The following is a 113,930-nucleotide window of genomic DNA, read 5'->3' as shown; positions in this document are numbered from 1 at the left end:
GTCAAGCCACTTTGGTCTGACCGCGAGTTTGCCCTACTGTCTTTTGGTCATACCGCACCTCTAGTATCTGCGCAGCAGGAGCCATTGCAAGCGCCAGTTAGCTCGCAGCGCTCGTGGCTCACCTTGGCTTTGGCCAGACCAATCTACAGAACTAGGAGACAGACCGTGACGAAGAAGTTGGTTCCACATGCCCGCAAGTTGTCGCTTTTGGCGATCTGTGCCTGCCTCGCCGCCTGTGGCGGGGGAGGCGGAGACGGCGGGAGCGCCGGCGGTCGCGCTCAGTTCATTACGCTCGCCTATCCCGGCGGTGGCGAGCTGGGGCAGGTGAAGAAGCTGTCGGCCACGACGACCTCGGGTCTTCCGGTGACGTTCAGCACCAGTACCCCTGACTTCTGTACCGTGGCCGGCGACCAGCTCACGCTGGTGAAGGCAGGCGAATGTCGTGTCGTCGCCAGCCAGCCGGGCGGCAAGGGCACCGACGGCTCTCAATGGGCTGCGGCCGACGACGTCAGCCAGCTGTTCAACGTGCTGAAGCATGAACAGCAGCCGGACGTGCCGTATGCCGTCATGCTGCGTTTGGGCACCGCGACCGTCGAGCTGTCGGCGACGACCCGCGCCGGCGTCGCGGCGACCTACACGTCCGTCACGCCGCAGACGTGCACCGTCAGCGGCCGGACGTTGACGGTGCTTGCCGCAGGCGCGTGCGGCCTTGGCGTGACGGCGGCAGCGAACAATGACTACAGCGCCCTGACGGCGGGCAGCGCGCTCATCGCCGTGAGCGCGACGCCGCCGTTCGTCGTGGCGGCGCAAGGCCAGCCGCAGTCGGTCGTGCTTGCCGCTGTCGACAAGGACGGCAAGGCGATGAGCTACCAGAGCAAGACGCCGGCCGTGTGCGCGGTCGCCGGCGGCTCGCTGCGGTTGACGGCCAAGGGACTGTGCTCGGTGACGGCGTCAGCCGCGGGCGGGGGCGACGAAGAGCTGCAGATGTACGTGGACCCACGGTTCTTCGCATCGGGCTTCAGCACGGCGAGCACGAACCCCAGCCGCACCGTGGAGCAGGGCGACATTGCGACCAGCGCCGGCTTTCCCGACGCCTCGTGGTGCGGCGCGGTGACGCCGTCTTACTGCAACCCATCGGTATCGCCGATCAGCGCAACGTTCAGCTACGACATCAAGCCCGCCAGCAACAGCAACTGGAAGGGTGACTTCAGCTGGTCGTACTTCAGCTTCGAAATCGGCGCGCCGATGGCGCGCAACGGTTCGTCATTCGACCTGCTGCCCTTCGACCTCAAGACCGAGGAGTCGCTCTACGTTGGTCTCGCCGTGAATCAGACGCTGGCTGACGGCAAGGAAGGCATCTTCGTCCGCATTCAGACCAACCACCTGCTGAAGAAGAAGGATGGCAACGACTGTTATGTGACGGCATCGGTGCACCTGGTTCCAACGACCGCCGCCTTGGTGGGCTACGTGATTCCGCTGAAGGACTTTGCCATCACGGACAAGTGTGAAAGCGACGACCTGCCGCAGACCGAGGGCTGGATGTTCGACTGGGGTGTGTCGGCCGAATCGAAGGCGGCGGCGCTCGACCAACTCCGTGCCTACGGCATCCGCAGACTGCAGTTCGCGCCCGTGACGCTGAACAGCAAGCGTCCGACGGCCAACGCCGATGGTTCCGTCCCGACGGATCCCAAGGACCCGGCGTACACGTTGACGACGGGCATCACGGTGATGAGCCCGATCACCGTGCAGTGATGCGCGTGCCGGCTGCAAAAAACATCGACCAAGAGAGACAAACCAATGACACAGTTTCGAACCACAGCCATCCATCGTGGCGTCATCCAGATGGTGCTGCTGAGCGCCGGCGGTGCCGCACTGGCGCAGGCCCAGTCGGCCGATGACAAGAAGCCGCAATCGCTGGACACCGTCGTCGTCACGGGCCAACGCGCGGCGCTACAGAGCGCGCAGAAGATCAAGCAGAACGCCGAGGAGGTGGTCGACTCGGTGGTGGCCGAGGAGGCGGGCAAGCTCCCGGACAAGTCCATCACCGAAGTACTGCAGCGCATCGTCGGCGTGACGGTCGAGCGCTTGCGCTCGACCAACAACGACCCCAAGCATTTCTCCGAGGGCAGCGATGACCGCATCAACGTGCGCGGCCTGTCGTGGGGTTCATCCACGTTGAACGGCCGCGAGATCTTCTCCGCGGGCTGGCCGGGGCGCGACCTGAGCTGGAGTGCGGTGCCGTCCGAACTCATGGCCGGCGTGGACGTGTACAAGAACCCGTCCGCGGAAAAGATCGAAGGCGGCGTCGCCGGTCAGGTTGATCTGCGCACCTGGCTGCCATTCGATTTCAGCGGCACCAAGCGATTGGTGTCCTTCGGCAGCAACTACGAGCAGCGTACGAAGAAGGCGTCGCCGACGCTGTCGGGGCTGTACTCCACGCGCTGGGAGGCCGACTCGGGGCGCTGGGGTGCGCTGGTCGACCTGGCCATGAACCATTCGACCTACGAGCAGCAGAAGCTCGAGATGCAGCCCTACTTCCCGCGCACGGATGTAGTCGCCGGCAAGACCGTATGGGTGCCCGGCGGCGCCAACTGGGGCCAGAACGTCGGCACCAGCGACCGCAAGGGCTTCTACGGCGCACTGCAGTGGAAGAAGAACGAGATGCAATCGTCACTGACGGCCTTCATCTCGAAGTCGCTGGAAGAGAACACCGGCTCGAACATCTATCCGAGTTTTGGCGATCCCAACTTCTTCTACTCGCCCTACAACGTGCTGGTCGAGAATCCGGTCGTCGACGCGCGCAATGTCGTCGTGTCGGGCCACTACAGCTACCCGTTGCGACTGCCTCTCAATCCCGACGGTACCGTCAAGGACTACACCCGCGGCGGCAAGGGCGCTAACCAGTTCGCCGATGGCGGCATCAGCATGGGCACCAGTCGTGCGTTCAACCAGCACCGCACGCAGACGAGCGAGCTGGCGTGGAACTTCCAGTGGAACGTCAACGAGCGGCTGACGGTGCAGAACGACCTGCAATGGGTGAAGTCCACTTTCCGCACCCGCGGCGAAGAAGTGCAGACGGCCACCTTCATGCCGAGTATGGACATCTCCACCTCCGGCAACAGCCCGGTGCAGATGGGTTTCGACGACAAGACGCGCACCTTCCTGGCCGACCCCGGCAACTACTACTGGCTGTCGGTGATGCCCGGCCGCCTCAAGGGCGACGCCAACCTCTACGCCTGGAAGGCCGACGGCAAGTTCGTCTTCGACGATCCGGTGCTGCGCGATCTGCGCTTCGGCTTGCGCACCACCTACCGCACTTCGGTGCGCGAGCAGGCTGTCTATGCGGGCGACCCCTCCAGCGTCGGCTGGAAGTCGATCGCCGAGCCCTGGTCCGTGCGGCAGACGAGCGTGGCAGGTCAGCTGCCCGGAGCGAACGACGAGTACACCTGGGCATCGCGCGCGAACTTCGCCTATCTGCGGGACCCACGCTATGCCGCGGCGGCGCCGGTGGAGCTGTACAACTACACACCGTTTGGCGGCAATCAGCCGCCCAGCGTTGTGTTCCCGACCTACGCCGGCATCAAGGACTACAACACCTACTCCAAGTTGATTGGCGACGTGCGCTACAACCAGTGCCTGGACTCGCAGGCGTGGGCCAAGGCATGGAACCTGAAGAATCCGCCACCGGCCCAGCAGATCAATGTGCCGACTTGCGACCCGGCCACTTTCAAGTACGACACGACGCTGTACTACGGGTTGAACCCGAACATGATCAGCAACGTCTCAGAGCGCACCCATGCCGTCTACGGCAACCTTCGCTTCGGCTTCGACAACTGGAAGGTGCCGGTGGAAGGCAACGTCGGCCTGCGCGTCGTCTACACGGGCCGGTCGTCCCACGGCCACACGAACTTCGATACCAAGTACGACAACCAGACCCCGCCCGACGCGCCGCGCTTCGCCGCGGTGGATGAAGATCTGGACGTGAGCGGCAGCCATGTCGACGTGCTGCCGTCGATGAACCTGAAGTTCAACCTGAGCGGCAACAACAAGTTGCTCGGCCGCGTCGGGATGGCCAGGAGCGTCTACCGCCCGGGCTTCGACCAACTGCAGGAATCGGTCAAGCTGGCGCAGAACATCGACTCGACCAACCGGCAGATCACCTACACCGGCGAGAACACCGGCAACGCGAAGCTGAAGCCGCTGACGTCCGACAACTTCGACCTCGGGCTCGAGTGGTATCCGCGCGCCGGCCAGATGCTCACTGCGACGGCGTTCTACAAGGACGTCAAGGACCTGATCTACAAGTCGGCCTACACCCGCGACTACAACAGCATCGCCGGCAACCCACAGACCTTCGTCATCACGGGCCCACGCAACGCCGCTCGTGCATGGGTGTATGGCATCGAACTGAAGGGCGAGACCTACCTGGACCACTTCGATGCCCTCAAGGACGTGCTGCCCGACTGGGTCAAGGGCTTCGGCGTTTCGGCGGACTACACCTACATCGGCAGTAGCCAGCGGTTCTATCGCGATGCGCAGGTGCAGTACTGCCCGGCCAGCGGTGCGCTCACCAGCGATGCGCTGAAGGTCTATGGCTGCGACACCAACGGCATGCCCTTCGGTGCGTTGCCGGTGCCCGGTGTGGTCAAGAACGCCGCAAACTTCGCGCTGCGCTACGACCGCTATGGCTTCTCCGCCCGCCTGGCCTACAACTGGACCAGCCGCGTGCTGAAAAACGTCGGCAACGACAGGAGCCCGAACGGCCAGAACGGCACCAGCGCCGATCCGGCGCGCCTGGGCGTGCAGGACACCTGGTGGGGCCTGCCGCAATACCAAGAGGCCTTCGGCCAGTGGGACGGCGGCGTGTCGTACAACTTCACGGACAAGTTCGGCATGTCGCTTAGCGTGACGAACTTGAACAACGTGACGGTACGCTACGTCAACAAGCAGACGCCGGGCTTCATGGGGTCCAGCTGGAACTTCCCCGGCCGCAGCTACTACGTGACTGGCCGCTACGAGTTCTGACCGCGGCAAACGGGGCGCAAGCTCTGCCAACAGCAGGCCGGCCAGGGTGCATCACCTCTGGCCGACCTTTCGCCTGACGGATCGCCGTGTCCGTGGCGGCATGCCCGGTCCGGTCCCGTTGAATGGCCATTCTCTGCACCACCGAGCCCGCGATGTCCCAGAAGTTCCAACGCATCGTCGTCATTGGTGGCGGCAGCGCCGGCTGGATGTCGGCGGTGGCCCTCGCCACCGGACTGAAGGAGCGCGTCAGCGTCGAGGTCGTCGAGTCCGAGGACATCGGCATCCTCGGCGTCGGCGAGGCGACCTTTCCTTCCATCCGCAACTTCAACCAGCTGATCGGCATCGATGAGGCCGAGTTCCTGCGTGCGACCCACGGCACGTACAAGCTCGGCATCCGCTTTTGTGACTGGCTGGACGTCGGCAGCGACTACTTCCACACCTTCGGCCACTTCGGCACCCTGTCCGGGTCCCAGGCGCTGTGGGCCCAACATCGGCGCATGGCGCTGGCCGAGCCGCTTGGCATGCAATGCCTACCCACGGTCATGGCGATGCGGGGGTGCTTCGTGCTGCCAGGCGATCAAGCCGAGTTCAAGTACGCCTACCACTTCGACGCGGTGCAGTACGCCGCGTTCCTGCGCCAGCTCGCAATGCGGCGCGGCGCGAGTCGCACACAGGGGCGCATCGTCGACGTGGCGCGCCGTGCCGACGGGGCGGTGACGGCCGTTCTGCTGGAGGATGGCCGGCGGATCGACGGCGACTTCTTCATCGACTGCTCAGGCTTCCATGCTCTGTTGCTCGGCAGGACGCTGGCCGAGCCCTTCGTCGACTTCAGCCACTGGCTGCCGGTCGATGGCGCCTGGGCCTGCCCTTGCGAGCGACGCGGCGACGGCATCACCCCATACACGACGGCCACGGCGCTGGAAGGCGGCTGGGCCTGGCGCATCCCGTTGCAGAACCGCACTGGCCACGGCCATGTGTTTGCGAGCCGCTTCATCGACGTCGAGCGTGCCCGCGAGCAACTGCTGGCGCGGCTGGACGGCCCGGCTGTCGCGGAGCCCCGGCTGCTGCGCTTCAAGACCGGGCATCGCGAGCGCTTCTGGGTGCACAACGTCGTTGCCATCGGGCTGTCCGCCGGTTTCCTGGAACCGCTGGAATCGACCAGCCTTTACCTGATCCAGGATGGCATCGGCCGGCTGATGACGCTGCTGTCCGAAGGCCGACCGTTGGACGACGAGGCCCGCACGGATTTCAACGAAGGCTCGGTGCGGCGATTCGCCCGCATCCGCGACTTCATCCTGCTTCACTACTGCCTGACACGGCGACGCGACAGCGAACTGTGGCGCCACGTCGCGTCGATGCCATTGCCCGAGACGCTGGCGTTCCGGATCGAGCTGTGGCGGCGCTACGGGGTGCTTCACGAGTATGACGAGGACGGCTTCGACGCCAGTAGCTGGCTGGCCATCCATGCCGGCATGGCGCATTGGCCGGAACGCGAGGACCCTGTGCTCACCGAGGTTCCGCGCCAGCGTGCGCTGGCCGCCTTGCAGTGCCGTCGCGACGCCATCGCCGCCGCGGTCGAGCGCATGCCCGAGCATCACCGGATGCTGCATCACGTGCTGACCGCGCGACCTGGGCGCTCGCGATGACCAGTGGCGCCATTCCTGCGGGCTCGGCCGTCCCGCCGAGCGGTCCGCTTCGCGCGGCGGGTCTTGCCGTGGCGAAGTTGCGGAACGGCCGCGGAGGCCGCGGAGGCCGTGGCGGTGACGGCGAGACAATCGCTGTCGACAGCCGGGCTCTTCCGGCGAGGAGGGGCGATGCTCGACGCGGCGATTGCGCTGGTCGTCTTGGGGGCGTGCACCGGCTTGTTCTGGTTGTGGTGGCGGCAGTGGCGCGCCGGGCGGCTGGCCCTGGCGCGTGCCGAGCGGTTGTCGGGTTTCCTGCTGACGCTGTCCCGCGCCAATCGTGCGGTCCTGCGCATCGACGACGAGGTCACGCTGTGGCGCGAGGCCTGCCAGCTCTGCGTGCAGACCGGCCATGCGGTGCTGGCCTGTGTCTATGTGCTCGACGGCACGGTTGCCAGGCGCGGCGCCACGGCCGGCCCAGCTGCACGCGTGCTCGAGAACGTCCCCGACCCGCTGGATCTGACGCACCCTGAAGTGCAGGCCAGCTACACCTGTCGGGCGCTGCGCGAAGGTCGGCGCTTCGTCAGCAACGACTATGTCCTCGACCCGCTGGCCGGACGATGGCGTAACGAGGCCGTGGTCCAGGGCGTGCGCGCCATCACCTGGATTCCATTGCGCCGCGCAGGTGCCGTCAGTGCCGTGTTAATGCTGTGCGCCAGTCAGCGGGGCTACTTCAACGACGAGTTGCTCGCGTTGCTGGACGAACTGGGCGAAGACCTGTCCTTCGCCCTCGACAACATCGACGCGCGGCATGCCCGCGAGGTGGCTCAACGCGAGGTCGCCGAAGGGCGCGATCGCTTCAGCGCGCTGTTCTATGGCGCGCCGCTGCCGATGGCCATCGTGTCCATCAGGGATCGCCGCATCGTCGACGTCAACCAGGCGCTGTGCGAACGCTATGGCCTGCAACGGGCCGAGCTGCTCGGCGCCGCGACCGCCTCGCTGGCCTACGGCACGCTTCCAGAGGACCGCGAGCGCTTCTATCAGGTGCTGTTGGCCGAAGGGCGGGTCAGCGATCTGCCGCTGCGTATGCGCAATCGCCGTGGCGAGATGCGAGATGCGATTCTGAACGCGGTTCGCCTGCCGTATCTGGGTGAGGAATGTGTCCTCGTCACCAGCCTGGAACTGGGCCCGTAGCGTGAAGCAAGCTGAGGTCGCTCGCGCCCGCCCGACGAGGACGCACCGCCACGGCAGATGGACGACGGCAGCGCCGGTGCAGTAGCCGCAGCGGTGAGTCCCTTGGCGCTCGCCGTTACAAGTTCTTCCACTGCTGGTTGGTGCCAGTGCCACAGGCCCACTGGATCACGGTGCCGCCGTCGGCGGTGCTGGCCGCGTTGACGTCCACGCAAAGCCCGCTGAAGCGCGACTTGAGCCTCAAGTAGCCGCTGCCCATGTCCTCGGTGACCCACTGCTGGCTGGTGTCGCCATTGCAGGTGGCCTGGATCAGAGCAACCCCGCCCGCGGTGCTCTGGCTGGCGATGTCGAGGCACTGGCCACTGTGGCTTATCTTCACGCGCGACCAGCCCCCGCCGGCAGCCTCGAAGCTCCACTGCTGGTTGGCGCCGCCGCTGCAATTCCACTGGACGAGCGCCGTGCCTGAGCTGCTGCTGAAGCCCGGAACGTCCAGGCACTTGCTGCTGTGGCGCGCCTGCAGCGTGCCGCCCGCCGGCGTGCCATAAATGAGGCCGCGGCCCACGGAGCTCATGTAGACGCGACCCTCTGTGTTCATGTCACCGGCGACTAGTCGGCCGTTACCCGGCCCGCCGAACTGGTGGGTGTCGTCGTTGACGCGCACCCAGTTCGCGCCGGCATCGGTGGAGCGGTAGAGGCCCCGCTTGCCAGAGCCGACGTTGCCCCATATGAAGACGGTCGGATAGCTTGAGCCGCCCATCGCCTTGCCGAAACCGACGGCGCCGGCATAGCCGACGTTGGCGATCGTGCTGAACGACGTGCCGGAATTTGTCGAGCGTGCGAGTCCGGTGCCATTCAGCGCCACCCAGACGTCACCTTCGCGGCCCGGGGCCGTGCGCAGCAGGGGCGATCCTCCCTGTGCCAGCGTGGTGGAGGCGCTAAAGCTCGCACCGCCGTTAGTGCTGACGCGGATCGTGCCGTTGTCGTAGGCGTAGAACTTGTTCGAGTTCACCGGGTCGGCCGTAGGGGCGGTCTCGCCTGTGCTCAACCCGCCGACAGCGGTCCAGGTTGGCGAGCCGGCCGTGAAGTTGGTTGACCGGTAGGTGGCGTAGCTGCCGTCCGCGTTCCTGAAGGTGTGCAGCAGCGCCGTGCCGTTTGCCGACAGGGCGACCTGGCCGAAGGTCCCCCGAATGCCGGCCACGTCCGTCCAGGTCGCGCCCGTATCGCCCGAGCGCTTCATCGAGCTGCCCACGCGCACCATCGTCGAAGTGGCCGCCGCAGCGACGGCCAAGCCGGTCGTCGTCCCGATGCGCTGGCCGTGCACGTGACCGTAGTCGTCGACACTGCCTCCGTGGCGGAAACCGTCGAAGTCGCCGATGACGGAAACCAGCGGCCCGCCCGGCACGCTCGCAATCCCCAGCGGCACTGTCTCCTCCAGGCCCTTGACCATGAACGCCCAGCTAGGGGCTGCCGCATCCACATTGGCCGAGCGGAACACGCCGTTGCCGGACGTGACCCACGCCATCTTGCTGTCGAAGGGATCGAACTCGATGTCAGTGGCCCAGTGGATGGACTCGGTCGAGATCCAGCTCACGCCGTTGGGGTCCAGGCTGAAGCCCTTTGCGACCAGGTCCGTCCAGCCGGTGCCGCCGTTGGTGGACAGGAAAAAGCGGTCACCATAGACGTTCGTGCGCTGCTGCATCCACGTGTTGCTCGTGGAGATGAGGACGCGCAGCGGATTGGCGGGGTCGACCGACACGCCCGAGAAAGCGTTCGTGATGCCCGCGGGCGTGATGTTGGTCCAGCTGCCGGACGCCACGTTGTACTTCCACACCTGGCCGGCATTCAGAGGTTCCGCTAGGGTCAGATCGCTGGCTCCCCCATGCGGGCCGGCACCGTTGCCATAGGTGATGAAGAGGTTGCCGTCGCTGGCCAGTGCGGCGCGCTGGGGTAGGTAGGCGGTGGGGGCGTTGGCAACGGCCCTAAAACTGGCGCCGGCGTCGTCGCTGCGGTACAGGCTGGCGCCCACCGTCCCGTAGCGTGAGATGCCCACGAAGACGCGTTGCGCCGCGCCGTTGACGACGCTGGCCGGATCGAGCAGGACGAAGGCGATTCCGGCTCCGTTTGGCGTTGTCGCGACGGGCAGCGAGGTGACACGGGAGAAGCTCGCGCCGGCGTCCGTGCTCTTGAACAGGCCGTTCGTGCGTGATCCCACGTAGAGCACGTTGCTGTTGCCCGGGTCCACCTGCAGCCGCTCGCCGTTGCCGCGGCCCATACCGTTTCCGTTGGCGCGCCAAAGGTTGCTCACGTCCGTGATGCGGCTCCAGGTCGCTCCATAGTCGGTGGAGCGCATGACCACTGTCTTGCCGTTACTGAAGTAGGGCACGCCCGCCACGACATAGACCACGGCGCTGTTCTCCGGGTCCAGCCCGAGCGATTCGACGTGGTACAGCCCCACATCGTCTTCCGAGAAGCCGTCCAGCAGCGGAACCCAGCGGGCGTTGACGGCATCCCAGCGGTAAGCACCTCCCACGTCGGTTCGTGCGTAGAACAGATTGCGCTCGGTTCGGCTGGGGATGACGGCGGTCACATAACCGCCACCTCCCATCGCAACGTTGCCCCATCGGTAGGATTGCGCTTGTGCGTCGGGCGTGGCGGTGAGTGCCAGCAGCGACGCCACCAGCGGCGCGAGCATCCAGGTCTTCATGCGGTTGTCTCCAGTGCCAGCCAGGCCGGCGGTTGTGTGACGTTCCGCGTGGTCTGTCCATCGCCGGGCAAGCAACCCGCATTCACATTCTGGTCAGACCAAATTGGAACGCTGGGGATGTTTATCGTTAAATTGTGGCGCTATGTACAGGGTTTGCGCGCAAAATTGTGAGTGATCAAGTCGCAATTGGTGCGGCGCCAGCAAGTTTGGTTTTACCAAGTCAAACCCGCGCCGTTGACCGTCACATCACCGCGCCCAGCTGCCAGGGGACGAACTCGTTGTCGCCCAGGCCGAGCTCCTCACTGAGCGTGGGACGCCCCGACGCGTGCTGCAGCATCAGCTGGAACAGAGCGGCGCCGGCCTCGGCCACGGTCATGGTGCCGTCCACGATGCCGCCGGCGTTGAAGTCCATGTCCAGGCTCATGCGCTGGAACAGCGGTGTGTTCGTCGCGAGCTTGAGGGACGGTGCGGGTTTGCAGCCGTAGGTCGACCCTCGACCGGTGGTGAAGCAGATCAACGTGGCGCCCCCTGCGACCTGGCCGGTGGCCGAAACCGGGTCGTAGCCGGGGGTGTCCATGAACACCAGCCCCGGCCCGTGGACGGGCTCGGCATAGCCGATGACGTCGGTCAGCGGGCCGCTGCCGCCCTTGGCGACCGCACCCAGCGACTTCTCCAGGATCGTCGTAATGCCGCCCGCCTTGTTGCCGGGCGACGGGTTGTTGTCCAGCTCGGCGCCGTTGCGCGCCGCGTAGTCCTCCCACCACCGCAGCCGGTCCAGCAGCCGCTGCGCCACCGCCGGCGACGTGGCGCGCGCCGTCAGCAGGTGTTCGGCGCCGTAGATCTCGGGCGTCTCCGACAGGATGGCCGTGCCGCCCTGGCGCACGAGCAGGTCCACCGCGGCGCCCAGCGCCGGATTGGCACTGATGCCGGAATAGCCGTCCGACCCGCCGCATTGCAGGCCAACCACGAGGCGCGCTGCCGGCACAGAGCTGCGACGGGCCTGGCCTGCCTCCCGAGCGAGTTCCCGCACCAGCGCCTGGCCGCGCGTGATCGCCTCGCGCGTGCCGCCTTCGCCCTGGATGGTCAGGCCGTGCACCCGGCCTCCCGTTTCCAGCCCGTCCAGTAGAGCGCCGACCTGGTTGACCTCGCAGCCCAGCCCGATGACGACGACGGCGGCAAAGTTGGGGTGGGTCGCATAGCCCCGCAGCGTGCGGCGCAGCAGAGCCAGACCTTCGCCATCGCTCATGCCACAGCCGCTGCCGTGCGTGATGGCGACGACGCCATCCACGCCGGGCAGCGCCCCCGGGGCCTCGAATGCGCGGGCGACGGCCTTGCATACGCTGGCCGAGCAGTTCACGGACGAGACGACCCCGATGTAGTTGCGCGTGCCCACGCGGCCGTCGGCGCGCACGAAGCCTTCGAAGGTTGCGCCGTCGGCCGGCAGTTCGGCGCTGAAGCCACCGTCATCCACCTCCAGCGCTGGCAGATGGCTGCTCATGCCGACGTTGTGCGTGTGGACATGCTCGCCGGCCTCGATGGGCCGACTGGCGACGCCGATGGGCTGGCCGTACTTCAGCACGATCTCGCCGGCGGCGATGGCCCGCAAGGCGATCTTGTGGCCGGCTGCGATCGCCGCAAGCACCTGCAGCGGCGTGCCGTCGGGCATCTCGACGCGGGCTTGCTGCGGCAGCGCAATGCGGGCCACGGCGACGCTGTCGCGTGCGTGCAGGCGGATCAGCGAATGGGCTGGCAAGACATCAGTCGACATGAAATACGCACTCCATCATGGCCCAGTGCTCGCCGGCCGCTCGGCTCTCCAGCGGACGCTGGCAGGGGTTGCACAACGTCCACCAGCGGCGAGTCTCGGCGTCGGCGGCGATGCCGGCCATGTCGGCCTCGAAGTCGCTGCCGTGGTACTCCCAGTAGCCGAACAGCAGGTTCTCCGGTTCGCGCAGGAAGATGCTGTAGTTACGGATGTGGGACTGGGCCAGGCGCGCCAGCACCGTGGACCACACGCTGGCGTGAAGCCGCTTGTATTCGGCGATGTGCTCTGGCGCGATGCCGATGACCATGCCCATGCGTTGCATTGTTTGTTCTTTCGTCGAGTGTCTGTTGGCGCCGCCGACGGAGTCTGCGCGGTGGTGGTTCATCGGATTGCATCCGTGAGGGCGGCTCTGCGCCGCTGAAGGCGAGCTGCGCAACCGGCCGGGAGCGCCTTCATTTTGGGCACATCTGGCTGATGGCGTTCGGCCCGGTGGCCGTGATCAGGCCGAGTCGGTAGGGCAGCTCGATGTATTCGTACGTCCGGCCCGGCTCTATGTCCAGGCCCTGGTAGACGAATCTCAGCGGCTGGCAGGGGTCGATGGTCAGCGTCTGGTCGATGCCATCGCGAATCAGTTCGCCGTGGGAGACCCCTTCGGACCAGACACGTCCATTGAACATGACGTTGCCGGCGCCGGCGAACACGCCCATCTCGATGCCGGGAATGGCGCGCCACGTGCCGTCGAGCCGGTCTGCCGTCCACGCCCGGAAGTGGCGTCCACGCGAACCCATGGCCTCGATCAGCGTGAGGTACTGCTGGGTGCCGGCGATCTTGTAGGTGTTGCTCGCCTCGAACAGGTCTTCCCTCTTCTCGTGCATGACGACGACGGGGGTGGAAAAGCCCTGAGGGAAGCGCTCGATGGCCGTCTCCGCGCGGTAGAACCGGCCGTTGTCATCAGTGAAGAAGAGGTGGCACTTCCTGTCGTCGCAGATGTTCCAGAAATCCAGCCACGCCGCGCGGCCCTGCGCATCCTTCACGACGTCCGGCACTGCCGCGTAGAACGGTTTCGGCGCGGTCCACGAGCGCGGATCGGCGATGTCCGCGGTCGTGGAGTACATCGGGTCGCCGCCCTGGTAGATCAGGTACCAGAGCTTCTGCGGTGCGAAGTAGAAGACCTGCGGCGCAGCACGATAGCCGGGGCCGATCGGAGACTGTTCCAGCATGAACAGCGTCGCGTCGGGCGCTTCCTCCCACTTCGCGAAGCTCGCGTATGCCATGCCCCAGCCGTCGCGTCCCGCGGTGGTCAGGAAGACGTGGTACCGGTTGTCGTGATGGACGATGGAGGGGTCTTTGACGCCGAAGAGCCTCGTCCCGGCTGGCGGCCTGATCAGCGGCTCGCCGGACTGCCAGGCAAACGGCGGTGGCTGCTTCGCCGGCTCCGCGGCGTGGGCGAGGCCGCCCAGCAGCATGCAGGACGAGCACGCGATGGCCTGGATGGACTTGAGCATGGATGGGGCGATGCGCATGGATGGCTATCGGTCGGCCGGGGGTGTCAGCGCCTGCACCGCCGCCGACACATAGACCAGCGGCGCATTCCAGTTGATCGCGATCTCGTTGGTCGTGTAGCTGCACAGCGCATCCAGATACGCCTTGGCTGGCGCCCTGGACGGGTAGCGCTGGTCGCGGCAGTCATCGCCCGAGCCGGGGTTGGGCCCGCCGACGATCATTCCGGGGACGGGCGGCTGCTGTGGCATCGCGCCCGACGGGCGGTGATGCGGATGCAGCGGCGAACGGGTGCCGAAGCCGGTCACCATCGCGAAGCCGGTGGGGTGTCGCCCCAGCACGAAATCCAGCGCCGACTGCGCGGCGTCCAGCATGCGGCGCTCACCGCCGACTCGGTAGCCCTGGATCAGCATCAGCGCCTGGTTCAGCGCGACGGCGTTGCTGCCCCAGATGAAGTCCTCGGTTTGCAGGGCCACGCGATACGGCGACGCCTGCCAGCGGGTGGCGAAGCTGTCGGCCAGCATCAGGATCTGTTGCTCGACCCACCGCCGGTCGGCCGGCGAGGGGAGGCGGTCGCGGTACTGGGCCAGGCTGGCCCAGGCCAGGCCCGCCACGTTGGGCCAGCCGGGCACCTCGTTGCGTGGCGCGATCTTGCGGAAGGCCTGCCAGTAGTGGGGTTCGCGCGTCGTCACGTAAAGCTCGGCCGCCGCCCAGGCGAACTCGTCGACGAGCTGGCCGTCGTCATAGCCACCGGTGTGGATGTCGGGCGCCTGCCGGTAGATGACATCGGGATGGGCCTGGGCCCAGTCCCACGCGCGCCGCGAGGCCGCCAGCATGCGGGCCGACAGCCCTGGGCGCTGCGCTTCGAAGGCTGCGAACACACGGCTGGCCTGGGCCATGACGGCCGCGAAGTCCAGCGTCGCCGCGGTGGCCTTCATGACGACATAGCGGTCGTGTCGGGCCCGGTGCGGCAGCACGATGCCGTCGAAGCCCTTGTCGGTCAGCTTGTGATACACGCCGCCATCTGCCGGGTCCTGCATGGCGAGCATCCATTCCAGGTTCCACAGCGCCTCGTTCAGCACGTCCGGCAGGCCGTTGCCGCTTTCCGGGATGTTCAGCGCCTGCGACGTGAAGAAGGCCGGGAAATGCTCCCAGGACGCGAGCAGCGTGTACGTCGAGATGCCGGAGTTCACGATGTACTTGTTGTAGTCGCCGGCGTCGTACCAGCCCTTTGGCGCCGAGATCACCGTGCTTTCGGGCCTGCCGGGGCCGGCGGCCGTCGCGTGGACGAAGACCCGGTCGTCGGCGTGCCCGGCGGGCCGGGCCCAGACGCCCGCGTGGGCGGCGTCGAGTTCGATGCTGGCGCGGTTGAAATAGAAGAACTTCAGCGCCGCCGCATTCAGCGCGACGTAGGCGTCGGGCGCGACCACGAATGGCGCGGACAGCGGCAGGCCATCTACCTGCAGCCGGTAGCGGCCCGGCTCGCGCAGCGCGGAGAAATCCGCCAGCTTCAGCGTCTCCTGTGCCGGTGCCCAGGGCTGGGCGGCGCCGAGCGGGCCGCGCCAGACCTCGCGGCCCGTGGCGACTTCAATGACGGCGAAGCTGTTGGCGGCGCTGTCCTTCACCGCGGCCCACTTGCTGCCGCCCGGCAGGTAGCCCACCTGGTTGAGCTGGATGGCGGTGGTGTCGGCGGCGGCCGGGGCGGGCGAGGCGGTGGCCCCCGCGGGGGCGACTGGCGCGTGGCTGCAGGCCTGCAAGGCCATCAGCAGCGCCAGACCAGCGGCATGGCGCCAGGCAGGTACCAGGGTGTGGTGTTTCATGGGGTGTCGTGGGGTCATGACCGGCTCCGTCAACGAGCGGCATCGGGAATTTGGGGATGCACGTCGTTTGGCGGCACGATGCCGCTGGCCAGCATCTCCCACTCAACCTCGTCGCTGCTGCCGCGGTCGTCCGTGACGCGCAGGCGCGCCCGGCCGGGTGGCAGGTCGACGGCTGGCCAGACAGCGATGCGGTCGACGACATCCGCCGTGCCGAGGGTGTGGCCGTTGAGCTCCAGCCTCGCCCGACGGGCATTGCTGTAGGCCTTGATCGTGACGGGGCCGGCGGGGCGCCGGGCCAGGCGCGGGCTCGTTAGGTGCAGCACCGGGGCGCTCTGCCACCAGGCGCGCATCAAGTGGTAGGCGTCCTTCAGCAGTCGGCGGTCGTAGGTGACGAGACCCTTGTCGTTGCGGCCTGTGGTGTCGCCCTCATGGCGGTTGGCGGCAGCATGGTCGAAGCCCAGCCAGATGAAGCGGCCCCACAGGTAGGGGCGCTTCTCGAGCTGCGCGGCATAGGCCTCGTGGAACAGCGCCTGGTATTGCTCCGGGTGCCAGCGGCCGCCGGGCTCGGGCCGGCGCGGCGGGTCCTCCTGCTGGATGGCGCTGGCACCGGCGCCGTATTCGCCCAGGCCGATGGGCTTGGTCGGCAGCCGGGCGTGCAGCTGGTCGGCCCATGGGCCAATGTCGCTGAACTGGCCGTCGTACCAGCCCCAGTAGCGGTTGTAGGACGCCAGGTCGGTGGCCATGGCCATCGGGTGGTCGTCCGGCGCGCAGCAGTGCGCGTAGCTGGTCAGGCGCGAGGGGTCTTCCTGCTTGGAAAGCGCATGCAGGTCGGCCAGCAGCGCGCGGATGGGCTCGTCGCTGCGGTAGACCTCGTTGCCCACGCCCCAGACCGCTACCGAAGCGTGGTGACGGTTCTGCCGCACCAGCTCGCGCAGCTGGCCGTGCAAGTTTTCGCGGAAGGCCGGTGACTCTTCCATTGCCGAGTTCAGCGGGATCTCGGTCCACAGCACGAGGCCCAGCTCGTCCGCCCGGTCGTAGGTGTAGGCCGGATGCTGGTAGTGCACGAGGCGCAGGCCCGTCAGGCCCAGGTCCATCAGTAGGCGCATGTCTTCGTCGATCTCGGCCGGGCCCACGGCGACGCCGCGGCCCGGACGTCCGGCATGGAAGTAGTTGACGCCGTAGAGCGGATAGGGCTTTCCGTTAAGCAGGAAGCCGCGCTCGGGATCGACGGCGAAACGGCGCAGGCCGACGGGCAGCTGCACCGCGTCGGCCACCTCGGCTCCGTCCAGCAGCTCGGCGCTCAGCCGGTACAGGTAGGGGTCCTTCACACCTTGCCAAAGGTGCGGCTGCGCGACGTCCAGCTGCGCGCTGACCGTGTCCGTACCGCCGGGCTGCAGCCGCACCAGCTGCACCTGCTGAGCCACGCGGCGGCCCTGCGCGTCTTGAAGCGTCAGTCGCAGGCGACGCTCAGCCACGCGGCGACCGTCGTTGCGCCATTGCACCTGCAGCCGCAGCCGTGCGCGTGCGGGCTCTAGTGCTTCGATGTCGAAGCTCAGCCCCGGGCCGCCATGGTCCAGCAGCTCGAGGTGCGCGGCGTCCGTCTCGACCAGCCGCACCGGCCGGATGAGGCCGCCAAATACGGTGAAGTCGCCACCCAGCGGAGCGATGTGTGGCCGCTTGCCGTTGTCCACGCGTACGGCCAGCAGGTTGCGGCCGGGCTCCAGCAGAGCCGTGACGTCCATGCGGAAGCGCGCGTAGCCGCCCTCGTGCCGGCCGGCGAACCGGCCGTTGACCCATACGTCGGCGGCCAGAGTCGCGGCATCGAACTCCAGGAAGCGGCGTCGCGCGACCGGGGCGATGTCCAGCGTCCGTCGGTACCAGGCCGCGCCGCGGTAGTACGTGCCGCCGGTCTCGCCGTCCATGGTGTTGAAGCTGTGCGGCAGCGATACCGCGGCCCAGGCGCCGTCGTCCAGGTCCATGGCCTGGGCGTCGGCCGGGTCGGCGCGCTGGAAGCGCCAGCCGTCGACGAGCGGCCGGGTGGTGCGCGCCGCCTCGGCCGGCGTGGTGGCGAGCCACAACAGTCCGAGGAGGGCAAGGCGGAGATGCGTCTTCAAGGCGATCCGCGCTCCAGCACGACGCGATCCCACAGCCCCGAGGGCTGGCCCGGGGCGGCCTCAACGAGCACGGTTACCTGGCGCTGCGATTTGCCCTTGGGCAGGACCACGGCGAACGGCGCCGGCTCGGTGCCGGTTTTCTCGCCGACCTTGACGCCATCGACCCAGACCTCGGCCTTGCCGGCGATGCTGCCGAAGCGAAGGCGGGCGCGCCCGTCGTTGCGGTCGGCGCGCACCGCCACGCTGCTGCGGTAGAGCCGGAAGGCGGCGGCCTCGGGGCCGCGGCGCATCGGCGGCTCGTCCCAGCCCCAGGAGTTCATGTCGTTCTCGGCGAGGACGACGTTGGGATCGGGCCGCGTGGCGGATGGCGGCGAGATGCGCCAGCCGAGCAGCGGTGTCGTCGGTTCGACCACCGGCACGCGTGCCGGCCCGGAGACGGTCGTCAGTGCAAGGTCGACCTGCGCCGGCTGAAGGCCCTCGGCCGTGACCCGCAAACGCAGGCGGCCCTGGCCGTCGCGGCAGCTTTGCACGATGACCTGGGCCAGGCCGTTGAACAGGCTGCGTTCATGGGCCTTGTCGGGTTCGTGCGAGTTGGGGTCGCCATTGCCGACGCCGATGATGGCGCCGTCGCCTTCAAGGGTGAAGCTGACCTTGTCCTGCGCCAGCGAGACGGCGCGGCCTTGCGCATCCACGGCGCTGACGGTGACGGGCACGGCGTCCAGGCCGTCGCCGGCAAGGGCAGGGCGGTCCGGCGTCAGCACGAGGCGCACGGCCGAGCCGCTGGTCTCGACGACGTCGCGGGCCACTTCCTTGCCGTCCTGCAACGCCACTGCCTCGATGCGGCCGGGTGCGTACGGCACCTGGAAGTGATTCATTTGGTAGGGGTCCACCGCCTGTTCGCCGACCGGCTGGCCATTGAGCAGCACGCGCACGCGCTGGGCGTTGCTCGTCACCATGACGCGGATATCGCGGCCCTCACGACCGGTCCAGTTCCAGTGCGGCTGCAGCTTGACGACCGGGCGGTCCTTCACCCATTGCGCCTGGTGGATCCAGAACGCGCCCTTGGCGAAGCCGGCCAAGTCCATGGCGCCGAAGAAGGAGCTGGCGCTGGGCCATTCATAAGGCGTGGGTTCGCCGCGGTAGTCGATGCCGGTCCACACGAAGCTGCCGGCGATGAAGGGCCGCTGCGCGATTGCCTTCCAGGCGTCGCGGTGTGTGTTGCCCCAGGAGGACGGCTCCTCGTCGTAGCTGCCCATGACCTGGGCCTGCCGATCGCTCTCGTAGGCGCCGCGGGTCATGAAGGCGGAGGTGTCCTCGGTGCTGGTCAGCGGGCGCCTGGGGTGCTTCCTGTGGTATTCGTCGTAGATCCAGATCTGGTAATTCAGGCCGACCACGTCGACGGCGTCCGCGGCGTTGCGATCGGTCGTCAGGCCGCCGTGCATGGCGCCGGTCACAGGGCGCGTCGGGTCGAGCTTCCTGATCTCGGCCACCATGCGGCGGGCCATCTCGTAGCCGGCCTCGGTACTCTGCAGCGGCTCCTCATTGAAGATGGACCACAGGATGACGCTCGGGTGGTTGCGGTCGCGGCGCACCAGCCACGTCAGCTGCGACAGGTAGTCAGGTGAGGGGTTGAAGTGGCGGTTCTCGTCCATGACCAGCAGGCCCAGGCGGTCGGCCATGTCCAGCACCTCGGCTGCGGGCGCGTTGTGGGCGAAGCGCACGGCGTTGACACCCATCTCCTTCAGCCGGCGCAGGCGGAACTCCCAGATGGACTCGGGCATGGCGACGCCGACACCCGCGTGGTCCTGGTGCACGCAGACCCCCTGGATCTTGACGTGTTCACCGTTGAGGAAGAAGCCGCGGTCGGCGTCGAAGCGGACGGTGCGGAAGCCCGTCTGCACCTCGGTGCTGTCGATCTCCTTCCTGCCCTCGCGCAGCACTGCGCGCGCACGGTAGAGCTCGGGCCTCGCGAGCGACCACAGCCGGGGCTCGCGGATGTTGAGACGGGTGCGCACCACGGTGGACTCCAGCGCGCCGACGCGCGCGCGAGCGCTGCCCCTGGCGACCTCCCGGCCGCCTGTGTCGAGCAGCGCGACGTCGACGATCGCGTCGCGCGCCACATGGTCGCTGCTCTCCAGCGTCACCTCGACCGGCACCGTCCAGCGTCCGCCCTGCTGCACCGGGTTGGCATGCAAGCCGTCGGTCGCGATGTGCAGTGGGTCGCGCTTGACGAGCCAGGTGTGGCGGTAGATGCCAGCGCCTTCGTACCACCAGCCTTCCTGGGCTTCGGCGTCGACGCGGATGGCGATGGTGTTGGGGTCGCTGCCGTAGCGGACGTAGGGCGTGATGTCGATGTTGCGGCCGTTGTAGCCCGACCAGTTGCGGTTGACGACGACGCCGTTGATCCACACCGTGCTGTACGTGGCGACGGCGTCCAGCTGCAGCTCCAGGTGGCGGCCGCGGTCCGACTCGCCGAGCTGCAGGTAGCGGCGGTACCAGCCGATACCGCGCGCGCGATATCCCTGCGAGGCGTTCTCGTTGCGATCGAAGGGGCTCTCGACGGCCCAGTCATGCGGCAGGTCGAGGCGACGCCAGCCGGAGTCGTCGAAGTCCGCCGCGGCGGCACCCCAGCCATTGTTGGCCTTGCCGTTCTGGTAGCTCATGCCGTGGCCTTTGATGGCCGGCATGGGCACGTCGCCACGATGGAACAGCCAGCCTTCATCGAGCGACAGGCGCTCGCGGCCGGCGGCCTGGGCGCCACCTGCGAAGCCCAAGGCCAGCAGCAACAGCAAGGCCGTCGCCCAGCGGTGGAACAAGGGTGAGGTCATGGGCAGGAAGCGTGGCATGGGTCAGGCCGACCTGAATCGGTGAAAGGAAGATGGCTGGTCGCGCTGCATCAAGGAGACGGCGGGACGAACAGGGCGACGTGGGGCCGGGTATTCAACGTGTGTGACGCCGCCGGGCCAGCACGCCCGGCAGCCCCGCCAGCCACAGCGCGGTCGAGGGTTCGGGGACAGGGGGCGTGTAGACGTCTGCGGAAGTGGTCAGGCCGATACGAATCTTGGCCCAGCCGGCCTGGTCCGCGCGGCTGATTGGCCTCGCAGTGAGGGTGTTCGAACCGGCATACGCCGCATCCTCGACCCCGACCGCTTCGGCAAAGTCGGCGGGCAGGCGGGTCCTGAAGTCCGTGCTGCACAGCCCGATGTGAGTATTGGCCTGCGACATCGCGCCGTGCGCCAGCAGGCAGTCCAGCTTCATGCTGACCGTGTTAGTGGTGCCAGCGGCCACCTGGATCGGGTTGCCCAGCACCTTGGCCTGTGCAGTTACGCCGTCGAGATCCCCGGAGATCTTCGTGGTCAACGAAGCGCTTGCCGACGCAGCGCCATCCATCACGCCTGAGCTCGTCGCCTGGCCATGCCAGACCGAGGTGCCGTCGAGAAGGTATGGGTTCTGCAGGCCGGTGGTCGAGCCAGCTGAGTGATCTACGCAGGTCACGTCGACAGGCAGGCAGTACCACCAACGATCCGACGGGTAGAGCGTCACGCCCGATGCGCTGGCTTCCGGCACATCGGCCAGCGTCAGTGGCGACGCGGCGAACAGCGTCGCGCCCAGTACCAATTTCATCTTGTCGATCACGTGGTCTCCGGTTGCCGTGCGTCGGAGTACGGCTTTGGTATTACCAGTGTCGCAAAAAAGGAAATTTGGTCTTACCGGACAACTCCCTAGCCGGGGCTGGCGGCAGTGGTGTTAGCGGTTGGCGTTGCGGGTGCAGGATGCATGCGCTTCGCGGACGCGCCCGGGTACGAAATTGTGAATCAGCGGGTTGCCGGGGTTCTGGGGCGTCGTCACCGTGTCGGCGATCGCGGGGGCGCGGGCCGCCTGGACGTTGTGGGCCTCGTCGAGCTGTTCGCGCAGCGAGTGGCCTGGGCCACGCAGCAGCGCGATGCCGATGGGGGAGCGGCGGCTTTGCCTTCCTGCGAATCAGGACGAAGCTGGCCGCGGAAGGCCCGGCGAAGCAGGCGACGAGGACGCCAAGGACGATGGCGATTTTGTTGGTGACCTCTCCAATGGATCCGTCTTTCCTGCGGCTGCCGTCACGCGGTAAGGCGCGCCGCCTGCTTCTTGGTCGTCGACGACACGAAGCGCCTGAGCCTCTCGGCCAGCGTACGGGCCGATGGCGTCAACGCGGGGGCGATCTCGCGCGCGGCCTGGTTGATGGCTGTGGGCATGCGGTCGGCCATGTCCCGCGCCTGCTGAGCCAGGAAGCGCGGTTGCATGCCCAGCTGCCTAGCCATCAGCACCAGGTGCTCGGCACTCATCTCGCCCGGCCTGACTTCGCCACCGATCGCAAAGGCGAACTCGGGCGACAGGCCCGGGTACAGGCGCGTGCACATCAGGTCGTAGAACGGCGTCAGCGTCACGCCCTGGCCGGGCACGCTGTAGATCGACAGGTTCTTGGCGTGGCTGTCGTTGTTGCCGACATAAAGGTTGAAGAACACCCAGCGCACTAGGTGGCGCAGGTCGACGGCGGGCTGCGCGCTGTAGCGGCGAATCAGTTCGGCGCACGCGGCCAAGCCCGGGCCGCCTTCCTTCTCGTACTTGCGATCCGACACGGTACCGGCCAGTTGGCACAGGTCGTACTGCACTAGCCGGGCCAGCGTGCCGTCGGGGCGAAGCTGACGGTCGAAGCGACGCACGACGCAGGCTTCGGTGCGCGGTTCGTAGAAGACCTCGGCTGTCGGCAGGCCGGCAAGCGCGGCGGCGCGCATGACGATGGTTTCGTTTGCGGCCGAGTGCCACACCTTGGCCAGACGGCGGATGTTGGGCTTGAGGATGTGCGTGGACGGCGAGGTGTTCTTTGGCAGCCTGGGGATGCCGTCGTCGAACAGCGCGATGCTGGTCTTGTCCTGCGCCCCGGCCAGCGAAATGCGGGCGCCCTGCTCGTGGATATCGATCGCAGAAGCCGACCGCTTGGCCAGGATCGCGGCGATGGCCTCCCAAGTGGTGGCTTCGTAGCGGGGCGGTTCCGGCGTCTGCCCGGACGCCACCAGCACGAAGGCCCCCGCGGTGTCGCCGGCGACTTCCAGGAGCAGCGAGAAGAGCGTGGACGCCTTGCGCTGGGCGGCCAGGTAGTCGCGCAGTTCGCCCTCGGGCAGCAGGTTCTCGAAGAAGGCCTGCACCTCGGGCGTGGCCTGTCGGCCGGGCTGCAGCGGGATGGCGGCCAGCGACATGCGTTGGCCGGCTTCCAGCCACGTCGATGCGTACTCGAAGGCCAGCGGCGCGCTGTCGTGCACGGCACCGACCAAGTCGCTGCCGTAGTAGACATCCAGCCGGTCGGGCCGTGGCTGCATCACCCGCGTCTCACAGCGAGGAGGTCGAACGAGAGGCTTTGGTGCGCACCACCACCTCCAGGCCCAGCAGGTCCATCAGTTCCAACACCTTCTGCAGCTGCACCGTCGGCTTGCCGTTCTCCAGGTCGACGATGAAGCGGTTGCCGGTGTTGCCCAGGCCCGCCAGGTCGAGTTGCTTTAAGGCTAGGCGCTTGCGCTGCTGGCGGATGACGGCGCCCAGCTCGACGGAGGAGCGGATGGGCGTCTCTGCATCAGTGGGGTTACCGATCGGTAAGTCTTGGGCCGAGGGCGGCATGGCAGGCGCTCGAAGTTACCTTTCGGTAATTTTCGGTGCCGACCAGCTGGAGGTCAAGCGAAAGTGACTGATCGGTAATCGATGGCCAATTGGCGGCCTGTTGGCGCCTCAGCGCGAGTCGCTGCCGTCATGCGCCGTGAAGTGGTGCAGGCCGTGCTTCACCTTGCCCATCGCCACGCCACAGGGGCGACTCGCACAAGTGAGGCACCATGCGGCTCTGCAGCTTTCGCGCCGGCAGCACGTGCTCGGCGTTGCAGGCCAGCTCCTTCAGCTTCTGCAGCCACTCCACCGCCAAGGACGGCAGCGGGATGTCCAGCGGCTGGCCGGTCTTGGTGCGGATGCCGGGCAGGCGCCACACCGGCGGGTCGGCCTCCAGCTCGAACTCCTCCCAGCGTTTGGCGATCAGCTCGCCCTTGCGCACGGCCAGCAGCAACAGCAGCTTCATCGTCAGCTCGTTCTGCACGCTGAAGCCCTTGGCTTGGCGCATCGCTTCGAACAATGTCACCAGCTCGTCGCGTGACAGCGCGCGCTCGCGGGCGAGTTCCTTGCCGCCGGCATCCGCCAGGTCGAGGCCGCTGCCGGGTTGAAGCGCACCAGGTGGCGCTTGATGGCGTAGTCGAACATGCGCCGCACCCAGCGCAGCACGTCGTTGGCGATGGTTGGCGCGCCGCGCTTGACGACAGCGCGCAGCATCGTGTCGATGCGCCGCGGCTCCACCGCATCCAGTGCCAGCTTGCCCAGGTGCGGCTTGATGTCTTTCTCGATGCGGCTGCGCACGATGTTCGGGTGCTTGCAGCGCCCGTTGTTCATGCGCTCGAAGTACTCGTCGGCGAGCTGGCTGACGGTGGTGACGCTGCGCGCGGCCTCGATGCGGGCCAAGGCGGTGGACTTGCGCTCCTTCTTCTCGCCGGCCACGTCATGGCCGAGGGCGATCTTGGCGCGGAGTTCCTTCGCGGCTCGGCGTGCAGCGGCGAGGGTGAGATCCGAGTAGCTGCCGATCTCCATAACCCTCGGCTTGCCGGAGAAGCGATACCGCAGTCGCCAGCTGGGTGCTGTGCGCTTCTCTCGCCAGGTCAGCACGAGACCATCGCCGTCGGAGCGGCCCTCGAATCGTTCCCCGGGCCGGATCCAGGCCCGGATCGCCACGTCAGTCAGCTTTCCAATCGCCACCCCTTGCCGTGTGTACACACTGTCGGCTGGTTCGCCTTGTCGGTACACGCCGGCGTACACACAAATTCTGGGATGGGGTGGGCCGCTGTTCAACCTCCTGAAACGCTAAGCCCGCGCAAACGCTGGACTTTCCGGCCGCTTGGGGGGGGCAACAGACCCGGTGAAACCTCACTCGATGTTCTGCACCTGCTCGCGCATCTGTTCGATGGCCACCTTCATCTCGACGGAGATGTTGGTCAACTCCAGAGCGGCGGACTTGGACCCGAGCGTGTTGGCCTCACGGTGTAGTTCCTGGATCAGGAAGTCCAGCCGCTTGCCCAGTTCGCCGCCCTTCTTGAGCAGCCGCGTGAGTTCTTCCAGGTGGGCGCGCAGGCGGCCGAGTTCCTCGGCCACGTCGATGCGGATCGCAAACGCTGCCGCCTCGTTCAGCGCGCGCTCTTGCAGCGCGTCCTGCGGCACGCTGGTGTTGGCGCCGGTCGCGGCCAGGGCTTCCTGCCAGCGCTCTAGAAAACGCTGCTGCTGCCGCTGAACGACGGCGGGCAGCAGCGGCTCGGCCTCGTCGGCCAGCGTCCGCAGCCGTGCGATGCGCTCCAGCAGGATGGCGACCAGCTTCTCGCCCTCGCGCTCCCGGGACTCCGCCAGGCCGTCGACGCAGGCGCGCGCGGCTTCCAGCGTCGTGGCGTCCAGCTGAGCCGGCGCGGCCGCGCCGGTCTTGCACCAGTTCAGCGCTTCCTGCACGGACAGCGGTTTGGCGTCCGGCAGCCAGGCGCGCACCTTGGCCTCCAGGCTTGCCAGCCGGTTGAGCTGCTCCGGCAGCGGTTGCGGCCAGGCGCCATCGGCCTCGCGCTGCGTGTTGATGCGCAACTCGATCTTGCCGCGCTTGAAGCGGGCGGCGATCAGTTCGCGCAGTTGCGGTTCCAGTCCACGCAGCTCTTCGGGCATGCGCATGGACAGGTCCAGGAAACGGCCATTGACGGATCGCAGCTCCACACTGACGGCAGTCTGTGCAGTAGTGCTGCCGTCCTCGGCTTTAGGGGGTTGCGCCAGGGAATTCGCATACCCGGTCATGCTGTAGACTGGCATTTCGCACTCGTAATAACAGACGTTAACCAAGAGATTTAACGCGATTATGTCCAAGCCGAAGCCGGCGCCCCTGCCAGCAGGCACGGTGGTTGGGGGCTACCAGATCATCAAGCGACTGGCGGCAGGCGGTTTTGGGGTGGTGTATCTGGCCGAAGACCCGGACCATCACCTTGTTGCGTTGAAGGAATATCTGCCGTCCTCGCTGGCCGAGCGCTCTCCCGGTGAATTGACGCCGCGCGTCAAGCCCGAGAAGCAGCCGCTGTACCGGCTCGGCCTTAAGAGCTTCTTCGAGGAAGGCCGGTCGCTGGCGCAGATCTCGCACCCGAGCGTCGTCTCGGTGCTGAATTTCCTGCGCGAGAACGAGACCGTCTACATGGTCATGAACTACCTGCAGGGCGACACGCTGCAGGACTTCATCGTGACCGCGCGCGACATGAAGCGCGACAAGGTCTTCCGCGAGTCGACGATCCGCAGCCTGTTCGACGAGATCCTCCGCGGGCTGCGCATCGTCCACCAGCACAAGATGCTGCACCTGGACATCAAGCCGGCCAACATCTTCATCACGAACGACAACAAGGCCGTGCTGCTGGACTTCGGCGCCGCGCGCGAGGTGCTGAGCAAGGAAGGCAACTTCATCCGCCCGATGTACACGCCCGGCTTCGCCGCGCCCGAGATGTACCGGCGCGATGGCTCGCTCGGCCCCTGGACCGACATCTATGCGATCGGCGCCTGCATCTACGCCTGCATGCAGGGCTATCCGCCCAACGATGCGCCGCAGCGCCTGGAGAAGGACCGCCTGAACCTGAGCCTCTCGCGGCTGCGCAACGTGTACTCCGACAACCTGCTCGAGGTCACCGAGTGGTGCATGTCGCTGGATGCGTTGTCGCGTCCGCAGAGCGTCTTTGCCCTGCAGAAGGAACTCGCTCGCGAGACTGAAAGACGCTATACCAAGCTGTCCTTCAGCGAAAGGCTCAAACTGCAGCTTGAAAACCTGAAATCTGGAGCAAAGGCATGACCGGCCCTCGCGCGAACCGTCGTTCGCTGCCCCGTGAGGGGATGCATTGCTTCGCCGGGGCTGCCGGGCGGGAGGACTGATGCGATTCAACGTCTTCCAGGTCAGCCGTCGCGGCGGCCGCGAAACCAACGAAGACCGCATGGGCTATTGCTTCACGCGGGAAGCGGGGTTGTTCGCGCTGGCTGATGGCATGGGTGGCCACCCCGAGGGTGAGGTCGCCGCGCAGATCGCGCTGCAGACGCTCGCCGCGCTGTTCCAGCAGGACGCCCGGCCGGTGCTCGAGGATCCGCAGCGCTTCCTGCAAGAAACCATCGTCATCGCGCATCACCAGCTGCTGCGTTATGCCGAGAGCAAGGGCTTGTCCGACACGCCGCGCACGACCGTCGTCGCCTGCATCTTGCAAGGCAACCAGGCGTGGTGGGCGCATTGCGGCGACTCGCGGCTTTATTTGGTGCGCAACGGCAAGCTCATCGCCCGCACGCGCGACCACTCCTATTCCGAGTTGCAGGAAGCCCTGGGCCGCGTCGGCCGCGGCACCGAGCCCTTCAACCGCAACGTGTTGTTCACCTGCCTGGGCAGCCCGGGCAAGCCCATGGTCGACGGCCAGGGGCCGCTCGTGCTGGAGGCGGGAGACCGCCTGCTGCTGTGCTCGGACGGGCTGTGGAGCAGCGTCGAAGATCACGAGATCGTCCAGCAGCTGGCCGATCAGGCCATCTCCGAGGCCGTGCCCGAGCTCGTCGAGCAGGCGCTGCGCCGCGGTGGCACGCGCAGCGACAACGTCACTTTGCTGTCCGTCGAATGGGAAGGCGAGGGCGACCCCGCCGGCGACACGACGCAAAACCTCGGCAACTCCGGCTTTGCCTCGACCATCCAGAGCGCGCTGGACGCCGACCTGGTGGCAGGCATGGATGATGAAGAGATCGAGCGCTCAGTGCGCGAGATCAACGAAGTCATCCGCGAACGCTCGGCCAACCGCCGCTAACTCCCTTTTTGTCATGACCCAGAACCTCACGCGCAGCGCGGGCCGCGCTGTCGATCAATTGCGCCCTGTGCGCATCACCCGCGGTTTTACCGTGCACGCTGAGGGCTCCGTGCTGATCGAGTTCGGCGCCACGCGCGTGCTGTGCACGGCCTCCGTCGAAGAGCGCGTGCCGCCGCACAAGCGCGGTTCAGGCGAGGGCTGGGTGACAGCCGAATACGGCATGCTGCCGCGCGCTACGCACACGCGCGGCGACCGCGAGGCCGCCCGCGGCAAGCAGAGCGGCCGCACGCAGGAAATCCAGCGCCTCATCGGCCGTTCGCTGCGCGCGGTCTTCGACCTTTCGGCACTCGGCGAGCGCACGATCACGCTGGACTGCGATGTGCTGCAGGCCGACGGCGGCACGCGCACGGCGGCCATCACCGGCGCCTTCGTCGCGGCGCAGGACGCCGTCAACCGGCTGCTGGCCGACAGCAAGCTGTCGCGTTCGCCGATCAAGGATTCGGTGGCGGCCATCTCGGTGGGTATCGTCGATGGCGTGCCGCTGCTGGACCTGGAGTACACCGAGGACTCGGCCTGCGACACCGACATGAACGTCGTCATGACCGGCTCGGGCGGCTTTGTCGAGTTGCAGGGTACGGCCGAAGGCGTCGTCTTCACGCGCGACGAGATGAACGCGTTGCTGGACCTGGCGGACAAGGGCATTCGCGAGTTGCTGGCCGCCCAGCAGGCCGCACTCGCCGCCAAGCCATGAAGCTGGTCCTCGCGTCCAACAACGCCAAGAAGCTTGTCGAGTTGCAGGCGCTGTTCGGGCCGCTGGGCATCGAGCTGGTCAACCAGGGCAGCCTCGGCATCCCGGAGGCGGATGAGCCCTTCCACACCTTTGCCGAGAACGCGCTGGCCAAGGCCCGCCATGCCGCGAGGCTCAGTGGTCTGCCCGCGCTGGCCGACGATTCGGGTCTGAGCGTTGAGGCGCTGGGCGGCGCGCCGGGCGTGCGGTCGGCGCGTTACGCGCTGGACGCCGGTGGCGAGAAGAGCGACGCCGCGAACAACGAGCGCTTGCTGCGCGAGATGGCCGGCGTGGCGGATCGGCGTGGGCGCTTCGTTTGCGCGCTGGTGGCGGTGCGCAGCGCCGAGGACCCCGAGCCGCTGATCGCAATGGGCCGCTGGGCCGGCGAGATCCTCACGGCGCCGAGCGGCGAGGGCGGCTTCGGCTACGACCCGTTGATGCATATCCCGGCGCTGGGCCGGACCGTCGCCAGCCTGGGTGCCGACGTGAAGAACCGCCACAGCCACCGTGCGCTGGCGGCCGCGTACCTGATCACGCAGTTCCGCGACGTCTGGCACCTGGGCTGACGGCATGGCGGATCTCGCACACCTGATGCGGCCTGGCACCCTGCAGCTGCCGGCGTTGCCGCCGCTGGCACTCTACGTGCACCTGCCGTGGTGTCTGCGCAAGTGCCCTTACTGCGACTTCAATTCGCACGAGGTGAAGCTCGGCGGCCTGCCGGACGAGACGGCGCAGGCCTACCTGGCGGCGCTGCGGGCCGACCTGGAGGCGGCGCTTCCGCTGATCTGGGGCCGGCATGTCGTCAGCGTCTTCATCGGCGGCGGCACGCCCAGCCTGTTCAACCCGGAACAGATCGCGCAGCTGATCTCCGACATCCGCGCCCGGCTGCCGCTGGAGCCGGCCTGCGAGATCACGCTGGAAGCCAACCCCGGCACCTTCGAAACCCAGCGCTTCGCGGGTTTTCGGCAGGCGGGCGTCACGCGGCTGTCGGTGGGCGTGCAGAGCTTCGACGATGCTCAGCTCAAGACGCTGGGCCGCGTGCATAGCGCCAGCCAGGCGCGCGAGGCACTGGCCGAGGCGGCGTCTGCCTTCGAGACTTTCAACCTCGACCTGATGTACGCGCTGCCCGGCCAGACGCTGGACGCCCTGGCCCGCGAGCTGGACACGGCGCTGTCCTTCAATCCACCGCACCTGTCGATCTACCATCTGACGATCGAGCCCAATACCGTCTTCGCGACCCGCACGCCCGAGCGCCTGCCGGACGCCGATCTCGCCAGCGACATGCTGGACCTGATCACCGCGCAGACGCAATCCGCCGGGCTGTCGCGTTATGAGGTTTCTGCCTACGCCCGCGAGGGGCACCGCTGCCAGCACAACCTGAACTACTGGGAGTTCGGCGACTACCTCGGCATCGGCGCCGGCGCGCACAGCAAGCTCAGCTTCCCGCATCGCGTGTTGCGCCAGGTGCGCTGGCGCGAGCCGGCGGCCTACATGGCACAGGCCGACAAGGTCAGCAACGAGCACGAGGTGGCGCGCAAGGACCTGCCGTTCGAGTTCATGCTGAATGCGCTGCGGCTCAAGGATGGCGTGGCCTTCACGCAGTTCCTGGAGCGCACTGGCCTCCCGCCGTCCAGCATCGGCACGGCGCTGCAGACGGCGCGCGATAGCGGCCTGCTCGCGGCCGATCCGGCGCGTATCCAGCCGACCGAGCGAGGCTTCGACTTCCTCAGCGATCTGCAGCAGCTGTTTCTGTGAGCTGCCGCTGCAGCGCGGCGATCTCCGCATGCAGCCAGTCGCAGAAGGCGCGCACGGCCACATCGTCGCGCAGCGCTTCCGGGTAGGCGATCTGGTAGCCCCGCATCGCGTCGAGGTCCACCGAGTGCGGATGCACGCGCACGAGTCGCCCCGCCAGCAGCGCGTCGGCCGCGAGCACTTCGCGGGTCAGCGCGATGCCCATTCCCTGTTCGGCGGCCTGCAGCATGACGCCGGCATCGTTAAAGCTGGCGACGACGACGGGTGACGTGACGACGCCGATGCCGGCGAACCAGGCCTGCCAGTCCTCCGCGTCGCCCAGCAGCGGCTGCTGGGTCAGTAGCTCTGCGGCTCGACCGACCAGCGGGCTGGCCAGCGCGGGCGCGGCGATGGCGATCAGCGGCGACTGGAACAGCGGCTCGATGACAAGACCCGGCCACGGCCCGCGGCCCACGCGCAGGCCGATCTGGTAACCCTCGCGTTCGAGGTCGACGATCTGCTGCGACGTGTGCAGGTCCAGCGTGATGCAGGGCTGCATCGCCTGCCAGCGGGGCAGGCGCGGCATCAGCCAGCGCTGTGCGAAGGAAGGCAGGGCGGTCACACGCAGCGTCTGCGCGGATTTGCCGTGGGCCTGGCTGGCGGCCAGCAGGCCGGCCTGCAACTCCGCAAAGATCTTGTCCACCCCGCGCTGCAAGGCCTGGCCCGCAGGGTTCAGCGTCAGTCGACGCCCCTGGCGCGTGAACACGTCGAACCCCAACGCCCTTTCCAGCCCGCGGATCTGCTGGCTCACGGCGCTGTGCGTCAGGTGCAGCGACTCGGCGGCGGCGCGAAGGTTCTCGGTGCGCGCCGCGGCGCGGAACGCCGCGAGGTAGTGCAGCGGAAAACGGTCCAGAGGTGCCATCTGGTTAGCTGATTGAACCAGTCAGTGCAGAAATCAGCGCTTTCCGGTGCTGATTTGGGTCAATAGCATAACCAACACATTGAAAGGAGTGGCCATGACCGCCTTGTCTCGCTGGATTGCTTCCCTGCCGCTCACGCCGCTGGCCGCGCTGACCCTTCAAGGCGTGGCACCGGTGACCGCCGCCTTCACCGACTCGAATGCGGAGATGAAGGACGCGGTCCGGACCGACTCCGTCGTCGTGGGCGGCAAGGCCGCCCGGCCGCCAATGCAGGCGGCCTACGTGCCGACGTCGGCCAAGAAGCTGGACGGCTTCAAGCCAGTACTGCCGCCCGAACCACCGCCGTCGACCCGCCAAGTGGCCAAGTCCGAACTGCCGACCTCGGCACGGCGTTGAAGCCGCATGCTCAGACGCGGTTCATCGACACGCCTACCGTGGCGCGGAGCCGCTCCAGCACTTTCGTGGCGATCTGGTTCAGCGGTAGGACCTCGTCGGCGGCGCCCGCCGCGATGGCTTCTCGCGGCATGCCGAAGACGACGCAGCTGTGCTCGTCCTGGCAGTAGTTGTAGGCGCCGGCATCCTTCATGACCTTCATGGCCCGGGCGCCGTCGGCACCCATTCCGGTCAGCATGATGCCGATCGCGTTGGGGCCGACGACCTTGGCGGCAGAGAGGAACAGCGCCTCGACCGACGGCTTGTGCCGGTTGACCGGATCGCCGTCCTGCACGCGGGCGATGTAGTTCGCGCCGCTGCGCTCCACGGTCAGGTGCAGGCCACCCGGCGCGATGTACCCGTGGCCGGGCAGGATGCGCTCACCGTCCTGCGCTTCCTTCACGCGGATCTTGCACAGGCCGTCCAGCCGGGCCGCATAGCTCTTCGTGAAGCCGGGCGGCATGTGCTGCGTAATGACGACGGCCGGGCTGTCGGCCGGCAGGTTGATCAGCACGTCCTTTGTCGCCTCGGTGCCGCCGGTGGAGGCGCCGATGAAGATGATCTTCTCGGTGGAGGCCTTGCCGAGGCTGGCCATCGTGACCGCCTTGACCGGCGCGGCGGGGGCGGCGCCCGGGGCTGCCGGCGGCGGGGCGCGGCGGATGTGCGCCTTGGCGGCGATGCGGATCTTGTCGGTGATGTCCTGCGCCAGCAGCCGGATGCCATCGGCCACGCCGATCTTCGGCTTGGCGACGAAGTCCACCGCGCCCAGCTCCAGCGCCTTCAGCGTCACTTCGGCACCGCGCTCGGTCAGCGTGGACACCATGACGACCGGCATCGGCCGCAGCCGCATCAGCCGGGACAGGAAGTCCAGCCCGTCCATGCGCGGCATCTCCACGTCCAGCGTGATGACGTCGGGGTTCAGTGTGCGGATCATCTCGCGCGCGACGAGCGGGTCGGCCGCCGCGCCGATGCATTCCATGTCTGCCTGGCGGTTGATGATCTCGCTGAGGATGGAGCGCACGAGCGCCGAATCGTCCACCACCACGACCTTCGTCTTGGCCATGTGTCAGCCTCCTCAGAACAGGTCGATGGAGCCGCCGCTGCTTGCCACCGGCTGCACCTTCTGGATTGCGGCCTTGTCCTGTTGGACGAGGGCCTCGGTGTTGGTCGGCGCCAGGCGCTTGACCATGGCCTTGCCACTGGCAGGCAGAAAGCAGACCTTGCGTGGGTACACGTCCATAACGTCCTTGGAGACGATAGGAATGCGTTCGAGCTTCAGGAAGTCGATGACGAAGTTGGTGTTGCGCTCGCCGACGTTCAGCGAATTCATGCCCGAGATGACGGCGCCGCCGCCGAAGATCTTGGCCTCCATGCGGCTTTTGCTGGCGCCGCGCTTCATCATCTCGTTGATCAGCAGTTCCATTGCAAAGGTGCCGTAGCGGCCGGAGTCGCCATTGCCCTCGGGCAGCATGAAGTGGTTCATGCCGCCGACCTTGGCAACGCGGTCCCACAGGCAGGCGGCGATGCACGAGCCCAGCGTCGTCATGACCAGCAGGTCTTCCGTGTCGACGAAGTATTCGCCCGGCAGGATCTTGACCGCCGCGTTCTTGAAGTGCGCGTCGTAGAAGAAGAACGAGGCCTCGCCCTGCTTGCGGGGCATGTTCTTGAGCTGGGCAACGCGCGCCACCGCGGCCGGGTTGCCGAGGGTCGATGCCGAGGCGAGGGGCGTACTCATGATCAGACCCGTTCGTAGATGGTTTTGCCGCGGAGCTTGAACAGGTCACGCGATTCGGTGAAGTTCTCCGAGTGGCCGACGAAGAGTAGGCCGCCCGGGCGCATGACGCGATGGATGCGTTCCAGCACCTTGCGCTGCGTCTGCGCGTCGAAATAGATCATGACGTTGCGGCAAAACACCATGTGGAATGGGTCGCCCAGTTGCCACTGGGCGTCCATCAGGTTCAGCGGGCGGAAGTCGGCCCAGCGCTGGAGATCGGGCTTCACGCGGATCTTTCCCGAATTGCTGCCCGTGCCGCGCATGAAGAAGGTCTTCAGGCGTGTCGCGTCCAACCCGCGGGCATCGGCGTTGTAGACACCGCGGCGCGCGGTCGCCAGCACGTTTGTGTCGATGTCGCTGGCGACCAGCTGTACCGACGCATTGGCCCCCAGGGCCTCGTGGCAGGTCATCAGGATGGAATACGGCTCTTCGCCGGTGGACGCCGCGCAGCACCAGATGCGCACGGGCTTGCCGGCGAAGGGCTTGAGGTCGTCCTTCAGCGCCAGGAAGTGGTGATCCTCGCGAAAGAAGGACGTGAGATTGGTCGTCAGGCAGTTGACGAACTCCTGCCATTCGGCGGCGCCCGACGTGCCGGTCATCGTCTCCAGCCACTGCAGGTAGTTGGCGAAGCTCTTGTGCCCCGTCTCGCGCAGGCGGCGCGACAGCCGGCTGTAGACCATCGCATGCTTGCCGTCGTGCAGGCTGATGCCCGCGTGCCTGTAGATCAGCTCGCGCACCCGGTCGAAATCGGCTTTGCTGAAGCTGAATTCGTGTTCGAGAGTTTCACCCCCAGGGGCGGCGTCTTGGACGGGCATGTCAAAGGATCAGATGTGTTTGCGCTCGCAGCAGCTCTGGCAGCGGCGCGTCGATTCTGCACCGCAGGTCGTGTTGTACGGCCCTCGCATGAGCCGCCATAGTGCAAACAGGCTCCAGGAACGTGCCTGTTTCACGACCTGAGAGTGAAAGGGCCGCTGATAGACTGACCTGAAACCACAATCCGTCCATTGACCGTTCCCGCGACACCCTTTGGAACACCGCCTGCCCGCTTCCACGCTGATCGACGTCCAGACGCTCGATCTCGACCAAGCCCTGCAGCTCCTGCAGCAGGCCGGCGCACCGCTGCCGGATGAAGCGCGCTACAGCGCGCCCTGGCTGCAGGCGGTCATCGATGCGCTGTGCGACCTGTCGAGCAAGGATGCGCTGACCGGCCTCGTCAACCGCCGCAGCTTCGAAATGGCGTTGGCTCGCGAGACCGACCGCGTCGCGCGCGCCGGTGAGCCGGCGCTGCTGCTGATGCTGGACATCGACCATTTCAAGGCCGTCAACGACACCTACGGCCATGCCGCGGGCGACCGGGTCATCCGCGCCGTCGCGGACACCATCGCACAGACGGTGAGGCCGATGGACGTGGCAGCGCGCGTGGGCGGCGAGGAGTTCGCCGTCATCCTGCCGAGCTGTGCCTCCCACGTGGGTCTGGCGGTCGCCGAGCGCTTGCGCGAGCGTGTGGCGGCGCTCGGCGTCGAGGTGGCCCCGGGTCAAATGATTCGGGTCACCATGAGCCTGGGTGGCGCTTTCGCGCCGCAGTGGGTGCGCTCGTCGCCGCTGCTGTGGACGGAGCGGGCCGATCGCCAGCTCTACCGCGCCAAGGCCGAAGGCCGGAACCGCGCCTGCCTCGAACCGCAAGTCGATTCCCTGGTCAGTGCAGAAGAGAAGGGCATGTTGTTTGCCTCCATGAACCTCGATACGCAACAGGACCTGCCATGAGCACGACCCCCGATCCTGCTGCACCGCGCCCCGCCCGCGCAGGCGCCCGAACGCTCGCCGTCACCAGCGGCAAGGGCGGCGTCGGCAAGACTTTCGTCACCGCCAACCTTGCCGCGGCGCTGGCCGCCCGTGGTCAGAAGGTGCTGGTGCTGGACGCCGACCTGGGCCTGGCCAATCTCGACGTGGTGCTCAACCTGCACCCCAAGCTCACGCTGCACGACGTCTTCACCGAGAAGGCCACGCTTGAGCAGGCCATCCTGCCGGCACCCGGCGGTTTCTCGGTGCTGCTGGCTGGTTCCGGCATGGTGGAGTACTCGCGCCTGACGCCCGACGTGCGCGACAAGCTGCTGCACATCATCGACCTCGTGAAGCCCCGCTTCGACTGGGTGTTGCTCGACACCGGCGCCGGCATCTCCGACGTGGTGCTGTTCGCGATCTCGCTGGCGCAGGACGTGCTCGTCGTCGCCACGCCCGAGCCCACCTCGCTGACCGACGCCTACGCGACGATCAAGGTGCTGGCCACGCAGCAGGAGCGCCGTCAGGTTTGGCTGGTCGTTAACCAGGCCAACCGCGTCGGCGAGGGCAAGCTGATCTGCGGCCAGCTGCAGCAGGTGCTGCAGCGCTTCGTCGGCCCGACGCCGGGGCAGACCTTCCGGCTTGAGCTGTTCGGTGAGGTCAAGTCCGACCCCGCCGTGCGCCAGGCGGTGCTGAAGCGCCAGCTGATGCTGGAGCATTACCCAGGCTGCGACGCGGCGCAGGCCATCAAGGCCTTGGCCGGCAAGCTGCTGGGTTGACGACCGTGACGTCCGCCGCGCCCGCGCCAGCCACGGCTTTCGACTGGGTCGGCGGCGAGGCGCGTGTTCGCGAACTCGTCGACCGCTTCTACGACCTGATGGATCTGGAGCCCGCCTATGCGCGGCTGCGGGCTGCGCACGGCACGACGCTGGACGATGCGCGTGACAAGCTGTTCTGGTTCCTGTGTGGCTGGCTGGGCGGCCCCGACCACTACATCAGCCGTTTCGGTCATCCACGCCTACGGGCACGCCATTTGCCGTTCCGCATCGGCATCGCGGAGCGTGATCAGTGGTTGGCCTGCATGGCTCAGGCCATGCAGGAAGCCGGCCTCGATCCTTCGCTGCAGGCGCGGCTCGCCGAGTCCTTCGCAGGCACGGCCGACTGGATGCGCAACACCGACGGCTAACGCCGCTTTGTAACGGTGCTCGGATGGGGCGCCTGCTCACGTAGCATGTGTCCGATGAATGCTGCTGCCGATTTGCCGCATGTGCTCGTCGTCGATGACAACCCCGATGCGTCCGAAGTGCTGGCCCTGTTGATCGAAACTGAGGGCTTCACCGCCGCGACGGCGGCCACGCTGGCGCAGGCGCGGGAGCAGGTGGCGAGCCACCGTCCGGACTTGGTGTTCCTGGACCTGAACTTGCCCGATGGCAACGGCATAGACCTGCTGGCCGAGCTGAAGAACGACCAGACGACGTCGTCGATCAAGGTCGTGTTGCTGAGCGGCCTACTCAAGCCGCACTTGAAGGACGAAGCGCATCTGCTGGGTGCTTCGGCCGTGCTTCTGAAGCCGTTGGATCACGGGCAGCTGTCGGCTGCCCTAGACCACGCGCGCTAGCGTCCGTGCGAGTGCCGTTGCCGTTGCCGTTGCCGTTGCCGTTGCTGGTGGGTCGGGACTTGGCGTCCGTGGCTTGGCCGCGCGCCATAAGGGGGGCGGTGTGACGTCCCCCATGCCGGATCGAGGACGTGTTCAGGACGACGTGATGACCGCGCTGCGCGCGGTCACGCGTCCGCACCATGACCGCATCGAGCGCCTGCTGGCGCTGGACGCGCCGATGGCGCTCTCAAGGTACGGCACGGTGCTGACGGGCTTCGAGCGGTTCCTTGCCGCGTGGGAGCCGGAGGTGCGTGAAGCGCTGCCGGCCCGGCTGCATGGTTGGCTTGGCGAGCGCAGCCGGCTGGACTTTGTCAGGCACGACCTGGAGGCGCTCGGTCGTTCCGCTTCCAACTCCGGTGCTGCGCAGACGCCGCGCTGCCTGCCGGCGTGTGACGTGGCGGCCGCCTTCGGTTCGCTGTACGTCATCGAGGGCTCGGCACTGGGCGGCCAGGTCATCACGCCGCGCCTTGCGTGCGACTTGGGCGTCGGGCCCGGCCGGGGGGCGAGCTACTTCCACGGCCATGGCGAGCGCACCGGCGCGATGTGGCGCGAATTCCGGCTTCAGGCGACCACCGAGATCGGCGACGACCCGTCCTGCCACGAGCTGGCCTGCCGCGCCGCGGTTCAGACTTTCGAGGCCCTCATCGCCACCTTCGAGTGCCTGTTGCCATGACCCCAATCGACCTGCCTGCCTCTACGGTCGCGGACTGCGCCAGCGAGCCCATCCGCGTGCCCGGGGCGATTCAGCCGCATGGCTGGCTGCTGTGCCTCGATGCGGCGCAGGGCAGCGTCGTCGCGTGGAGCGACAACTGGACGGCGCTGCTGGGCGAGTCCCCCGCGGCGGCACTTGGCGAATTCGCGGCGGCGCTCAGGTCCGACACGGCCGAGCTCGTGGACGGGGAGGGCGCACTGTCGCTCGGCCTGCGGACGCTGGCTGACAGGCTACTGCATGTGTCGGCCCACCGGCTGGCCGATCTCGTGCATGTGGAGCTGGAAGCGGCGGGCGACGACTTCGGCGCGCGTGCGCCCATCTACAGCTTGGCCCGGCACGTCGTGCCGCAGATGCAGCGCACGACGTCGGTCGAGATGGTCTGCGAGGTCGTCACCGCTGAGATGAAGCGGCTTACTGGCTTCGGCCGCTGTCTCATCTACCGTTTCGATGCCGATGGCCATGGCGAGGTGCTGACGGAGGTGTGCGACGCGGGCTACGACCGCTACCTGGCCCACCACTTCCCGGCCGGCGACATTCCGGCCCAGGCGCGCGAGCTCTACCGGCTCAACCACCTGCGCCTCATTCCCGATGCCCACTACACGCCGGTGCCGGTGCGCTTCGCGGACGGCCGCGCCACCGCGCTGACGCTGGACCTCTCCCTGGCCCAATTGCGCAGCGTCTCTCCCGTGCACCTGGAGTACATGCGCAACATGGGCACGTTGGCGTCGATGTCGGTGTCGATCATCGTGCGGGGCGAGCTGTGGGGCCTGGTGTCCTGCCATCACCACGAGCCGCACTATCTGTCCTACCAGACCCGGATGGCCTGCGAGCATCTGGGCCAGCTGCTGTCGTTGCAGATCGAGGCGAAGGAAGAGAACGAGCAGGTCAACGAGCAGCTGCGATTGCGCCAGCTGACGCTGGCCATGGTGGCCCACCTGGCCGATAGCGATGCGACGTTGCAGCGCCTCGTTGGCGAGCCTGGCCCGCTGCTGCGACTGGCCCGGGCCGCTGGCGCCGCCGTCATCCTGAACGACCAGTGCTGGTGCGTCGGCGACGTGCCGGACCGCGCCACGGTGCTTGCGCTGGGGCAGTGGCTGGCCGGCCGCATCGACGAGGTCATGCACACCGACCGCCTCGAGCAGGACGTGCCGTCTCTCGCCGGAGCGTGTGGCGCGGCGGCCGGCATGCTGGCCATCTCGATCTCAAGGTTGCACCGCCACTACGTCGTCTGGTTTCGGCCCGAGGTCGTGCAGACAATCACCTGGGCCGGTGACCCGCGCAAGGACGACGCTCCGCAAGCGCGGCTGCACCCACGGCGCAGCTTCGCGAGCTGGGTCGAAACCTTCAGCGGCCGATCGACGCCATGGCGGGCGGCCGAGATGCATGCGGTGCTTGAGCTGCGTCACGCACTGATCGGCATCGTGCTGCGCCGCGCCGAGGAGATGGCCGAGGTCGCCGCGGAGCTGGGACGCGTCAACAAGGAGCTGGAGGCGTTCTCGTACACCGTGTCGCACGATTTGCGCGCGCCCATGCGCCACATCTCGGGCTTCGTCGATCTGGTGCTGGAGATCGAGGGCCCGTCGCTGAGCGACCGTACGCGGCGCTACCTGTCCCATGTGAAGGAGGCCTCCGCGCATGCAGGTCTGCTGGTGGATGCGCTGCTGGACTTCTCCCGCATGGGGCGCTCCGCGCTGAAGTGCAGCTGGATCGACACCGATTCGCTGGCCGACGACATCGTCGCGGAGCAGGATGCGCTGGCCCGCGAGGGCCGCGACGGCCGCATCGAGTGGGTCGTCCGGCATCCGCTGCCGCGCCTGTGGGCCGACCCGGTGCTGCTGCAGCTCGCGCTACGCAACCTGGTCGGCAACGCCGTCAAGTACACCCGCACGCGCGCGGAGGCTCGCATCGAGATCGCGCCGGTGTGCGAGGCCCACTGCGAGGGGCTGGCCATCATCGACAACGGCGTGGGTTTCCAGATGAAGTACGTCGACAAGCTGTTCGGCGTATTCCAGCGGCTGCACAACAGCGAGACGTTCGAGGGCACGGGCATCGGCCTGGCCAGCGTGCGCCGCATCGTCGAACGCCATGGCGGCCGCGTACAGGCCTTCGGCGAGGTGGACCGCGGCGCCCGGTTCACGTTAGTCCTGCCTGTTCCGAACTGACCGATCACGCCGACAGCGAGGTCCACCATGCTCAAGCCCATCCTGCTCGTCGAGGACGACGCCCGCGACCTGGAACTTACCCTGGTCGCCTTGGAGAGAAGCCAGCTCGCCAACGAAGTCATCGTCGTGCGCGATGGTGCCGAGGCGCTGGACTATCTCAACCGCGAAGGCGTGCACGCCGACCGAAGCGAGGGAAACCCGGCCGTCGTGCTGCTGGACCTGAAGCTGCCCAAGGTCAATGGCCTCGAGGTGTTGCGCGCCGTTCGCCACACCGGACCGCTGAAGAGCATTCCCATCGTCATGCTGACGTCATCGCAGGCGGAGTCCGACGTCGTGCAGAGCTACGAGCTGGGCGTCAACGCCTACGTCGTCAAGCCGGTGGAGTTCAGGCAGTTCGTCGCCGCCATCGCCGACCTGGGCGTGTTCTGGGCGGTGCTGAACGAGCCGCCGCCGGGGTCCCTGCGCACGCACCGCCGTTATGAGTGAGGTCCCGGCAGACACCGGCCCCGGGTCGCTCGCGGGCCTGAACATCCTGTTGCTGGAGGACTCGGCCTTCGATGCCGAGCTGCTTGGCGCGACGCTGGAGACTGCCTATCCGTACAGCCGGCTTGTCTGGGTGAAGGACGAGGCCGGCTTCAGGCAGGCGCTCGACTCGGATCGCTTCGACGTCATCCTGTCCGACTACCAGCTACCCGGCTTCAACGGCGCCGAGGCGCTGGATCAGGCGCAGGTCGCCGTGCCGCACACACCTTTCATCTTCGTGTCAGGGGTCATCGGCGAGGAGAACACTGTCGAGCTGCTCAAGCGCGGCGCCACCGACTATGTGATGAAAGGCCGGCTCACGCGATTGCCCATCGTTATCGGCCGGGCGCTGCGCGAGGTGGCCCAGCGTGAGGCCCGCCAGCGCGCCCAAGCCCGGTTGCGCGAGGCGGACGCGCTCTACGCCCGCGTAGTCGACTCGCTGCAGGACTATGCCGTCATCCTGCTGGACCGTGAAGGGCTGATCCGCGACTGGAACCGTGCCGCCGGCGGCATCTTCGGCCACGCGCTGGACGACGTGCGGGGGAGGTCGGCCGAGCTGCTGTTCGCGCCGCAGGACCGGGCAGATGGTGTCGTGCAACGCCAGATGGCCGCCGCGCTGGCCGCCGGCTCGGCCCGTGACGACCGCTGGCTGATGCGGCAGGACGGCAGCCGGCTGCGCGCGGAATGCGTGCTGACGCCGCTCTACAGCGCCGCCGGCGAGCACACCGGGTTCTCCAAGATCGTGCGCGATGTGACGGCCGCCTATGAGGCCTCAGAGCAGCTGCGCCTGGCCAAGGAGGAGGCCGAGCGCAGCAACGAGCTGAAGGACCAGTTCCTTGCCGTTCTGTCGCACGAGTTGCGCTCGCCGCTGAGCGCGATCAGTGGCTGGGCCGACATCCTCGAAAAGCGCAGCGCGGGTGACGAGCTGCTGGGCAAGGCGGCGCTCGTCATCCGCCGCAACGCCCAGCTGCAGGCGCGCATGATCAACGACCTGCTCGACATGAGCGCCGTCGTGGCCGGCAAGCTGGTGCTGCAGCGCGCCCTGCTGGACCTGGCGGCGTTGACGGCTGAGACGCTGCTGTCGCATGAGCATGCGGCGCAGGCACGCCGCATTGAGCTGACGTGCCGTGGCACCGGCGCGCTGTGGGTCGCCGGGGATGCGCAGCGCCTGACGCAGGTGATCTCCAACCTCGTGGGCAATGCGCTGAAATTCAGCGTCGATGGCGGACGCGTGCTCGTGACGACGGAGGTGGACGCCGACGGCATGGCGAGGTTGTCGGTGCAGGACGAAGGCCGCGGCATTTCCGCTGAGTTCTTGCCGCATGTGTTTGACCGGCTGCGCCAGGAGGACGGCTCACGTACGCGCAAAGCCGGCGGTCTGGGGCTGGGGTTGGCCATTGCGAGGGCCATCGTCGACCTTCACGGCGGCCAGATCTTCGCCTTCAGCGACGGGCCTGATCGCGGCGCGCGCTTCGACGTGCGGCTGCCCCCGGTCGCGGCGCCTCACGAGGCGCCAGCCAAGGTCAGCGTGACGGCGGGCGGCGAGGCGGCCGTCCGCCTCGATGGCGTGCGCGTGCTGCTGGTGGACGACGAGGACGATGCGCGGGACATCGGCCAGGCTACGCTGCGGGAGCTGGGCGCCGACGTCGTCGCCGCTGTCAGCGCGCAGGAAGCGCTGGCGCTGCTGGCCCAGCAGCGCTTCGACGTGCTGGTGTCGGATATCGGCATGCCCGAGATGGATGGCCTGTCGCTGGTGCAGGCGGTGCGTCAGCAGCCGGGAACGGCGGAACTGCCCGCGGTGGCTCTGACGGCCTTCGCAATGTTGGGCGACTGCCAGGCCGGTCTGGCCGCCGGCTTCCAGCGCTACGTAGCCAAGCCCATCGACATCCGCCAGCTGGGCGATGCCGTTCGCGAGGCCCTGCATGCGCCGGTCGGTGCGCCGACGCCTGGCGCCTGAGCCAGCGGGCTGACGCCGCACGGCGCCAGCCCCGGGAGCCTCAGTCGATGCGGAAGGCGAAGTCCTGCTGGAACATCGCATCGCCCTGGCACTGGTAGCCCGCCAGCGCGGCTTCGACGGCGCGCTGCAGTGAACGGCGCGTCCTGACGTCCAGCGCGCCCTGCGCGACGCGGAACTCGGTGCCGACGACATGCCCGCCGCGCACGGTGGCCACCACTTGCAGCACGGCGTCGCCGGTCCAGTTGACGGCGGGGACGTCGGGGCGGGGCATGACCGAGCAGACGGCGCCTGGCGTGGTGACGTCCTGCCGGGCCTTCGTGACCGGCTGGGCTTCTCGGGTGACGGGGCCGGCATCGGCCAGGGGTCCGGGGGTGTCACGAATCGGGGTGCCCGTGACGAGTGGCGGCTGCTCAGCCGGACGAGCCACCAGGGGGTCTTCGGGAATCGGCACCGGGATGGTGGGGATGTCCTTCAGGATGGGTTTCTCCGGCTTCACCTTGTCGACCGGGGGCGGCGGATCAACGATTTCGTGCACCGGCTTCACCCACAGCGGGTCCTGATGCTTGACAGGCGAATGGAGCATGCCGGCGCTCAACGCGTAGATGCCGGCCAGGTGCAGCGCAACCACCAGACCGACGCCCAGGTAGCTCCTGGGCTTGGGCGAGGCATAGGTGTGGGGCGTCGTCATGGGCTCTCCTCTCTTGCAGCGGTGGGGAAACCGGAAGTCGCGCACGCGGCGGCTTTGAGCTCAGGCTACTGCTGCGCAGATCTGCAGGCAACGTCGGGTTTGCCCTTCGGTGTCGGCGTATTCGCGACGGAGTGCACACCGCCGTCGAACAGCAGGGTCAGGCCGTGCCGCTCAACAACACGATCAGCGCGCCGGCGCCGCCGTCACTGGCGCGGGCCTGCACGAAGGCCAGCACCTCGTTCTTCTGCACCAGCCAGCGCCGCACGCGGCCCTTGAGCACCGGCTCCCGGCCGGGCGATCCGTGGCCCTTGCCGTGCACGACGCGCACGCAGCGCAGGCCGCGCCGCGCGCTGTCGTGGACGAAGCTGCTGAGCGCCTCGCGCGCGGCATCGCGCCGCAGGCCGTGCAGGTCCAGCTGCGCCTGCAGCGACCAGTGACCGCGCCGCAGTTTGCGGACGACCTCGACGCCGATGCCGTCGCGCCGGAAGCTCAGCGTCTCGTCGGTATCCAGCAGCGTGTCGATGTCGATCTCGTCGGACAGCGCCTGAAGCAGCACAGCGCGTTCGTCGGCCTCGCGCTGGCGTGGCTCGGGAGCGGGCTGCTCGCGCGCGTGGATGACGCGGTTGAAGCTGCGCAGCGGCGTGACCGGGCCGACGCTCAGCTCGAACACGCGGCTTTCCTGTTCGGCCAAGCGCATCGCCGCAGCCAGCCGCTCGCGCTCCGCCTCGGCCGCCAGCCGCGCCGCTGCCAGTTCGCGGGCGAGCGGCTTCAGGTCGGCCAGGCTGCGCACAGTCTTGGGGGTCACAGCAAGCCCCGCTCTGCAAACGACACGACCTCGCCGGCACCGACAATGAAATGGTCCACCACGCGCACGTCCACCAGCGCCAACGCCTGCACAAGATGGCGCGTCAGCGATTCGTCGGCCTTGGAGGGCTCGGCCACGCCGCTCGGATGGTTGTGGGCGAGGATCGCCGCGCCGGCGCCGAGGGCCAGCGCGCGCTTGACCACTTCTCGCGGGTGCACGGCCGTCTGGCTCAGTGTGCCGTGGAACAGCTTCTCCATCGCGATGAGTCGCAGCTGCGCGTCCAGGAACAGCACGGCGAACACTTCCTGACTCAGACCACCTAGGTGCAACCGAAGATAGGTCTTGACGGTCTCCACGGCGTTCATTGCCGGTCTTTCGGCTAGCTGCTGGTTCAGTGAACGCCGCGCAATCTCCAGCACGGCGGCGATCTCCGCGCGCTTGGCCGGTCCCAAGCCCCTGACCTTGCCGAGATCCTGGACGCTGGCCGCCAGCAGCCCGGCCCACCCGCCGAACCGGTCGAGCAGGCTCTGCGCCAGCAGCAACACGGGCATGCCCTGGATGCCGGTGCGCAGGAGCAGCGCCAGCAGCTCGGCGTCCGCGAGCGCCTGCGGGCCACGGGCCAGCAGTTTCTCGCGCGGGCGCGCGTCCGGAGGGAGGTGGGTCAGCGACATAAAATCGCGCCCAGTCTAGCCAAGCGCTTCGCCCCTTCTCGCATGAACCCCATCCAGGCCGGGTCCTTCCTGACCCTGCACTACCGCCTCACGGGGCCTGACGGTGCCGACATCGTCAACACCTTCGATGACAAGCCCGCCACGCTGTCCCTCGGCGCCGGTCAGCTGTCCCCGGCCATCGAGGCCCGCCTGATCGGCCTGCCCGAGGGCGCACATGAACGTTTCGAGCTGCCGGCGGGTGAGGCCTTCGGCGAGCGCAACCCGGAGCTGCTGCAGCGCGTGAAGCTGTCTTTGCTGAAGCAGCTGGGCGACCCCGACGAGACCTACCATGTCGGCGACGTCGTGCAGTTCCCGGGCCCGGACGGACAGGGCGGCTATGCCGGCGTCGTGCGCGAGCTGGGCGATGAAGCGCTGCTGTTCGACTTCAACCATCCGTTGGCCGGCCAGCCGGTCAGCTTCGAAGTCAAAGTGATCGGGGTGTTGTGATGCCTGCTGCCGTGCATCCGCAGGAAGTGTTGCTCGCCGAGCCACGCGGCTTCTGTGCCGGCGTGGACCGTGCAATCGAGATCGTCGAGCGTGCGCTCGTCAAGTTCGGCGCGCCGATCTACGTGCGCCACGAGATCGTCCACAACACCTACGTCGTCAACGACCTGAAGTCGCGCGGCGCGATCTTCATCGAGGACCTGGCCGAGGTGCCGGCCGGCGCGACACTGGTGTTCAGCGCCCACGGCGTGAGCCAGGAGGTGCGCCGCGAGGCCGCCGAGCGCGGCTTCCAGATTTTCGACGCGACCTGCCCGCTGGTCACGAAGGTCCATGTCGAAGTGGCCAAGCTGCACCGCGAGGGCTTCGAGTTCATCATGATCGGCCACAAGGGTCACCCTGAAGTCGAGGGCACCATGGGTCAGCTGACGGACGGCATCTACCTCGTCGAAGAGGTGGCCGACGTGGCCAAGGTGCAGGTGAAGGATCAGACCCGGCTCGCTGTCGTCACGCAGACGACGCTGAGCGTGGACGACGCGGCCGAGATCCTGGCAGAGGTCAAGCGCGTGTTCCCGCAGGTGCGGGAGCCCAAGAAGCAGGACATCTGCTACGCCACGCAGAACAGGCAGGATGCCGTCAAGCTGCTGGCGCCGCAGGTGGATGTCGTCATCGTCGTCGGCAGCCCCACCAGCTCCAACAGCAACCGCCTGCGCGAGCTGGCCGAGCGCCTCGGCACGCCGGGCTACATGGTGGATGCGGCTGAAGACCTGAAGGCCGAGTGGCTGGAGGGCCGCACCCGAGTGGGCCTGACCGCGGGCGCCTCGGCCCCCGACGTGCTGGTGCAGGCCGTCATCGACCGGCTGCGTCAGCTCGGCGCGATGACTGTGCGCAGCCTGCCGGGCGTGGAGGAGCATGTGCGCTTCCCGCTGCCCATGGGCCTGGGCGACAAGTCCATGGCCGAGGTGAGTGCCTCCCGATCTTGAAGCCGATGCCTCATGCACCGGCGGCGCTGTGACATCGGCGCCGTTTTCGTATTCGATTCCCGAAGGATTCCCATGCTGGACATCACCCAACTGCGCAAGGACCTCGATGCCGTCGTCGAGCGCCTAAACGCGCGCAAAACCCCGCAGCCCTTCCTGGACGTGGAGCGCTTCAAGGCGCTGGAGGCCGAACGCAAGGCCGTGCAGACCCGCACCGAGGAACTGCAGGCCCGCCGCAACAGCCTGTCCAAGCAGATCGGCATGGCCAAGGGCAAGGGCGAGGACGCCTCCGCGCTGATGGCCGAGGTCGGCGGCATTGCCGACGAGCTGAAGGCCGGCGCCGAGCGGCTGGACGCCATCCAGGCCGAGCTCAACGACATGCTGATGGGCGTGCCCAACCTGCCCGACGCCAGCGTGCCCGCGGGCGCCGACGAGCACGGCAACGTCGAAGTGCGCCGCTGGGGCACGCCGCGCACCTTCAACTTCGAAGTGAAAGACCATGTCGACCTGGGCGCGCCGCTCGGCCTGGATTTCGAGACCGGCGCCCGGTTGTCCGGCTCGCGCTTCACGTTCTTGAAGGGCCCGGTCGCCCGGCTGCACCGCGCGCTCGCGCAGTTCATGCTGGACATCCAGACGACCGAGCACGGCTACACCGAGTGCTACACGCCCTACATTGTCAACCGCGAGATCCTCGAAGGCACGGGCCAGTTGCCCAAGTTCAAGGAGGAGATGTTCTGGGTGCTGCGCGGCGGCGACGACGAGCAGGGCGAGCAGTATCTGATCTCTACGTCGGAAATCTCGCTGACCAACACGGTGCGCGAAAGCGTCCTCAAGGCCGAAGACCTGCCGGTCAAGCTGACGGCGCACAGCCCCTGCTTCCGGTCGGAGGCAGGCTCTGCCGGGCGCGACACGCGCGGCATGATTCGCCAGCACCAGTTCGACAAGGTCGAGATGGTTCGCATCGAGCACCCTGAGCACAGCATGGCCGCGCTGGAGCAAATGACCGGCCATGCCGAGGCCATCCTGCAGAAGCTCGGTCTTCCGTACCGCACGATGCTGCTGTGCAGCGGTGACATGGGCTTCGGCGCGGCCAAGACGTATGACCTGGAGGTTTGGCTGCCGGCGCAGAACACCTTCCGCGAGATCAGCTCCTGCTCGAACATGGGTGCCTTCCAGGCCCGCCGCATGCAGGCGCGCTTCAAGAACGCCCAGGGGAAGAACGAGCTGGTCCACACGCTCAACGGCTCCGGCCTCGCCGTGGGCCGCACCCTGGTGGCGGTGCTGGAGAACTACCAGCAGGCCGATGGCTCCATCGAGGTGCCCGAGGCTCTGCGCCCTTACATGGGCGGGCTGGCGGTGCTGCGCGGCTGAGTTGATGCGTGCGGCGAAATTCAGGCTACAATACTGGGCTTCGCTCGCACCGAATCAGGAGAGGTGGCAGAGTGGTCGAATGTACCTGACTCGAAATCAGGCGTACGGTATCCCCGTACCGAGGGTTCGAATCCCTCCCTCTCCGCCAATTGTCATTTTTTGACAAGCACTTAGGCTAGTTTTACGACTAGCCTTTTTGCTTTTTCGGTCCGTAGATTTGGCGACGGCACTACATGCCGGTCTCCGCCACTCCAGGCCAATCAGCTGGTCGTGAAGGTGGGATGGCGTTCGAGCAGCATCCGCAACTGTGCTTGGCGCCCTGTGACACCTAGAACGCGCTTCGCGACACTTGCCCGCGTCCTACGCTCACGTGTGAAATTCGGCCATCTATGAGCGACGTGAATAACTTATAAGAGGCTATGTCACAAATAAACGATCTGTTGTCAGCGCCTGAAGTCATGCCAAGGCGACAACGCATCGTTTTGACTTTGGTGCTTTTGATCATTGCCGCCTGTGGCGCCGTAACCGGCCGCAGCCTGAGCGAACTGGCCCGAGCGCAGCAAAAGCTGGATGAGGCCCTGCGTACGACGATTGCGGCGGATCGGATGATTCGGCTGGTTCTCGACGCGGAGTCGAGCCAGTATGGATACCTGATGTCCGGTGGTGCGGACCACTTCGCGGCCTACCACTCGGCGCTTGCCGACATCCGTTCCGCAACACAGGCCCTCGAACAGCGGGCAGCAGCAACCGCTTCGCAAGCCCTCGTTAAGGAGGCGATGGCGATGGTGGACGTCAAGCTCGATGACCTGGCCAAGGTCGTCGCGTTGCGGGCCTCCGGCCTGGGTGCGGAGGCCGAGGCAGCGATCCGCGGGGGGCGAGGGCTGCAGCTGATGTCTGCCCTGCGGACCAAAGAAGAGGCCATCGCGCGGAGTCAGGCGCTGCAAGTCGTTGAGCTGCAGCGAGCCCACGACCGAGCCTTGTCGATGATGTACGGCACGTTGGCCGTGCAGATTCTCGTCAGCATCGGGCTGCTGGGCTTTGTGGTGACGAGAAGCATGGTCTTCGCGCGACGCATGGCCGCCAACGAGGCCGCTCTGACTCAACGCGCGGCAGAACTGGAAAGCCTTGCGGCACGGACGGCGGAACAGAATGCGCACCTGCGACAGCTGTCTGAGATGGGGCGCTTCTTGCAGACCTGCCAGGACATGAGTGAGGCGCAAGCCATCCTGGCCGACCACCTGCCGTCGTTGCTGAAGGCGAGCTCCGGCGCGCTCTATCTGGTCGCTGCGTCAAAAAACCAGTTGCGCCGATGCCTGTCGTGGGGTGAGGTGGCCTATGCCGAGTATTTCGAGCCGCTGGAATGCTGGGCGCTCCGCAATGGCCAACCGTTCGAGCAGCCGTCGAAGGGCGGCGCGAGTGCATGCAAGCATCTTCAACATGCAGAATTGCCGTTGAGGCCGGGAACCCTATGCATTCCCTTGGCCTCTCATGGCGACCTGGCCGGCCTGCTGGTCCTGGAGGCGGCTCAGCCGGAGGACCTGTCCCGGGTTTCTCAACTGCGGCAGTCCGCATTTGAACAAGTCGCGCTTTCGCTGGGCAATCTGCGCCTGCGGGAATCACTGCGTCAGCAATCCACCCGAGACGCGCTCACCGGCCTCTACAACAGGCGCTTCCTTGACGAATCGTTGAATCGCGAATTGCTCCGGGCGATGCGAGGCGAGGGGGAGGAAGGAGCCTGCCTGGCCGTGCTGATGATCGACGTGGATCATTTCAAGCAGTTCAATGACAAGCATGGACACGACCTGGGCGATCAGGTCTTGCGTCGTGTGGCTGGCACGCTGGCGCAGACCGTCAGGGCCGGAGACCTGGTGGCCCGCTATGGTGGCGAGGAGTTCACCGTCGTTCTGCCAGGCACGACCAGGGAATCGGCGTTGACCCGCGCCTGGGCGCTGGTGGAGGCGATTCGCCACATGCCGCCGTTGAGCGTCGGAGGAGGGCAGCACCAGCCGGTCACCGTCTCCATTGGCATGGCGTGCATGCCGCTGGACGCGCAGGCTGCGGATGAACTAATTCAGAAGGCGGACTCGGCGCTCTACCGTGCCAAGCGCGATGGACGCAACCGGGTGGTCGCCTTCGGCGCTCCGCAAGCGCTGGCCCCGGCCCCGGCCGAGGCCTGACGCTACAGCTGCCGCAGGATCTCCTGGGCGACCGAGCCCAGCGGAATGGTCTTCTCGACGCCGCCCCGTTTAATCGCTTCGCGGGGCATGCCGAAGACGACGCAGCTCTCCTCGTCTTGCGCGGCGGTGCGAGCGCCGGCGTTGCGCATTTCCAGCAGACCGGCCGCACCGTCGTCGCCCATGCCGGTCATGATGACGCCCAGGGCATTGACGCCGGCGCTCTTGGCAACGGAGCGGAACAGCACGTCCACCGATGGCCGGTGCCGGTTGACGAGGGGACCGTCGACGACCTCGACGAAGTACTGAGCCCCGCTGCGCTTGAGCAGAAGATGGCGACCTCCGGGGGCGATCAGTGCGCGCCCGGGTACAACGCGGTCGTTGGTCGCAGCTTCCTTCACGGTGATCTGGCAGAGCGTATCCAGCCTGGCGGCGAAGGCGGCCGTGAACTTCTCCGGCATGTGCTGCACGATGACGATGCCCGGGCATACGCGTGGCAAGGTCGTCAGCACCTCCTCGAGCGCCTGCGTGCCGCCGGTGGAGGTACCGATGGCAACCACCCGCTCTGTCGTCTGCGACATGGCGCGGGTTGCAACCGGGGGCAGGATGACGTCGGCCGTGTGCTTGGCGGGTGCAAGTCCGCCGGCGCTCGCCGCCGTAGTGGCTTCCGGGCGGGGAACGAGCCGGCGCACGTTGGCGCGTGCCGCCGTGCGCACGGTCTGCACCAGGTCGTCCGATGCCTCCACGAGGAACTGCTTGAGCCCGAGCTTGGGCTTGGTCACGATGGCGACTGCGCCGGCGGCAAGGGCCTCCAGTGTCGTCTTCGCGCCCTTGTCCGTCAGCGTCGAGCAAATGACCACGGGCGTCGGGCGCTCGTGCATGATGCGGCGCAAGAAGGTGATGCCGTCCATGCGCGGCATCTCGACATCCAGCACTATGACGTCGGGCCATTGCTGCTTGAGCCGCTCTATGGCGAGCAGCGGGTCGGCCACTGCAGCAATGACCTGAATGCCGGGCGATGCGCCGAGCAGGCCGGCGACGACCTGCCGCACGACGGCGGAGTCGTCGACGACCATGACCTTGATTGGATTCATGTGGGGGGCACGCCCGGTGCGGCTCAGAAGGAAGCGAACAACGTCGCAGCGTTGGCTTTGGGGCTGATCTGGCGCGACCAGACATTGCCGCTGTGCACATCGAAAATGATCTGCCGGTGTCCACGGCCGAAGAGGCTTTCGGAAACGACCTGAATGCCTCTCGACTGCAGCATCTCGCGCGCAGCCTCGCCATTGCGGCGCCCGATGGTCTTGTGCCCGACGGAGGTCCGCGTGGAGAACATCTCGCCGCCGCCGAAGATCTTGGCCTGGCATTGCGCGGGCCGCACGTCGTCGCGGGCGAGTTCACCGAGCATCAGGTGCAGGGCCTCGTCGCCATAACGGCCGTCCAGCTCCGCAGCCGGGCGGCCTGAATGACAGCGTGTGGCCAGCAGAAAGTGGGACATGGCACCGACACGCCGCTGTGGGCTCCAAAGCGTGACGGACACGCAGGAGCCCAGCAGCGTGCGGATGCGGTGCGATTCATCGCCGACGAAGTATTCGCCAGGGCGCAGGAAGATGTCGATCTGCGACGAGAAGGCAGGTACGACGGCGGGAGGGGTCTTATCCATGGGATCGCAGTGAACCTGGAGGCGATGCCGACGTGTGATGGTGCTGACCCCGACGTCTGACCGCACGCCCGGCGCAGCCGCGGCGCCGGCGTGACGCCTCCGGAGCCGGTCAAGGCTTGCGATAAATCGACGGGGCGATCTGCTGGACAGCCGTGGTGATGTCATTGAGGCTTTCGGAGTGACCGATGCAGAAGAAGCCGCCTGGCTTGAGCAGCGAGAGCACACGAGCCACGACCTGGCGCTTGGTGTCGCTGTTGAAATAGATCATCACGTTGCGCAGGAAGATGACATCGAAGCTGCCCAGTCGGGGCAATTCGGTGTTGAGATTCACATGCGAAAACGTGACCCGGCTGCGGAGCTCGCGGTCGACCAGCAGCGTCCCCTCCTGTTCGCCGTGGCCGCGAAGGCAGAAACGCTTCAGGTAAGCCGGTGGAATCAGCCGCGTGCGTTCCAGCGAATAGTGCCCGGCACGCGCCCGCTGCAGCACGCGGCTGCTGATGTCGGACCCCACGACGTCCCAGGTCGTGCCGCCCAGGCAGTCGGCCAGCACCATGGCGATGCTGTAGCACTCCTCGCCGGTGGAACTTGCTGCGCTCCACACGCGGAACGGCTGGCCGGTTCGGCGCGTTGCGTAAGCCATCGCCACCTCGCGCAGCAGCTCGAAGTGCTTGGGTTCACGGAAGAAATAGGTCTCGTTGGTCGTCAGCAGGTCGACGGCCGTCTGCACTTCGGTGGGAGCGCTGCCACTGGCCAACAACTTGAAGTACGCCGAATAGCTGTTCAGCTGATGGGCCACGAGCCGCTTGGACAGGCGGCCGCAGACCAGCGCCTTCTTCGCGGGGGACAGGCTGATGCCCGCGGCTTCGTAGATGAAGCGCTGGAAGTGCCCGAACTCGGTGTCGGTAATGGAATTCATCGGGGCTCGGAACGCAGGGCTAGGGATTGGGGAGCGCGTTCTGGCGCAGCTCCTGCAGCCGGGGTTGGTGGCGCTTGATCCATGGCAGCATGTCGCTCGCCGGCATGGGCTTGGCAATCAGGAAGCCCTGGCCGATGGCGCATCCGGCCTGTTGCAGCAGGCGCCAGTCTTCCATCATCTCGACGCCCTCGGCGACCGTGACCATGTCGAGCCGGCGGGCCATGTCCAGGGCGGACTCCAGGATCACGCGTAGGTTGGTCCGCTGATGCGAGCCGTGCACGAAGGATCGGTCGATCTTCAGTTCGGTGAATGGGATCCGGGCGAGCTGCTGCATCGACGAAAAACCCGTGCCGTAGTCGTCGATCGACAGGCCGAACCCCTTCAGCCGCAAGCGGGCCAACACGCCGAGTGCCGTGCTTGCGCGTGAGGCGAGCGTGCCCTCGGTGATTTCGAGCACGACCTGCTCCGATTTCAGACCGTGGCGCCTCACCATGGCGGCGATCTCGTCCACTAACGATGGCCGGTCGAGCAGGCGCTGGGACAGGTTGATTGCCATCGACAGCCTGAGCCCGCGCCGACCCCATTGCGCCGCCTGCGCCAGCGCCCGTGCCATCACCGCCATCGTCAGTTCATGGATCAGGCCTTCCTGCTCGGCCAGCGCGACAAAGAGGTCGGGGCGCACGAAGCCGCTGCCCGGTCGGTGCCAGCGTGCCAGCGCTTCCATGCCCCTGACGATGCCGGTGCGCATGTCGACCTTGGGCTGGTAGTGGACGTCGATCGCGCCGACGGCGATGGCCGACGCGAGGTCATCTCGTGTGAAGGCCGGGGTCGGGGCCGCCGTGGCGGCCGGGGCGCCAGTGGCCTGCTCGGGCGGCTTGAAGCGCTGCAGAGCGGCCTGGAACGGGCCAGCTCGCAGGGGCTTCTGCAGCCCGGCAAGGACGGTGAGGCCCAGCTTGCGGGCCATGATCTCGACGGAATGGATCAGCGCTCCCTCGCGTCCCGAGGCCACCAGCAGCGGCACATGGATCCGACGCTGATGCAACTGCTGGATCAGTTCGACACCATCGATGCCGGGCATCTCCAGGTCGACGACGAGCACGTCAGGCGGCAGGTCCAGCCTCTCCAGCAACGCCAGGGCCTCGCTGCCGCTGGCGGCTTGATGGATCAGGGCCACGCCGTGCTCACGGCCCAGTGCCACGGCATGCTCGCGCTGCACATCGCTGTCGTCCACGATGAGCATTGAGCCGACGCGATGCGTCATCCCGTCAGTCGTCGCGATTTCAGGGGAACGTGACATTCGATTCATCGGTCACGGATGTGACCGCTGTGACGCGGGCCGCGGATGCGGCCCGCCGAGCGGCAATGAGGCAGCAGGTCATGGGAAGGCCGTCGGCCGCCTAGTGCGATTCGGTCGATCCATCCGTGATGGCTGCCGTGTCACCATGAGCCAGCTCATCCAGTGCCAGCACTTGGTTGAGGTCCAGCAGGATCACGAACTTTCCCTTGACCTTGCCCATGCCCTGGATGAAGTCGCCGCGTATGCGCGTGCCAAAGGAAGGGGGCGGCTCGATGTCGGCTGGCGCTATGTCCAGCACCTCGCTCACCGAGTCCACGATGATGCCGACCACCTGGTTTTCGACCCGCTCGCCGTCGCGGACCTGGACCTCGACGATGACGATGCAACTGCGCTTGGTGATGTCGCTGGACGGCCGTCCGAAGCGGGCCAGCAAATCCATCACCGGCACAACAGCACCGCGCAGGTTGATCACCCCGCGGACCGATGCCGGCATCATCGGCACCTCCGTGAGGCTTTGGTATTCGATGATTTCCTTGATCGCCAGAATGCCGATGGCGAACATCTCGCCGCCGAGCATGAAGGTCAGGAATTGGGTGGGATCGCTCACCGCGGCGGGCGGAGCCGGGAGATCGCGCGCTGCGAGCGTGGGGACCAATGCGTTCATGACCAGTCCTCAGTAGTGGGCGAACTGCGATTCATCGAGCGTGTCGCTCGATGCACTGGCGAAGCCCATCGCGGCGGAGAGCGCCAGGCCCTTGCCGGGCCGCGGCGCGCCTGCGGTCTTCTTCACCGGCGGCTTGCCGAGCGGACGCGGGCGCGCCTGGACGCCGCCTTGGCCGCTCAACTTGAAGAAGGCCATGGTCTGCTGCAACTGTTCGGCCTGGCCACTCATCTCCTCGGCGGTGGCAGCCAGTTCTTCCGAGCTTGAGGCGTTCTGCTGGGTGGTCTGGCTGAGCTGGGTCACGGCGGCGTTGATCTGACTCACGCCGGAGGACTGTTCCTCCGAGGCCGCGGTGATCTCCTGCACCAGGTCCGAGGTCTTGCGGATGTTGGGCACCATCTGGTCGAGTAGCTTGCCGGCGCGCTCGGCCAGTTCCACGCTGGAGCTGGCCACGGTGCCGATCTCCTGCGCTGCGACCTGGCTGCGTTCGGCCAGCTTGCGCACTTCGGCGGCGACCACGGCAAAGCCCTTGCCGTGATCACCGGCGCGGGCGGCCTCGATGGCCGCGTTCAGCGCCAGCAGGTTGGTCTGGTAGGCGATGTCATCGATGATGCCGATCTTCTGCGCGATCTGCTTCATCGCCGCGACGGTGGCCTTCACGGCCTCGCCGCCCTCGCTGGCCTCGCTGGCGGCCTTGGTGGCGATGCCGTCGGTGACCTTGGCGTTCTCGGTGTTCTGCGAGATGGACGCCGTCATCTGCTCCATCGAGGCGCTCGTCTCCTCGACGCCTGCGGCCTGCTCGCTGGCCGCCTGCGACAAGGCTTGCGCCGTCGCACTGACTTCCTCGGAGGCGCCGGCCAGTGACTCCGCGCTGCCGTTGACTTCGGTCACCACCTGAACAAGCTTGGTAGACATGGCATTGATGGAGTGCTTCAGCTCTGCATAGATGCCCTCGTAGTCACCATCGACGGACTGCGTCAAGTCACCATTGGCCATGGCGCCCATCACACGGCCGGCGCCATTGAGGCTGGCCGAGGTGGCCGTCGCCATGTCCTTCATTGCCTGTAGCAACTGGGCGGCTTCGTCCTTGCCGTGCACCTCAATGTGCACATCCATATCGCCCTTGGCCAGCCGGTTTGCCGCAGCCACTGCCACGCTGATGGGCTGAGTAATGGCGCGCGTGATCAGCCAAGCCATGACCAGGGCCAGCGCCGAGCACAGCAACAGGATGCCTATGGTCCACGCGCGGGCGCTCGAATAGGCCGCCGCGGCCTCGGCGGCAGATTTGTTGCCACCTTCCTCATTGATTTCGGCGAGCTTGTCGGTTGTCTCGCGCAGAAGGTCGTAGCGACGACGGGATTCGCCATTGAGCAGCGCCACCGCCTCGTCGTTCTTGTTCTGCTTAGCGAAGTCGATGATCTTCGCCTGTTCCAGCTCGAACGCATTCCAGTCGGTCTTGTAGCTGTCATACAAGCGCTGCTCCTCGGGAGAGCTGATTGACTTGGCGTACCTGTCGGTGGTCTTGCGTAGCTGCTCCATCCTGTTCGTGAGCGACTTGTCCACCTCGGCTATCTCGGCGGCCTCAGTAGCCACCACCATGCGGTATTGCAGGACACGCAGGCGGTTGAGCCCTGCCTTCATGTCCGTGCTATCGCGGACGCTGGGCAGCCAGTTGGTGGACAGATCCACCGTAGAGTTGTTGACGATGCTGAGCTGATAGATGGAGTAACCCCCGAGTCCTGCCATTAGGGCCAGGACCACCAGGAATGAGCCGAACAGCTTGGTCGCAAGTTTCAGATTCGCAAACATCGAGATTTTCAAAGGGTGGTAGCGCGGGTTGAATGGGCCGGCCGGACTCAAAAGCGGGAGAAATGGGCTTCGTCCGGCGCATCGGCCGCCGCAAATCCACTGGTTGCAGACATCGCGAAGCTGGCGTTCGAGCGTCGAGCTGCCTTGCTCTTCTTCTGCGTCGGCTGGTGGACGACCCGCGTACGCTGTGCGACGCTGGCGCCGCCTTGGCCGCTCAACTTGAAGAAGGCCATGGTCTGCTGCAACTGTTCGGCCTGGCCACTCATCTCCTCGGCGGTGGCAGCCAGTTCTTCCGAGCTTGAGGCGTTCTGCTGGGTGGTCTGGCTGAGCTGGGTCACGGCGGCGTTGATCTGACTCACGCCGGAGGACTGTTCCTCCGAGGCCGCGGTGATCTCCTGCACCAGGTCCGAGGTCTTGCGGATGTTGGGCACCATCTGGTCGAGTAGCTTGCCGGCGCGCTCGGCCAGTTCCACGCTGGAGCTGGCCACGGTGCCGATCTCCTGCGCTGCGACCTGGCTGCGTTCGGCCAGCTTGCGCACTTCGGCGGCGACCACGGCAAAGCCCTTGCCGTGATCACCGGCGCGGGCGGCCTCGATGGCCGCGTTCAGCGCCAGCAGGTTGGTCTGGTAGGCGATGTCATCGATGATGCCGATCTTCTGCGCGATCTGCTTCATCGCCGCGACGGTGGCCTTCACGGCCTCGCCGCCCTCGCTGGCCTCGCTGGCGGCCTTGGTGGCGATGCCGTCGGTGACCTTGGCGTTCTCGGTGTTCTGCGAGATGGACGCCGTCATCTGCTCCATCGAGGCGCTCGTCTCCTCGACGCCTGCGGCCTGCTCGCTGGCCGCCTGCGACAAGGCTTGCGCCGTCGCACTGACTTCCTCGGAGGCGCCGGCCAGTGACTCCGCGCTGCCGTTGACCTCCGTCACCACCAACGACAGCTTCTCCACCATGTGCTTCATCGAGTTCAGCAGTTGGCCGGTCTCGTCCTTGCCTTCCACCTCGATCGTCAGGGTCAGGTCGCCTTCGGCGAGCCGGTTAGCCACGTCGACGGCGCGACTGAGGGGTCGCGTGACGCTGCGGCTGATCAGGAAGCCTAGAAGCACCCCCAGCAGCACACCGCCGCCAATCAAGCTCAGCATCAACGTCCGGCCTGTGAGGTACACCGTTTCGGCCTCATCTGAGGCCTGCTTGGCGCGTGCCTCCTTCTGTGCGACCAGTTCGTCGAACAACTGGTCAAGCTTGTCGGCGCGGTCGCGCACGCCATTCAATGCGGTTGCTAGCTGCTCGTCCCGCTCCATCAGCTTCTTGGTGGACGCCAGCGTCAGCGCACGCTGCATCTCCCGCTGGTACTCCTCGGAAGCGTTGGCGAAGGTGTTGAACAGCTCCTTGGCGCGCTCGCTCTCGAACAGCGGCCGCGCCTTGTCCACGTAGGCCTTCATCGCCGCGCTGCTTTTCGCAATGGATGCGAGATGCTTATCTCGTTCCGCCTGGGTGCTCGCTAGCAGGTAGTTCGCGCGCGCCCGGCCGATGTAGATCAGGTTGATGTTGGCCTCCTTGATGAAGGACAGGCCCATCAGCTCGTTGCTGTACATCGACTCCGCCTTCTCGTTCATCACGCTGGCGTTGTTGATGCCGATGAAGCCGACCACCGCACTGACGCCGGCGACCAGCACGAACCCCGTGATCAGCCGGAAGCCGATCTTCAGATTGGTGAACATGTTGTTGAACTCCCTGAGAAAGATAGGAACCGCCTCATGCGGTCGTCGCGCCGGCGCCCAGCAAGCGCCTCGCCTGGCCATGCCTGACGGTGCCGGCGCGTTGCATGAGCACCGGCACATCGATGAGCAAGGCCACTTCACCGCTGCCAAGAATGCTGGAGCCGCTGATGCCCTGCACCTGCGAGAACATCCGGGACAGCGGCTTGATGACGGTCTGCGCCTCGCCCATCAATGCGTCGACGACCAGCCCGAACTTCTGGCCCAGATGCTTGACGACCACGATGTTCTGGCGCGCGGCGGGCGCGCCGGCGATGTCGAAGAACTCCCGCAGCCGGATGAAGGGAAGAACCTGGCCGCGCAGGTCGATGTAGTCATGGCCAGGCTTGGCAGTGAATTCAATGCACTCGTCGACCATGTCCAGCGGCACGACGAAGACGGACTTGCCCACGCCGACCTGGAAGCCGTCGATGATGGCCAGCGTCAGCGGCAATCGCACCGTGACACGCGTTCCCTGGCCGGGCGTGCTGTCGATGCCCACGCTGCCCCGAAGGGCCGTGATGTTGCGCTTGACCACGTCCATGCCGACCCCACGGCCTGACAGGTTGGTCACCTGTTCGGCTGTCGAGAATCCGGGTTCGAAAATCAGCCCGTAGATCTCGCCGTCACCGAGGGGCTTTCCGGCTTCGACCAGGCCACGGTCGATGGCTTTGGCAAGGATCTTGTCGCGGTTCAGGCCGCCGCCGTCGTCGCAGACCTCGATCACGATGCTGCCCGACTCATGGAAGGCGTTCAGCGTCACGGTGCCTTTGAGGGGCTTGCCGCGCGCGGCGCGTTGTTCGGGCGAATCGATGCCGTGATCGATCGCGTTGCGCACCAGGTGCATCAGGGGATCGCCGATCTTCTCGACGACAGTCTTGTCGAGCTCGGTGTCCTCGCCGCTGATCTTCAGCTCGATGTCCTTGCCCAGTTCGCGGGCCACGTCGTGCACCACCCGCTTGAAGCGGCCGAAGGTGCCTCCGATCTTGACCATGCGCAACTGCAGCGCGCTGTCTCGCACCTCTTCGATCAGATCGGCGAGTGTCGAGTGCGCCTCATGGAGATCCACGCTGCGGGTCCGGCGCGCGATCAGGTTGGCGCCGGCTGCGGCGATGACCAGCTCGCCCACGAGGTTGATCAGGCGATCAAGCTTGTCCGCATCGACACGGACGGATTGACTCTCCTTGATCTGCGTTTCCTTGACCTGCTTCTGCTTGGTCAGGGCCGCCTCGACGACCTGCGGCGCCACCGTCCCCTGCTCCGCGAGGATGCGGCCGAGCAACTCGGTGGGCTGGCCCTGCCGCTGGCTGTTCAGTGCCATGTCCAGCTCGTGGGAGGTCAGGCTGCCGCATCGCAGCAGAATGTCGCCGAGCCGGCTCGGCTCTTCCGGCAACTGTTCAATCAACGCGATGTATTCGGCCACGCGGCTGCGCGGCGCCACGATGCGCAGCGCGCAGTCGTCGATGACAAATTCAAAAGCGCTTTCGATCGTGGCCTTGTCGCAGCCGCTCTTGAACGCGATCTCGAAACCCAACCAGCAGGACTCCGCGTCCAGCGTCTCCAGGGCAGGGACCGCGTCGTGCAGCGTCACGACATGCTCGATGCTGCCGAGGGTGGCCAGATAGCGCAGGAAGGACAGCGGATCCATGCCATTGCGCAGCACGTCGCGGCCGAAGCGCAGCGAGATGTGCCAGTGGTCCGCGCCCTCCCCATGGTCGGCGTCCGCCGGCCGCCGCTCGAAAGCGGGCTCGGGTGGCGGCGCCACAGCCTGCTGGGTCTGCGGGCGGTTCATCTGGGCATGAAGCCCGGCCAGCAGGCCGGCGCCGGTGGCCACCTCGTCGTTGGTGAGGTCACGCCGGCCATCTTCAACCGCGTCCAGCAGGCTCGCGATGTGGTCGCCGCAGGCGAGCAGCAGCGCCACCAGACCGTCGTCCAGCGCCACCTCACCCTCGCGCACCTGATCCAGCAGGCTCTCCACGACATGCGTGAACGCCACCACGGTGTCCAGCCCGAACAGGCCGGCCGAACCCTTGATGGTGTGTGCGGCACGGAAGATGGAGTTGACGCTTTCCGACGGGTCAGCTTCGTCGCGGACGCTCAGCAGCGCGGCTTCCATGTCCTCCAGCAGTTCACGTCCTTCGGCAAGGAAGGTCTGTAGTGCTTGATCGAGATTCATCACAGCGTGTCTTCTCGTCTCATTGCGGTACTGCCGGCACCAGCAGCGGATCGCCGAAATGGGCGGCCAGGTTGAGGATCTCGAAGACCTCCAGCACAGTGGGGCTGTGGTCGATCAGGCGAAGCGCGCACTGGCTGGCTGCGGCGCTCTTCTTGGCAGCCATCAGCAACTGCACGCCGGCGCTGTCCAGCTCCGTCACGCCGGAGAGGTTCAGCTCCAGATCCTGGCGGGCTCCTAGAGCGGACTTCAGGAGTTCGCAGATTTCCGACGCGCGGTAGATCGTCAACTCGCCGTCGAGCGCGAGGGTCTGCGTCACGGCGTTCAAGGCAGCACCAGTTTCTGCACGACGCTGAGCAACTGAGGCGGGCTGAAGGGCTTGAGCATCCAGGCCTTGGCACCGGCGGCCTGCCCGGCGGCCTTCTTGGCTTCCTGCGACTCGGTCGTCAGCATGACGATCGGCGTGAATTTGTAGGTCGGCAGTTGCTTCACAGCCTTGACGAGGCTGATGCCGTCCATGTTGGGCATGTTGACGTCGCTGATGATCAGGTGCACCTTCTGACCGGTCAGCTTCCTTAGGGCGTCGGCGCCATCGCAGCCTTCGATCACGTCATAACCGGCGCCGCGCAATGCGATGCTGACCACCTGCCGCAACGAGGCAGAGTCGTCGACGATCATGATTGTTTTTGCCATTTCCGCTCTTCCTTTTCTGGTGCTGATCGCCAGTGATCAGAAAAAAGTAACTTCGTCTGCCGGCGCAGCCTGTGCAGCTGCGCCGTCCCCACGGTGGGTGGCGCGCTCGTCGGCCATCGCATAGCTGCTCTCCAGATCCGCCAGCAGCAAGCCGGCCTGGACGGCCTGCAACACCCCGCCACTCTCGTAGCGATCGCGCATGTCGCGCAGCATCGGTGGCAGGCGTTCGATGTTGTGGCGCACATGGGTCATGCGCTGGCTCACGCGGTCCTGAAATTGCAGTTGCACCAGCGCCTCGACGATTTCTCCCTGTATGCCGTGGCTCTCCTGCTTGAGCACATCAGCCGACGCTTCGAGCCCCTCGGTGACCTTGCGGAAGCTGTCGAGAACGCCGCTGATCGTGGACTCGGCGACCGTCGCGGAAGCGTTGCCGCGTTCTGTCGAGGCCTCTGCACTTTGCCGTGCCGCCTTGATGGCATCACTGATGAGGTTGACCTTCTCGGTCATGCGCCTGGCTGTGTCGCCTGATAGGCCGGACAACTTGCGCACTTCCTGGGCAAGCACGCCAAAGCCGCGACCGTTCTCGCCGGCGTGCGCTGCTTCTATAGCGGCATTGATCGCCAGCATGTTGGTCTGGGCGGAGATGGCGGTCACCTCGGCTGCCATATGAAGGAGCTCGGCGATGAAGCGTTCGAGGCTCTGCACCTCGGCATGCAACTCGTTGTTGCTGGTCATCGCGGTGTGCAGCAAGCCGAGCACGTCCCGCAATGCGCGGCTGCTCTCCTCGAATACACCCTCGCCACGCGCGCTCGCAACGGCGTTGGATGCTGCGAGCGCTTGTTCCAGCCGGTCGACGATGCCGCCGAATCGCAGCGTCAGCGCGGCGACGGCCTGTTCCATCTGTGCGCGCGATTCTTCGATATGGGCGCTCCACATCGGCAGCACGTCGCGGCCAATCTGTTCAGTTTCCGTGACAAAGGCCGCCGTTGAACGCTCGGATGTCGTGCGGATGCGTGCCCGCTGCCAGGCGCTCCACGCGCCACCAGCCACGAGCACCAGCGCGATCAAGAGATTTAGCAGGCTCAGCCCACCGACCACGGGGACCGCGACCGCGCCGGCTGCGCCTATGAGGAAGGCATGCAAGTCACCGGCGCGACCCCTTGGGGCAACGGTGGGGCTGGCGAACGAAAGGAACGCATTGTTGGTTGACTCAACCATGTGGATTCGCGCTCGGCGAGCAGGCGAAAGACGCCACCGAACAGCAGGGTTAACTGAGTTGTAACAGTCGTCAATATCTCACCCAAAGATGGACCGGCATCTGTTCATGCAATGAGAAATGCACGGTATTCAGAAGCCATTTGCTAACCAAATTACAAAGCGTGATTCATTGCACGGCATCGTCGCGCTAGGGTGTTGCTTTGAGCTGGGTGCGCCCAGCGGTCCGGGGGGCGACGGTTGCCGACGGGCAGCTCTCCCGAGCGGCCATCAAGGGACGGGGCGTCGAATCAGTGAAGACGCGCCACTGCCCGCCCGTCCGTGGGCGGGCGTCATGGCGCGCTGGTGCGTCGGTTTCGCCAGGGAGGTGCCCGTGGTCAATGACCGGTGTGGCCCAACGGCTTGCGCACCTGCACGTCCACGGCGCCTGGCGATGGCATCGTGCCGTCGGGCGGCTGAGGCGCGGGGGGCGCGTCGCCCACCTCGCGCGCCTGCGTGCCCGCTGGCTGCTGGAACCAGCCGGGGTCCGCATAGTCGCCACGCCGCAGCCCGCGGCGCACCTTCAGCACGCTAAACATGCCGCCCATCGCCAGCGGCCCGAAGGGCCCGTCGCCAGCCATCATGGGGGCAGTATTGTCGGGGCCGCGCATGCGCATCTCGGCCATCTCGTGCATGCCGGTGTGGCCCATCGCCATGTAGCCGGGTACCAGCCCGCGGATCTTGGCCTCCAGGTCGCCCGCATCCACGCCGAGCATCGTCGGCACGTTGTGGCCCATCGCATTCATCGTGTGGTGGGCTTTGTGGCAATGCAGCGCCCAGTCACCTTCCTCGTCGGCGACGAGTTCGATCTGGCGCATTTGGCCGACGCCGATGTCCGTCGTCACCTCAGGCCAGCGGGCGGATCTCGGCACCGCGCCACCGTCCGTGCCTGTCACCTCGAACTCGTGGCCATGGAGGTGGATGGGGTGGTTGGTCATCGTCAGGTTGCCGATGCGGATGCGCACCCGGTCGCCCTGGCGCGCCACAAGCGGCGCGATGCCGGGGAAGACGCGGCTGTTCCAGCTCCACAGGTTGAAGTCCAGCATCGTCATCACCTTGGGTGCGGCGCTTCCAGGCTCGATGTCGTAAGCGTTCAGCAGGAAGGCGTAGTCCCGGTCTACGTCGGTGATGTGCGGGTGCTTCGCCTTCGGATGCGTGATCCACAGGCCCATCATGCCCATCGCGATCTGCACCATCTCGTCTGCGTGCGGGTGGTACATGAAGGTGCCTGGCCGGCGGGCGACGAATTCATAGACCCAGGTCTTGCCGGGCGGTATGGCCGGCTGCGTGAGGCCCGACACGCCGTCCATGCCGTTGGGCAGGCGCTGTCCGTGCCAGTGCATGCTGGTGGGCTCGGGCAGGCGGTTGGTGACGTAGATGCGCACGCGGTCGCCCTCGACGACTTCGATCGTGGGGCCGGGGCTCTGGCCGTTGTAGCCCCACAGCCTGGCGGTGAAGCCGGGTGCCATCTCGCGCACGACCGGCTCGGCGACGAGGTGAAACTCCTTGACGCCGGCGTTCATGCGCCAGGGCGCCGTCCAGCCGTTCAGCGTGACGACCGGGTTGTACGGCCGACCATTGGGTGGCGCGAGCGGTGGCTGCGTGTCGGGCGAGGTCTGGATGACGGGCTCGGGCAGCGCCGCGAGCGCGGCCTTGGAGACGGCGGCCAGCGAGGCCAGCGTGGAGCCCGCGAGCAGGGAGCGTCGATTGAACATGGCAAGCCTTGCAGAGGTCAGTGGGCGGCGCCGGCGGACGCCATCGCGGACACGGGGGTGGGCGAGGTGAGCGCGGCCGCCGAGCGGCCGGGGCCAACGAGGGCCTGGGCCAGGTCGGCCTGGGCCAGCCAGAAGTCGCGCAGTGCCTCCTGCGCAGCGCTGACGGCGGCCACCTGCGCGCGCGCGTCGGCCAGCAGCTCGAAGACGCCGATCAGCATCGCGTTGTAGCGGCGCAGCTGCTCGTCGGCCACCTGGCGGGCGAGCGGCACGGCGTCGTCGCGATGGCGGCGGGCAATGTCGTAGGCGCTGCGGTAGAGGCCCAGCGCCTGGCGCACCTCGAAGCGTGCCTGCAGCGCCACATCGGCGGCGGTGTGCGTGGCCTCGCGGGCCAGCGCCTCTGCCTTGGGTAGCGGGCCCGGGCCGAACAGCGGCAGCTCCAGCGCCACCTCCCAGCCGCGCTGCGTGGGCTCCTGGTTGGACGAATTGCGCACCGTCCCCAGTTCCAGCATAGACACCCAGCGAGTCAGCCGCGCAGCGTCCAACTGGCGGCCCGCTTGTTCCAGCGCCAGCCGTGCGGCCTGTACGTCCAGCCGCTGCGCCAGTGCCTGCGCTTCGACGTCGCGCGGGTCGCGCGGCGCCTCGGGCAGTTCCGGCAGGTGGGCCGGCAAGCGCAGAGCGGCGCCGTCTTCCAGCCCCATCAGCCGCACTAGCTGCTCGCGTGTGCTGAGTCGCGTGGCCTCGGCGCGCGCCAGCGCCAGCCGCGCGTCCGTCTCGAAGGCCTGCTCACGGGCCCGGGCCAGCGCGTTGAAGTTGCCGGCGGCCTGCATGCGGCGCGCGAGTTCGGCGCCGGCCTCGGCGGCATCCAACACCTGGCGGCGGTAGGCCAGCGCTTCTTCGGCGGCCACCGCGCGCACCCAGGCGCGGCGCGTATCGGCCGCCAGCGTCAGCACGTCGGCCGCGGTGGCCTGCTGGGCCGCCTGCAGCCGGCGCTGCTCGGCGCCACGGACCAGCGGTAGCGCCAGCAGCCGGGCCAGATCGACATGCCAGCCGCGCTCCAGCTCCACGGTGTCGCCACGCGTGAGCCGGCTGAAGCGGAAGCCCGGGTTGGGCAGCCGGCCGGCGTCGGCCACGTCGGCGGCCGTGATGCCCAGCCGGGCGAGGCGGGCCTGTAGAGCGCGGTTGTTCTGCAGCGCCAGCGTGCTGGCGGCATCGGCCGACAGCGGCTCGCGTAGCCGGTCGGCCAGCACGTCGGGCGACAGGGGGTGGTCGGTGAGCGGCAGGCCGGTGTGGGGTTGGGTCAGCCGGTTGACGTCGGCCAGCGGATCGGCGGGGTCGACGCTGGCGCACCCGGACAGCGCGAGCGCCAGCAGCAACGCCGCCGCTTTGGGCGAGGAAGGAGCAGGGAACATGGGCAAGCCTCTCGGGCAAGGCAACGAGATCGGGACTGCCGGTCGGCGAGAGCGGCGGCAGGGAGGGCGGCGAGAGGATCAGGCCCGCGGCGGCGGGTCGGGGAGGGGTGGCACGATGCCGGCCCAGGCTTCGGCGGGTGTGACCGCAGCGCGTGCTGCCGGCGTGGCCGGTGATGCGTCTAGCGCGAGCGCCGGCGGCGGTGCCGCCGTCAGGCAGCAGGGCGCGCAGAGCTTGCAGGGCTTGGCCGCAGCGTCGTGCGCATCGCCATGGCCGACATGGTGCGCATGGCCCGCCATCGGCAGCGGCGGCATCGGCTCGCACCCGGGCTGGCCGGCCGCCAGCAGGCTGCGCAGCGGCAGCAGCACGAGCAGCAGGCAGAGCACGATGAAGCGGCGCGGGTGACGCATCGCGCGACTTTAACGGCCGTCGCGCTGCAACCAGGCGCGCGGCGACAGCCCGGCATGACGCTGAGCAAACAAACGGCTCAGTGCTGATGCGTTGGCATAGCCCAGCTCGGCCGCCAGCACCTTCAGCGGCTTGCCGGCGCGCAGCTCGCTGCGGGCGATGGCCAGCCGCCAGCCGGCGAGGTAGTCGGCCGGCGTCTGGCCGAGCGCGTCGCGGAAGGCGTCGGCAAACCGGCTGCGCGACATTCCGGCGGCGTCGGCCATGCCCGCTAGCGTCCACGCGTCGCCGGGCCGTGCGTGCAGCGCCGTCAGCGCACGCGCCAGCCGCGCGTCGCTCAGCCCCCGCATCAGCCCCAGCGGCAACGGGGCGTCTCGCTGGTCCAGCATCCAGCGCAGCAGCTGCAGCAGCAGCACCTCGAAAAGCCGGTCGGCCAGCAGACGCTGTCCGCAGCGCACGCGCTCCGCCTCGCCGAATAGCAGCGCCAGCGTCGCGGCGATGCCGTCGACGCCCGAGAGCGGCAGCACGATCAGCGGCGGCAGCGCGTGCACCAGCGGGTGGCCGGCCTCGAAGTCCAGCGTCGCGCAGACGAAATCGGCCCCCTCGGCCGGCGCGTTGTGGAAGTCGTGTGCCAGCGGTCGTGGGTAGAACACCAGGCTGGGCTCGCGCACCCACTGCCGCTCGACGAGGCCGCTGTCCGCGGCATGCGAGATCTCCATCTCGCCGTTGCGCATCACGTGCAGGAAGCCGCGGCCCGCCCGCGCATCGAAATGCGTGACCCCGCACAGCGGGCCCGCGTGGAACAGGCTGGCGCGCACGCGGAAGCGCTCGAACAGCGGGCTCAGTCGGTCCAGCGGCGCCGGGTCGGTCATGGGACGAATAGGTTGAAATACTGGACTGAATGGTACCTTTGGTCCATCCAGGGCGGCGACAGTGGAGGCCTTCCTCCACTGAAACCGAAAGGTGACTCCATGACAGCCCGTGTCCCTCTTCTTGCAGCCGCCGATGCCCCTGAAGCCAGCCGTCCGTCGCTCGATGCCATCCACGGGGCCTTCGGCGCCACGCCCAACATGTTCCGCGCGGTAGCCAACTCTCCCGCGGCGTTGCAGGCGATGTGGGCGTTCTTCGGTGCGTTGGGCGGCGGCAGCATCCCGGCCAAGCTGGGCGAGCAGATCGCAGTTGCGGTGGCTGACCGCAATGCCTGCGAATACTGCCTGGCCGCACACACGGCGCTGGGTCGCAAGGCGGGCGCCACACAAGCGGAGATGAGCGCGGCCCAGGCCGGCGAATCGGCCGACCCCGGCACGGCGGCGGCGCTGCGCTTCGCGCTCAGGCTGGTCGAGCAACGCGGCCAGGTAAGCGCGGGCGATGTCACTGCGCTGCGCGCGGCCGGCTTCGCGGACGGCCAGATCGTCGAGATCCTGGCCCACGTGGCGCTGAACCTGTTCACCAACTACGTGAACGTCGCGTTCGCCGTGCCGGTGGATTTCCCGGGCGTCAAGCTGCGCTCGGCTGCCTGACCTAGGCACTCCACAAACGACAAGGCCCCGGCATGCCGGGGCCTTTCGCCGTCAGGCGCTCGGGGCCGTCAGACCAACCCTTGCTTGGACGCCAGCACGGCGGCCTCGGCCCGGCTGGACACGTTGAGTTTTTTGTAGATGCTCTTGATGTGGTCGTTGACGGTGAACCACTTGATGCCCATCAGGTTCGCGATCTCCTTGATCGTGAAGCCCTTGCTCAGGTAGGTCAGCACCTCGCTTTCGCGAGGCGTCAAGCGCTCCCATTCGGGCGGCGGGTCCAGCGCGACATTGCGGCTGTTGCTGAAGGGCGCGTGCGACGACGACAGCGAGCCGAAGCCGGAGTTCAGTGGCATCGTGCCGCTGTCGCTGGAGGCCGGCCGGAAGTGCGACAGCAGGCGCCGGGCGATGGCCGGCGACAGCGGCGGCTGGCCGCGCACTATGCGCTGCAACTCTTCCACCAGCACCTCGAAGCGGTCTTCCTTCAGCAGGTAGCCGTCGGCGCCGCATTGCAGCGCGGGGAAGAGGTGGTCGTCGTCGGAGTACAGCGTCGTGACGATCTTGATGGCGGGCGAGCCGGCGAGCTCAGTCAGGAACTCCATGCCGTTGCCGTCGGGCAGTTCCAGGTCGACGAGGATGAGCTTGAAACCGGCGTCCGTCGGGGTGCCGGCGTACTTGGCGACCTGCCGGCGTGCGTTCTCCAGATCGCCGACCTCCACCAGCTCCATGGCGTCGCTGAAGCTCTCGCGCACCACGCGGCACAAGAAGCTGCGGGCGACGGGGTTGTCTTCGATGATGAGGACTTTGACGGTCATGGATGGACGGCGGGGATCAAGTCGGCCGACGAATGTAGCGTACCCGTTTGTCGGGCATGGACCGTGAGTGCGGGGTGCCAAGCCCCCGTTTCAGGCTTCACGTCGTCACGATGAATGACTTGCCGATGGCATCGGGCGTGGGCCGCGACAGCGCCATCCCAAAGGGCTTACACCCGCTCCCGCGGGTGACTGCCTCCCTACAATCGCACCACCATGCGCATCCTAATTTCCAACGACGACGGTTACCTCGCACCGGGCCTTGCCGCCCTTGTGAGAGCCTGCGACGGACTCGGCGAGATCGACGTCATCGCCCCCGAGCAGAACGCCAGCGGCACCTCCAATTCCCTGACGCTGAACCGCCCGCTGAACGTCTACCGGGCCGCCAACGGCTTCCGCTACGTCAGCGGCACGCCGTCCGATGGCGTCCACCTTGCGCTGAGCGGCCTGCTTGGCTACCGCCCCGACCTCGTACTCTCGGGCATCAACAACGGCGCCAACATGGGCGACGACACGCTCTATTCAGGCACTGTCGCGGCGGCCACCGAGGGTTATCTGTTCGGCATCCCGTCTATCGCCTTCTCCCAGGCCGAGAAGGGCTGGGGCGAACTGGAGGCGGCGGCCCGTACGGCGCGCAGCGTCGTCGAGCAGGTCATCGCCGGGGGCTTGAGCCAGGCGTTCCTGCTGAACGTCAACATCCCCAACCGGGCCGATGCCGACCAGTTGCCGCGCAAGATCACGCGCCTCGGCCGTCGCCATTCTGCCGAGGCCATCATCGAGCAGGTCAACCCGCGCGGCGAGACGATCTACTGGATCGGCCCTGCCGGGGACGCCCGGGACGCCGGCGAGGGCACCGACTTCCACGCCACGATCAACGGCCAGGTGTCCATCACGCCGCTACAGGTCGACCTGACCGAGCACGCCGCGCTGGGCGCCTGGGCGCAGCGTCTGGGCCTCTGACCGGATGTCGACGCCCAAGCGCTTCCCCGCCTCGCTCAAGCCCACCGTGGCGGCCCCGCAGCGAGAGCTGCTGATGCCGCAGCGCCACCTGCACCAGGCCACGCGCGACGCGGCCCGGCTGGCGCGGCCGAGCGGCACGGGGCTGGACGGTGGCGCGGTGCGCCAGCGGATGGTGGCCCGGCTGCGAGCCGAGGGCAAGTTCGACGAGCGCGTGCTCGCGGCGATGGCGACGGTGCCGCGCCACGAGTTCGTCGACAGCGCGCTGGCGGCCCAGGCCTACGAAGACACGGCGCTGCCCATCGGGCACGGCCAGACGATCTCCAAGCCGTCGGTCGTGGCGCACATGCTGGGGTTGCTGATGGGCGGGGAGGGCGCGCGTCAGCGCGGCTCGCTGGGCCGCGTGCTGGAGATCGGTACCGGTTGCGGCTACCAGGCGGCGGTCATCGCGCTCCTCGCGCGTCAACTCACGTCCATCGAGCGGCTGCAGGGCCTGCACGAGAAGGCGCAGCTCAACCTGCAGCGCGTCCCGCTGCCGCGTGCGCCGCGGCTCATCTGGGGCGATGGCCGTGCAGGTCATTCGGCCAGCGGCCCTTTCGACAGCATCATCGCCGCCGCAGGTGGCGAGGACATCCCGCGCGCCTGGATGGATCAGCTAGCGCCCGGCGGCCGCCTTGTCGCACCTACCGCCGCTACTGGCCGGGGTCAGGTGCTGGTGGTGCTGGACCATGTCGTCGACAAAGGCGTCAGCCACTGGGTTCGCAGCGAGCATGAGGCCGTGCTGTTCGTCCCTCTAAAATCCGGAGTCGTCTGACGGGGCCGCTGGCGCACCGCGCCGCACAATCCGGGCGGCCTTCAACGTGCCCGACACGATGCCATCTAGCCTGCGCCACCTTCTCGCCCTTGTCGTCCTTCCGTTGCTGCTGAGTGCCTGCAGCAGCGTCTCCCTGCACCAGGCCCCAGTCGAGGACCGCAATCCGCATCCGTCCAAGGCGCCCGCGTCGACGCCGGCGCCCGCGGTTGCGACGCCAGCGCCCGAGGCTAAGCCGCTGCCCGGCGCGGAGAACGCCGGCAAGCCCGGTTACTACACCGTCAAGCCCGGCGACAAGCTGATCCGCATCGCGCTGGACAACGGACAGAGCTGGCGCGACCTAGCGCGCTGGAATGCGCTCGAGAACCCGGACCGCATCGAGGTCGGCCAGGTGTTGCGCGTCGTGCCGCCGGGCGTGGACGCGAGCGCCGTGACGGCCAAGCCGATCGCCAGCGCGGGCAAGGTGGAGAGCCGTCCGCTCGATGCCAAGCCACCCGTGGCCGCCGCAAGTTCGGCGTCGGCGCCGTCGGCGTCCACCGCGTCGTCTGCCGCTTCGGCCCCGTCCAAGGAGGCCGCCGCGGACGACGACAGCCTCGCCTGGGCGTGGCCGGTGTCGCAGCCCGTCAGCACCGGTTTCGACGAACAGCGCAACAAGGGCCTGGACTTTGCAGGCAAGCCGGGCGACCCGGTCTTTGCGGTGGCCGACGGGCGTGTCGTTTATGCCGGTTCGGGCTTGCGCGGCTACGGCAACTTGGTCATCATCAAGCACAACAACACCTACCTGACCGCGTACGCCCACAACCGGGCGATGCTGGTCGAGCAGGATCAGGTCGTGCGCAAAGGCCAGAGGATTGCCGAGATGGGTTCCACCGAGAGCGACACCGTCAAGTTGCACTTCGAAGTGCGCAAGCTGGGCAAGCCTGTCGATCCGGCCAAGCTGCTGCCACCGCGTTGAGCTGACGCCAGCCTCACACCATGAAACGCGCCGCGCCGAAGACCAACGGCCATGACGGCGCGTCACATGATGCGGGCGTCGTCATGTCGGCGACGCCGCCGGACGTGGAGCCCGGTGCCGAAGCCGGCGACGACGAAGGCCAGGCGCTGCGAGCCACGAGCGATGACGTCGAATTGGGCAATGCGCTGCAGGCCTACCTTCGCGACATCCGGCGCACGCCGCTGCTAACACCTCAGCAGGAGTTCGAGACGGCCCAGGCCGCCCGGGCCGGCGACTTCGACGCCCGGCAGGCGATGATCGAGCACAACCTGCGACTCGTCGTCAGCATCGCCAAGAACTACCTGGGCCGCGGCCTGCCGATGAGTGACCTCATCGAGGAGGGCAACCTCGGGCTGATGCATGCCATCGGCAAGTTCGAGCCGGAGCGCGGTTTCCGGTTCTCGACATATTCCAGCTGGTGGATCCGCCAGAGTATCGAGCGTGCGTTGATGCATCAGGCCCGGCTCGTGCGGCTGCCGGTGCACATCGTGCGCGAGCTCAACCAGGTGCTGAAAGCGCGCCGCGCGCTGGAGGCGCTGCAGAGCGCCCAGGGAGGCGAGGGTCGGGTGCGGGCCGAGGACGTGGCCCTGGCGCTGGGTCGTCCCGTCGACGAGGTGGCCGAACTGCTGGCCTACGCGGAGCTGCCGAGTTCGCTGGACTCGCCTGTGGACCGCAATGGCGAAGGCGGCGAGTCGATGCTGGACCTGGTGGCCGACGAGCAGGCCATCGACCCGATGGGGTTGCGCCTGTCCCACGAGGTGGAGGAGCTGCTGCAGCACGGCCTCGCAAGCCTGAACGACCGCGAGCGCGAGGTGCTGGCGGGGCGCTACGGCCTGTCGGACCGCGAGCCCGAGACGCTGGACGTGCTGGCCATTCGGCTGAAGCTGACGCGCGAGCGCATCCGGCAGATCCAGATCGAGGCGCTCGCCAAGCTCAAGCGCAACATGATGCGCCACGGTGTCGACCGGGACAGCATCTTCTGACGGTTGCCGCTCTGGTGGGAGCGCGTCGCCGCTCCTCCGATAATTCCAGGATGACTCGAACGACAGAATGGCTCCGCGTCGAATCGCTCGACCTGGAAGCGCAGGGCGTGGCGCACAACGCCGAGGGCAAGGTGGTCTTCATCGACGGCGCGCTGCCTGGCGAACTGGTGAAGGCCGACATCGGCCGCCGCAAGAACAACTGGGAGCAGGGCCAGCTCGCCGAGATTCGCAAGGAGAGCCCGCTGCGCGTCGCGCCGCGCTGCCCGCATTTCGGCCTGCATGCCGGTGCTTGCGGTGGCTGCAAGATGCAGCACCTGCACCCGGCCGCCCAGGTGGCCGTCAAGCAGCGCGTTGTGGAAGACAACCTCTGGCATCTCGGCAAGGTCAAGCCCGAGGTGCTGCTGCGACCTATCGAAGGTCCGGCCTGGGGCTATCGCTACCGTGCTCGCTTCTCTGTACGCTACGTGCAGAAGAAGGGTGTGGTGCTGATCGGTTTCCACGAGCGCAAGAGCCGCTACGTGGCCGACATGCAGGTGTGCAAGGTCGTGCCGCCGGTCGTCAGCGATCTGCTGATGCCACTGCGCGACCTGATCATGGCGATGGAGGAGCGCGACCGGCTGCCGCAGATCGAGCTGGCGATGGGTGACGAGGTCATCGCCCTCGTGCTGCGCCACCTCAATCCGCTGCCGGACGGCGATGTCGCGCTGCTGCGCGCATTCGCCGCCACGCATTGCGTGCAATGGTGGCTGCAGCCCAAGGGGCCGGACACGGTCCGGCTGCTGGACGACTTCGGGCCACAACTGTCCTATGCGCTGCCGGAGTTCGGCATCCGCATGCCGTTCAAACCGACCGACTTCACGCAGGTGAACCCGCACATCAATGCGTCGCTGGTCGGGCGTGCTTTGCGACTGCTGGCCGTGCAGCCGGGCGACCGCGTCATCGACTGGTTCTGCGGCCTGGGCAACTTCACGCTGCCGCTGGCCACGCAGGCGCGCGAGGTGCTGGGCATCGAGGGCAGCGAGGCGCTCGTGCAGCGCTCGCGCGAAAACGCGGCGGCCAACGGCCTGGCGCACAAGACGAGGTTTGTCGCGCGCAACCTGTTCGAGATGACACCTGAACTGCTGGCCCAGGATGGCGTGGCAGATCGCTGGCTCATCGACCCGCCGCGCGAGGGTGCCTTTGCACTCGCGAAGGCCGTGGCCGACATCGCGCAGGACCCGTCGCTGGCCCCTGGCTGGCAGCCACCGAAGCGCATCGTCTATGTCAGCTGCAATCCGGCGACGCTGGCGCGGGATGCCGGGCTGCTCGTCAATGTCGCCGGCTACCGTTGCACGGCGGCCAGTGCCGTGAACATGTTCCCGCACACGGCGCATGTGGAAAGCGTGGCGGTGTTCGAGCGGGACGCGTAGCCGGGCCTGCGACCTGTGGCTGCGTTGGTTTACTAAACGCTGAGACGTCGCGTTGCATCGTCGTCAACGTGCATGAGGGATGCGCGGGTCAACCCGAATCTCTCGCCGGTGGAATTTGGGGAAGAATAAGTAAACAAAGAATTTTGTTTAGTTTCTTCCCGTCGGAATCGAGGCGCCATGCACGTCGTCGGTCCGGCGCCATTCAACCTCAGGAGACAAGAGGCTGGCCATGTTCCTTCGATCCCAAGTCATCCGCATCCTCGGCGCCGCTTGCCTGACGCTCGGGTTGGCGTCCGCTGCGCTGGCGCAGCCGGTCGCGCTGCCGGCGCAGGCGCTCAAGCGTGGTGTCAACGTGCTCGGCTACGACCCCATCTGGAGCGACCCGGCCAAGGCCCGATTCCAGATGCGCCACCTGCAGGCCATCCGCGACGGCGGCTTCGATCACGTGCGCCTGAACCTGCATGCCTTCGAGCACATGGATGCCGAAGGGCGGCTTTCGCCGGCCTGGTTCAAGACGCTCGACGGGGTGCTGGCCTCCGCGCTGAATGCGGGGCTGCAGGTCATCATCGACCAGCACAACTTCATGGACTGCGCCAAGGCCGTCGATGCTTGCCGTACGCGGCTGAAGACGTTCTGGAGCCAGGTGGCGCCGCGCTACAAGGATGCGCCGGATGGCGTGCTGTTCGAGATCCTTAACGAGCCCAACGGCGAGGCCGATGCGGTATGGAACGACATGATCGCGGAGAACCTGCAGATCATCCGCGAGACCAACCCGAAGCGCCGCGTCATCGTCGGGCCGAAATCCTGGAACTCGATGGACCACCTGGACAGCCTTAGGCTGCCTGAGGCGGACCGCAACCTGATCGTCACCTTCCACTACTACTCGCCGTTTCCGTTCACGCACCAGGGCGCGCATTGGGTCGAGCAGTTCAAGAACACGTCGGGCGTGACCTGGGGCACGCCTGCCGAGCAGGAGCAGATCAAGGCCGACTTCGACAAGGTCAAGGCCTGGGCGCAGAAGAGCCGCCGGCCCATGCTGCTGGGTGAGTTCGGGGCCCTGGAGACGGGTGTGCTCGCGCAGCGCGTGGCGTGGACGTCGGCCGTTGCCCGCGCGGCCGAGGCGCGAGGCTTCAGCTGGAGCTACTGGCAGTTCGACTCCGACTTCATCGTCTGGGACATGAAGGCGGACAGCTGGGTCAAGCCCATCCTGAATGCGCTCATTCCGCCGATGGGCGGCGCGGCGATGGTCGCCAGCCGTGCCGGCGACCCGGCGCTGGACTACCTGATCAACTCGGCCAAGGTCAGTGCCTGGTCGGTCTACGGCGACGGGCAGTCCACCCAACAGGTGGCCTGCGAGGCCACCGGCAAGACCTGCCTGCGTGTGGCGCTGCAGGGCAAGCGCGCCAACCCCTGGGACAACGGCGCGATGGCGCCTATCACTGGTGACATCCGCAAAGGCGACAGGCTGCAGGTGCTGGTATGGGCGCGCCTCGACACCGATGACGCGAAGGCGCAGGTCACCGTTCCCGTGTCGCTGCAGCTCAATGCCCCGCCGTATACCGCGCTGCTGTCGGGCTCGGCAGTGCTGACCAGCAAGCTGGAGCCCATCGTGCTCAACGGCATCGCCCAGATGGACCAGCCTGCCGGCACGGCCTCCCTGTCGGTGCAGATCGGGCAGGTGGGCCAGTCCATCCTGCTCAGCGCGCCGTTCGTGCTGCGCAACTACACGGCTGGCAAATGACGCATTGATTGTGCGGCCGCTCGCGCCGGCTCTTGCGATGGCGCAGTGAGCCCCCCAATGAAAAAGGCGACCCGTGATGGGTCGCCTTTTTAATGTGGCTGGCCGCGTATCAGTCGCGGTCGCCGCCGAAAATGCCAAGCAGCGACAGCAGGCTCTGGAACACGTTGTACACGTCGAGATAAATGTTCAGCGTGGCGCTGATGTAGTTCGTCTCGCCGCCGTCGATGACGCGCTTGATGTCATACAGCATGAAGGCGGAGAAGATGCCCAGCGACATCACCAGCACCGTCAGCATCAGAGCCGACGACTGCATGAAGATGTTGGCGATGCCGGCCACCATCAGGATGACGGCGCCCACGACCAGGAACTTGCCCATCGACGACAGGTCGCGCTTGATGACGGTGGCCAGCGAGGCCATCGTGAAGAACACGGCCGCCGTGCCGCCGAAGGCCGTCATGACGAGCGACGTGCCGTTGCGGAAGCCCAGCACAAAGCCGATCAGCCGCGACAGCATCAGGCCCATGAAGAAGGTGAAGGCCAGCAGGGCTGCCACGCCCGCGGCGCTGTCCTTCGTCTTCTCGATGACGAACATCAAGCCGAAGGCGCCGATGAAAAACACCAGTGCGCTCATGCCCGGCGCCATCGTGGCGAACAGGCCAGTCGACACGCCGATCCACGCGCCCAGTACCGTGGGTACGAGGGACAGGGCGAGCAGCCAGTAGGTGTTGCGCAACACGCGCTGACGGTCGGCTGCGAGGCCGGCCGCGGCGTAGCCGTAAGACGTTTGCAGGCTGTCGTTCATGACGATCCTCCGATGCGAATGAAAACCGCGCCGATTCTAGGCCGGCGCCAAGCCGCTACATTGAGGGTTCAGCACTGGAAATCAAGGCCATGAAGCAGCAATCGCAACTCGAACTTGCCGACGTCAAACGCATCGCCGCTGCCGCCGAGGCGCACGCGCTCAGCAAGGGCTGGGCGGTCAGCATCGCCATTGTCGACGCTGGCGGCCATCTGCTCTGGTTGCAGCGCCTCGACGGTGCGGCTCCCATCTCGGCGCAGATCGCGCCCGCCAAGGCGCACACCTCGGCGCTGGGCCGGCGCGAGTCCAAGGTGTACGAGGACATGATCAACGGCGGGCGGTATTCCTTCCTCAGTGCCCCGGCCATCCAGGCGACGCTGGAGGGCGGCGTGCCCATTCTCGTGAACGGTGAGTGCCTCGGCGCCGTGGGCGTCAGCGGCGTGAAATCCAGCGAGGATGCTGAAATCGCCAAGGCCGGCATCGCGGCGCTTTGAGCGTCACGAGCCGGTCACGAAGCCTCCGTACTAACCCCAGTCGGCTATACTCGATGGGTTTATCTGAACCACCCCCGCTGTCCGGCGCAAACCCTTCGGTTTCCTCAAGCTGATCCGTCCTTCGGACGGGCTTGTGCTGGGCTCGCGCCCCACTTGCGGAGACCTTCGTGCTGGCTGACCTCCTTCAACCCCCTCAGGCGATCTTGGCGTTGGCGGACGGGACACTGTTCCGAGGCCAATCCATCGGCGCCACGGGCCAGACGGTCGGCGAGGTGGTGTTCAACACGGCGTTGACCGGCTACCAGGAAATCCTCACAGACCCGAGCTACTGCCGCCAGATCGTCACGCTGACGTATCCGCACATCGGCAGCTATGGCGTCAGCGAGGAAGACGTGGAGGCCTCGAAGGTCTTCGCCGCCGGCCTCGTCATCAAGGACCTGCCGATCCGTGCGTCCAACTTCCGGTCGGGTAAGACGCTGGACGCCTATCTGCGCGAGCAGGGCACGGTTGCCATCGCCGGGCTCGATACCCGCCGCCTCACCCGCGTGCTGCGCACGACGGGCGCACAGAACGGCTGCATCCTTGCGCTGCCTGCGGGCGAGGCGCTGACGCAGGCGCATATCGACGCCGCCGTTGCCGCCGCGAAGGCTGCACCTTCTATGGCCGGTCTGGACCTGGCCCAGGTCGTCAGCCGCACTGAACCCACCGTCTGGACCGAGACGGAATGGAAGCTCGGCAGCGGTTACGGCCAGCAGACGTCGCCCAGGTTCCACGTCGTGGCCTACGACTTCGGCGTCAAGAACAACATCCTGCGCATGCTGGCCGAACGCGGCTGCAAGGTCACCGTCGTGCCGGCGCAGACCCCGGCGAGCGACGTCTTCGGGCTGCAGCCGGACGGCGTGTTCCTGTCCAACGGCCCCGGCGACCCGGAGCCTTGCGATTACGCGATCCGGGCGACGGCCCAACTGATCGAGTCGGGCATTCCCGTCTTCGGCATCTGCCTGGGCCACCAGATCCTCGCGCTGGCCTCCGGCGCCAAGACCTTCAAGATGAAGTTTGGCCACCATGGCGCCAACCATCCGGTCAAAGACCTCGACAGCGGGCGCGTCGGCATCACGAGCCAGAACCATGGCTTCGCGGTGGACGCCAACACGTTGCCGCAGAACCTGCGTGCCACGCATGTCAGCCTGTTCGACGGCACGCTGCAAGGCATCGCCCGCACCGACAAGCCGGCGTTCAGCTTCCAGGGCCATCCGGAAGCCAGCCCCGGCCCGCACGACATCGCCTATCTGTTCGATCGCTTCGTGGCCTTGATGAGCAAGGCTTGAGGCGCAGCGCTGGAGCCTCGCATGTTCGGCATCACCGACCTCGGCACCTACCTGGCAGCAGTGGTGTTCATCATCCTGCTGCCCGGGCCCAATTCGCTGTACGTGTTGTCCGTTGCGGCGCAGCGCGGCGTGCGGGCGGGCTACACGGCCGCCTGCGGCGTGTTCGTCGGTGACACGGTGCTGATGACGCTGGCCGCGGCTGGCGGGGCGTCGCTGTTGATGTCCAGCCCGCAGATCTTCTTCGTCGTGAAGATGGCCGGCGCCATCTACCTCGGGTGGATCGGTCTGCAGTTGCTGCGCGGCGCGTTCCGCACCTGGCGCGGCGAGGCGACGGCCGAGGTGCCGCGCGTCGTCGACGCGCGCCAGCCGTTCCGCAAGGCGCTGGTCGTCAGCCTGCTGAATCCCAAGGCCATCGCCTTCTTGCTGTCCTTCTTCATCCAGTTCGTCGATCCGGCCTATCCGCATCCCGCGCTGACCTTCCTGATCCTGGGCACGATCATTCAGATCGCCAGCTTCGTCTACCTCTCGACGCTGATCTTTGCCGGAGCCCGCCTCGCGGCGGCCTTCCGCGCGCGGCGTCGACTCTCCGGCGCCGCGAACGCGGGCGTCGGCGTCCTTTTCGTTGGATTCGGGGCCAAGCTGGCCACGGCCACCCTCTAAAAAGCTCCAAGAGCGCAGACCGCCATGCCGAAACGTACAGACCTCAAGAGCATCCTCATCATCGGCGCCGGCCCGATCATCATCGGCCAGGCCTGCGAGTTCGATTACTCCGGCGCCCAGGCCTGCAAGGCGCTGCGCGAGGAGGGCTACAAGGTCATCCTCGTCAACAGCAACCCGGCAACGATCATGACGGACCCGGACACGGCGGACGTCACCTACATCGAGCCGATCACCTGGCAGGTGGTTGAGAAGATCATTGCCAAGGAGCGTCCGGACGCGGTGCTCCCGACGATGGGCGGCCAGACGGCGCTGAACTGCGCGCTGGACCTGCACAAGCACGGCGTGCTGGCCAAGTACGGCGTCGAGATGATCGGCGCCAACGAGGTCGCTATCGAGAAGGCCGAGGACCGCCTGAAGTTCAAGGACGCGATGACCAAGATCGGCCTGGGTTCGGCCAAGTCGGGCATCGCGCACTCGCTGGAAGAGGCCTGGGCAGTGCAGAAGCGCATCCAGGCCGAGATCGGTGGCAGCGGCTTCCCGATGGTCATCCGCCCCAGCTTCACGCTGGGCGGCACGGGCGGCGGCATCGCTTACAACCCGGAAGAGTTCGAAGAGATCTGCAAGCGCGGCCTGGACCTGTCGCCGACCAACGAACTGCTCATCGAGGAGAGCCTGATCGGCTGGAAGGAATACGAGATGGAGGTCGTCCGCGACAAGGCGGATAACTGCATCATCGTGTGCTCTATCGAGAACCTGGACCCGATGGGCATCCACACCGGTGACTCCATCACCGTGGCGCCCAGCCAGACGCTGTCCGACAAGGAATACCAGCTGCTGCGCAACGCGTCCCTCGCCGTGCTGCGCGAGATCGGCGTCGACACCGGCGGCTCCAACGTGCAGTTCTCGATCAACCCGAAGGACGGCCGCATGGTCGTCATCGAGATGAACCCGCGCGTGTCGCGGTCGTCGGCTCTGGCCTCCAAGGCCACCGGCTTCCCCATCGCCAAGGTCGCGGCCAAGCTGGCCGTCGGCTACACGCTGGACGAGCTGAAGAACGACATCACCGGCGGCGCGACGCCGGCGTCCTTCGAGCCCAGCATCGACTACGTCGTCACGAAGATTCCGCGCTTCGCCTTCGAGAAGTTCCCGATGGCCGACTCGCGCCTGACGACGCAGATGAAGTCCGTCGGCGAGGTGATGGCCATGGGCCGCACCTTCCAGGAGTCCTTCCAGAAGGCCCTGCGTGGCCTGGAGACGGGCATCGACGGCCTGACCGAGCGCAGCACCGACCGTGAAGACATCGTGCAGGAGATCGGCGAGGCCGGCCCCGAGCGCATCCTGTTCGTGGCCGATGCCTTCCGCATCGGCATGACGCTGGACGAGATCCACGAGGAAACGGCCATCGACCCGTGGTTCCTGGCCCAGATCGAGCAACTGGTGCAGATCGAGGGCGCGCTCAAAGGGCGCACGGTCGAGTCGCTGACCGAGGCCGAGTTGCGCCTGCTGAAGACCAAGGGCTTCTCCGACAAGCGCCTGGCCAAGCTGCTGGGCACGCACCAGCACGCCGTGCGCGAACGCCGCCATGCGCTGAGCGTGCGCCCGGTCTACAAGCGTGTGGATACCTGCGCCGCCGAGTTCGCCACGCAGACGGCCTACATGTACTCCACGTACGAAGGCGAGGGCGCCGAGTGCGAGGCGCAGCCGACGGACAGGAAGAAGATCATGGTGCTGGGCGGTGGCCCGAACCGTATTGGCCAGGGCATCGAGTTCGACTATTGCTGCGTGCACGCGGCCCTCGCGATGCGCGAGGACGGCTACGAGACGCTGATGGTCAACTGCAATCCCGAGACCGTCTCGACCGACTACGACACGTCAGACCGCCTCTACTTCGAGCCGGTCACGCTGGAAGACGTGTTGGAGATCGTCGACAAGGAAAACCCGGTCGGCGTCATCGTGCAGTACGGTGGCCAGACGCCGCTGAAGCTGGCGCTGGACCTGGAGCGCGCCGGCGTCCCCATCATCGGGACGACGCCGGACAGCATCGACATCGCCGAAGACCGCGAGCGCTTCCAGAAGCTGCTGCACGAGCTGGACCTGAAGCAGCCGCCGAACCGCACGGCGCGCACCGAAGAGCAGGCTGTCACGCTGGCCAACGAGATTGGCTATCCGCTGGTCGTGCGCCCCAGCTACGTGCTGGGCGGCCGTGCGATGGAGATCGTGCACGGCGACAAGGACCTGGAGCGCTACATGCGCGAGGCCGTGCGCGTGTCCGAGAAGTCGCCGGTGCTGCTCGACCACTTCCTGCAGGATGCCGTCGAGGTGGACGTGGACTGCATCGCCGATGGTGTGGATGTGATGATTGGCGGCATCATGGAGCACATCGAGGCGGCCGGCATACACTCCGGCGACTCGGCCTGCTCGCTGCCGCCCTATACGCTGGCCGCCGACGTGCAGGATGAATTGCGCCGCCAGACGGCAGCGATGGCCAAGGCGCTGAAGGTCGTGGGCCTGATGAACGTGCAGTTCGCCATTCAGGGAGATGTGGCCCAGGGTTTGGCCTACTGCACGATCTATGTGCTGGAAGTGAACCCGCGCGCGTCGCGCACGGTGCCTTACGTGAGCAAGGCCACAGGCCAGCAACTCGCCAAGATCGCGGCCCGCTGCATGGCCGGCCAGAAGCTGATCGACCAGCGCGACCGCAAGGGCCGGGTGCCGGCCGAGGTCGTGCCGCCGTACTACAGCGTCAAGGAAGCCGTCTTCCCGTTCAACAAGTTCCCGGGCGTGGATCCCATCCTCAGCCCCGAGATGCGCTCGACGGGCGAGGTCATGGGCTCGGCGCGCACGTTCGGCGAAGCCGTGCTGAAGAGCCAGATCGGTGCCGGCTCGCGCCTGCCGCGTTCGGGCAACGTGCTGATCACCGTTAAGAGCAGCGACAAGGCCCGGGCGGTCGCGATCGCGAAGGACCTGCATGCGCTGGGCTTCGGCATCGTGGCCACCAAGGGCACAGCGGCGGCCATCCAGGAGGCCGGCGTGCCGGTCAAGCTGATCAACAAGATCAAGGACGGCCGGCCGCATATCGTCGACGCGCTCAAGGGGGGCGACATCCAGCTCGTCTTCACGACGGTGGACGAGACGCGCACGGCGATTGCCGACAGCCGCTACATCCGCCAGGCCGCGCTGGCCAACCGCGTCACCTATTACACGACGATGGCCGGCTGCGAGGCCGCCGTGGAAGGCATGAAGCACCAAAACGGGCTGCTCGTGCAATCCCTGCAAGAGCTGCACGCCGAACTCGCCTAAGATTCCGATCCATTGATTCCGCCGCCGCCGCCCGGAGCGCCCGGGCCGCAGCGGCGGTCTCTTTTTGACTGAACGAGATTGCCATGACGAAGATCCCCCTGACCAAGCGCGGCGCCGAAGCGCTGAAGGAAGAGCTGCACCGCCTGAAGACCGTGGAGCGTCCGTCCGTCATCCAGGCGATCGCCGAGGCGCGTGCGCAGGGCGACCTGAGCGAGAACGCCGAGTACGATGCCGCCAAGGATAAGCAGGGCTTCATCGAAGGCCGCATCCTTGAGATCGAGGGCAAGCTGTCGGCGGCGCAGATCATCGACCCCGCGGCATTGGATGCCGGTGGACGCGTGGTGTTCGGTGCGACGGTGGATCTGGAAGACGAGGATAGCGGCAACGCCGTGACTTACCAGATCACCGGCGACGACGAGGCCGACATCAAGCTGGGCCGCATCTCCATCAGCTCGCCGATCGCGCGCGCGCTGATCGGCAAGGAAGCCGGCGATGTCGCCGAAGTGCAGGCGCCGGGCGGCATCCGCCGCTACGAAATCATTGAAGTCCGGTATCAATGACCCACGCTTACCCGCTGCGCCTGCTCCCTTCAAGGGACTGCCGACGGCCCGATGAGCGCCACGCATCAAGGTGATGTTCTCGAAGCTGCAAGCCTTGCTGGCCGCCCTCTGGGGCGGCTTTTTGCTGTGCATCGCCTTCGTCGCGACGCCAGCAGCGTTTGCGGTGCTGGAGCGGGCGCAGGCCGGCGGCTACGTGGCCCGCGTGTTCGCCATTGAGGCGCAGGTGAGCCTCGCGGTGGGCTTGGTACTGATGGCCATCGAGCGCCGCATCGTCCGCGACGTCGTGGAGTCGGGCGGTCAGACGAGCCAGTTCTCGGCCCGGCTGCTGCTGCCTGTGGTCGCTCTGTTCTGCACCGTCGCCGGCTACTACGGCCTGCAGCCCCTGATGGCGAGCGCCCGGGCTGGTACCGGCGTCGCGTCGTTCGCCGCGCTGCACGGCGTGTCCTTAGCCTTCTTCGGCGTGAAGGGCCTGGCCGTGCTAGCGCTCGCCTGGGTCAGTCAGAGACGGACTTCTTGACGCTGGTCGGCTTGCGCTTCTTGGCGCGCTTGATCTCGCCGCCCTGCGTCACGCGCTCGTTGCCCATGACCTTGACCTTGTTCACCTGCGGACGGCTGTTGCCGTTCTTGGAGAACTTGACGATCTTGACGACGCGCGGCCCGGGCATGGCGCCCTCCCGCTCGGCCTTGGCCTTCTCGGGGATGGGGCGCCACAGCACCAGCAGCTTGCCGATGTGCTGGATGGGCGCGGCATCGAGTTCGTCGCTGAGCTGGGCCAGCATGGCCTCGCGGGCGGTGCGGTCGTCGCTGAAGACCCGCACCTTGATGAGGCCGTGGGCCTTCAGCGCGGCGTCGGTTTCCTTCACGACGGCGGGCGTCAGGCCTTCACCGCCGATCATCACGACCGGGTCGAGATGATGGGCGTCGGCGCGCTTTTCCTTGCGCTGGGCGGGAGTCAGGTTGATTTGAGGCATGCGCCTATTATCGTTTTTCAATGAAAACCCAAACCAAGAGCAAAAAGGTCAACAAGGCGTGGCTGAATGACCATGTCAACGACCCCTACGTCAAGCAGGCTCAGAAGGACGGCTACCGCGCCCGTGCCGCCTACAAGCTCAAGGAGATCGACGAGGAGTTGCGTCTGATCAAGCCGGGCCAGGTCGTCGTGGACCTGGGCGCGGCGCCGGGCGCCTGGAGCCAGTACCTACGCCGCAGGTTTGCGCCCAAGGAGGCCGGGCAGGGCGGGGCGGCGGTGGGGCAGCTCAACGGCACCATCATTGCGCTGGATCTGCTGGACTTCGAGCCGATCGAGGGCGTGCAGTTCATCCAGGGCGATTTCCAGGAGGAAGCCGTCCTGGCGCAGCTGGAGGAAGCGCTGGCCGGGCGGCCGATCGACGTGGTCGTCTCCGACATGGCCCCCAACTTGTCGGGGATCGCGTCGACAGACGCCGCCCGCATTTCCGGGTTGGTCGAACTGGCCGTGGATTTCTCGCAGCAGCACCTCAAGCCGGAGGGCGCGCTGGTGGCCAAGGTCTTCCACGGCAGCGGCTACAGCCAGCTGGTGGACCTGTTCAAAACACATTTCAAGACGGTCAAGCCGATCAAGCCTAAGGCGTCGCGCGACCGCTCTTCCGAGACATTTCTGGTGGGTGTGGGGTTGAAAAACCGCTGATGACAAGGGGTTGCCCCCTTGTCGCACCTAAAATCACCCCCACTGTCCTGAAACCCGCGATGGGCCATCAGGGCTAAGGAGTCGCAGTGAACAATCAATGGTTTTCGAAGTTCGCCGTCTGGATCGTGATCGCCCTCGTGCTGTTCACGGTCGTCAAGCAATTCGGCGGCACCACGGCGCCCGGCAAGCAGGTGACGTATTCGGAGTTCCTGGACCTGGTCCAGTCGCACCGCATCAAGTCGGCCACGCTGCCTGACGGCATCACCGGCGACATCTACGCCGAGGACACCGACGGCAACAAGATCCGCACGCTGGCCACCTACCAGGACCGCGGTCTGGTTGGCGACCTGCGCAACAACGGCGTCAAGTTCGACATCAAGCCGCGCGAGGAGCAGAGCTTCCTCGTCAGCATGCTGATCAACTGGACGCCCATGCTGCTGCTGATCGGCGTGTGGGTCTACTTCATGCGGCAGATGCAGGGCGGCGGCAAGGGCGGCGCCTTCAGCTTCGGCAAGAGCAAGGCCCGCATGCTCGACGAGAACAACAACACCGTGACCTTCGCCGACGTCGCTGGTTGCGACGAGGCCAAGGAAGAGGTCAAGGAGCTCGTCGACTTCCTGAAGGACCCGCAGAAGTTCCAGAAGCTTGGCGGCCGCATCCCGCGCGGCGTGCTGATGGTCGGTCCTCCGGGGACCGGCAAGACGCTGCTGGCCAAGTCCATCGCCGGCGAGGCCAAGGTGCCGTTCTTCACGATCTCGGGCTCCGACTTCGTCGAGATGTTCGTCGGCGTCGGCGCGGCCCGCGTGCGCGACATGTTCGAGCAGGCCAAGAAGAGCGCGCCCTGCATCATCTTCATCGACGAAATCGACGCGGTGGGCCGCCACCGTGGTGCGGGTCTCGGCGGTGGCAACGACGAGCGTGAGCAGACGCTGAACCAGATGCTCGTCGAGATGGACGGCTTCGACACCAACCTCGGCGTCATCGTCATCGCTGCCACGAACCGGCCCGACATCCTGGACCCCGCGCTGCTGCGCCCGGGCCGCTTCGACCGCCAGGTCTACGTCACGCTGCCGGACATCCGCGGCCGCGAGCAGATCCTGAACGTGCACATGCGCAAGGTGCCCATCGGTCAGGACGTCAATGCGTCCATCCTGGCCCGCGGCACGCCCGGCATGAGCGGTGCGGACCTGGCCAACCTCGTCAACGAGGCCGCGCTGTTCGCGGCCCGCCGAGGCGGCCGCCTCGTGGAGATGATCGACTTCGAGCGCGCCAAGGACAAGCTCTACATGGGCCCCGAGCGCAAGAGCATGGTCATGACCGAGGACGAGAAGCGCGCGACGGCGTATCACGAGTCCGGCCATGCCATCGTCGCCGAGTGTCTGCCCGGCACCGACCCCGTTCACAAGGTCACCATCATGCCGCGCGGCCGCGCCCTCGGCGTGACCTGGCAACTGCCGGAGCGCGATCAGCACAGCCTGTACTTCAAGCAGATGCTCAACAGCATCAGCATCCTGTTCGGTGGCCGCATTGCCGAGGATCTGTTCGTCCACGACATCTCCACGGGCGCATCCAACGACTACGAGCGCGCCACCCGCATGGCTCGCGACATGGTCACGCGCTATGGCATGAGCGAGGCGCTGGGGCCGATGGTGTATGCCGAGAACGAGGGCGAAGTCTTCCTCGGCCGCAGCATGACCAAGACGGCCAACATCAGCGAAAACACGCAGCAGAAGGTCGACAGCGAGATCCGCCGCATCCTCGACGAGCAATACGCCGTCGCGCAGAAGATCCTCGAGGACAACCGCGACAAGGTCGAGATCATGACCGCAGCGCTGATGAAGTGGGAAACCATCGACCGCGACCAGATTCTGGACATCATGGCCGGCCGGCCGCCGCGCGAGCCGGGCGGCACGACGTCGACGCCCAGCAGCGGCCCGAGCGGCGGCACGCCGCCCGTCAGCACCGACGGCGCGCCCGCGGCAGCCTGACTCGCTTCTATCCAAGGCCCGGCTCGCTGCCGGGCCTTTTTTTCTGGTCGAACACCTCATGCACTGGCAGACCCGTCGCTTCCGCATCGACCTGAGCCGCCCGCGCGTGATGGGCATCGTCAACGTAACGCCGGATTCGTTCTCCGACGGTGGTCACCATGACGAGGCGCGCGCCGCCATCGCGCACTGCGAACGCCTCGTCGCTGAAGGGGTGGACATCCTTGACATTGGCGGCGAGTCGACACGTCCCGGCGCGCCGCGCGTCGATGCCGATGCCGAATGGGCTCGCATCGCCCCCGTGCTGGCTGCCGCGGTCACGCTGGGCGTGCCGGTCTCGGTGGATACCTGGAAACCGGAGGTCATGCGTCGTGCACTGGACGCGGGTGCGGACATCATCAACGACGTGCAGGCGCTGCAAGCCGACGGCGCGCTCGCGGCGGTGGCGGGCAGTGGTGCCGGCGTGTGCCTGATGCACATGCGGGGCGAGCCGGTGTCGATGATGGCGCTGGCGGATTACGAGGATGTCGTCGCCGAGGTCGCCGCATTCCTTTCCGAGCGTGCGCGGCTCGTGCGTGCCGCCGGTGTGTCGGCCGACTGTATTGCGCTTGATCCCGGCTACGGTTTTGCCAAGACGGCCGAGCACAACTTGACGCTGTTGGCGGGCCAGCAGCGGTTGGCCGCGTTGGGTTACCCGTTGCTGGTCGGCTGGTCGCGCAAGCGCACGTTGGGCGACATCACTGGCCGCCCTGTCGAGCAGCGATTGGCCGCGAGCCTGGCTGCCGCGCTGCGTGCGGTGAGCGCCGGTGCCCTTGTACTGCGCGTGCACGACGTCGCCGCGACGGTGGACGCCGTCAAGGTCTGGGCTGCCGTCGATGGCGCGACAATCCGACCCATCGAATGACAGAAAGAGCTTGATGAGCCGCAAGTATTTCGGAACCGACGGCATCCGCGGCACCGTCGGTCAGTCGCCGATCACGGCCGACTTCATGCTGCGCCTGGGCCACGCGGTGGGTCGCGTGCTGCGCAAGACCAGCGCCCGGCCGACGGTGTTGATCGGCAAGGACACGCGTATTTCCGGTTACATGATCGAGTCGGCGTTGGAGGCCGGCTTCGCGTCTGCCGGCGTCAACGTGCTGTTGACTGGCCCGTTGCCTACGCCGGGTGTCGCGTACCTGACCCGTGCGTTGCGCCAGGATCTGGGCGTCGTCATCAGCGCCTCGCACAACGCCTTCCAGGACAATGGCATCAAGTTCTTCTCGGCTAAGGGCGAGAAGCTGCCTGATGCCTGGGAACTGGCTGTCGAGGCGGCGCTGGATGACGAACCGCAATGGGTGGACTCCGCCAGTCTCGGCCGCGCCAAGCGGCTTGACGATGCGCGGGGCCGCTACATCGAGTTCTGCAAGAACTGCTTCGGCTCGGACCTGACGCTGAAGGGGCTCAAGGTCGTCGTCGATGCCGCTCACGGCGCGGCCTACCACGTGGCGCCCGATGTGTTCCACGAACTCGGCGCCGAGGTCGTGGCCATCGGCTGCAAGCCGGACGGCTTCAACATCAATGCAGGCTTTGGTGCCACGGCCCCCGGCGCACTCGTCGAAGCGGTTAAGGCGAACGGCGCGGACTACGGCATTGCGCTCGATGGCGACGCCGATCGCCTGCAGCTGGTGGACGCCAATGGCCGCCTCTACAACGGCGACGAGCTGCTCTACGTGATGGTGACGGACCGCCTGGCCCAGGGGCATCGCGTGCCCGGTGCGGTCGGCACGTTGATGACCAACATGGCCGTGGAGCTGGCGCTGCGCTCGCACGACATCGATTTCGTGCGTGCCAAGGTTGGGGACCGCTATGTGCTTGAGGAGCTGGCCGCGCGCGGCTGGCAGCTGGGCGGCGAGGGCTCCGGCCATTTGCTGGCGCTGGACAAGCACACGACGGGCGACGGCATTGTCAGTGCCTTGCTGGTGTTGCAGGCCGTCAGCCGCAGCGGACGCAGCTTGGCTGACCAGCTCGCCGGCGTGAAGCTCTTCCCGCAGACGCTCATCAACGTGCGGCTGGCCGCCGGCCAGGACTGGAAGAGCAACACCCGGCTCGCCCAGGAAGAGCGCGCCATCACCGACGAGCTGGGCAACCGCGGTCGGGTGCTGATCCGGGCCTCCGGGACGGAGCCGCTGCTGCGCGTCATGGTGGAAGCGTCCGACGCGGAGCTCGCGCGTCACTGCGCCGAGCGGCTGGCCCAGGCGGTGGCGGCCTGAGGTCGTCGTTCGAGCCTAAAAGGAGGGCCGCTCGCGGGAGTGGCCTTTTTCGTAGCCAGCCCCTGCCGGCCTACTTCTTGGGCAGCAGCACGCGGTCCACGACGTGGGCCACGCCATTGGTGGCCACGAGGTCGGGTTGCTGGACGATCGCATCGTCGACGGTGACGAAACTGCCCGCCGTGGCCAGTGCCAGCGTGCCGCCCTGGCGAGTTTTGGCGGCGCCCGGCTTCACGTCGGAAGATGCCAGGCGGCCTTCCACGATGTGGTTGTTCAGCACTGCGCGAAGCTGGGCGCGGTCGGCGGCCAGCGCCTCCATCGTCTTCGCCGGCAGCGCCTTGAAGGCCTCGTCGCTCGGCGCGAACACCGTCATCGGACCCGTTGCCCGCAGTTCATCCCCCAGCCCGGCCTGGGCGACAAGGCGGTTGAATGTGCCGAGTTGGGGCTCACGGCCCAAAGTGTCTGCAAGCGGCGCGGGTGCGGGCGTGGTGGCGCAGCCGGTGATGAGCAAACCGGCGGCGAGGCAGGCGAGGAGCGAGCGACGGATCATGGCTTGGGTTCCCGGCGTCGAAAGTTGGAGCCTGTGCACTCTAGAAGTGCAATATGACGATCGCACGACATGTTTGTGACGACTGTCATAAAGCGAATTCCCAGGCTTCACAGCTGGGCCGTCGAGGCGTCCAATGCGGCGTTGATGAAAGCGCGGTCACCGAATCGTCATATTGAGTCCCTAGGATGCAGGTCATTCTTCAAACCGCCCAGCGGAAGGTGTCTCAGATGAATGTTGTCCAGGTCAGCAAGCTGCTCGCCATCACGGCGGGCTTTTTCGGTGCCCAGGTGGCCCTTGCTCAGGACGTGACGGGTGCCGGCGCAACGTTTCCCGCGCCGATCTACGCCAAATGGGCCGATGCCTACAACAAGGCTACCGGTGTTCGCATCAACTACCAGTCGGTGGGCTCTGGCGCCGGCATCAAGCAGATCAAGGCCAAGACGGTCGACTTCGGCGCGTCCGACATGCCGCTGAAGGACGAAGACCTGGCCAAGGATGGTCTGGTGCAGTTCCCGACCGTCATCGGCGGTGTCGTGCCGGTGGTCAACATCAAGGGCATCGCCCCGGGCCAGATCAAGCTGACAGGCGCCGTGCTGGCCGACATCTACCTCGGCAAGATCACGAAGTGGAACGACGCGGCTGTGACCGCACTGAACCCTGGCGTGCCTCTGCCTGACGCGGTCATTGCACCGGTGGCCCGCGCCGACGGTTCGGGCACGACCTTCATCTTCACGAACTACCTGTCCAAGGTCAGCCCGGAGTGGAAGGACAAGGTTGGCGAAGGCACGACGGTCAAGTGGTTGGCTGGTACTGCCGGCAAGGGCAACGAAGGTGTTGCCGCCTTTGTGCAGCGTCTGCCCAACTCCATCGGCTACGTCGAGTACGCCTATGTGAAGCAGAACAAGATGACGTTTGTCCAGCTGAAGAACAAGGATGGCCAGTGGGTCAATCCCAGCGACGACGCCTTCAAGGCCGCCGCCGCCGGTGCCGACTGGAACAAGACCTTCTACCAGATCACCACCGAACAGCCGGGCAAGGCGTCCTGGCCCATCACCAACCCGACGTACATCCTCATGTACAAGTCGCAGGACAAGCCTGTGAACGCCAGCGTCGCGCTGAAGTTCTTTGAGTGGGCCTACGCCAACGGCGACAAGATGGCCGACGAGCTCGACTATGTCGCGCTGCCGGCTAGCGTGAAGGATCTGGTGCGCAAGCAGTGGACCGACCAGATCAAGGACACGGCCGGCAAGCCGGTCGCCTTCAAGTGAATCCCGGGCGCAACGCTTGGCATTGATGCAGGCCCGGCTTCGGCCGGGCCTTGCCACATCCATCGCGCGCCCTTGACCGACCGCCATCCCAGGAGGTTCCTTGGCAGCCATCCTTCCCGCCGGTGATGCCGGCATCGACCGCGGCGAGCCGCAGACCGCCCCCATGAGCCCTCAACCACAGCGCCGCCGCGTCGCCCCCTGGGCCGATACGCTCTTCGCCGCGCTGTCGCAGGGCGCGGCTTGGCTGACGCTGGCCTTGATGGTGGGCATCATCGGCTCGCTGATCGTGGGCGCCGCGCCGGCGCTGAAGGCCTTCGGCCTGGGCTTCCTGACGAGCGCGGAATGGGATCCGGTGCAGGAGAAGTTCGGCGGCCTCGTGATGATCTACGGCACGCTGGCCAGTTCCTTGATCGCGCTGGCCATCGCCGTGCCGGTGAGCTTCGGCATTGCGATCTTCTTGACCGAGCTGTCCCCCAGTTGGCTCAAGCGGCCGCTGGGCATCGCGATCGAGTTGCTGGCCGCCGTGCCGTCCATCGTCTACGGCATGTGGGGGCTGCTGGTGTTCGGCCCCATCCTGGCTACGTTCGTTCAGCAGCCGCTGCAGGCGCTGCTCGGCGGCGTGCCGGTGCTGGGTTCGCTGGTGTCCGGCCCGCCAGTGGGCATCGGCATCCTGTCGGCCGGCATCATCCTGGCGATCATGATCATCCCGTTCATCGCGTCGGTGATGCGGGACGTCTTCGAGGTCACGCCGCCGATGTTGAAGGAATCGGCCTACGGCCTGGGTGCCACGACCTGGGAGGTCGTCTCGCGCGTCGTGCTGCCCTTCACGAAGACCGGAGTCGTCGGCGGCATCATGCTGGGCCTCGGCCGGGCGCTGGGCGAGACGATGGCGGTCACCTTCGTCATCGGCAACATGAACCAGCTCAATTCGCTGTCCGTCTTCGAGGCGGCCAACAGCATCACGTCGACGCTGGCCAATGAGTTCGCCGAAGCCGGCGAAGGCCTGCATCAGGCCTCGCTGATGTATCTCGGCCTCGTCCTCTTCCTGATCACCTTCGTCGTGCTGGCCATCTCCAAGCTGCTGCTGGCGCGGCTGAAGAAGAGCGAAGGAGCCCGCTCGTGAGTACCTCTTCCATCGACGCACGCCGCCTGGCGATGCACCACAAGCGCAAGCGCATCAATGTCATTGCGCTGACACTGTCGCTCGGGGCCATGGCCTTCGGCGTGTTCTGGCTGATCTGGATCCTGTTCGAGACCATCTACCTCGGCATCGGCGGCCTGAACTGGGCCACCTTTACAGAGATGACGCCGCCGCCGCAAGGCGAGGGCGGCGGCTTGGCGAATGCGCTGTTCGGCAGCTTCGTCATGGTGGGCCTGGCCACGCTGGTGGGCACGCCCATCGGCATCCTCGCGGGTGTCTACCTCGCCGAATACGGCCAGAAGAACTGGCTGGGCGGCACCGTGCGTTTCATCAACGACATCCTGCTGTCCGCGCCGTCCATCGTCATCGGCCTGTTCGTCTACGCCGTCGTCGTGGCCAGGATGAATAGCTTCTCCGGTTATGCGGGCGTCGCGGCGCTGGCGCTGCTGGTCATCCCCGTCGTCATCCGCACGACGGAGAACATGCTGAGCCTCGTGCCCAACGCGCTGCGCGAGGCGGCCTATGCGCTGGGCACGCCGAAGTGGAAGGTCATCATGGCCATCACGCTGAAGGCGGCACGCTCGGGCGTGATCACCGGCATCCTGCTGGCGCTGGCCCGCGTGTCGGGCGAGACCGCACCGTTGCTGTTCACGGCGCTGTCCAACCAGTTCTGGACCGCCAACCTCGGCTCGCCGATGGCCAGCCTGCCGGTGACGATCTTCAAGTTTGCGATGAGCCCCTATGAGAACTGGCAGAAGCTCGCCTGGGCCGGCGTCTTCCTGATCACCGTGGGCGTGCTGCTGCTGAACATCCTGGCCCGCGTGCTCTTCAAGAACAAACACTGAGGAATAGACCATGGACGCAAAAGTCGAAATGCCCGTGGGCGAACGTGCCAAGCTGTCGGTGCGCAACCTGAACTTCTATTACGGCGGCTTCCACGCGCTGAAGAACATCAACCTCGACATCCCCGAGAAGAAGGTCACCGCCTTCATCGGCCCGTCGGGCTGCGGCAAGTCCACGCTGCTGCGCACGCTGAACCGCATGTTCGAGCTCTACCCCGAGCAGCGCGCCGAAGGCGAGATCTTGCTCGACGGTGAGAACATCCTCACCAGCAAGGATGACGTGTCGCTGATCCGAGCCAAGGTCGGCATGGTGTTCCAGAAGCCCACGCCGTTCCCGATGTCCATCTACGACAACATTGCCTTCGGCGTGAAGCTGTTCGAGACGCTGCCGCGCGTGGAGATGGATGAGCGCGTGGAATGGGCGCTGAAGAAGGCGGCGCTGTGGACCGAGGTCAAGGACAAGCTCAACCAGAGCGGTTCCGGCCTGTCCGGCGGCCAGCAGCAGCGCCTGTGCATCGCACGCGGTATCGCCATCAAGCCCGAGGTGCTGCTGCTCGACGAGCCGTGCTCGGCGCTGGACCCGATATCCACCGGCAAGATCGAGGAGCTCATCCACGAGCTGAAGGCGGACTACACCGTCGCCATCGTGACCCACAACATGCAGCAGGCCGCGCGCTGCTCTGACTACACCGCCTACATGTACCTCGGCGACCTCATCGAGTTCGGCCCCACGGCCGAACTCTTCATGAAGCCCAAGCGCAAGGACACCGAGGACTACATCACCGGCCGCTTCGGCTGATTCAGGAGCAAAGAATGGTCGACAAGCATCTCTCCACCCAATTCGACGCCGAGCTCAGCGGCATCTCCACCCGCGTGCTCGAGATGGGCGGCCTCGTCGAGGCCCAGGTGGCCCAGGCCGTGCAGGCACTCAACGACTTCTCGCCGGAATCGGCGGACGAGGTGCTGGCGCGCGAAGGCCGCGTCAACGCGATGGAAGTCGAGATCGATCGTGATCTCTCCAGCATCATTGCTCGTCGTCAGCCCACAGCGCGGGACCTGCGCCTGCTGATCGCCATCAGCAAGAGCATCGCCAACCTCGAGCGCGTCGGCGACGAGGCGGCGCGCATCGCCCGCACGGTGCAGCGCTTGGTCTCGAGCGGCGTGTCGAGCCGGCTGCGCGTGCCGATGGGCGACCTGGCCTTCGAGGCCGAGCTCGCCACCGGTCAGCTGCGCAAGGCGCTGGATGCCTTCGCCCGCCTGGACGTCGAGCGCGCGCTGGACGTGTTGAAGCACGACGACGAGATCGACAAGGAATTCGACGGCCTGCTGCGCAAGCTCATCACCTACATGATGGAAGACCCGCGCACGATCTCGTCGTCCATCGACCTCGTCTTCGTCGCCAAGGCCATCGAGCGCGTGGGCGACCACGCCAAGAACCTGGCCGAGGTCATCATCTATGTGGTCAAGGGCCAGGACGTGCGGCACAACACGCCCGAAGCTGTGGAAACGATGGTCCGCTGAACATGAGCCGAATCCTTGTTGTCGAAGACGAGTCGGCAATCGCCGAGCTCATTTCCATCAACCTGCGCCATGCCGGCTTCGAGGTGACGCTGGCGGGCAGCGCCACGCAGGCCCAGTACGAGGTGGACCGTGTGCTGCCCGACCTCGTCGTGCTGGACTGGATGCTGCCAGGCCAGAGCGGCGTGGCGCTGGCCCGCCAGTGGCGTGGCGCCGCGCGCACGAAGGAACTGCCCATCATCATGCTGACGGCGCGTGCGGAAGAGGGCGACAAGATCGCGGGTCTCGACGCCGGCGCCGACGACTACGTCACCAAGCCGTTCTCGACCAACGAGCTGCTGGCCCGCATCCGAGCCGTGCTGCGCCGCAAGGCGCCCGAGGCGCTGGACAGCGCCGTGGAGATCGGTCCGCTGCTGCTGGACCCGGGCACACGCCGCGTCAGCCGCGATGGCGTCGAGGTCAAGCTGGGCCCCACCGAGTTCCGCCTGCTGCACTTCCTCATGACGCACCCGGAGCGCGTGCACAGCCGCTCTCAGCTGCTGGACCGTGTCTGGGGCGACCATGTCTTCATCGAGGAGCGCACGATCGACGTCCACGTCAAGCGGCTGAGGGAGGCACTGGAGCGCGTGCAATGCGCCCGAATGATCGAGACCGTCCGCGGTGCCGGCTACCGGCTGACGCAGCAGAGCAGCGCCCTGTCGGCCTGAGTCTCGCCGGCCGTTCATGACCTGGTTGTTGCCACGCCTGCTGCTGGCCTTCGGCGCCACGCTGCTCGGCTTCGTTCTCGGTGCCGCCGTGCGTGCCGCCACGGGCGTCGACAGCCTGGGCCTCGGCCTGGGCGTCGTGATGGGCGTGCTGACGGTGCTGATGTTCGACGCCGTTCGGGGCCATCGGCTGCTGAGCTGGCTGCGCGGCAACCAGACTGATGGCGCGCCGCGCGACACCGGGTTGTGGGGCGAGCTGGGCTACCGCGTCGAGCGCGCCATGCGTGACCGTGACCGTGCTGTCGCGCGCGGGCGGCTCGAGCTGGAGCAGTTCCTGTCCGCCATCGAGGCGTCGCCCAACGGCGTGCTGATGCTGGACGCGCAGGAGCACATCCTTTGGTGCAGCCGTGTGGCGGCCGACCATTTCGCGCTGGACCCCAAGCGGGACCTGCAGCAGCGCATCACCAACCTCGTCCGCGCGCCGGCCTTTGTCGCCTATCTGCAGGCCGGCCGTTATTCCGAGCCGCTCGTGCTGGGCAACAGCCGTGGCCGCGGCACGCTGTCCATCATCGTGCGCGAGTACGGTGACGGCATGCGCCTCGTGCTGTCGTTGGACATCACGGAAAGCCTGCGCGCCGAGGCGATGCGGCGTGACTTTGTCGCCAACGTCTCGCACGAGATCCGCACGCCGCTGACGGTGCTGTCCGGTTTCATCGAGACCATGCATTCGCTGCCGTTGACGGCGGTGGAGCGCGAGCGCGTGCTGGTGCTGATGAACCAGCAGACGCAGCGCATGCAGACGCTCGTTGCCGACCTGCTGACGCTGGCCCAGCTGGAAGGCAGCCCGCGCCCAGCACCGGACCGCTGGGTCAGCCTCGATGGGCTGCTGCTGCGCGTCGCGGCCGACGCCGAGGCGCTGTCTGCGGGCCGCCACAAGCTGCGCCTCAAGCCCACGACCGGTGTCGAGCTCGCCGGCATCGAGAGCGAGCTACTCAGCGCGGCGGCCAACCTCGTCACGAACGCGGTGCGCTACACGCCGGACGGGGGTGAGGTGGAGGTCTGCTGGCGGCTGCTGGAGGACGGCAGCGGCGAGATGACCGTCATCGACACCGGCCCCGGCATCGCGCGCGAACACATCCCGCGCCTGACCGAACGCTTCTACCGCGTGGACGGCAGCCGCTCGCGCGAGACGGGCGGCACGGGCCTGGGCCTGTCCATTGTCAAGCACGTCATGCAGCGCCATGGGGGCGAACTGATGATCCAGAGCGAGCTCGGCACGGGCTCGCGCTTCCGGTTGGTCTTCCCGGCCGCTCGTGTGCGACAGGCCAGTGATTCCGCGTTGGGCGACGAGGCCGCGTTCGGCGGCGCCGCGCTCTCACATCACTGACGCCTGAGAAGCACCAGCCCTGCGTTGCCGCTGCGGTCCGTCGGTCGCTTCACCTGGGCCAGCACCTGCCAGCCATGCGGTGTCGGCTGGCTGGTGCCGATGACGCCGTAACTGCAGGAGGTGGTGTCCAGCGATCCACGGCCCTGCACGGACCAGCGGCCATGCCATTCCAGCGCAGCCAGCGTCGGCAGGCTCTGCCCGGGCGCGGCCAGGCAGGCCACGTCCGGCGGCATGCGCGCTTGCAGGCGCGACACCAGCGGCGCCAGGCTCCGTGCGTAATCCAGCGGCGGCAGCAGCAGGCTCATGACGAGCAGCCAGCCGAGCGCGACACCGCCTGCGGGCAGCGCGAGGCTCTTCCACAACGCGTGGCGGTGGCGCGCTGTGCGCCAGCGCACCAGCGCCAGCCAGGCCGCCGTGGCCCCGATGGCGAAGACCAGCGCCACCAAACTGAACTGCGGCTCGAAGCCCTCTGCCAGCCGGCGCAGGTTGGCCAGCGGACGCGGCGGCCAGCCGGTGTGCATGGACAGGTAGTAGAGCCAGAAGAACAGGGCCGCGGCACTGAAGAAGAACACCGAGAACCAGTCGACGGCGGCCGCGAAGCCGCGGCTCAACGTCGGCAGTGCAAACGCGGCGAGGATGGCCAGGGATGGCAGCGCGAGCAGCAGCGCGCGATCAGAGCCGTCCATGGTCAGGCAGGCCATCACCGGCACCAGCAGCGCGATGGCCGGCACGCTGATATGCCGGCGCAGGCCGTGCCGCCGCCAGCGCCACAGCGTCCACAGCGCCAGCGGCAGCGACGGCCAGCAGAACCACGTCAGCAGACTCAGCAGCGAACCGAGATCCACGCCGGCATGGACTCGCCAGGCCCAGCCCTTGAAGGCCCAGGCGGACAGCACCGCCAGCGTCAGCGCACCGAGCAGCCAGACACGCTGGTTCTTGGCTTCATCGTAGCTCGAGCGGTGGTTCAGCAGCAGGCCAAGGGCGCCCAGACCGCAGGCGACGGTGGGGGCGTCGCTGGCCGCCAGCACCGGCAACGACAGCAGCACGGCCATACGCGAACGATCCGGCCTGAACGGGGCCGCCGCCAGGCCATAGAGATAGACCGAAACCGACAGCAGCTGAAGCAGCTCGGGCGTCGTCTCGTGGCCCAGTTGCAGCAGTCCGAGTGAGGCCATCAGCGCCAGCAGCGCGCCATCGGCCAGCGCGCGCGCGTAGTCCACAGCGTGGGCCTCGCCGCCGAAAGCGAACGCCACTGGCTGCGCGGCCTCGGTGCGCGCGAGGTGGAAGCAGGCGTACCACACGGCAATGAACACTCCGGCCAGCACGAGTGCGTAGGGCAGCCGCGCGGCGACCGGTGCGTCCAGGAAGGGCAGCGCCTTGATTGACAGCGCGCCCAGCCAGTAGGGCAGAGGGCCGCCCTCGGCGGGGATGCCGGCGATGGCCGGCTGCCACCACGGCGCACGGCCCTGCGCGATGCTGGTCATGAAGCCGAAGGCTGTCAGGTCTGCGTTGCGCCAGGGCGCGCGGCCGAAGATGCCCGGCAGCAGATAGGCAGCGCACAGCAGGATGAGGGCCAGCCGTGGCAGGCGCACGGCGCCACGCTCGGCGACGATTGCGGGGGTGGGAAGGTTCACGCGCGAGAGTTCGTTGAAGCCGGCCGGCATGATGCCGTCAAACGCCGGTCGGCAATGCAAAAGGGCAGCCGAGGCTGCCCTTTGTTGAGGTGTTCGTTGGTGCGGCGGAACAGCCGCCACCCGATCACTTCTTGAGGTGAGCGAACTTGTTGCGGAACTTCTCGACGCGACCGCCCAGGTTGTCCACGCTCTTCTGCGTGCCCGTGTAGAAGGGGTGCGATTCGCTCGTCGTTTCCAACTTCACCAGCGGCAGCGTCTTGCCGTCGATCTCGGTGGTTTCCTTGGTCTGGACGGTCGAGCGCGTCACGAACTGGAAACCGTTGGACAGGTCGACGAACGCGACTTCGCGGTAGTTGGGGTGAATGCCTTCTTTCATGGGAACCTCTCGGCTAGGTTGGGAGCCACGCGGCTGGACTTGAGCTGCGCACTTTCCAGGGGTTGTCTGGGCGGAAAACCCGCGATTCTAGCGGGCTTCCCGGCGGTTTGGCTAGTTTAGGGGTGAAGGCTAATGGCTGTGCATGCGGGAAATGCACAGCCTTCGCGAGGCGTCGGACCTGCCGTAGTGCATGTCCTCGGTCCTTGCTTACCCGCCGCGCCGCATCATGTCGAAGAAGTCCAGGTTGTTCTTCGACGCCTTCATCTTGTCGAGGATGAACTCCATCGCCTCGATCTCGTCCATGTTGTAGAGCAGTTTGCGCAGGATCCAGCTCTTTTGCAGGATTTCGGGCTTGAGCAGCAGCTCTTCACGGCGCGTGCCGGACTTGTTGATCAGGATCGAGGGGTAGACGCGCTTCTCGGCCATGCGGCGATCCAGGTGGATTTCGCAGTTGCCAGTGCCCTTGAACTCTTCGTAGATGACCTCGTCCATCTTCGAGCCGGTGTCGATGAGCGCCGTGCCGATGATGGTCAGCGAGCCGCCTTCCTCGATGTTGCGTGCCGCGCCGAAGAAGCGCTTGGGGCGCTGCAGCGCGTTGGCGTCCACGCCGCCGGTCAGCACCTTGCCGGAGCTGGGCAGCACGTTGTTGTAGGCGCGGGCCAGACGGGTGATCGAGTCCAGCAAGATGATCACGTCCTTCTTCAGCTCGACCAGCCGCTTGGCGCGCTCAATGACCATTTCGGCCACCTGCACGTGGCGGGCGGCGGGCTCGTCGAAGGTGGAGCTGATGACCTCACCGCGCACGGTGCGGATCATCTCGGTCACTTCCTCGGGACGCTCGTCCACCAGCAGCACGATCAAATGGCAGTCCGGATGGTTGGCCACCAGCGCGTGCGCCAGACTCTTCATCATCTCGGTCTTGCCGGTCTTGGGCTGCGACACGATCAGCGCGCGCTGGCCTTTGCCGATGGGGGCGATCAGGTCGACGATACGACCGGTGATGTTCTCTTCGCCCTTGAAGCCCTCGCGCTCGAGCCTGAACTGCTCTTTCGGGAAGAGCGGCGTCAGGTTCTCGAACATGATCTTGTTCTTGCTCTCCTCCGGCGTCTGGTTGTTGACGCGGTCAACTTTCACCAGCGCGAAGTAGCGCTCGCCGTCCTTGGGTACGCGAACCTCGCCCTCGACGAGGTCGCCGGTGTGGAGGTTGAAGCGGCGGATCTGGCTGGGACTCAGGTAGATGTCGTCGGTGGACGCCATGTAGCTGGCCTCGATCGAGCGCAGGAAGCCGAAGCCGTCGGGCAGCACTTCCAGCACGCCATCGCCGAATACCTGCTCGCCGGCCTTGGCGCGCTTCTTCATGATGGCGAACATCAGCTCCTGCTTGCGCAGGCGGGTGACGTTGTCGATCTCCAGCTCTTCGCCCATCTGGATGAGGGCGGAGACGTGGAGGGCTTTCAGTTCTGAGAGATGCATGGGTGAACACCCGTCTGGGGCCGCGGCGCCAGCCAAGGCGCCTACGGCGATGTCACGGCCGCCCCGCAGGAAAGGACTGAACCTGTCACCGCTCAACAGCGAACGGCGCAGCGTCAGAAAATACGTTGGGGAGGGGGAGCCGAGTCCACGCTGGCTGGGTTCTTCGTGGAACCCGGGGCGTGTTGGCTTTGACTGCCACAGCGTGGCGCCGGGAGGCGCCTGTCACGCTGCAACAGCTGAACGCGATTATAGGTTCGCGTCGATGAAGGCGGTCAACTGGGCCTTGGACAGGGCACCGACCTTGGTGGCGGCGAGCTGGCCGTCCTTGAAGATCATCAGCGTCGGGATGCCGCGGATGCCGAACTTGGCGGGCACTTCGCGGTTCTCGTCGACGTTCATCTTGGCGATCTGCAGCTTGTCGCCGTAGCCGGTGGCTACCTCGTCCAGGATGGGCGCGATCATCTTGCAGGGACCGCACCATTCGGCCCAGTAGTCCACCAGGACCGGCTTGCCGGACTGGATCACGTCGGCGTCGAAGGACGCGTCGGAAACATGCTTGATCAATTCGCTGCTCATGGGAGGGTTCCTTGGCCTCTAAGGGGTGGCGGTCACCGCGGGGGCGCCGTCCGAATAGGCAAAATGATTGTGACATAGCCACTTTTGCCCCGACGGTCACCGGGGTGACCAAAACACCGGTGAAGGTGAGGGTGGGAGGCCCTGTTCACAAGTGCAATACCTGCCGAAAGCCCTCAGCCTCGGCCTCGTCGGCGGGGAGGTCATCGACGACTTCTGGCGCCGCGTCGCCGCCACCTGCACCGACTGGCTAGGTGCCCAGGGTGCGGTCGTGCGCGACGCCGTGCTGCTGCTACCTTTCGCGCAGCAGATCTTGCCGGCGCGCCGCGCCTTTGCTGCGCAGGGCGGTTGGGCGCCGTTGATCACCACCAGCCACAGCCTGGCCTCGTCGCTGGGCCCGAGCCCGCTGGCGGCGCCCGGGCAGATCAGCGGCGATGCGGCCATCGATGCCTTCACGGCCGACGGCTTGCTGGCCGGCCAGTCCTGGGCCCAGGCGCTGCGGAAGCGGGACGAAAAGGCCTACGTTGCGGCCCGCGCCCGCCTCGTGGAGACGGCGCATGCGTTGAGCCGAGCGGTCGGCCAGCGTGCGCCCGCCGAGCGGCCCGCCTTTTTCGACGCCGCCGAGCAGCGCCTTGCCCTGCAGGCCGGCGGGCCCGGTGATCTGGAGCGCGCGCTCGGCCTCGTCGCCTTGGCCTGGGTGCAGTCCGACGAGCGGGCGCTGGCCACAGACGCGCTGTTCACGCAGCGCCCCAGCGGCTGGATGGTGCTGGAGGTGGGTGGTCCCGACGCGCTGGCCCGGGCGCTGATGTCGGGCGACGTGCCATCCCTGTGCCTGCGGGCCGACGTCGACCTCGATACCGTGCCTGTCACCGGCACTGACCTTCAGCTCGCGCGCTGCGCGGACTTCGAGGCGCTGGCCGAGCAGGCCGCCACTGCCGTGCTGCAGCATCTGAATGCCGGCCGGGCGCCTGTGGCGCTGCTGGCACAGGATCGCGTCGCAGTGCGACGCGTGCGCACGCTGCTGATGCGCCAGGGCGTGCCCATCTATGACGAGACCGGCTGGACGCTGGCCACCACGCCGGCCGCCGCGGCCCTAATGGCCTTGTTGCGCGCGCAACTGGCGCAGGGCGGCGTGGACGACTGGCTCGCGTGGATGAAGTCGCCGCTCGGTGCGGACTTCGACGTGGAGGCGCTGCGCGACCTGGAGGCGCTGTGCCGCCGCAAGGGCTGGCGGGCGATCGGGCCGCTGGACGCGCTGGGCCTGCCGCTGTGGCGCGAGGCGCGTGATGCCGCCGCGCCGCTGGCTGGCGGGCCGCGCAAGCTCGGCGGCTGGCTGGCCGACCTGGGGCGCGTGCTGCGCCGCCTGGGTTCTTTGGCCGACGTCGAGGGCGGCGAGCCGCTGCTCAATGCGCTGTGGATCAGCCGCAACCCTTGGGCCGGCAGCGCGCACGAGCAGGTCATCGGCGCGACGCGGCTGCGGCCTGACGAGTTCCTGGCCTGGGTGGACGCCACGCTCGAAGGCGCGCAGTTCAGCCCGCCGGAAGACGCCCAGCCGGTCGTCGTCATCACGCCGCTCGCTCGCGCGCTGCTGCGGCCCTTCGGCGCAGCGGTGCTGCCGGGGGCCGACGCCGCAACGCTGGCGCCCGCGGCGCCGCGCAACGGCGTCCTGTCAGATGCCGATGCCCAGGCCCTCGGCTTGCCGCACCTGGCGGCCCAGCGCGAGGCGCAGGCCTGGGCCTTCGCGCAGTTGCTGCGTCTGCCGGCGGTCACGCTGCTGCGCTGCAGCCATGCCGGCGCCGAGCCGCTGCCGCCCAGCCCGCTCATCGAACGTCTGGAAGCCGCCTGGCGCCGGCCGCTGCCGGACTGGGCTGACGAGCGCGCCGACGCGCTGCTGCGGCCCCAGCCGGCGCACCGCCGCGCCGCAGTGCCGCAGCGGCTGCCGGCGCAGCTCAGCGCCAGCAGCATCGAGGCGCTGCGCAACTGCCCCTACCAGTTCTTCAGCCGCAGCGTGCTGGGCCTGCGCGAGCCGGACGAGCTGGACGTCGAGCTCGACAAGCGCGACTACGGCACCTGGCTGCATGCCGTGCTGCGGCGCTTTCACGAGGCCCGCAGTGGCAACTACGACCTGGCCGACCTGCGCGCCGCGGCCGATGCGGAGGCCGCGACGCTCGATGCTGCAGACTTCCTGCCCTTCCGCGCGGCCTTCGAGCGCGTCGTGTCGCGCTACATCAGCTGGCTGGTCGGCACCGAGGCCGAGGGCCAGCGCTTCGAGGCCGGCGAGGTCGAGCGGCGCTGCCAGCCCTTCGACGGGCCGTTGGCCGGCGTGACGCTGCAAGGTCGCATCGACCGTATCGACACCACGCCCGCCGGCCCGCTGCTGCTGGACTACAAGACCGGGCGCGCCAAGGACCTGAAGGACAAGCTCAAGACCCCGCTGGAAGATACCCAACTGGCGGTCTATGCGCTGCTGATGGATGCCGGCCCGACCCTGCAGGCTGCCTACCTCGCGATGGACGAGCCCGACTCGCTCGTCACCGTGCCCCACCCCGAGGTGAGTGCCACCGCCCAGGTGCTGCGCGACGGCCTGCAGGCCGACCTGTCGGCCGTGCTCGCGGGCCAGCCGCTGCCGGCGCTGGGTGAAGGCCGCGTCTGTGATTATTGCGAAGCTCGTGGCCTGTGCCGAAAAGACGATCTGACATGAGCGGCACCCAGTTCGCCTACTACGCCGACGGCCAGCGCATCCCGCGCGAGCGCTTCTATGCCATCGCCTGCGACCCGGCGCGCAGCAGCATCGTCGAGGCCTGCGCCGGTGCGGGCAAGACGTGGATGCTGGTGTCGCGCATCCTGCGCGCGCTGCTGGCCGGCGCCGAGCCGCAGCAGATCGTGGCCATCACCTTCACCCGCAAGGCCGCGGGCGAAATGCGCGAGCGGCTGGCCCAGTGGCTAGGCGAGTTCGCGCGGGCGAGCGAGCCGGCTCAGCGCCAGGCCCTCGTCGACCGCGGCCTGGGGCTGGAGCATGCCGAGCGCCTGCGCCCGCGGCTCGCGCGGCTGCAGGCCGAGCTGCTGCGCGGCGGCCGGGGCGTGGAGGTGCGCACCTTCCACGGCTGGTTTTCGCAACTGCTGCGCGCGGCGCCGCTGAGCCTGCTGACTGACCTGGGCATCTCGCCGGAGCTGCAGCTCGTCGAGGACGAAGCCGAGCTGATGCCGACGCTCTGGAGGCGCTTCCACGCCGCCGTGCTGGGCGACGCCGAGCTGCTGGCCGACTTCCAGGCATTGACGCTGGCGCGCGGCCGGCACAACCTGCGCGAGTGGCTGATGGCCGCCTTCGCCAAGCGCGTGGAGCTCGGGCTGGCCGAGGTTCATGGCGTACTGGCCGGCAGCGTGCCGGCGCCGGTGCAAGACCCGGCTGAGCGCTTCGAGGCGCTGGCGCCCGACATTGCCGCATTGGCCCGCGAGCTCGGCGCCGTGAGTGGCGCCAAGGCGCAGACGGCCGCCGCCGAACTGATCGCGGCCGGCAGCCTTTCCGAAGTGCAGGCAGCGCTGTTCACCGAGAAGGGCATGGGCTCGCCGCGTAAGCTCGGCAAGGTCTGCGACGACCTGCCGCTGTGGCGCCGGGTCACCGCCGAGCTCGAGGCTCTGCGCGCCGATGTCGAGCAGCAGGCCGCCGCGGAGCAGCATGCGGCCATGTACCGGCTGGGCCTGCGCCTGGTGGCCGAGTTCGAGGCGCTGAAGCGCCAGCGCGGTCTGGTCGACATGAACGACCTGGAGCGCGGCGCGCTCGCGCTGCTGGCCCAGCCGGAGCTGGCGGGCTGGGTGCAGCAGCGCCTGGACTCCCAGGTGCGCCATCTGCTGATCGACGAGTTCCAGGACACCAGCCCGCTGCAATGGCAGGCCCTGCACGGTTGGCTGTCGGCCTACGCCGGTGCAGGCGGCGGCACGGGCTTGAGCGTTTTCATCGTGGGGGACCCCAAGCAGAGCATCTACCGTTTCCGCCGCGCCGAGCCGCGTGTGTTCGTGGCCGCGCGCGACTTCGTCGTCGGCGGCCTGGGCGGCGCCAGCCTGGCCTGCGACCACACCCGGCGCAACGCACCCGAGGTGCTGGCCGCCGTCAACGGCGCGCTGGACGGCGTGCTGGAAGGCTTTCGCCCGCACACCACCGAGGGCACGCCTGGCAGCGATGTGCTAGCGGGCCTGTGGCTGCTGGACGGGCCGCCCGGCGAGAAGGCCGAGCGCGAGGTCGACCCGCTAGCCTGGCGGCCGAGCCTGACCGAGCCTCGCCACGAGCCCGAGTTCGAACGCCGCGAGGCCGAAGCGCAGCGCGTGGCGGCCTGTATCGCCGGACTGCTGGCGGCGCGGCCCGAGTTGCGGCCCGGGCAGATTTTCGCGCTGGCGCGTAAGCGCGAGCCGCTGCGTCAGCTCAGCACGGCGCTGACGGCGGCAGGCATCCCGCACGCCGCGCCTGAGGAGACACCGCTGGCCGAGGCCCCCGCGGTGCGTGACCTGCTCGCGCTGCTGGACGCGCTCGCGTCGCCAGGGCACGACCTGTCGCTGGCCCAGGCGCTGGCCAGTCCGCTGTTCGGCATCGGCGACGACGAACTGCTGAGCCTGGCAGCTGCGGCCGGGCGCATCGCCTACCTCGACGCGCCGGCCGCCGAACGGCCGCGCCCCTGGTGGGCGGCGGTGCAGACTCTGCCGTGCCCCAGTCCCGCGCTCGCCCGTGCGCAGCGGCTGCTGGCCGAATGGCAGGCGGCCGCCACGCGCAGCACGCCGCATGAGCTGCTGGACCGCATCGTGCACGAGGGCGAACTGCTACCGCGCCTGCTGGCCAGCAGCCCGCCGACGGAAGCCGGCGCGCGCGTGCAGAGCGTGCAGGCGCTGCTGCGTGCCGCGCTGGACCTGGACGGCGGCCGTTATGCGCAGCTCTACGGCTTCGTGCGCGCGCTGCGCAGCCGGCCGCTGACCTGGGGCGCCGCGCCCGGCGAGGATGGCGTGCAGTTGCTGACCATTCACGGCGCCAAAGGCCTGGAGGCGGATGTGGTGGTGCTGCTGGATGCCGAGGCGGCGTCGCCCAAGGCCGAGACCTATGGCTTGCTACTGGACTGGCCGGTGGGGCAGCCGGCGCCACGGCGCGCCGCCTTCTTCGGCTCTGAGGCCAAGCCGCCGCCATCGTTGGCCGGCCTGGTGGCCGAGGAGCAGTCGGCCCGCCAGCGTGAGGAGTTCAATGCGCTGTACGTGGCCCTCACGCGGGCGCGGCGCACCCTCATCGTCAGCCGCACGCCGGCCAGGCGGCCGCAGGACTGCTGGTGGTCTCGCCTCGCGCCACTCGGCCAGCCCTGGCCGCTGCCGCTGCAGGAGGGCGCGGTGGGGGAGGCGCCCGCGCCGCGCTGGCGGCCGCTTCCGGCCTGGCAGGGCGAGCGCCAACCGCTGCCGGTGCGCGCGGCCGACAACGCCCGCGCCGCCCAGGTCGGCGAGGCGCTGCACCGGGTGCTGGAATGGGCCAGCCACCCGGGGCAGACCCAGCCGCTTGACGTACTGCTGGCTGGCAGCTCACAGGCCTTCGGCCTTGATGCGGCGGGGCGCGAACAACTGGCGCGCAGCGCCGGCGCAATCCTGTCGAGCAGCGAGGCGCGGCCCTTCTTCGACCCCGAACAGCTGCTGTGGGCCGGCAACGAGGTGCCGGTGACCGTCACCGGCGGGGAAGGGCGCATCGACCGCCTTGTGCACCGCCGTGCCACCGCTACCGAGCCGGCCGCCTGGTGGGTGCTGGACTACAAGCTCGGCCTCACGCCCGAGGCCGTCCAGGCCTATCACGAGCAGCTGCGCGGCTACGTGGCGGCGGTGCAGGCGCTGCAGCCCGGCGAGCCCGTTCGCGCTGCGCTGATCAGCGGCACCGGGCGGGTCGTCAGCTTGGTCTAGAATGCGCAGCTTGTTCGGGGCGTAGCGCAGCCTGGTAGCGCATCTGGTTTGGGACCAGAGGGTCGCGAGTTCGAATCCCGCCGCCCCGACCAATTTATTCACGGGTTACAGAAGCTGTTCTGTAACCCGTTTCTATTTCCCCTTTCGGTTTTGCTATCTGAGCACAAACGTAGGGAAACCAACGGGCGCAGCCTGCACAGACCTGGACTGGGCGAAAGCCCGACGTGACGACCAGGGGACGCGTTGCGTCCGTCTCGAACGCTCCATGCGATTGCCATGTAAATAGGCGACCTTCGGGCGGTCGCGCCGAGCGAAGACCCTTCGGGGCGAGATGGGCTTGAGGGCCCCTGCGGCCGGCTTCAGCGCGCCGGCGAGCAAGAAGATGTTCATCCGGCGTTCAGCACCGGCGAACTATTCTGGGCGGTTGCCGCCGCGAAGGTGGCCCAATGAAGGGAGCATTTGTGACCGAGCTTCTTCCCCCCAGCGAAGACTCCGAATCCACCGAACACACCACCGCGGAGCGCGCCGCTGCCGCTTCCCGCAGCACGTGGGTCAGCGTCGTGGTCAACCTGGCGCTCACATCCACCCAGATTGTTGCCGGTGTCCTGACCAAGTCCCAGGGCCTGGTCGCTGACGGCGTGCATTCCCTGTCTGACCTCATCGCCGACTTCGTGGTGCTGCTTGCCAACCACCACAGCCAGAAGGACGCGGACGAAGACCATCCGTATGGTCACCATCGGTACGAAACGGCGGCTTCTCTGGCGCTCGGTCTGTTGCTGCTCGGCGTGGGGCTTGGCATGCTCTGGTCGGCCGCCGTGAAGCTGGAGCAGCCCGAGGCCATTCCTCAGGTGCACATGGCGGCGCTGTGGGTCGCGCTCGGCGCGCTGACCGCCAAGGAGCTGCTGTTCCGCTACATGCTGGCCGTGGCCAAGCAGGTGAAGTCCAGCATGCTAGTAGCCAACGCCTGGCATGCGCGCTCGGATGCCGCATCGTCCCTGGTGGTGGGTCTGGGCATCATCGGCAACCTGGCGGGCTACCCCATCCTGGACCCTATTGCCGCCGCCATTGTCGGCTTCATGGTCACCAGGATGGGCTGGGCGTTCGGCTGGGATGCTCTGCACGACCTGATGGATCGCGCCGTCGATGACCAGGAGGTGGCCGCCATCCGCCGGACCCTGGCCGAGACGCCCGGAATCAAAGGCGTGCACGACATCCGCACGCGCAAGATGGGCGACATGGTGGTGGTGGACGCCCACATCGAGGTGGACGCCACGCTCACCGTCGAAGCCGGTCACGACATCGCCGTCGAAGCTCGCCGTCGCGTCATGCAGCGCCATCGCGTGCTGAACCTGATGACGCATGTGGACCCGTGGCGCCGCCCCGATGGCGACCATGAGAAGGTTTCTGCCGCGGCGGGCTGAGCTGCGATGAGCGCGCTCACTGGGCTCAGCTCCCCCTGGGCCGAAGCTGGGCTGCAGTGCGACGGCACGACGAGCGGGCTACATCGGGGCGCGACAGTTCGGCGCCGTGCTCGTCCGGCTGGGCCTGCTGCAAGGCGTCGGGCTGCTGGGGCTGGTACATGGCCGCAGTGGCCCTTCTGCATGGGCAGACTTGACCTCAATCGTCGGCGTGGTGGCCGCCGCGTCGCTCGCCTTGCGTCGCTGGCGTGACACCCGGGTCGCTCTGAACCGTCTGCCAGCCGACGAAGCCCGCGTAGGCCGCCAGCATCAGAACAGCCAGCCAGGCGCGATTGGCCTTGACGAGGTCTGGACCGGCCCCCGGTGCGCGACCGGTCCACATCGGCGTTGCCAGGTTGCGGCGGCGCAGCATGGACAGCAGCGCGATGAGCGCCAGGTGAGCCGCAACGAGGGCCATGGCCGAGTTCGCGAAGAATTCGTGGACTTCCTCCATGGCGTCCTCCATGCCCAGCCAATCGACATAGCCCACATAGCCGGAGAGCACGAGGGGTGCCGCGACGGATATCAGCAACAGCATCGCCGCCCCCATTCCGAGGGTGACTGCGCGAGGCGGGTCGATACGTCCGGCCCGGGCATTGCGAAGCCAGTCGCCGAACCCTGACACACGGTGCCACAGTGAGGCGAGACGGGCCTGCCGCGGTCCGACCAGGCCATAGACCAGTCTGAAGAGCAGCAGCCCGCCGAAAGCGTAGCCCAGCGTCACATGCAGGCCTCGCCAGCGCTCGGACTCGGCGGTGATCCAGGCGCCTGCGAAGCTCAGCGCGAACAGCCAATGGAAGGCCCGAGCGGGCGCGTCTATCATCAGCCGTGCAGGCTGTGAGGCCGGGGCAGTGGCGGCAGCAGCCGGGGCCATGGAAGGGGTCGTGGAAGTCATATGGTGCTCCTTGAATCGGCTCAGTCGTCCCACGCTGAGCGTTGTCGCGCGCTGAGACCTTCGGGCATGCGCAGGGCGTGCTCGCTGTACTGACCCTTGTCAGCGCCGGTGTGACAGGCCATGCAGTTCGATGCAGAACGAACGCTCGGCAGCCTCCAGGTTGCCGGCTCGATCTGGCGGTGCTTGCGCTCGAACCGTGTCGTGCGGGTGATGCGGTCTTCCGGCGGGGCGGGCGTCGTCAGACGCCGGTCGGCGTTCTCCTGCAGCCATCGGCTCAGTTGCTGGACGTCCGCTGCGTCCAGCGAAGCGTCGGTGCCGAAGTGCTTGTCCAGGCTGCGCATCAGTCGCGCCCAGGAAGCGGCAGGCAGCATCTGGGGCTGGTAGGCCACATGGCAGGCCGCGCACTCCTGCACATAGGCTTGGGGACTGGCGATACGCCCGGTGCCTTCGTGTTCACCGGCGCGGCAGGCCAGGGCGAGCGGCAGCGTCAACATGACCAGTGCAGTCCGTGCCCGAGTCTTCATCAGGTTCATTGGCTTCTCCATGGCTCAGCGAAGGGACTGCAGCCAGGCCAGCACATCGGCCTTCTCGCCGGGTGTGCATTCGCGCTGCGCGACGTCCTTGCAGTTGCGGCGGAACCACTTCTCCACGCTGCGCTCGTCGGTGAAGGCCTTGGGGTTGAATGCTGGTGCCAGCGGGTCGATGGGCTTCGCAGTAACTGCGTGCTTTCCCACGCCGGTGGGAAGCTGGCCGTGGCAGGACGCACACGACCACTCGGCGCCGTGCCTGCTCGCGAAGAAGACCCGTCCGCGCTCGACCTGTGCAGGCGACCGCGCTGCCGCTTCATAGGCCTTCTGCAATTGAGCCGGTGTCGTCGCCTGTGCTTGCGCAGCAGGCGCCTGCGTGGCCAGGATGAGCAGCGGCAGGAGGAATAACTTTGAGGTCATGGTCGTCCTTGGGGTTGACGGGGCCATCATCGAAACCAGCCCTTGAACCCTTGCTGAATCGGCCGTTCATCCGCGGTTCAGCCTCGACGTCCGACACTCGCACCATGAAGGCAACCATCCGGACCGCCGTCCTGCCCTGCGTCCTCGCGCTATGCCTGGGCGCTGGCGTGCTGTCGCCTGCCAACGCCGACGACCGGAGAGACCACGACCGTGCGCGCGCTGCCGTGAAGGCGGGCGAGGTCCTGCCACTGCAGGAGGTGCTGGAGAAGGTCCAGCGCAGCCACCCCGGCGAGGTGCTGGATGTTGAACTCGAGCGGCAGGACGGACGCTGGGTCTACGAGCTCAAGTTATTGCAAAGCGGCGGCCGCCTGCTTCGCCTGGATGTGGACGCCAAGACGGCAGCGGTCCTCAGAAGCCGACAACGCCCAGCACCCGAGACCAATGCCTCCGCCGCCTCGGCCCCGGCGCGTCAGCCATGAGGGTGCTGCTCGTTGAAGATGAAGCCGTGCTGAGGTCGCAGCTCAAGCAGATGCTTGAGCAGGCCGGCTATGCGGTGGACGAGGCGAGCGACGGGCAAGTCGCGCTGCATCTCGGCGCGACAGAGCCTTACGACGCCGTAGTGCTGGACCTGGGACTGCCGGTGCTGGATGGCCTGACGGTGCTGCAGCGGTGGCGCGGCCAGGGGCTGACGATGCCGGTGTTGATCCTCACGGCGCGCGACAGCTGGCACGAAAAGGTGGCCGGTATCGACGCGGGGGCCGATGACTATCTTGCAAAGCCGTTCCATACCGAGGAACTGCTGGCGCGCCTGCGTGCGCTGGTTCGCCGCACCCACGGCTTGGCATCTCCGCTGCTTGAGCAAGGAGACGTCACCCTGGACACGCGCACTGGCACGGTCACGCTCAAGGGGATCACCGTCACGCTGACCGCGCACGAATATCGGCTGCTGGCCTACCTGATGCATCGCGCCGGGCAGGTGGTGTCCCGCAGTGAACTCGTCGAGCATCTGTATGCCCAGGACTTCGACCGCGACTCCAACACCGTGGAGGTGTTCGTCGGCCGGCTGCGGCGCAAGCTCGGCGCCGACCTCATCGAGACCGTTCGTGGCATGGGCTACCGGCTCGTGCCTGCCCACTGATCACCGGACGTCACGTTGAGCCTGCTGAACTTGCGCTCGCTTCGTAATCGCCTGCTGTTCGTGACCCTGCTCACGGCAGGCTTGACCGTCGTGGCCTCGGGCCTCGCGTTGTCTGCCCTGTTCCGGGACCATGTCCGGCAGCAGTTCGTCGAGCGGCTGACCGCGGACCTGGACCAGGTCCTGGCACGGCTGGAGGTGGACAGCCAGGGGCAGCCGACCCTGGATGCGGCGCGGCTCTCCGACCCGCGCTGGACACGCCCGCATTCCGGCCTGTACTGGCAGGTCGACGCTGCAGGACCCGACGGCAAGCCGGGCCTGCTGCGCTCGCGCTCCCTCTGGGATGAAGACCTGGTGGCGCCGAGGGACACGCCGAGTCCAGGCGAGCTGCATGTCCACGACGTGTTGAACCATCGCCAGGAACCGCTCTTGGTTATTGAGCAGGGCCTGCATGCCGACGGGGCGGTATCGCCTTGGCGGGTGATGGTCGCAGCCAGTACGCAGCCTTTGGAGCAGGCGGCAGAGCGGTTCGACAACGTGCTGATCGGGGCGCTGTTGGTGCTGATGCTTCTGCTCTGTGCTGGCGCCCTTCTTCAGGTCACGCTCGGGCTGGCGCCGCTGGGCCGGCTGCGTGCTGCCCTGTCCGCGCTGCGCGACGGACGCACACAACGCCTCGAAGGCCGGTATCCCACCGAGGTCCAGCCGTTGGCCGATGACCTCAACAGCGTGCTGGATCGCCAGGCCGCGACGCTCGACCGGGCAAGGACGCAGGCGGGCAATCTCGCTCACGCGTTGAAGACGCCGCTCACCATCCTGGGCCAGGGGGCCGCAAACGCGAGCGGCTCCTTTGTGGCCAGGGATGAGCTGCCGGCGCTGGTGCTGGATCAGGTCCAGGTCGCTCGCAGACACATCGACTGGCACCTTGCCAGGGCCCGCGCTGCAGCAGCCCAGGACGCTGGAGGTCTGAAAACACCGCTGCAGCCCGTGGCCGACGGCTTGGTCCGGGTCATGCAGAAGGTCTACGCGAATCGGAGGCTGTCGATCCGGGTCGACGTCGATGCGCGCCTGGCCTTCGCTGGCGAGTCGCAGGACCTTCAGGAAATGTTGGGCAACCTGCTGGACAACGCCTGCAAGGCCGCGCGGACGCAGGTGCTGGTCAGCGCCATGCAGACTGGACCTATATTGCGTGTGACGGTCGACGATGACGGCCAAGGCATTGCGCCAGATCAGATCGCTAAAGCGCTGCAGCGTGGCCGCCGGTTGGATGAAACAACGCCGGGCAGTGGATTGGGCTTGGCCATCGTGCAGGAGCTGGCCACGATGTACGAGGGGACGGTCGAGCTGGGCGTGAGCCCTCTTGGCGGGCTGCTGGCCCGACTGAATCTGCCCGCAGGTTGACGCTGCGTGCAAGCGATCGACTGTGCCCGGGCCGATACCCGGCGCCGATCACTCCGGCCGCAAGACGGGCACGACCATCGTGATTGCGCCCACCCAGCACGATCGTCAGTTCGTTCGCCGCCTCGTCGGCGAGTTCACTTGGCCGCGACTTCAACGCTGGGCTCGACTCGACAACGCGCCACCCGCACATCGTCATGCTGCTGATGTGACACGGCGAATGCTTGCCCCTGCAGCATCGGAACGACCAGGCCCGGCACGCCGGACGTCGACGAGGTCCACTTCGTGCCGACGCTGCTGACCCACCTTGCCGAGTTCGCGCCGCGCATCCGGCTGCGTGCCTTGTCGCATCGCAGGCTGGCTGCGTCGGGGGCGCCGGCTTCAGGCGCGGCGGACCCGGTGGTGAACTATGGTGGGCTATTTCCCGGATCTAACCTAACCGGCGCCGAGTTCTTCCGCCAGAAACTGTTTGAGAACAACCACGTCTGCATCGCGCGCCGCGCCCGCCGGGATGTGGGCGACGCGCCGCTGGACCTTGAAACCTACCTCGCGATGCGGCTGGTGGTGCGGCCCGAGGGGCGGGGCGTGGCAACGGTTTGGCTGCGTGCCACCTTACAAAAGCTGTTTGCGGCTTGAGTGCATCGGCAGTGCCGTGGCCGAACGTTTGCTTGTTGACTTCTCCGGTTTGAACGAGCGGCCCGGATCGCCGTGCGACGTTTCGGGCAAAGGAATTCAGGACGGATCTGACGAGACACAGGAGGTCGGCTGAAGGAATCAACATGCCCTAAGTCGTTGGATTTGCTTGTGTTTGGCTGATCCGGGGCGCCCGTTCTATGGGGTAACATGCCACCTTTGTGATTGGGAAGTAGAGAGTCGCAAGTTCGATCCCATCTCCCCGACCAAGCCTTCACCGAGAACCCGCCGCCGGCCCCGCGCCGCGGCGGGTTCTTTTTGTGAGGCGCCCCTTCATCCCGGGGCTCTCCGGGCATTTGGCCCGCAGGGACGACCCTGACAATCGCGCACTTTTGCTGAAACACGGGGCCAGCCACAAGCCCGGCCCGAGATGCCATGGCCATTCAACACCTGACCGACGAGCAGATCGCCACCTGGACGCGTGCCCAAAAGGACGAGTGGTGGTTCAAGAACGTCTACCGCCAGGACATGCCGCAGCTGACGCTGCGCTCGGGGCTGACCGGCTTCCTGCTCGGTGGCGTGCTTTCCTCCACCGGCCTGTACATCGGCGCCAAGACGGGCATCTCTCTGGGCGTCGGCCTCACGTCGGTCATCCTCGCGTTCGCGCTGTTCCGTGCGCTGCACGCCTCGGGCCTGGGACGTGACTACAGCATCCTCGAGAACAACTGCACCCAGTCCATCGCAACGGCGTCGGGCTATGTGACGACGGCGCTGATCTCCAGCCTGCCCGCTTACATGCTCGTCACGGGCCATGTGCCGCTGGGCTGGCAGATCGCCGTGTGGATGTTCCTCATCTCGCTGGTGGGCGTGCTGCTAGCCTTTCCGCTGAAGCGCCGCTTCATCAACGAAGACCAGGCGCCATTCCCTGAGGGCCGTGCCTGCGGCGTCGTGCTGGACTCGCTCTACCACGGCGAGGGCGACGAGGGCGTCTTCAAGGCCAAGCTGCTAGGCTGGGTCGCGGGCGGCGCCGCGCTGCTGCAGGGCATCTGCGGTGAAGGCTGGATGAAGCTCGTGCAGTTCAAGCTGCTGGCCATGGACAAGTGGGCCGGCCTCACGGAACCCTGGCACCTGCACGACCGCATCGACGACTACTACTACGCCTGGGCCGTCAAGGCGCACGGCTTTATTCCCACCATCCTGGGCACGGACTTCCGCACGCTGGGTCTGCGCCTGGTGCTGGACGCCGCGCTGATCGGCACCGGCGGCCTGATGGGCCTCGCGGTGGCGGCGAGCTGCTTCCTCGGAGCGTTCATCAACTTCGTCGTGCTGGCACCGATGATCATCCAGCTGGGCGACATTGCGCCGCGCATGGGCCCCGACGGCGTGCTCATCCCGCTGAGCCGCACGGAGATCGTCAACCAGTGGTCGCTATGGTGGGGCGTGACGATGATGGTGGTCGGCGCGCTGGTGTCGCTGCTGGCCAAGCCCGAGATCTTCACGAGCGCCTTCAAGCGCAAGACCGGAGCGGCCAGCGGTGCGGCCGAGGTCGACCTGCTGAAGAACATCGAGGTGCCATTGTGGATTTCCTGGATCGGCGTGCCCATCGTCAGCCTGCTGGCCTGCTGGGCCACGCACGCCTTCTTCGGCGTGCCACTGTGGCTGACCATCGTGTCGCTGCCGCTGATCTTCGTGCTGACCGTCATCTGCACCAATTCGATGGCGCTGACCTCTTGGACGCCGACCGGCTCGCTGTCCAAGATCACGCAGTTCACCATGGGCGCGCTGGACCGCAGCAACCCCGGCTCCAACCTGCTGCCCGCGGGCATGACGGCCGAGATCGCGTCCAATGCTGCCAACCTGCTGTCCGACATCAAGCCCGGCTACATGCTGGGCGGCAAGCCGCGCCACCAGGCCATCGGCCATGTGATCGGCAACCTGGCTGGCGTGCTGGTTTGCGTGCCGCTGTTCTTCCTGCTGTTCACGAAGACCGATGCCAACGGCGTCGTTTCTGCGGCCGGCATGGTGAGCGACCAGTTCGGCTTCCCGGCGGCGCTGCAGTGGAAGGGCGTGGCCGACATCATCGCCAAGGGCCTGAAGAGCCTTCCCGCGTCCGCGCTGATCTCCATGGGTGTTGCCGCCGCGGCGGCGGTGGCCATCGAGGTGGCGCGTATCGTGACCAAGGGCCGCTCGGGCCTGTCGGCGGTCGCCATCGGCCTGGGCGTGACGCTGCCTCCGCAGGCGACGTTCATGATGTTCGTCGGCGCGCTGATGTTCTGGTTCATGAGCCGCGTGCACAAGGTGCCCGGCACCCGCGGCCACCGCATCTGGGTCGAAGGCATGGAGCCCGTCTGTGCGGGCCTGATCTCCGGCGCGGCGCTCATGGGCATCGGCGACGCGATCATCAACGTCTTGATCTGATAATCCTCGCTTCTGTCTGTCCGTAGCTCAACTGGATAGAGCAGCTGCCTTCTAAGCAGCAGGTCGGGGGTTCGAGTCCCTCCGGACAGGCCAATGTTTCGCGAGCGGCGCGCCCCGAGGTGTCGCGGGCGCGCGCTGCTTCTGACGCTGATAACGGCTTCCTGTCCTACAGCCGCTGCATTCGGCCCTGTACTACATTTCATTCGGGCTTCGGCCCCCTGCTGTTCCTCCCTGAGCAGGCGTCTCCCGCGACAGTGGGAGACGGTTTCAGCCCCGGTCGTTCTCGGCCGGGGTTTCTTTTTTGTGCGCTCAGCATGAGCGCACTTCTCGCGGGTGCAAGTCCCGTCGTAAGTTGATCACAGCGAACGAAGCGAAGCGCAACTGCATGAGGGTGACCGGGTGTGGGAAGGAAGCGTGGAG

100 protein-coding genes and 3 tRNA genes (1 of these 103 running past the window's edge) are annotated in these 113,930 nt (G+C 67.1%); 57 read left to right on the top strand and 46 right to left on the bottom strand.

The annotated features are described in order from the left end of the window. From LXT13_RS25810 to LXT13_RS25795, 4 genes are all read left to right on the top strand, one after another. Positions 1-1,752, top strand: the 3' portion of a protein-coding gene (locus LXT13_RS25810; RefSeq protein WP_233375193.1) for a hypothetical protein. 135 nt of this gene lie to the left of the window's left edge; only the last 1,752 of its 1,887 coding nucleotides appear in the window; its start codon lies beyond the left edge, outside the window; its stop codon occupies positions 1,750-1,752. A gap of 45 nt (positions 1,753-1,797) precedes the next feature. Next, entirely contained in the window at positions 1,798-5,025 is a 3,228-nt protein-coding gene (locus LXT13_RS25805; RefSeq protein WP_233375192.1) for a TonB-dependent receptor, read from the top strand. A 152-nt stretch (positions 5,026-5,177) separates the two neighbouring features. Further along, entirely contained in the window at positions 5,178-6,671 is a 1,494-nt protein-coding gene (locus LXT13_RS25800) for a tryptophan halogenase family protein (RefSeq protein WP_233375191.1), read from the top strand. A 3-nt stretch (positions 6,672-6,674) separates the two neighbouring features. Continuing rightward, positions 6,675-7,841: a GAF domain-containing protein gene (locus LXT13_RS25795; protein WP_233375190.1), complete on the top strand. Its 1,167-nt coding sequence runs from the start codon at positions 6,675-6,677 to the stop codon at positions 7,839-7,841. 115 nt (positions 7,842-7,956) lie between these two features. On the opposite strand, the gene LXT13_RS25790 is transcribed toward LXT13_RS25795, so the two are convergent. The 13 genes from LXT13_RS25790 to LXT13_RS25730 all read right to left on the bottom strand — a co-directional run bounded on the left by LXT13_RS25790 (position 7,957) and on the right by LXT13_RS25730 (position 25,640). Further along, a complete protein-coding gene (locus tag LXT13_RS25790) occupies positions 7,957-10,542 on the bottom strand; it encodes an RICIN domain-containing protein (protein WP_233375189.1) in 2,586 nt (861 codons plus the stop codon). Positions 10,543-10,783: 241 nt separating this feature from the next. After that, positions 10,784-12,310, bottom strand: coding sequence for a UxaA family hydrolase (locus LXT13_RS25785; protein ID WP_233375188.1), 1,527 nt, complete (start codon positions 12,308-12,310; stop codon positions 10,784-10,786). Next, positions 12,300-12,629: an L-rhamnose mutarotase gene (locus LXT13_RS25780; RefSeq protein ID WP_233375187.1), complete on the bottom strand. Its 330-nt coding sequence runs from the start codon at positions 12,627-12,629 to the stop codon at positions 12,300-12,302. Before LXT13_RS25780 ends, LXT13_RS25785 begins: the two co-directional genes overlap by 11 nt. A 130-nt stretch (positions 12,630-12,759) precedes the next feature. Next, complete coding sequence (locus LXT13_RS25775) at positions 12,760-13,773, bottom strand: glycoside hydrolase family 62 protein (protein ID WP_233375186.1); 1,014 nt, start codon at positions 13,771-13,773, stop codon at positions 12,760-12,762. A 63-nt stretch (positions 13,774-13,836) separates the two neighbouring features. Next, positions 13,837-15,627, bottom strand: a complete 1,791-nt coding sequence (locus tag LXT13_RS25770) for a glycoside hydrolase family 9 protein (RefSeq protein WP_233375185.1) — start codon at positions 15,625-15,627, stop codon at positions 13,837-13,839. Positions 15,628-15,656: 29 nt separating this feature from the next. Next, on the bottom strand, positions 15,657-17,741 hold the full coding sequence (locus LXT13_RS25765; protein WP_233375184.1) for a glycoside hydrolase family 2 protein: 2,085 nt from the start codon (positions 17,739-17,741) through the stop codon (positions 15,657-15,659). Beyond that, the gene (galA, locus tag LXT13_RS25760; RefSeq protein WP_233375183.1) at positions 17,738-20,569 is read right to left on the bottom strand and encodes a beta-galactosidase GalA; all 2,832 of its coding nucleotides are present in this window, start codon (positions 20,567-20,569) and stop codon (positions 17,738-17,740) included. Before galA ends, LXT13_RS25765 begins: the two co-directional genes overlap by 4 nt. A gap of 112 nt (positions 20,570-20,681) precedes the next feature. Further along, complete coding sequence (locus tag LXT13_RS28865; RefSeq protein ID WP_233375182.1) at positions 20,682-21,377, bottom strand: PEP-CTERM sorting domain-containing protein; 696 nt, start codon at positions 21,375-21,377, stop codon at positions 20,682-20,684. Positions 21,378-21,835: 458 nt separating this feature from the next. Beyond that, positions 21,836-23,092, bottom strand: coding sequence for a type II toxin-antitoxin system HipA family toxin (locus LXT13_RS25750; protein WP_233375181.1), 1,257 nt, complete (start codon positions 23,090-23,092; stop codon positions 21,836-21,838). Positions 23,093-23,102: 10 nt separating this feature from the next. Next, a complete protein-coding gene (locus tag LXT13_RS25745) occupies positions 23,103-23,387 on the bottom strand; it encodes a helix-turn-helix transcriptional regulator (RefSeq protein WP_233375180.1) in 285 nt (94 codons plus the stop codon). Positions 23,388-23,514: 127 nt separating this feature from the next. After that, positions 23,515-23,892, bottom strand: a complete 378-nt coding sequence (locus LXT13_RS25740) for a site-specific integrase (protein ID WP_233375179.1) — start codon at positions 23,890-23,892, stop codon at positions 23,515-23,517. After that, entirely contained in the window at positions 23,889-24,533 is a 645-nt protein-coding gene (locus LXT13_RS25735) for a tyrosine-type recombinase/integrase (RefSeq protein ID WP_233375178.1), read from the bottom strand. Before LXT13_RS25735 ends, LXT13_RS25740 begins: the two co-directional genes overlap by 4 nt. A gap of 192 nt (positions 24,534-24,725) precedes the next feature. Then, entirely contained in the window at positions 24,726-25,640 is a 915-nt protein-coding gene (locus LXT13_RS25730) for a YicC/YloC family endoribonuclease (protein ID WP_233375177.1), read from the bottom strand. 46 nt (positions 25,641-25,686) lie between these two features. Between LXT13_RS25730 and LXT13_RS25725 the strand changes: the two genes are divergently transcribed. From LXT13_RS25725 to hemW, 5 genes are all read left to right on the top strand, one after another. After that, positions 25,687-26,655: a serine/threonine protein kinase gene (locus LXT13_RS25725; protein WP_233375176.1), complete on the top strand. Its 969-nt coding sequence runs from the start codon at positions 25,687-25,689 to the stop codon at positions 26,653-26,655. 79 nt (positions 26,656-26,734) lie between these two features. Further along, positions 26,735-27,637, top strand: coding sequence for a PP2C family protein-serine/threonine phosphatase (locus tag LXT13_RS25720; protein ID WP_233375175.1), 903 nt, complete (start codon positions 26,735-26,737; stop codon positions 27,635-27,637). Positions 27,638-27,650: 13 nt separating this feature from the next. Beyond that, positions 27,651-28,388 (top strand): ribonuclease PH, encoded by a 738-nt coding sequence (gene rph / locus LXT13_RS25715; RefSeq protein ID WP_233375174.1) that lies wholly within the window; start codon positions 27,651-27,653, stop codon positions 28,386-28,388. Next, complete coding sequence (locus tag LXT13_RS25710; protein ID WP_233375173.1) at positions 28,385-28,990, top strand: non-canonical purine NTP pyrophosphatase; 606 nt, start codon at positions 28,385-28,387, stop codon at positions 28,988-28,990. The genes rph and LXT13_RS25710 overlap by 4 nt, the downstream gene beginning before the upstream one ends. Before the next feature lie 4 nt (positions 28,991-28,994). Further along, positions 28,995-30,179: a radical SAM family heme chaperone HemW gene (hemW, locus tag LXT13_RS25705; protein ID WP_233375172.1), complete on the top strand. Its 1,185-nt coding sequence runs from the start codon at positions 28,995-28,997 to the stop codon at positions 30,177-30,179. On the opposite strand, the gene LXT13_RS25700 is transcribed toward hemW, so the two are convergent. Then, entirely contained in the window at positions 30,151-31,077 is a 927-nt protein-coding gene (locus tag LXT13_RS25700) for a LysR substrate-binding domain-containing protein (protein ID WP_233375171.1), read from the bottom strand. The genes hemW and LXT13_RS25700 overlap by 29 nt on opposite strands. A gap of 94 nt (positions 31,078-31,171) precedes the next feature. On the opposite strand from LXT13_RS25700, the gene LXT13_RS25695 reads away from it, so the two are divergent. Beyond that, entirely contained in the window at positions 31,172-31,471 is a 300-nt protein-coding gene (locus tag LXT13_RS25695; RefSeq protein WP_233375170.1) for a hypothetical protein, read from the top strand. Between the two features lie 10 nt (positions 31,472-31,481). On the opposite strand, the gene LXT13_RS25690 is transcribed toward LXT13_RS25695, so the two are convergent. From LXT13_RS25690 to LXT13_RS25680, 3 genes are read right to left on the bottom strand one after another with little or no spacing between them, the layout of a single operon-like run. Next, a complete protein-coding gene (locus LXT13_RS25690) occupies positions 31,482-32,570 on the bottom strand; it encodes a protein-glutamate methylesterase/protein-glutamine glutaminase (protein WP_233375169.1) in 1,089 nt (362 codons plus the stop codon). Between the two features lie 12 nt (positions 32,571-32,582). Then, positions 32,583-33,242 (bottom strand): chemoreceptor glutamine deamidase CheD, encoded by a 660-nt coding sequence (gene cheD / locus LXT13_RS25685; protein ID WP_233375168.1) that lies wholly within the window; start codon positions 33,240-33,242, stop codon positions 32,583-32,585. Positions 33,243-33,244: 2 nt separating this feature from the next. Then, positions 33,245-34,096 (bottom strand): CheR family methyltransferase, encoded by an 852-nt coding sequence (locus tag LXT13_RS25680; protein ID WP_233375167.1) that lies wholly within the window; start codon positions 34,094-34,096, stop codon positions 33,245-33,247. A gap of 211 nt (positions 34,097-34,307) precedes the next feature. On the opposite strand from LXT13_RS25680, the gene LXT13_RS25675 reads away from it, so the two are divergent. The 8 genes from LXT13_RS25675 (at position 34,308) to LXT13_RS25640 (ending at position 42,070) form a co-directional block, all read left to right on the top strand. Beyond that, positions 34,308-35,045, top strand: coding sequence for a GGDEF domain-containing protein (locus LXT13_RS25675; RefSeq protein WP_233375166.1), 738 nt, complete (start codon positions 34,308-34,310; stop codon positions 35,043-35,045). Further along, positions 35,042-35,839 (top strand): MinD/ParA family protein, encoded by a 798-nt coding sequence (locus LXT13_RS25670; RefSeq protein ID WP_233375165.1) that lies wholly within the window; start codon positions 35,042-35,044, stop codon positions 35,837-35,839. Before LXT13_RS25675 ends, LXT13_RS25670 begins: the two co-directional genes overlap by 4 nt. Further along, entirely contained in the window at positions 35,836-36,246 is a 411-nt protein-coding gene (locus LXT13_RS25665; protein ID WP_233375164.1) for a group II truncated hemoglobin, read from the top strand. Before LXT13_RS25670 ends, LXT13_RS25665 begins: the two co-directional genes overlap by 4 nt. A gap of 54 nt (positions 36,247-36,300) precedes the next feature. Then, a complete protein-coding gene (locus tag LXT13_RS25660; RefSeq protein ID WP_233375163.1) occupies positions 36,301-36,678 on the top strand; it encodes a response regulator in 378 nt (125 codons plus the stop codon). A gap of 145 nt (positions 36,679-36,823) precedes the next feature. Then, complete coding sequence (locus LXT13_RS25655; RefSeq protein ID WP_233375162.1) at positions 36,824-37,390, top strand: biliverdin-producing heme oxygenase; 567 nt, start codon at positions 36,824-36,826, stop codon at positions 37,388-37,390. After that, a complete protein-coding gene (locus LXT13_RS25650) occupies positions 37,387-39,591 on the top strand; it encodes an ATP-binding protein (protein ID WP_233375161.1) in 2,205 nt (734 codons plus the stop codon). The genes LXT13_RS25655 and LXT13_RS25650 overlap by 4 nt, the downstream gene beginning before the upstream one ends. A 27-nt stretch (positions 39,592-39,618) precedes the next feature. Further along, complete coding sequence (locus tag LXT13_RS25645; protein ID WP_233375160.1) at positions 39,619-40,077, top strand: response regulator; 459 nt, start codon at positions 39,619-39,621, stop codon at positions 40,075-40,077. Then, a complete protein-coding gene (locus LXT13_RS25640; protein WP_233375159.1) occupies positions 40,070-42,070 on the top strand; it encodes a hybrid sensor histidine kinase/response regulator in 2,001 nt (666 codons plus the stop codon). Before LXT13_RS25645 ends, LXT13_RS25640 begins: the two co-directional genes overlap by 8 nt. A 40-nt stretch (positions 42,071-42,110) precedes the next feature. Here the strand turns inward: LXT13_RS25640 and LXT13_RS25635 are convergent, their stop codons facing one another. The 3 genes from LXT13_RS25635 to radC form a co-directional block, all read right to left on the bottom strand. Further along, positions 42,111-42,758, bottom strand: coding sequence for a hypothetical protein (locus LXT13_RS25635; protein WP_233375158.1), 648 nt, complete (start codon positions 42,756-42,758; stop codon positions 42,111-42,113). Positions 42,759-42,915: 157 nt separating this feature from the next. After that, positions 42,916-43,563, bottom strand: a complete 648-nt coding sequence (locus LXT13_RS25630; protein ID WP_419964712.1) for a Smr/MutS family protein — start codon at positions 43,561-43,563, stop codon at positions 42,916-42,918. Continuing rightward, on the bottom strand, positions 43,560-44,234 hold the full coding sequence (radC, locus tag LXT13_RS25625) for a RadC family protein (protein WP_233375157.1): 675 nt from the start codon (positions 44,232-44,234) through the stop codon (positions 43,560-43,562). The genes LXT13_RS25630 and radC overlap by 4 nt, the downstream gene beginning before the upstream one ends. A 42-nt stretch (positions 44,235-44,276) precedes the next feature. Here radC and LXT13_RS25620 point away from each other — a divergent pair, with 42 nt between their 5' ends. The 5 genes from LXT13_RS25620 to LXT13_RS25600 all read left to right on the top strand — a co-directional run bounded on the left by LXT13_RS25620 (position 44,277) and on the right by LXT13_RS25600 (position 49,242). Further along, the gene (locus tag LXT13_RS25620) at positions 44,277-44,720 is read left to right on the top strand and encodes an FKBP-type peptidyl-prolyl cis-trans isomerase (protein WP_233375156.1); all 444 of its coding nucleotides are present in this window, start codon (positions 44,277-44,279) and stop codon (positions 44,718-44,720) included. Further along, complete coding sequence (gene ispH / locus LXT13_RS25615; protein ID WP_233375155.1) at positions 44,720-45,697, top strand: 4-hydroxy-3-methylbut-2-enyl diphosphate reductase; 978 nt, start codon at positions 44,720-44,722, stop codon at positions 45,695-45,697. The genes LXT13_RS25620 and ispH overlap by 1 nt, the downstream gene beginning before the upstream one ends. 72 nt (positions 45,698-45,769) lie before the next feature. Continuing rightward, positions 45,770-47,065, top strand: coding sequence for a serine--tRNA ligase (gene serS, locus LXT13_RS25610; RefSeq protein ID WP_233375154.1), 1,296 nt, complete (start codon positions 45,770-45,772; stop codon positions 47,063-47,065). 57 nt (positions 47,066-47,122) lie between these two features. Continuing rightward, positions 47,123-47,213, top strand: a tRNA-Ser gene (locus LXT13_RS25605). Positions 47,214-47,556: 343 nt separating this feature from the next. Further along, a complete protein-coding gene (locus LXT13_RS25600) occupies positions 47,557-49,242 on the top strand; it encodes a sensor domain-containing diguanylate cyclase (RefSeq protein ID WP_233375153.1) in 1,686 nt (561 codons plus the stop codon). A 2-nt stretch (positions 49,243-49,244) separates the two neighbouring features. Here the strand turns inward: LXT13_RS25600 and LXT13_RS25595 are convergent, their stop codons facing one another. The 15 genes from LXT13_RS25595 to LXT13_RS25525 all read right to left on the bottom strand — a co-directional run bounded on the left by LXT13_RS25595 (position 49,245) and on the right by LXT13_RS25525 (position 65,858). Then, positions 49,245-50,333 carry a protein-glutamate methylesterase/protein-glutamine glutaminase gene (locus LXT13_RS25595; RefSeq protein WP_233375152.1) on the bottom strand — a complete coding sequence of 363 codons (1,089 nt, stop codon included), beginning with the start codon at positions 50,331-50,333 and terminating at the stop codon, positions 49,245-49,247. 23 nt (positions 50,334-50,356) lie between these two features. Continuing rightward, positions 50,357-50,902 carry a chemotaxis protein CheD gene (locus tag LXT13_RS25590; protein WP_233375151.1) on the bottom strand — a complete coding sequence of 182 codons (546 nt, stop codon included), beginning with the start codon at positions 50,900-50,902 and terminating at the stop codon, positions 50,357-50,359. Positions 50,903-51,011: 109 nt separating this feature from the next. Next, on the bottom strand, positions 51,012-51,818 hold the full coding sequence (locus tag LXT13_RS25585) for a CheR family methyltransferase (protein WP_233375150.1): 807 nt from the start codon (positions 51,816-51,818) through the stop codon (positions 51,012-51,014). Between the two features lie 19 nt (positions 51,819-51,837). Beyond that, the gene (locus LXT13_RS25580) at positions 51,838-53,058 is read right to left on the bottom strand and encodes an EAL domain-containing response regulator (protein ID WP_349254866.1); all 1,221 of its coding nucleotides are present in this window, start codon (positions 53,056-53,058) and stop codon (positions 51,838-51,840) included. A gap of 157 nt (positions 53,059-53,215) precedes the next feature. Then, complete coding sequence (locus LXT13_RS25575; protein ID WP_233375149.1) at positions 53,216-53,779, bottom strand: chemotaxis protein CheW; 564 nt, start codon at positions 53,777-53,779, stop codon at positions 53,216-53,218. Positions 53,780-53,788: 9 nt separating this feature from the next. After that, positions 53,789-55,585 carry a methyl-accepting chemotaxis protein gene (locus LXT13_RS25570; protein WP_233375148.1) on the bottom strand — a complete coding sequence of 599 codons (1,797 nt, stop codon included), beginning with the start codon at positions 55,583-55,585 and terminating at the stop codon, positions 53,789-53,791. Between the two features lie 47 nt (positions 55,586-55,632). After that, a complete protein-coding gene (locus LXT13_RS25565; RefSeq protein ID WP_233375147.1) occupies positions 55,633-57,303 on the bottom strand; it encodes a methyl-accepting chemotaxis protein in 1,671 nt (556 codons plus the stop codon). A 34-nt stretch (positions 57,304-57,337) separates the two neighbouring features. After that, the gene (locus tag LXT13_RS25560; RefSeq protein ID WP_233375146.1) at positions 57,338-59,515 is read right to left on the bottom strand and encodes a chemotaxis protein CheA; all 2,178 of its coding nucleotides are present in this window, start codon (positions 59,513-59,515) and stop codon (positions 57,338-57,340) included. 19 nt (positions 59,516-59,534) lie between these two features. Then, positions 59,535-59,831 carry an STAS domain-containing protein gene (locus LXT13_RS25555; RefSeq protein ID WP_349254865.1) on the bottom strand — a complete coding sequence of 99 codons (297 nt, stop codon included), beginning with the start codon at positions 59,829-59,831 and terminating at the stop codon, positions 59,535-59,537. A gap of 5 nt (positions 59,832-59,836) precedes the next feature. Continuing rightward, positions 59,837-60,205, bottom strand: a complete 369-nt coding sequence (locus LXT13_RS25550) for a response regulator (protein ID WP_233375144.1) — start codon at positions 60,203-60,205, stop codon at positions 59,837-59,839. 36 nt (positions 60,206-60,241) lie between these two features. Next, entirely contained in the window at positions 60,242-61,423 is a 1,182-nt protein-coding gene (locus tag LXT13_RS25545; RefSeq protein WP_233375143.1) for a methyl-accepting chemotaxis protein, read from the bottom strand. 374 nt (positions 61,424-61,797) lie between these two features. Then, on the bottom strand, positions 61,798-63,174 hold the full coding sequence (locus LXT13_RS25540) for a multicopper oxidase family protein (protein WP_233375142.1): 1,377 nt from the start codon (positions 63,172-63,174) through the stop codon (positions 61,798-61,800). A 17-nt stretch (positions 63,175-63,191) separates the two neighbouring features. After that, positions 63,192-64,583 (bottom strand): TolC family protein, encoded by a 1,392-nt coding sequence (locus LXT13_RS25535; RefSeq protein WP_233375141.1) that lies wholly within the window; start codon positions 64,581-64,583, stop codon positions 63,192-63,194. A gap of 78 nt (positions 64,584-64,661) precedes the next feature. Next, positions 64,662-64,991: a hypothetical protein gene (locus LXT13_RS25530; RefSeq protein ID WP_233375140.1), complete on the bottom strand. Its 330-nt coding sequence runs from the start codon at positions 64,989-64,991 to the stop codon at positions 64,662-64,664. Between the two features lie 9 nt (positions 64,992-65,000). Then, positions 65,001-65,858, bottom strand: a complete 858-nt coding sequence (locus tag LXT13_RS25525) for an AraC family transcriptional regulator (RefSeq protein WP_233375139.1) — start codon at positions 65,856-65,858, stop codon at positions 65,001-65,003. Positions 65,859-65,957: 99 nt separating this feature from the next. On the opposite strand from LXT13_RS25525, the gene LXT13_RS25520 reads away from it, so the two are divergent. Next, positions 65,958-66,506 carry a carboxymuconolactone decarboxylase family protein gene (locus LXT13_RS25520; RefSeq protein WP_233375138.1) on the top strand — a complete coding sequence of 183 codons (549 nt, stop codon included), beginning with the start codon at positions 65,958-65,960 and terminating at the stop codon, positions 66,504-66,506. Positions 66,507-66,574: 68 nt separating this feature from the next. On the opposite strand, the gene LXT13_RS25515 is transcribed toward LXT13_RS25520, so the two are convergent. Further along, positions 66,575-67,318, bottom strand: coding sequence for a LuxR C-terminal-related transcriptional regulator (locus tag LXT13_RS25515; protein WP_233375137.1), 744 nt, complete (start codon positions 67,316-67,318; stop codon positions 66,575-66,577). Between the two features lie 213 nt (positions 67,319-67,531). Between LXT13_RS25515 and surE the strand changes: the two genes are divergently transcribed. The 6 genes from surE (at position 67,532) to LXT13_RS25485 (ending at position 74,210) form a co-directional block, all read left to right on the top strand. Next, entirely contained in the window at positions 67,532-68,275 is a 744-nt protein-coding gene (surE, locus tag LXT13_RS25510; protein ID WP_233375136.1) for a 5'/3'-nucleotidase SurE, read from the top strand. A gap of 4 nt (positions 68,276-68,279) precedes the next feature. Continuing rightward, positions 68,280-69,086 carry a protein-L-isoaspartate(D-aspartate) O-methyltransferase gene (locus LXT13_RS25505; protein ID WP_419964711.1) on the top strand — a complete coding sequence of 269 codons (807 nt, stop codon included), beginning with the start codon at positions 68,280-68,282 and terminating at the stop codon, positions 69,084-69,086. Between the two features lie 58 nt (positions 69,087-69,144). After that, positions 69,145-70,038: a peptidoglycan DD-metalloendopeptidase family protein gene (locus LXT13_RS25500; RefSeq protein WP_233375135.1), complete on the top strand. Its 894-nt coding sequence runs from the start codon at positions 69,145-69,147 to the stop codon at positions 70,036-70,038. 20 nt (positions 70,039-70,058) lie between these two features. After that, positions 70,059-71,060 carry an RNA polymerase sigma factor RpoS gene (gene rpoS / locus LXT13_RS25495; RefSeq protein ID WP_233375134.1) on the top strand — a complete coding sequence of 334 codons (1,002 nt, stop codon included), beginning with the start codon at positions 70,059-70,061 and terminating at the stop codon, positions 71,058-71,060. Between the two features lie 11 nt (positions 71,061-71,071). After that, a complete protein-coding gene (gene rlmD, locus LXT13_RS25490) occupies positions 71,072-72,469 on the top strand; it encodes a 23S rRNA (uracil(1939)-C(5))-methyltransferase RlmD (protein ID WP_255719738.1) in 1,398 nt (465 codons plus the stop codon). A 229-nt stretch (positions 72,470-72,698) separates the two neighbouring features. Continuing rightward, entirely contained in the window at positions 72,699-74,210 is a 1,512-nt protein-coding gene (locus LXT13_RS25485) for a glycoside hydrolase family 5 protein (protein ID WP_233375132.1), read from the top strand. A 109-nt stretch (positions 74,211-74,319) separates the two neighbouring features. Here the strand turns inward: LXT13_RS25485 and LXT13_RS25480 are convergent, their stop codons facing one another. Further along, positions 74,320-75,012 carry a Bax inhibitor-1/YccA family protein gene (locus LXT13_RS25480; RefSeq protein WP_233375131.1) on the bottom strand — a complete coding sequence of 231 codons (693 nt, stop codon included), beginning with the start codon at positions 75,010-75,012 and terminating at the stop codon, positions 74,320-74,322. 89 nt (positions 75,013-75,101) lie between these two features. On the opposite strand from LXT13_RS25480, the gene LXT13_RS25475 reads away from it, so the two are divergent. From LXT13_RS25475 to LXT13_RS25450, 6 genes are all read left to right on the top strand, one after another. Continuing rightward, positions 75,102-75,503: a GlcG/HbpS family heme-binding protein gene (locus LXT13_RS25475; protein ID WP_233375130.1), complete on the top strand. Its 402-nt coding sequence runs from the start codon at positions 75,102-75,104 to the stop codon at positions 75,501-75,503. A 167-nt stretch (positions 75,504-75,670) separates the two neighbouring features. Continuing rightward, a complete protein-coding gene (carA, locus tag LXT13_RS25470) occupies positions 75,671-76,831 on the top strand; it encodes a glutamine-hydrolyzing carbamoyl-phosphate synthase small subunit (protein ID WP_233375129.1) in 1,161 nt (386 codons plus the stop codon). Between the two features lie 21 nt (positions 76,832-76,852). Beyond that, positions 76,853-77,491 carry a leucine efflux protein LeuE gene (leuE, locus tag LXT13_RS25465; RefSeq protein WP_233375128.1) on the top strand — a complete coding sequence of 213 codons (639 nt, stop codon included), beginning with the start codon at positions 76,853-76,855 and terminating at the stop codon, positions 77,489-77,491. Between the two features lie 24 nt (positions 77,492-77,515). After that, positions 77,516-80,791: a carbamoyl-phosphate synthase large subunit gene (gene carB, locus LXT13_RS25460; RefSeq protein WP_233375127.1), complete on the top strand. Its 3,276-nt coding sequence runs from the start codon at positions 77,516-77,518 to the stop codon at positions 80,789-80,791. An 83-nt stretch (positions 80,792-80,874) separates the two neighbouring features. Next, positions 80,875-81,351: a transcription elongation factor GreA gene (gene greA / locus LXT13_RS25455; RefSeq protein WP_233375126.1), complete on the top strand. Its 477-nt coding sequence runs from the start codon at positions 80,875-80,877 to the stop codon at positions 81,349-81,351. Positions 81,352-81,424: 73 nt separating this feature from the next. Continuing rightward, positions 81,425-81,868 carry a DUF4149 domain-containing protein gene (locus tag LXT13_RS25450; RefSeq protein ID WP_233375125.1) on the top strand — a complete coding sequence of 148 codons (444 nt, stop codon included), beginning with the start codon at positions 81,425-81,427 and terminating at the stop codon, positions 81,866-81,868. Here the strand turns inward: LXT13_RS25450 and LXT13_RS25445 are convergent. Next, positions 81,846-82,322, bottom strand: a complete 477-nt coding sequence (locus LXT13_RS25445; RefSeq protein ID WP_233375124.1) for a YhbY family RNA-binding protein — start codon at positions 82,320-82,322, stop codon at positions 81,846-81,848. The two genes, LXT13_RS25450 and LXT13_RS25445, sit on opposite strands and share 23 nt — an antisense overlap. Positions 82,323-82,342: 20 nt before the next feature. On the opposite strand from LXT13_RS25445, the gene LXT13_RS25440 reads away from it, so the two are divergent. From LXT13_RS25440 to glmM, 4 genes are all read left to right on the top strand, one after another. Continuing rightward, the gene (locus LXT13_RS25440) at positions 82,343-83,017 is read left to right on the top strand and encodes an RlmE family RNA methyltransferase (protein ID WP_233375123.1); all 675 of its coding nucleotides are present in this window, start codon (positions 82,343-82,345) and stop codon (positions 83,015-83,017) included. Positions 83,018-83,103: 86 nt separating this feature from the next. Then, positions 83,104-85,005 carry an ATP-dependent zinc metalloprotease FtsH gene (gene ftsH / locus LXT13_RS25435; RefSeq protein ID WP_233375122.1) on the top strand — a complete coding sequence of 634 codons (1,902 nt, stop codon included), beginning with the start codon at positions 83,104-83,106 and terminating at the stop codon, positions 85,003-85,005. Between the two features lie 58 nt (positions 85,006-85,063). Then, positions 85,064-85,906, top strand: coding sequence for a dihydropteroate synthase (folP, locus tag LXT13_RS25430; RefSeq protein WP_233375121.1), 843 nt, complete (start codon positions 85,064-85,066; stop codon positions 85,904-85,906). Between the two features lie 13 nt (positions 85,907-85,919). Then, positions 85,920-87,251 (top strand): phosphoglucosamine mutase, encoded by a 1,332-nt coding sequence (gene glmM / locus LXT13_RS25425; RefSeq protein WP_233375120.1) that lies wholly within the window; start codon positions 85,920-85,922, stop codon positions 87,249-87,251. Positions 87,252-87,321: 70 nt separating this feature from the next. Here the strand turns inward: glmM and LXT13_RS25420 are convergent, their stop codons facing one another. Further along, positions 87,322-87,798 (bottom strand): fasciclin domain-containing protein, encoded by a 477-nt coding sequence (locus LXT13_RS25420; RefSeq protein WP_233375119.1) that lies wholly within the window; start codon positions 87,796-87,798, stop codon positions 87,322-87,324. A 227-nt stretch (positions 87,799-88,025) separates the two neighbouring features. On the opposite strand from LXT13_RS25420, the gene pstS reads away from it, so the two are divergent. The 7 genes from pstS (at position 88,026) to phoR (ending at position 94,658) form a co-directional block, all read left to right on the top strand. After that, a complete protein-coding gene (pstS, locus tag LXT13_RS25415) occupies positions 88,026-89,066 on the top strand; it encodes a phosphate ABC transporter substrate-binding protein PstS (protein ID WP_233375118.1) in 1,041 nt (346 codons plus the stop codon). 163 nt (positions 89,067-89,229) lie between these two features. Next, on the top strand, positions 89,230-90,189 hold the full coding sequence (gene pstC / locus LXT13_RS25410; protein WP_233375202.1) for a phosphate ABC transporter permease subunit PstC: 960 nt from the start codon (positions 89,230-89,232) through the stop codon (positions 90,187-90,189). Next, positions 90,186-91,052 (top strand): phosphate ABC transporter permease PstA, encoded by an 867-nt coding sequence (gene pstA / locus LXT13_RS25405; RefSeq protein ID WP_349254864.1) that lies wholly within the window; start codon positions 90,186-90,188, stop codon positions 91,050-91,052. Before pstC ends, pstA begins: the two co-directional genes overlap by 4 nt. Before the next feature lie 10 nt (positions 91,053-91,062). Continuing rightward, positions 91,063-91,848, top strand: a complete 786-nt coding sequence (gene pstB / locus LXT13_RS25400) for a phosphate ABC transporter ATP-binding protein PstB (RefSeq protein WP_233375117.1) — start codon at positions 91,063-91,065, stop codon at positions 91,846-91,848. Positions 91,849-91,862: 14 nt separating this feature from the next. Then, complete coding sequence (gene phoU / locus LXT13_RS25395; protein ID WP_233375116.1) at positions 91,863-92,570, top strand: phosphate signaling complex protein PhoU; 708 nt, start codon at positions 91,863-91,865, stop codon at positions 92,568-92,570. 2 nt (positions 92,571-92,572) lie between these two features. Then, positions 92,573-93,274: a phosphate regulon transcriptional regulator PhoB gene (gene phoB / locus LXT13_RS25390; RefSeq protein WP_233375115.1), complete on the top strand. Its 702-nt coding sequence runs from the start codon at positions 92,573-92,575 to the stop codon at positions 93,272-93,274. A 16-nt stretch (positions 93,275-93,290) separates the two neighbouring features. Further along, entirely contained in the window at positions 93,291-94,658 is a 1,368-nt protein-coding gene (phoR, locus tag LXT13_RS25385) for a phosphate regulon sensor histidine kinase PhoR (RefSeq protein ID WP_233375114.1), read from the top strand. On the opposite strand, the gene LXT13_RS25380 is transcribed toward phoR, so the two are convergent. The 4 genes from LXT13_RS25380 to trxA all read right to left on the bottom strand — a co-directional run bounded on the left by LXT13_RS25380 (position 94,652) and on the right by trxA (position 98,717). After that, a complete protein-coding gene (locus LXT13_RS25380) occupies positions 94,652-96,292 on the bottom strand; it encodes a hypothetical protein (protein WP_233375113.1) in 1,641 nt (546 codons plus the stop codon). The two genes, phoR and LXT13_RS25380, sit on opposite strands and share 7 nt — an antisense overlap. Positions 96,293-96,416: 124 nt before the next feature. Continuing rightward, positions 96,417-96,668: a type B 50S ribosomal protein L31 gene (locus tag LXT13_RS25375; protein ID WP_233375112.1), complete on the bottom strand. Its 252-nt coding sequence runs from the start codon at positions 96,666-96,668 to the stop codon at positions 96,417-96,419. Between the two features lie 207 nt (positions 96,669-96,875). Next, complete coding sequence (gene rho / locus LXT13_RS25370; RefSeq protein WP_233375111.1) at positions 96,876-98,141, bottom strand: transcription termination factor Rho; 1,266 nt, start codon at positions 98,139-98,141, stop codon at positions 96,876-96,878. A 246-nt stretch (positions 98,142-98,387) separates the two neighbouring features. Next, positions 98,388-98,717, bottom strand: a complete 330-nt coding sequence (gene trxA / locus LXT13_RS25365; protein ID WP_233375110.1) for a thioredoxin TrxA — start codon at positions 98,715-98,717, stop codon at positions 98,388-98,390. 151 nt (positions 98,718-98,868) lie between these two features. Between trxA and LXT13_RS25360 the strand changes: the two genes are divergently transcribed. The 4 genes from LXT13_RS25360 (at position 98,869) to LXT13_RS25345 (ending at position 106,051) form a co-directional block, all read left to right on the top strand. Beyond that, entirely contained in the window at positions 98,869-101,415 is a 2,547-nt protein-coding gene (locus LXT13_RS25360; protein ID WP_233375109.1) for a PD-(D/E)XK nuclease family protein, read from the top strand. Further along, positions 101,412-104,630, top strand: coding sequence for a UvrD-helicase domain-containing protein (locus tag LXT13_RS25355; protein WP_233375108.1), 3,219 nt, complete (start codon positions 101,412-101,414; stop codon positions 104,628-104,630). Before LXT13_RS25360 ends, LXT13_RS25355 begins: the two co-directional genes overlap by 4 nt. Positions 104,631-104,645: 15 nt before the next feature. Continuing rightward, positions 104,646-104,722: transfer RNA gene (locus LXT13_RS25350), tRNA-Pro, on the top strand. A 369-nt stretch (positions 104,723-105,091) separates the two neighbouring features. Continuing rightward, positions 105,092-106,051, top strand: a complete 960-nt coding sequence (locus LXT13_RS25345) for a cation diffusion facilitator family transporter (protein ID WP_419964710.1) — start codon at positions 105,092-105,094, stop codon at positions 106,049-106,051. 196 nt (positions 106,052-106,247) lie between these two features. Here the strand turns inward: LXT13_RS25345 and LXT13_RS25340 are convergent, their stop codons facing one another. The 3 genes from LXT13_RS25340 to LXT13_RS25330 are packed head-to-tail and all read right to left on the bottom strand — an operon-like array spanning position 106,248 to position 107,929. Beyond that, positions 106,248-106,982 (bottom strand): cytochrome b/b6 domain-containing protein, encoded by a 735-nt coding sequence (locus LXT13_RS25340; RefSeq protein ID WP_233375106.1) that lies wholly within the window; start codon positions 106,980-106,982, stop codon positions 106,248-106,250. 20 nt (positions 106,983-107,002) lie between these two features. Continuing rightward, positions 107,003-107,476, bottom strand: a complete 474-nt coding sequence (locus tag LXT13_RS25335) for a diheme cytochrome c (protein WP_419964713.1) — start codon at positions 107,474-107,476, stop codon at positions 107,003-107,005. A gap of 54 nt (positions 107,477-107,530) precedes the next feature. Further along, the gene (locus LXT13_RS25330) at positions 107,531-107,929 is read right to left on the bottom strand and encodes a DUF1924 domain-containing protein (protein WP_233375104.1); all 399 of its coding nucleotides are present in this window, start codon (positions 107,927-107,929) and stop codon (positions 107,531-107,533) included. A gap of 104 nt (positions 107,930-108,033) precedes the next feature. Here LXT13_RS25330 and LXT13_RS25325 point away from each other — a divergent pair, with 104 nt between their 5' ends. The 6 genes from LXT13_RS25325 to LXT13_RS25300 all read left to right on the top strand — a co-directional run bounded on the left by LXT13_RS25325 (position 108,034) and on the right by LXT13_RS25300 (position 113,603). Then, entirely contained in the window at positions 108,034-108,408 is a 375-nt protein-coding gene (locus LXT13_RS25325) for a PepSY domain-containing protein (protein ID WP_233375103.1), read from the top strand. Beyond that, positions 108,405-109,067: a response regulator gene (locus LXT13_RS25320; RefSeq protein ID WP_233375102.1), complete on the top strand. Its 663-nt coding sequence runs from the start codon at positions 108,405-108,407 to the stop codon at positions 109,065-109,067. The genes LXT13_RS25325 and LXT13_RS25320 overlap by 4 nt, the downstream gene beginning before the upstream one ends. Positions 109,068-109,082: 15 nt before the next feature. Continuing rightward, entirely contained in the window at positions 109,083-110,462 is a 1,380-nt protein-coding gene (locus tag LXT13_RS25315; protein WP_233375101.1) for a sensor histidine kinase, read from the top strand. Positions 110,463-110,744: 282 nt separating this feature from the next. Continuing rightward, complete coding sequence (locus tag LXT13_RS25310; RefSeq protein ID WP_233375100.1) at positions 110,745-111,095, top strand: type 2 periplasmic-binding domain-containing protein; 351 nt, start codon at positions 110,745-110,747, stop codon at positions 111,093-111,095. A 432-nt stretch (positions 111,096-111,527) separates the two neighbouring features. Beyond that, positions 111,528-113,510, top strand: a complete 1,983-nt coding sequence (locus LXT13_RS25305) for an OPT family oligopeptide transporter (RefSeq protein ID WP_233375099.1) — start codon at positions 111,528-111,530, stop codon at positions 113,508-113,510. A gap of 16 nt (positions 113,511-113,526) precedes the next feature. After that, a tRNA-Arg gene (locus LXT13_RS25300) sits at positions 113,527-113,603 on the top strand. Positions 113,604-113,930: the final 327 nt, after the last annotated feature.

This window comes from Pelomonas cellulosilytica (genome assembly GCF_021353265.1).
In the GTDB taxonomy this organism is placed as follows: domain Bacteria; phylum Pseudomonadota; class Gammaproteobacteria; order Burkholderiales; family Burkholderiaceae_C; genus Pelomonas; species Pelomonas cellulosilytica.
This window is presented reverse-complemented; position numbering and strand designations above follow the sequence as displayed.

Excerpts from the sequence above, each read along its gene's own strand:
- LXT13_RS25530 (WP_233375140.1), bottom strand. The coding sequence starts at position 64,991 with ATGCGTCACCCGCGCCGCTTCATCGTGCTCTGCCTGCTGCTCGTGCTG.
- LXT13_RS25330 (WP_233375104.1), bottom strand. The coding sequence starts at position 107,929 with ATGACCTCAAAGTTATTCCTCCTGCCGCTGCTCATCCTGGCCACGCAG.
- LXT13_RS25645 (WP_233375160.1), top strand. The coding sequence starts at position 39,619 with ATGCTCAAGCCCATCCTGCTCGTCGAGGACGACGCCCGCGACCTGGAA.
- LXT13_RS25635 (WP_233375158.1), bottom strand. The coding sequence starts at position 42,758 with ATGACGACGCCCCACACCTATGCCTCGCCCAAGCCCAGGAGCTACCTG.
- cheD (WP_233375168.1), bottom strand. The coding sequence starts at position 33,242 with ATGAGTACGCCCCTCGCCTCGGCATCGACCCTCGGCAACCCGGCCGCG.
- LXT13_RS25420 (WP_233375119.1), bottom strand. The coding sequence starts at position 87,798 with ATGATCCGTCGCTCGCTCCTCGCCTGCCTCGCCGCCGGTTTGCTCATC.
- LXT13_RS25325 (WP_233375103.1), top strand. The coding sequence starts at position 108,034 with ATGAAGGCAACCATCCGGACCGCCGTCCTGCCCTGCGTCCTCGCGCTA.
- LXT13_RS25710 (WP_233375173.1), top strand. The coding sequence starts at position 28,385 with ATGAAGCTGGTCCTCGCGTCCAACAACGCCAAGAAGCTTGTCGAGTTG.
- LXT13_RS25550 (WP_233375144.1), bottom strand. The coding sequence starts at position 60,205 with ATGGCAAAAACAATCATGATCGTCGACGACTCTGCCTCGTTGCGGCAG.
- LXT13_RS25570 (WP_233375148.1), bottom strand. The coding sequence starts at position 55,585 with ATGTTTGCGAATCTGAAACTTGCGACCAAGCTGTTCGGCTCATTCCTG.
- LXT13_RS25335 (WP_419964713.1), bottom strand. The coding sequence starts at position 107,476 with ATGTTGACGCTGCCGCTCGCCCTGGCCTGCCGCGCCGGTGAACACGAA.
- serS (WP_233375154.1), top strand. The coding sequence starts at position 45,770 with ATGCTGGACATCACCCAACTGCGCAAGGACCTCGATGCCGTCGTCGAG.
- LXT13_RS25660 (WP_233375163.1), top strand. The coding sequence starts at position 36,301 with ATGAATGCTGCTGCCGATTTGCCGCATGTGCTCGTCGTCGATGACAAC.
- LXT13_RS25480 (WP_233375131.1), bottom strand. The coding sequence starts at position 75,012 with ATGAACGACAGCCTGCAAACGTCTTACGGCTACGCCGCGGCCGGCCTC.
- glmM (WP_233375120.1), top strand. The coding sequence starts at position 85,920 with ATGAGCCGCAAGTATTTCGGAACCGACGGCATCCGCGGCACCGTCGGT.
- LXT13_RS25475 (WP_233375130.1), top strand. The coding sequence starts at position 75,102 with ATGAAGCAGCAATCGCAACTCGAACTTGCCGACGTCAAACGCATCGCC.
- LXT13_RS25520 (WP_233375138.1), top strand. The coding sequence starts at position 65,958 with ATGACAGCCCGTGTCCCTCTTCTTGCAGCCGCCGATGCCCCTGAAGCC.
- surE (WP_233375136.1), top strand. The coding sequence starts at position 67,532 with ATGCGCATCCTAATTTCCAACGACGACGGTTACCTCGCACCGGGCCTT.
- LXT13_RS25500 (WP_233375135.1), top strand. The coding sequence starts at position 69,145 with ATGCCATCTAGCCTGCGCCACCTTCTCGCCCTTGTCGTCCTTCCGTTG.
- LXT13_RS25450 (WP_233375125.1), top strand. The coding sequence starts at position 81,425 with ATGTTCTCGAAGCTGCAAGCCTTGCTGGCCGCCCTCTGGGGCGGCTTT.
- LXT13_RS25620 (WP_233375156.1), top strand. The coding sequence starts at position 44,277 with ATGAACCCCATCCAGGCCGGGTCCTTCCTGACCCTGCACTACCGCCTC.
- LXT13_RS25540 (WP_233375142.1), bottom strand. The coding sequence starts at position 63,174 with ATGTTCAATCGACGCTCCCTGCTCGCGGGCTCCACGCTGGCCTCGCTG.
- LXT13_RS25700 (WP_233375171.1), bottom strand. The coding sequence starts at position 31,077 with ATGGCACCTCTGGACCGTTTTCCGCTGCACTACCTCGCGGCGTTCCGC.
- LXT13_RS25565 (WP_233375147.1), bottom strand. The coding sequence starts at position 57,303 with ATGTTCACCAATCTGAAGATCGGCTTCCGGCTGATCACGGGGTTCGTG.
- LXT13_RS25770 (WP_233375185.1), bottom strand. The coding sequence starts at position 15,627 with ATGAAACACCACACCCTGGTACCTGCCTGGCGCCATGCCGCTGGTCTG.
- LXT13_RS25775 (WP_233375186.1), bottom strand. The coding sequence starts at position 13,773 with ATGCTGCTGGGCGGCCTCGCCCACGCCGCGGAGCCGGCGAAGCAGCCA.
- LXT13_RS25535 (WP_233375141.1), bottom strand. The coding sequence starts at position 64,583 with ATGTTCCCTGCTCCTTCCTCGCCCAAAGCGGCGGCGTTGCTGCTGGCG.
- LXT13_RS25680 (WP_233375167.1), bottom strand. The coding sequence starts at position 34,096 with ATGCCCGTCCAAGACGCCGCCCCTGGGGGTGAAACTCTCGAACACGAA.
- radC (WP_233375157.1), bottom strand. The coding sequence starts at position 44,234 with ATGTCGCTGACCCACCTCCCTCCGGACGCGCGCCCGCGCGAGAAACTG.
- folP (WP_233375121.1), top strand. The coding sequence starts at position 85,064 with ATGCACTGGCAGACCCGTCGCTTCCGCATCGACCTGAGCCGCCCGCGC.
- rph (WP_233375174.1), top strand. The coding sequence starts at position 27,651 with ATGACCCAGAACCTCACGCGCAGCGCGGGCCGCGCTGTCGATCAATTG.
- LXT13_RS25440 (WP_233375123.1), top strand. The coding sequence starts at position 82,343 with ATGAAAACCCAAACCAAGAGCAAAAAGGTCAACAAGGCGTGGCTGAAT.
- LXT13_RS25595 (WP_233375152.1), bottom strand. The coding sequence starts at position 50,333 with ATGAATCCAATCAAGGTCATGGTCGTCGACGACTCCGCCGTCGTGCGG.
- LXT13_RS25655 (WP_233375162.1), top strand. The coding sequence starts at position 36,824 with ATGACCGCGCTGCGCGCGGTCACGCGTCCGCACCATGACCGCATCGAG.
- LXT13_RS25485 (WP_233375132.1), top strand. The coding sequence starts at position 72,699 with ATGTTCCTTCGATCCCAAGTCATCCGCATCCTCGGCGCCGCTTGCCTG.
- rpoS (WP_233375134.1), top strand. The coding sequence starts at position 70,059 with ATGAAACGCGCCGCGCCGAAGACCAACGGCCATGACGGCGCGTCACAT.
- LXT13_RS25545 (WP_233375143.1), bottom strand. The coding sequence starts at position 61,423 with ATGGTTGAGTCAACCAACAATGCGTTCCTTTCGTTCGCCAGCCCCACC.
- LXT13_RS25790 (WP_233375189.1), bottom strand. The coding sequence starts at position 10,542 with ATGAAGACCTGGATGCTCGCGCCGCTGGTGGCGTCGCTGCTGGCACTC.
- LXT13_RS25445 (WP_233375124.1), bottom strand. The coding sequence starts at position 82,322 with ATGCCTCAAATCAACCTGACTCCCGCCCAGCGCAAGGAAAAGCGCGCC.
- LXT13_RS25505 (WP_419964711.1), top strand. The coding sequence starts at position 68,280 with ATGTCGACGCCCAAGCGCTTCCCCGCCTCGCTCAAGCCCACCGTGGCG.
- LXT13_RS25580 (WP_349254866.1), bottom strand. The coding sequence starts at position 53,058 with ATGCTCATCGTGGACGACAGCGATGTGCAGCGCGAGCATGCCGTGGCA.
- hemW (WP_233375172.1), top strand. The coding sequence starts at position 28,995 with ATGGCGGATCTCGCACACCTGATGCGGCCTGGCACCCTGCAGCTGCCG.
- pstC (WP_233375202.1), top strand. The coding sequence starts at position 89,230 with ATGAGCCCTCAACCACAGCGCCGCCGCGTCGCCCCCTGGGCCGATACG.
- carB (WP_233375127.1), top strand. The coding sequence starts at position 77,516 with ATGCCGAAACGTACAGACCTCAAGAGCATCCTCATCATCGGCGCCGGC.
- LXT13_RS25320 (WP_233375102.1), top strand. The coding sequence starts at position 108,405 with ATGAGGGTGCTGCTCGTTGAAGATGAAGCCGTGCTGAGGTCGCAGCTC.
- ispH (WP_233375155.1), top strand. The coding sequence starts at position 44,720 with ATGCCTGCTGCCGTGCATCCGCAGGAAGTGTTGCTCGCCGAGCCACGC.
- LXT13_RS25730 (WP_233375177.1), bottom strand. The coding sequence starts at position 25,640 with ATGCCAGTCTACAGCATGACCGGGTATGCGAATTCCCTGGCGCAACCC.
- LXT13_RS25560 (WP_233375146.1), bottom strand. The coding sequence starts at position 59,515 with ATGAATCTCGATCAAGCACTACAGACCTTCCTTGCCGAAGGACGTGAA.
- LXT13_RS25785 (WP_233375188.1), bottom strand. The coding sequence starts at position 12,310 with ATGTCGACTGATGTCTTGCCAGCCCATTCGCTGATCCGCCTGCACGCA.
- rho (WP_233375111.1), bottom strand. The coding sequence starts at position 98,141 with ATGCATCTCTCAGAACTGAAAGCCCTCCACGTCTCCGCCCTCATCCAG.
- LXT13_RS25780 (WP_233375187.1), bottom strand. The coding sequence starts at position 12,629 with ATGCAACGCATGGGCATGGTCATCGGCATCGCGCCAGAGCACATCGCC.
- leuE (WP_233375128.1), top strand. The coding sequence starts at position 76,853 with ATGTTCGGCATCACCGACCTCGGCACCTACCTGGCAGCAGTGGTGTTC.
- pstB (WP_233375117.1), top strand. The coding sequence starts at position 91,063 with ATGGACGCAAAAGTCGAAATGCCCGTGGGCGAACGTGCCAAGCTGTCG.
- LXT13_RS25585 (WP_233375150.1), bottom strand. The coding sequence starts at position 51,818 with ATGAATTCCATTACCGACACCGAGTTCGGGCACTTCCAGCGCTTCATC.
- LXT13_RS25375 (WP_233375112.1), bottom strand. The coding sequence starts at position 96,668 with ATGAAAGAAGGCATTCACCCCAACTACCGCGAAGTCGCGTTCGTCGAC.
- LXT13_RS25525 (WP_233375139.1), bottom strand. The coding sequence starts at position 65,858 with ATGACCGACCCGGCGCCGCTGGACCGACTGAGCCCGCTGTTCGAGCGC.
- LXT13_RS25515 (WP_233375137.1), bottom strand. The coding sequence starts at position 67,318 with ATGACCGTCAAAGTCCTCATCATCGAAGACAACCCCGTCGCCCGCAGC.
- LXT13_RS25720 (WP_233375175.1), top strand. The coding sequence starts at position 26,735 with ATGCGATTCAACGTCTTCCAGGTCAGCCGTCGCGGCGGCCGCGAAACC.
- LXT13_RS25575 (WP_233375149.1), bottom strand. The coding sequence starts at position 53,779 with ATGAACGCATTGGTCCCCACGCTCGCAGCGCGCGATCTCCCGGCTCCG.
- LXT13_RS25690 (WP_233375169.1), bottom strand. The coding sequence starts at position 32,570 with ATGGCCAAGACGAAGGTCGTGGTGGTGGACGATTCGGCGCTCGTGCGC.
- LXT13_RS25695 (WP_233375170.1), top strand. The coding sequence starts at position 31,172 with ATGACCGCCTTGTCTCGCTGGATTGCTTCCCTGCCGCTCACGCCGCTG.
- LXT13_RS25670 (WP_233375165.1), top strand. The coding sequence starts at position 35,042 with ATGAGCACGACCCCCGATCCTGCTGCACCGCGCCCCGCCCGCGCAGGC.
- LXT13_RS25800 (WP_233375191.1), top strand. The coding sequence starts at position 5,178 with ATGTCCCAGAAGTTCCAACGCATCGTCGTCATTGGTGGCGGCAGCGCC.
- LXT13_RS25745 (WP_233375180.1), bottom strand. The coding sequence starts at position 23,387 with ATGCCGCCCTCGGCCCAAGACTTACCGATCGGTAACCCCACTGATGCA.
- LXT13_RS25640 (WP_233375159.1), top strand. The coding sequence starts at position 40,070 with ATGAGTGAGGTCCCGGCAGACACCGGCCCCGGGTCGCTCGCGGGCCTG.
- phoB (WP_233375115.1), top strand. The coding sequence starts at position 92,573 with ATGAGCCGAATCCTTGTTGTCGAAGACGAGTCGGCAATCGCCGAGCTC.
- LXT13_RS25725 (WP_233375176.1), top strand. The coding sequence starts at position 25,687 with ATGTCCAAGCCGAAGCCGGCGCCCCTGCCAGCAGGCACGGTGGTTGGG.
- greA (WP_233375126.1), top strand. The coding sequence starts at position 80,875 with ATGACGAAGATCCCCCTGACCAAGCGCGGCGCCGAAGCGCTGAAGGAA.
- LXT13_RS25805 (WP_233375192.1), top strand. The coding sequence starts at position 1,798 with ATGACACAGTTTCGAACCACAGCCATCCATCGTGGCGTCATCCAGATG.
- LXT13_RS25590 (WP_233375151.1), bottom strand. The coding sequence starts at position 50,902 with ATGGATAAGACCCCTCCCGCCGTCGTACCTGCCTTCTCGTCGCAGATC.
- LXT13_RS25340 (WP_233375106.1), bottom strand. The coding sequence starts at position 106,982 with ATGACTTCCACGACCCCTTCCATGGCCCCGGCTGCTGCCGCCACTGCC.
- LXT13_RS25650 (WP_233375161.1), top strand. The coding sequence starts at position 37,387 with ATGACCCCAATCGACCTGCCTGCCTCTACGGTCGCGGACTGCGCCAGC.
- LXT13_RS25750 (WP_233375181.1), bottom strand. The coding sequence starts at position 23,092 with ATGCAGCCACGGCCCGACCGGCTGGATGTCTACTACGGCAGCGACTTG.
- phoU (WP_233375116.1), top strand. The coding sequence starts at position 91,863 with ATGGTCGACAAGCATCTCTCCACCCAATTCGACGCCGAGCTCAGCGGC.
- LXT13_RS25355 (WP_233375108.1), top strand. The coding sequence starts at position 101,412 with ATGAGCGGCACCCAGTTCGCCTACTACGCCGACGGCCAGCGCATCCCG.
- trxA (WP_233375110.1), bottom strand. The coding sequence starts at position 98,717 with ATGAGCAGCGAATTGATCAAGCATGTTTCCGACGCGTCCTTCGACGCC.
- LXT13_RS25305 (WP_233375099.1), top strand. The coding sequence starts at position 111,528 with ATGGCCATTCAACACCTGACCGACGAGCAGATCGCCACCTGGACGCGT.
- phoR (WP_233375114.1), top strand. The coding sequence starts at position 93,291 with ATGACCTGGTTGTTGCCACGCCTGCTGCTGGCCTTCGGCGCCACGCTG.
- galA (WP_233375183.1), bottom strand. The coding sequence starts at position 20,569 with ATGACCTCACCCTTGTTCCACCGCTGGGCGACGGCCTTGCTGTTGCTG.
- pstS (WP_233375118.1), top strand. The coding sequence starts at position 88,026 with ATGAATGTTGTCCAGGTCAGCAAGCTGCTCGCCATCACGGCGGGCTTT.